Source organism: Hungatella effluvii, from assembly GCF_003201875.1.
Lineage (GTDB): Bacteria > Bacillota > Clostridia > Lachnospirales > Lachnospiraceae > Hungatella > Hungatella effluvii.
The window spans coordinates 57,672-173,014 of the sequence record NZ_QJKD01000014.1 but is presented as its reverse complement, the minus strand read 5'-3'; the positions used below and the strand labels follow the sequence as shown (position 1 = coordinate 173,014).

At 50.4% G+C, this 115,343-nt stretch carries 96 protein-coding genes, 1 riboswitch and 2 other annotated features (2 of these 99 cut by a window edge); of the genes, 72 read left to right on the top strand and 24 right to left on the bottom strand.

All coding sequences use genetic code 11. The features are described 5' to 3' along the window. A protein-coding gene (locus tag DFR60_RS23065) for a cache domain-containing sensor histidine kinase (RefSeq protein WP_110324989.1) crosses the window boundary here: on the top strand, positions 1-1,236 show its 3' portion. The gene continues 534 nt to the left of window position 1, outside the view; the window shows 1,236 of its 1,770 coding nt (coding positions 535-1,770); the start codon falls outside the window, past its left edge; the stop codon is at positions 1,234-1,236. Positions 1,237-1,368: 132 nt separating this feature from the next. After that, positions 1,369-2,709 (top strand): ABC transporter substrate-binding protein, encoded by a 1,341-nt coding sequence (locus tag DFR60_RS23060; protein ID WP_110324988.1) that lies wholly within the window; start codon positions 1,369-1,371, stop codon positions 2,707-2,709. Between the two features lie 175 nt (positions 2,710-2,884). On the opposite strand, the gene DFR60_RS31020 is transcribed toward DFR60_RS23060, so the two are convergent. Further along, the gene (locus tag DFR60_RS31020; protein WP_278321396.1) at positions 2,885-3,547 is read right to left on the bottom strand and encodes a transposase; all 663 of its coding nucleotides are present in this window, start codon (positions 3,545-3,547) and stop codon (positions 2,885-2,887) included. 36 nt (positions 3,548-3,583) lie between these two features. Then, the gene (locus DFR60_RS31015; protein WP_243005158.1) at positions 3,584-3,994 is read right to left on the bottom strand and encodes a helix-turn-helix domain-containing protein; all 411 of its coding nucleotides are present in this window, start codon (positions 3,992-3,994) and stop codon (positions 3,584-3,586) included. Between the two features lie 173 nt (positions 3,995-4,167). Here DFR60_RS31015 and DFR60_RS23050 point away from each other — a divergent pair, with 173 nt between their 5' ends. The 8 genes from DFR60_RS23050 (at position 4,168) to DFR60_RS23015 (ending at position 13,126) form a co-directional block, all read left to right on the top strand. Then, a complete protein-coding gene (locus DFR60_RS23050; protein WP_110325002.1) occupies positions 4,168-5,049 on the top strand; it encodes a carbohydrate ABC transporter permease in 882 nt (293 codons plus the stop codon). Next, positions 5,042-5,842, top strand: a complete 801-nt coding sequence (locus DFR60_RS23045; protein ID WP_002600112.1) for a carbohydrate ABC transporter permease — start codon at positions 5,042-5,044, stop codon at positions 5,840-5,842. Before DFR60_RS23050 ends, DFR60_RS23045 begins: the two co-directional genes overlap by 8 nt. Positions 5,843-6,283: 441 nt before the next feature. Then, a complete protein-coding gene (locus DFR60_RS23040) occupies positions 6,284-6,478 on the top strand; it encodes a hypothetical protein (RefSeq protein WP_110324987.1) in 195 nt (64 codons plus the stop codon). Between the two features lie 319 nt (positions 6,479-6,797). Next, positions 6,798-7,559 carry an IclR family transcriptional regulator gene (locus DFR60_RS23035; RefSeq protein WP_002600111.1) on the top strand — a complete coding sequence of 254 codons (762 nt, stop codon included), beginning with the start codon at positions 6,798-6,800 and terminating at the stop codon, positions 7,557-7,559. A 103-nt stretch (positions 7,560-7,662) separates the two neighbouring features. After that, the gene (locus tag DFR60_RS23030; protein ID WP_002600110.1) at positions 7,663-8,313 is read left to right on the top strand and encodes a bifunctional 2-keto-4-hydroxyglutarate aldolase/2-keto-3-deoxy-6-phosphogluconate aldolase; all 651 of its coding nucleotides are present in this window, start codon (positions 7,663-7,665) and stop codon (positions 8,311-8,313) included. Positions 8,314-8,363: 50 nt separating this feature from the next. Then, the gene (locus DFR60_RS23025; protein WP_002600109.1) at positions 8,364-9,395 is read left to right on the top strand and encodes a sugar kinase; all 1,032 of its coding nucleotides are present in this window, start codon (positions 8,364-8,366) and stop codon (positions 9,393-9,395) included. 96 nt (positions 9,396-9,491) lie between these two features. Then, positions 9,492-10,517, top strand: a complete 1,026-nt coding sequence (locus tag DFR60_RS23020; protein ID WP_055655752.1) for a sugar kinase — start codon at positions 9,492-9,494, stop codon at positions 10,515-10,517. A 44-nt stretch (positions 10,518-10,561) separates the two neighbouring features. Next, a riboswitch (cyclic di-GMP riboswitch) is annotated at positions 10,562-10,634 on the top strand. A gap of 182 nt (positions 10,635-10,816) precedes the next feature. Next, positions 10,817-13,126 (top strand): diguanylate cyclase domain-containing protein, encoded by a 2,310-nt coding sequence (locus DFR60_RS23015; RefSeq protein WP_110324986.1) that lies wholly within the window; start codon positions 10,817-10,819, stop codon positions 13,124-13,126. 121 nt (positions 13,127-13,247) lie between these two features. Here the strand turns inward: DFR60_RS23015 and DFR60_RS23010 are convergent, their stop codons facing one another. From DFR60_RS23010 to DFR60_RS22995, 4 genes are all read right to left on the bottom strand, one after another. Next, positions 13,248-14,021: an ABC transporter ATP-binding protein gene (locus DFR60_RS23010; protein WP_110324985.1), complete on the bottom strand. Its 774-nt coding sequence runs from the start codon at positions 14,019-14,021 to the stop codon at positions 13,248-13,250. After that, positions 14,014-14,898 (bottom strand): ABC transporter permease, encoded by an 885-nt coding sequence (locus DFR60_RS23005; RefSeq protein WP_110324984.1) that lies wholly within the window; start codon positions 14,896-14,898, stop codon positions 14,014-14,016. The genes DFR60_RS23010 and DFR60_RS23005 overlap by 8 nt, the downstream gene beginning before the upstream one ends. 29 nt (positions 14,899-14,927) lie before the next feature. Beyond that, entirely contained in the window at positions 14,928-16,028 is a 1,101-nt protein-coding gene (locus DFR60_RS23000; protein WP_110324983.1) for an ABC transporter substrate-binding protein, read from the bottom strand. 72 nt (positions 16,029-16,100) lie between these two features. Beyond that, positions 16,101-16,344, bottom strand: a binding site (T-box leader). Between the two features lie 71 nt (positions 16,345-16,415). After that, a complete protein-coding gene (locus tag DFR60_RS22995) occupies positions 16,416-16,853 on the bottom strand; it encodes a hypothetical protein (protein ID WP_110324982.1) in 438 nt (145 codons plus the stop codon). Between the two features lie 153 nt (positions 16,854-17,006). Between DFR60_RS22995 and DFR60_RS22990 the strand changes: the two genes are divergently transcribed. The 6 genes from DFR60_RS22990 to DFR60_RS22965 all read left to right on the top strand — a co-directional run bounded on the left by DFR60_RS22990 (position 17,007) and on the right by DFR60_RS22965 (position 22,797). After that, positions 17,007-17,516: a cysteine hydrolase family protein gene (locus tag DFR60_RS22990; RefSeq protein WP_110324981.1), complete on the top strand. Its 510-nt coding sequence runs from the start codon at positions 17,007-17,009 to the stop codon at positions 17,514-17,516. Positions 17,517-17,545: 29 nt separating this feature from the next. After that, positions 17,546-18,238 carry a response regulator transcription factor gene (locus tag DFR60_RS22985; protein WP_110324980.1) on the top strand — a complete coding sequence of 231 codons (693 nt, stop codon included), beginning with the start codon at positions 17,546-17,548 and terminating at the stop codon, positions 18,236-18,238. Further along, positions 18,231-19,583, top strand: coding sequence for a HAMP domain-containing sensor histidine kinase (locus tag DFR60_RS22980; RefSeq protein ID WP_110324979.1), 1,353 nt, complete (start codon positions 18,231-18,233; stop codon positions 19,581-19,583). The genes DFR60_RS22985 and DFR60_RS22980 overlap by 8 nt, the downstream gene beginning before the upstream one ends. Before the next feature lie 225 nt (positions 19,584-19,808). After that, positions 19,809-20,912, top strand: coding sequence for an MGDG synthase family glycosyltransferase (locus DFR60_RS22975; RefSeq protein WP_110324978.1), 1,104 nt, complete (start codon positions 19,809-19,811; stop codon positions 20,910-20,912). Next, positions 20,909-21,643: a polysaccharide deacetylase family protein gene (locus DFR60_RS22970; RefSeq protein WP_243005157.1), complete on the top strand. Its 735-nt coding sequence runs from the start codon at positions 20,909-20,911 to the stop codon at positions 21,641-21,643. Before DFR60_RS22975 ends, DFR60_RS22970 begins: the two co-directional genes overlap by 4 nt. A gap of 62 nt (positions 21,644-21,705) precedes the next feature. Next, positions 21,706-22,797 carry a lysylphosphatidylglycerol synthase transmembrane domain-containing protein gene (locus tag DFR60_RS22965; RefSeq protein WP_110325001.1) on the top strand — a complete coding sequence of 364 codons (1,092 nt, stop codon included), beginning with the start codon at positions 21,706-21,708 and terminating at the stop codon, positions 22,795-22,797. On the opposite strand, the gene ilvN is transcribed toward DFR60_RS22965, so the two are convergent. From ilvN to DFR60_RS22950, 3 genes are all read right to left on the bottom strand, one after another. After that, positions 22,794-23,291 carry an acetolactate synthase small subunit gene (gene ilvN, locus DFR60_RS22960; protein WP_207659568.1) on the bottom strand — a complete coding sequence of 166 codons (498 nt, stop codon included), beginning with the start codon at positions 23,289-23,291 and terminating at the stop codon, positions 22,794-22,796. The genes DFR60_RS22965 and ilvN overlap by 4 nt on opposite strands. Before the next feature lie 2 nt (positions 23,292-23,293). Continuing rightward, entirely contained in the window at positions 23,294-25,027 is a 1,734-nt protein-coding gene (gene ilvB, locus DFR60_RS22955) for a biosynthetic-type acetolactate synthase large subunit (protein WP_110324975.1), read from the bottom strand. 103 nt (positions 25,028-25,130) lie between these two features. After that, complete coding sequence (locus DFR60_RS22950; protein ID WP_110324974.1) at positions 25,131-25,724, bottom strand: TetR/AcrR family transcriptional regulator; 594 nt, start codon at positions 25,722-25,724, stop codon at positions 25,131-25,133. A 434-nt stretch (positions 25,725-26,158) separates the two neighbouring features. On the opposite strand from DFR60_RS22950, the gene DFR60_RS22945 reads away from it, so the two are divergent. From DFR60_RS22945 to DFR60_RS22930, 4 genes are all read left to right on the top strand, one after another. After that, complete coding sequence (locus DFR60_RS22945; protein ID WP_002600093.1) at positions 26,159-26,743, top strand: TetR/AcrR family transcriptional regulator; 585 nt, start codon at positions 26,159-26,161, stop codon at positions 26,741-26,743. Between the two features lie 2 nt (positions 26,744-26,745). After that, a complete protein-coding gene (locus tag DFR60_RS22940) occupies positions 26,746-27,423 on the top strand; it encodes a hypothetical protein (protein WP_167437695.1) in 678 nt (225 codons plus the stop codon). A gap of 1 nt (position 27,424) precedes the next feature. Then, on the top strand, positions 27,425-27,868 hold the full coding sequence (locus tag DFR60_RS22935; protein ID WP_110324972.1) for a DUF2871 domain-containing protein: 444 nt from the start codon (positions 27,425-27,427) through the stop codon (positions 27,866-27,868). A gap of 608 nt (positions 27,869-28,476) precedes the next feature. Continuing rightward, positions 28,477-29,487 (top strand): reverse transcriptase family protein, encoded by a 1,011-nt coding sequence (locus DFR60_RS22930; protein WP_110324971.1) that lies wholly within the window; start codon positions 28,477-28,479, stop codon positions 29,485-29,487. A 129-nt stretch (positions 29,488-29,616) separates the two neighbouring features. On the opposite strand, the gene aroA is transcribed toward DFR60_RS22930, so the two are convergent. The 3 genes from aroA to aroF are packed head-to-tail and all read right to left on the bottom strand — an operon-like array spanning position 29,617 to position 33,028. Continuing rightward, complete coding sequence (aroA, locus tag DFR60_RS22925; protein ID WP_110324970.1) at positions 29,617-30,894, bottom strand: 3-phosphoshikimate 1-carboxyvinyltransferase; 1,278 nt, start codon at positions 30,892-30,894, stop codon at positions 29,617-29,619. 23 nt (positions 30,895-30,917) lie between these two features. Continuing rightward, positions 30,918-32,015, bottom strand: a complete 1,098-nt coding sequence (locus DFR60_RS22920) for a prephenate dehydrogenase (protein ID WP_110324969.1) — start codon at positions 32,013-32,015, stop codon at positions 30,918-30,920. Continuing rightward, positions 32,015-33,028 (bottom strand): 3-deoxy-7-phosphoheptulonate synthase, encoded by a 1,014-nt coding sequence (aroF, locus tag DFR60_RS22915; protein WP_110324968.1) that lies wholly within the window; start codon positions 33,026-33,028, stop codon positions 32,015-32,017. The genes DFR60_RS22920 and aroF overlap by 1 nt, the downstream gene beginning before the upstream one ends. 229 nt (positions 33,029-33,257) lie before the next feature. Here aroF and DFR60_RS22910 point away from each other — a divergent pair, with 229 nt between their 5' ends. The 6 genes from DFR60_RS22910 to DFR60_RS22885 all read left to right on the top strand — a co-directional run bounded on the left by DFR60_RS22910 (position 33,258) and on the right by DFR60_RS22885 (position 41,269). Continuing rightward, positions 33,258-33,512 (top strand): hypothetical protein, encoded by a 255-nt coding sequence (locus DFR60_RS22910; RefSeq protein ID WP_110324967.1) that lies wholly within the window; start codon positions 33,258-33,260, stop codon positions 33,510-33,512. Positions 33,513-33,630: 118 nt separating this feature from the next. Continuing rightward, positions 33,631-35,733, top strand: a complete 2,103-nt coding sequence (locus tag DFR60_RS22905; RefSeq protein ID WP_002600085.1) for an elongation factor G — start codon at positions 33,631-33,633, stop codon at positions 35,731-35,733. Positions 35,734-35,900: 167 nt separating this feature from the next. Next, positions 35,901-36,806, top strand: a complete 906-nt coding sequence (locus DFR60_RS22900) for a CPBP family intramembrane glutamic endopeptidase (protein ID WP_110324966.1) — start codon at positions 35,901-35,903, stop codon at positions 36,804-36,806. 76 nt (positions 36,807-36,882) lie between these two features. Continuing rightward, positions 36,883-37,131, top strand: a binding site (T-box leader). A gap of 227 nt (positions 37,132-37,358) precedes the next feature. Next, positions 37,359-39,773 carry a leucine--tRNA ligase gene (gene leuS, locus DFR60_RS22895; protein ID WP_110324965.1) on the top strand — a complete coding sequence of 805 codons (2,415 nt, stop codon included), beginning with the start codon at positions 37,359-37,361 and terminating at the stop codon, positions 39,771-39,773. 222 nt (positions 39,774-39,995) lie between these two features. Then, positions 39,996-40,382 (top strand): hypothetical protein, encoded by a 387-nt coding sequence (locus tag DFR60_RS22890; RefSeq protein ID WP_110324964.1) that lies wholly within the window; start codon positions 39,996-39,998, stop codon positions 40,380-40,382. Positions 40,383-40,462: 80 nt separating this feature from the next. Next, positions 40,463-41,269, top strand: a complete 807-nt coding sequence (locus DFR60_RS22885) for a L,D-transpeptidase family protein (RefSeq protein WP_110324963.1) — start codon at positions 40,463-40,465, stop codon at positions 41,267-41,269. 11 nt (positions 41,270-41,280) lie between these two features. Here the strand turns inward: DFR60_RS22885 and DFR60_RS22880 are convergent, their stop codons facing one another. Both DFR60_RS22880 and DFR60_RS22875 read right to left on the bottom strand, forming a co-directional pair. Then, complete coding sequence (locus tag DFR60_RS22880; RefSeq protein ID WP_002600080.1) at positions 41,281-41,562, bottom strand: hypothetical protein; 282 nt, start codon at positions 41,560-41,562, stop codon at positions 41,281-41,283. Between the two features lie 42 nt (positions 41,563-41,604). Then, entirely contained in the window at positions 41,605-42,156 is a 552-nt protein-coding gene (locus DFR60_RS22875) for a hypothetical protein (protein ID WP_055655798.1), read from the bottom strand. Positions 42,157-42,230: 74 nt separating this feature from the next. Between DFR60_RS22875 and DFR60_RS30520 the strand changes: the two genes are divergently transcribed. After that, entirely contained in the window at positions 42,231-42,380 is a 150-nt protein-coding gene (locus tag DFR60_RS30520) for a hypothetical protein (protein WP_167437694.1), read from the top strand. 127 nt (positions 42,381-42,507) lie between these two features. On the opposite strand, the gene DFR60_RS22870 is transcribed toward DFR60_RS30520, so the two are convergent. Next, entirely contained in the window at positions 42,508-42,765 is a 258-nt protein-coding gene (locus tag DFR60_RS22870) for a hypothetical protein (protein WP_110324962.1), read from the bottom strand. Positions 42,766-42,918: 153 nt separating this feature from the next. Between DFR60_RS22870 and DFR60_RS22865 the strand changes: the two genes are divergently transcribed. The 3 genes from DFR60_RS22865 to DFR60_RS22855 are packed head-to-tail and all read left to right on the top strand — an operon-like array spanning position 42,919 to position 46,393. Beyond that, the gene (locus DFR60_RS22865) at positions 42,919-44,079 is read left to right on the top strand and encodes an alanyl-tRNA editing protein (RefSeq protein ID WP_110324961.1); all 1,161 of its coding nucleotides are present in this window, start codon (positions 42,919-42,921) and stop codon (positions 44,077-44,079) included. Between the two features lie 4 nt (positions 44,080-44,083). Then, entirely contained in the window at positions 44,084-45,262 is a 1,179-nt protein-coding gene (locus DFR60_RS22860) for an AI-2E family transporter (RefSeq protein ID WP_110324960.1), read from the top strand. A 45-nt stretch (positions 45,263-45,307) separates the two neighbouring features. Further along, entirely contained in the window at positions 45,308-46,393 is a 1,086-nt protein-coding gene (locus tag DFR60_RS22855) for a P1 family peptidase (RefSeq protein WP_110324959.1), read from the top strand. On the opposite strand, the gene DFR60_RS22850 is transcribed toward DFR60_RS22855, so the two are convergent. Together DFR60_RS22850 and DFR60_RS22845 are read right to left on the bottom strand one after the other, a co-directional pair. Beyond that, positions 46,390-46,644: a hypothetical protein gene (locus DFR60_RS22850; RefSeq protein ID WP_110324958.1), complete on the bottom strand. Its 255-nt coding sequence runs from the start codon at positions 46,642-46,644 to the stop codon at positions 46,390-46,392. The two genes, DFR60_RS22855 and DFR60_RS22850, sit on opposite strands and share 4 nt — an antisense overlap. A 34-nt stretch (positions 46,645-46,678) precedes the next feature. Further along, positions 46,679-47,542 carry a PHP domain-containing protein gene (locus DFR60_RS22845; protein WP_110324957.1) on the bottom strand — a complete coding sequence of 288 codons (864 nt, stop codon included), beginning with the start codon at positions 47,540-47,542 and terminating at the stop codon, positions 46,679-46,681. Between the two features lie 180 nt (positions 47,543-47,722). Here DFR60_RS22845 and DFR60_RS22840 point away from each other — a divergent pair, with 180 nt between their 5' ends. From DFR60_RS22840 to DFR60_RS22795, 10 genes are all read left to right on the top strand, one after another. After that, the gene (locus DFR60_RS22840) at positions 47,723-49,507 is read left to right on the top strand and encodes a VanW family protein (protein ID WP_110324956.1); all 1,785 of its coding nucleotides are present in this window, start codon (positions 47,723-47,725) and stop codon (positions 49,505-49,507) included. 238 nt (positions 49,508-49,745) lie between these two features. Next, on the top strand, positions 49,746-53,282 hold the full coding sequence (nifJ, locus tag DFR60_RS22835; RefSeq protein ID WP_110324955.1) for a pyruvate:ferredoxin (flavodoxin) oxidoreductase: 3,537 nt from the start codon (positions 49,746-49,748) through the stop codon (positions 53,280-53,282). A gap of 252 nt (positions 53,283-53,534) precedes the next feature. Next, the gene (locus DFR60_RS22830; protein WP_110324954.1) at positions 53,535-54,920 is read left to right on the top strand and encodes an MATE family efflux transporter; all 1,386 of its coding nucleotides are present in this window, start codon (positions 53,535-53,537) and stop codon (positions 54,918-54,920) included. 101 nt (positions 54,921-55,021) lie between these two features. Beyond that, positions 55,022-55,921, top strand: a complete 900-nt coding sequence (locus tag DFR60_RS22825) for a DUF4397 domain-containing protein (RefSeq protein WP_110324953.1) — start codon at positions 55,022-55,024, stop codon at positions 55,919-55,921. Between the two features lie 106 nt (positions 55,922-56,027). Then, positions 56,028-56,453 (top strand): GntR family transcriptional regulator, encoded by a 426-nt coding sequence (locus tag DFR60_RS22820; protein WP_002600065.1) that lies wholly within the window; start codon positions 56,028-56,030, stop codon positions 56,451-56,453. After that, a complete protein-coding gene (locus DFR60_RS22815) occupies positions 56,419-57,318 on the top strand; it encodes an ABC transporter ATP-binding protein (RefSeq protein WP_110324952.1) in 900 nt (299 codons plus the stop codon). The genes DFR60_RS22820 and DFR60_RS22815 overlap by 35 nt, the downstream gene beginning before the upstream one ends. Then, positions 57,293-59,485, top strand: a complete 2,193-nt coding sequence (locus DFR60_RS22810; RefSeq protein ID WP_110324951.1) for a DUF6449 domain-containing protein — start codon at positions 57,293-57,295, stop codon at positions 59,483-59,485. Before DFR60_RS22815 ends, DFR60_RS22810 begins: the two co-directional genes overlap by 26 nt. A 58-nt stretch (positions 59,486-59,543) precedes the next feature. After that, positions 59,544-60,023 carry a zinc ribbon domain-containing protein gene (locus DFR60_RS22805; protein WP_110324950.1) on the top strand — a complete coding sequence of 160 codons (480 nt, stop codon included), beginning with the start codon at positions 59,544-59,546 and terminating at the stop codon, positions 60,021-60,023. A gap of 274 nt (positions 60,024-60,297) precedes the next feature. Further along, entirely contained in the window at positions 60,298-62,241 is a 1,944-nt protein-coding gene (locus DFR60_RS22800; protein ID WP_110324949.1) for an LTA synthase family protein, read from the top strand. Next, a complete protein-coding gene (locus DFR60_RS22795) occupies positions 62,238-62,726 on the top strand; it encodes a YbhB/YbcL family Raf kinase inhibitor-like protein (protein ID WP_110324948.1) in 489 nt (162 codons plus the stop codon). Before DFR60_RS22800 ends, DFR60_RS22795 begins: the two co-directional genes overlap by 4 nt. Positions 62,727-62,848: 122 nt before the next feature. Here DFR60_RS22795 and DFR60_RS22790 read toward each other — a convergent pair whose 3' ends face one another. Beyond that, entirely contained in the window at positions 62,849-63,952 is a 1,104-nt protein-coding gene (locus DFR60_RS22790) for a DUF362 domain-containing protein (protein ID WP_110324947.1), read from the bottom strand. Between the two features lie 190 nt (positions 63,953-64,142). Here DFR60_RS22790 and DFR60_RS22785 point away from each other — a divergent pair, with 190 nt between their 5' ends. Together DFR60_RS22785 and cls are read left to right on the top strand one after the other, a co-directional pair. After that, positions 64,143-65,423, top strand: coding sequence for an O-acetylhomoserine aminocarboxypropyltransferase/cysteine synthase family protein (locus DFR60_RS22785; RefSeq protein ID WP_110324946.1), 1,281 nt, complete (start codon positions 64,143-64,145; stop codon positions 65,421-65,423). Between the two features lie 134 nt (positions 65,424-65,557). After that, positions 65,558-67,108, top strand: coding sequence for a cardiolipin synthase (gene cls, locus DFR60_RS22780; RefSeq protein ID WP_110324945.1), 1,551 nt, complete (start codon positions 65,558-65,560; stop codon positions 67,106-67,108). Between the two features lie 18 nt (positions 67,109-67,126). Here cls and DFR60_RS22775 read toward each other — a convergent pair whose 3' ends face one another. The 4 genes from DFR60_RS22775 to DFR60_RS22760 are packed head-to-tail and all read right to left on the bottom strand — an operon-like array spanning position 67,127 to position 73,649. Then, a complete protein-coding gene (locus DFR60_RS22775) occupies positions 67,127-68,260 on the bottom strand; it encodes an SLC13 family permease (RefSeq protein ID WP_110324944.1) in 1,134 nt (377 codons plus the stop codon). Positions 68,261-68,317: 57 nt separating this feature from the next. Continuing rightward, on the bottom strand, positions 68,318-70,126 hold the full coding sequence (locus DFR60_RS22770; RefSeq protein WP_110324943.1) for a heparinase II/III domain-containing protein: 1,809 nt from the start codon (positions 70,124-70,126) through the stop codon (positions 68,318-68,320). Further along, a complete protein-coding gene (locus tag DFR60_RS22765; RefSeq protein WP_110324942.1) occupies positions 70,123-71,751 on the bottom strand; it encodes a response regulator in 1,629 nt (542 codons plus the stop codon). The genes DFR60_RS22770 and DFR60_RS22765 overlap by 4 nt, the downstream gene beginning before the upstream one ends. After that, positions 71,748-73,649, bottom strand: a complete 1,902-nt coding sequence (locus tag DFR60_RS22760; protein ID WP_110324941.1) for a sensor histidine kinase — start codon at positions 73,647-73,649, stop codon at positions 71,748-71,750. Before DFR60_RS22760 ends, DFR60_RS22765 begins: the two co-directional genes overlap by 4 nt. 300 nt (positions 73,650-73,949) lie before the next feature. On the opposite strand from DFR60_RS22760, the gene DFR60_RS22755 reads away from it, so the two are divergent. The 6 genes from DFR60_RS22755 to DFR60_RS22730 all read left to right on the top strand — a co-directional run bounded on the left by DFR60_RS22755 (position 73,950) and on the right by DFR60_RS22730 (position 82,140). Next, positions 73,950-75,314 (top strand): ABC transporter substrate-binding protein, encoded by a 1,365-nt coding sequence (locus tag DFR60_RS22755; RefSeq protein WP_110324940.1) that lies wholly within the window; start codon positions 73,950-73,952, stop codon positions 75,312-75,314. 126 nt (positions 75,315-75,440) lie between these two features. Then, positions 75,441-76,508, top strand: a complete 1,068-nt coding sequence (locus DFR60_RS22750; RefSeq protein WP_243005156.1) for a carbohydrate ABC transporter permease — start codon at positions 75,441-75,443, stop codon at positions 76,506-76,508. 17 nt (positions 76,509-76,525) lie between these two features. Next, positions 76,526-77,362, top strand: coding sequence for a carbohydrate ABC transporter permease (locus DFR60_RS22745; RefSeq protein ID WP_002600040.1), 837 nt, complete (start codon positions 76,526-76,528; stop codon positions 77,360-77,362). Between the two features lie 20 nt (positions 77,363-77,382). Continuing rightward, the gene (locus tag DFR60_RS22740; protein ID WP_110324939.1) at positions 77,383-79,260 is read left to right on the top strand and encodes a glycoside hydrolase family 2 protein; all 1,878 of its coding nucleotides are present in this window, start codon (positions 77,383-77,385) and stop codon (positions 79,258-79,260) included. Further along, on the top strand, positions 79,229-80,410 hold the full coding sequence (locus tag DFR60_RS22735) for a glycoside hydrolase family 88 protein (RefSeq protein WP_110324938.1): 1,182 nt from the start codon (positions 79,229-79,231) through the stop codon (positions 80,408-80,410). The genes DFR60_RS22740 and DFR60_RS22735 overlap by 32 nt, the downstream gene beginning before the upstream one ends. A 17-nt stretch (positions 80,411-80,427) precedes the next feature. Continuing rightward, complete coding sequence (locus tag DFR60_RS22730) at positions 80,428-82,140, top strand: DUF2264 domain-containing protein (RefSeq protein WP_110324937.1); 1,713 nt, start codon at positions 80,428-80,430, stop codon at positions 82,138-82,140. A gap of 70 nt (positions 82,141-82,210) precedes the next feature. Here the strand turns inward: DFR60_RS22730 and DFR60_RS22725 are convergent, their stop codons facing one another. Continuing rightward, positions 82,211-83,668 carry an amidohydrolase family protein gene (locus DFR60_RS22725; RefSeq protein ID WP_110324936.1) on the bottom strand — a complete coding sequence of 486 codons (1,458 nt, stop codon included), beginning with the start codon at positions 83,666-83,668 and terminating at the stop codon, positions 82,211-82,213. An 11-nt stretch (positions 83,669-83,679) separates the two neighbouring features. Next, complete coding sequence (locus tag DFR60_RS22720) at positions 83,680-84,993, bottom strand: NCS2 family permease (RefSeq protein ID WP_110324935.1); 1,314 nt, start codon at positions 84,991-84,993, stop codon at positions 83,680-83,682. A 354-nt stretch (positions 84,994-85,347) separates the two neighbouring features. On the opposite strand from DFR60_RS22720, the gene DFR60_RS22715 reads away from it, so the two are divergent. The 24 genes from DFR60_RS22715 to DFR60_RS22600 all read left to right on the top strand — a co-directional run. Further along, complete coding sequence (locus tag DFR60_RS22715) at positions 85,348-86,112, top strand: GntR family transcriptional regulator (protein ID WP_110324934.1); 765 nt, start codon at positions 85,348-85,350, stop codon at positions 86,110-86,112. A gap of 69 nt (positions 86,113-86,181) precedes the next feature. Further along, positions 86,182-87,987, top strand: a complete 1,806-nt coding sequence (locus DFR60_RS22710; protein ID WP_110324933.1) for a sensor histidine kinase — start codon at positions 86,182-86,184, stop codon at positions 87,985-87,987. A 24-nt stretch (positions 87,988-88,011) separates the two neighbouring features. Further along, positions 88,012-89,568: a response regulator transcription factor gene (locus tag DFR60_RS22705; protein WP_110324932.1), complete on the top strand. Its 1,557-nt coding sequence runs from the start codon at positions 88,012-88,014 to the stop codon at positions 89,566-89,568. Positions 89,569-89,667: 99 nt separating this feature from the next. Beyond that, positions 89,668-91,056 (top strand): ABC transporter substrate-binding protein, encoded by a 1,389-nt coding sequence (locus DFR60_RS22700; RefSeq protein WP_110324931.1) that lies wholly within the window; start codon positions 89,668-89,670, stop codon positions 91,054-91,056. A 91-nt stretch (positions 91,057-91,147) separates the two neighbouring features. Continuing rightward, a complete protein-coding gene (locus DFR60_RS22695) occupies positions 91,148-92,044 on the top strand; it encodes a carbohydrate ABC transporter permease (protein WP_110324930.1) in 897 nt (298 codons plus the stop codon). Continuing rightward, positions 92,041-92,874: a carbohydrate ABC transporter permease gene (locus tag DFR60_RS22690; RefSeq protein ID WP_110324929.1), complete on the top strand. Its 834-nt coding sequence runs from the start codon at positions 92,041-92,043 to the stop codon at positions 92,872-92,874. Before DFR60_RS22695 ends, DFR60_RS22690 begins: the two co-directional genes overlap by 4 nt. A gap of 83 nt (positions 92,875-92,957) precedes the next feature. Further along, complete coding sequence (gene lacZ, locus DFR60_RS22685; RefSeq protein ID WP_110324928.1) at positions 92,958-96,044, top strand: beta-galactosidase, LacZ type; 3,087 nt, start codon at positions 92,958-92,960, stop codon at positions 96,042-96,044. Positions 96,045-96,479: 435 nt separating this feature from the next. Then, a complete protein-coding gene (locus DFR60_RS22680) occupies positions 96,480-97,424 on the top strand; it encodes a DUF5688 family protein (protein ID WP_110324927.1) in 945 nt (314 codons plus the stop codon). Between the two features lie 411 nt (positions 97,425-97,835). After that, positions 97,836-99,563, top strand: a complete 1,728-nt coding sequence (locus DFR60_RS22675; RefSeq protein WP_110324926.1) for an ABC transporter ATP-binding protein — start codon at positions 97,836-97,838, stop codon at positions 99,561-99,563. Beyond that, positions 99,554-101,329, top strand: coding sequence for an ABC transporter ATP-binding protein (locus DFR60_RS22670; RefSeq protein ID WP_110324925.1), 1,776 nt, complete (start codon positions 99,554-99,556; stop codon positions 101,327-101,329). Before DFR60_RS22675 ends, DFR60_RS22670 begins: the two co-directional genes overlap by 10 nt. Before the next feature lie 275 nt (positions 101,330-101,604). Continuing rightward, entirely contained in the window at positions 101,605-102,471 is an 867-nt protein-coding gene (locus DFR60_RS22665; protein WP_110324999.1) for a patatin-like phospholipase family protein, read from the top strand. 25 nt (positions 102,472-102,496) lie between these two features. Continuing rightward, the gene (locus DFR60_RS22660; RefSeq protein WP_110324924.1) at positions 102,497-104,875 is read left to right on the top strand and encodes an ATP-dependent helicase; all 2,379 of its coding nucleotides are present in this window, start codon (positions 102,497-102,499) and stop codon (positions 104,873-104,875) included. A gap of 186 nt (positions 104,876-105,061) precedes the next feature. Further along, positions 105,062-105,355 carry a hypothetical protein gene (locus DFR60_RS22655; RefSeq protein ID WP_002600022.1) on the top strand — a complete coding sequence of 98 codons (294 nt, stop codon included), beginning with the start codon at positions 105,062-105,064 and terminating at the stop codon, positions 105,353-105,355. Between the two features lie 211 nt (positions 105,356-105,566). Next, positions 105,567-106,937, top strand: a complete 1,371-nt coding sequence (gene rlmD / locus DFR60_RS22650) for a 23S rRNA (uracil(1939)-C(5))-methyltransferase RlmD (protein ID WP_110324923.1) — start codon at positions 105,567-105,569, stop codon at positions 106,935-106,937. Positions 106,938-107,789: 852 nt separating this feature from the next. After that, on the top strand, positions 107,790-108,224 hold the full coding sequence (locus DFR60_RS22645) for a hypothetical protein (protein ID WP_110324922.1): 435 nt from the start codon (positions 107,790-107,792) through the stop codon (positions 108,222-108,224). 99 nt (positions 108,225-108,323) lie between these two features. Further along, positions 108,324-108,848, top strand: coding sequence for a hypothetical protein (locus DFR60_RS22640; protein ID WP_110324921.1), 525 nt, complete (start codon positions 108,324-108,326; stop codon positions 108,846-108,848). A gap of 48 nt (positions 108,849-108,896) precedes the next feature. Further along, a complete protein-coding gene (locus tag DFR60_RS22635; RefSeq protein WP_110324920.1) occupies positions 108,897-109,319 on the top strand; it encodes a hypothetical protein in 423 nt (140 codons plus the stop codon). Next, positions 109,319-109,540, top strand: coding sequence for a hypothetical protein (locus DFR60_RS22630; protein ID WP_110324919.1), 222 nt, complete (start codon positions 109,319-109,321; stop codon positions 109,538-109,540). Before DFR60_RS22635 ends, DFR60_RS22630 begins: the two co-directional genes overlap by 1 nt. 157 nt (positions 109,541-109,697) lie before the next feature. Then, on the top strand, positions 109,698-110,897 hold the full coding sequence (locus DFR60_RS22625; RefSeq protein WP_110324918.1) for a hypothetical protein: 1,200 nt from the start codon (positions 109,698-109,700) through the stop codon (positions 110,895-110,897). Between the two features lie 25 nt (positions 110,898-110,922). Continuing rightward, positions 110,923-111,189 carry a hypothetical protein gene (locus DFR60_RS22620; RefSeq protein WP_110324917.1) on the top strand — a complete coding sequence of 89 codons (267 nt, stop codon included), beginning with the start codon at positions 110,923-110,925 and terminating at the stop codon, positions 111,187-111,189. A 48-nt stretch (positions 111,190-111,237) separates the two neighbouring features. Then, a complete protein-coding gene (locus DFR60_RS22615) occupies positions 111,238-111,660 on the top strand; it encodes a hypothetical protein (protein ID WP_110324916.1) in 423 nt (140 codons plus the stop codon). A gap of 133 nt (positions 111,661-111,793) precedes the next feature. After that, a complete protein-coding gene (locus tag DFR60_RS22610; protein ID WP_146218627.1) occupies positions 111,794-112,894 on the top strand; it encodes a hypothetical protein in 1,101 nt (366 codons plus the stop codon). A gap of 41 nt (positions 112,895-112,935) precedes the next feature. Next, positions 112,936-114,423 carry a hypothetical protein gene (locus DFR60_RS31010; RefSeq protein ID WP_243005155.1) on the top strand — a complete coding sequence of 496 codons (1,488 nt, stop codon included), beginning with the start codon at positions 112,936-112,938 and terminating at the stop codon, positions 114,421-114,423. Positions 114,424-114,708: 285 nt separating this feature from the next. Beyond that, positions 114,709-115,343: the 5' portion of a phosphoadenosine phosphosulfate reductase family protein gene (locus tag DFR60_RS22600; RefSeq protein ID WP_110324997.1), read on the top strand. It continues 205 nt past the right edge of the window; 635 of the gene's 840 nt are visible here — the first part of the coding sequence; it begins with the start codon at positions 114,709-114,711; its stop codon lies beyond the right edge, outside the window.

The window sequence follows — 115,343 nt, the reverse complement described above, 5'->3', positions numbered from 1 at the left end:
CGGCGCCTGTTTCTTCCGTCCTCCAGCGAAAGCTTTGCCATGGCCTACATTACAATTCCCGAGGAGGAGTTCTATCAGATGTTCAGCGAGGCCGTTCCGGAGGGCAGCCGCATGGTAATCCTGTCTTCCGACGGCCAGATTGTGTCAGGCAATGAAAAAGACAGTCTGGGAAGCGAAGAAACGAAGCTGCTCTCGCTGGTCCGTTCGATGAGGGAGAACGGAGACACATACCGGACCGTAAAGGAGAACCATAAACCGGAGATTGTGATATCGGGTTACATACCGGAGCTGGATATGTACATGGTCAACACGGTGGAGGAAGCCGCCCTCTTAAAATCCTACGCGGGAGTCCGCCGCAACATCCTTGTGACCAGCTTTCTGATTACAGGGACGGCCATCGCCGTGGTATTCCTCATCATGCGCCGCATTGTATCGCCCCTTAATTTCTTCATCCAGCAGCTGGAAACGTTTAAAAACCGCAGATTCGAAAAGGTGAGCCCTGTGAAAGGCAACTCGGAGGTGAGGCAGATGGCGGATGTCTACAACCGGATGGTGGATGAGATTGACAGCTACGTCAAACAGCTGATGGAGGAGCAGGAGCGGGGGAGGCGTCTGGAGATTGAGGCGCTGCAGATGCAGATCAACCCGCATTTTATGTATAATACGCTGGCCTCTATCAAGTATCTCACCTGGGAGAACAATACGGAGAAGGTATCGGATACCATCAATGCGCTGATTGCCATTTTAAAGAAGACGATCGGAAATATGGAGGAGGAGATAACGCTTCGGGAGGAGATCGATCTGGTCCGGCAGTATGTGTTTATCAACCAGGTGCGGTACGGCGACAGCATCGAGGTGGAGTATTTCCTGGCAGAGGAGGGCATGGAATGTATGGTGCCCAAGCTGATTCTGCAGCCATTTATCGAGAACGCCTTTTTCCATGCGTTCCAGAATAAGAAGGAGGGGAAGATACGGATCTTTGCAAAGAAGCAGAGGGATGACCTGATCTGTGAAATTATTGACGAGGGAGACGGCATGTCACAGGAGGAGACGGCTGACCTGCTGAACAGCGACAGGAGACGCCATCTGACCGGAATCGGCATTCCCAATGTCCATGAACGGCTTCGCCTGATCTACGGGGAGGAGTATGGCGTGACCATCCACAGTGTGATCGGAACCGGCACTTCGGTCAGCCTGAGACTGCCCTATCACCTGAAAAAAATACCAAAATTATAAAAAAGTACTTTTTTTCTTTTGCCTTCGCATGGATTTAATCACATGATGCTGTGTTATTCCAAATAAAATACGATATTTTTGTGAGTTATAACGATAAAATAAAGGCATCATAGAGAAAAGGAGAAGACAGAGATGAAAAAAATGTATTTGTTTGCGGCAGCAGTAGCGCTGGCCGCCAGCCTGACTGCTTGTGGGAGCAAGGCGCCGGTTGACAATGCCGGAACGCAGACCGGGGAGGGGACGACGAAACAGGAAGCTGTCGGCACCTCCTCGGGGGACAAAAAGACGGTGACCTTCTGGGCATGGGATAAAGAATTCAATATTGCCGCGCTGGAGATGGCGAAGGAAATCTACGAGACGGACCATCCGGATGTGGAGATCAACATCGTGGAGGTTGGCCAGAATGATGTGGTACAGAAGCTGAACACCGGCCTGGGATCAGGCTCCTTAAAGGGTCTTCCGAACGCGGTTCCCATCGAGGATTACCGGATTCAGTCATTCTTAAAATCTTATCCGGGAGCGTTTATGGATCTGACCTCCGAGATTAACTACGACAATTTTGCCGCATATAAAAAGGGACCGATGACGCTGGAGGGAAAATCCTACGGCATTCCGTGGGATAACGGGGCCGCCGTCCTTTATTACCGCAAGGACATGATCGAGCAGGCGGGATATACCGAGGAAGACATGCAGGATTTAACCTGGTCCAAGTTTATCGAGATGGGTAAAAAGATCAAAGAGGCCACGGGGAAGAAGATGATCTCCATGGACCCGAGCGACATCGAGTTAATGAAGCTGACCATGCAGTCGGCCGGCACCTGGTTCACGAAAGAGGACGGAACGACTCCAGACATGGAGAACAACGCCGCGCTTAAGGAATGCCTGCAAATCATCAAGACCATAACCGATGACGATCTGGTCAGAACGTACAGCGGCTGGGCGGGCCTTCTGGAAGGCGTGAACAAAGGCGAAGTGGCATTTCAGCTGAAGGGCTGCTGGTTTACTCCTTCTATTATGAAAGGAGAAGGCCAGGACGGCTTATGGAGAGTTGCGAAGATCCCGAGGCTGGACAGCACACCGAATGCGACCAACGCATCCAACTTAGGAGGCGGCAGCTGGTACATCTTAAACGGCGTTGAAAATTCCGATATTGCCCTCGACTTCTTAAAAACTACCTTCGGCGAGAACAAAGAGCTTTACAACCGCCTGCTGGATGAGAAGGGAATCGTAGGAACGTATTTACCATCTCAGGAGAGCGATGTTTATAATAAAGAAATTCCGTTCTTCGGCAACCAGAAGATTTACCAGGAGATTGCCTCCATTACAAAAGAAATTCCGAATGTAAACTATGGTACCTATACCTATGCGTTCCAGGATATCGTGATGGCGGAAATCCAGAAAATCCTGCAGGGCGAGGACATCGACGACGCCATGAAGAGCATGCAGGTACAGGCGGAAGCGCAGGCCCGGTAAGACCTTTGGGAGGAAAACAGTCAATTATCCATGTTTAATGCCCGATGAAGCGGGGCAGCCCCAGACACGGACTTGTAACTCAACTACACGTAGTACGACATGTGATTCATGTCTCCTACCTCAAACATTGGCTACAATAGGCTGATTGACGGCAGCCCGCCTGCTTCGGTTCTGCCTAACAGGCCTCTGCGAACAGAGTATTCCATCCTTTACGGTAGATGTTTATGGCTCCAGTACGGTCGTCATTACTTCGGTAACCGCATACCGTACAGCAAAATTCATGCTTCTTTCTGTTACGGTTAGCCTTTGTCGTATTACCGCAGACCGGACAGCTCTGGCTGGTGTACTTCGGGTCTGCCGCAAGGACTTCTGACTGCGACAGCGCAGCTTTGTATTCCAGCATCTCACGGAATTGATAGAATGCCCAGGAGACCATTACATACCGGGATTTTAAACGGACGCGTTCTGTGGCAGTGCGTATTCCGGTTAAATCCTCTATAATAAAAAGTGTACCTGCTCCATACTGTGAGATAAGTGCCTTCGTAACCGCGTGATTTACCGCGGTTACGTAACGGTTTTCTTTCTCGCGGAGCTTTTTAAGCTTCCGCTTTGCTGATTTTGTTCCACATGCCTGCAGGCGCTTCCGTAGGGCAAGGGCTTTCGCACGCTTTTCCTTGACTGCGCGACCGGAAAAGAACCTGGTGTTCCCTTCATCATCAAAGGAAACTGCCAAATGGTTCACACCCAGATCAATTCCAACGATATGGTTTAAGATATTCCTGTTCTCTACTTTCAGAGTGACCGGAATATGCAGATAATATTTTCTGTTTTTCCGAATCAGCCTGGCAGTGCCAAAGCGTCCGCCGGCACGCAGTCAGTGTTCCATTCCTTTCGGTTCAAAGGGGATATGTAACCTGCCGGAAAGGGTATTTAAGCTGACAGACTGATCCGAGATGGAGTAATCCCGGTTCCAGACCAGATCATACTCGAAGGTTTGAAAAGATGCTTTCGAAAAGGGGTGGCCATTGCTTTTCATGGATTTATATTTTGCAAGGACGGTCTTAAATACACTCTGTGTCATCTGAGAGCGGAGCCCAAACTGCTGCCTGACCGGGTAGTATAAGGCATGCTCTAATTCGAGATAGCGGATGCCTTCCTGTCCAAAAACGAAGGCGGAGACAAAGTTCAGCACATCCCGGATAACGGATAGGGTTTTATTCAAAATAATCATCTGTTCTGATGTAGGGTATAGTTTGACTTTAGCAGTAATGGTAATAGATTTCATAGATTTTATACCTCATAATAGATTATGGACTAAGTACATTTTACCACAATTAGAAGTAAAAAGCAAACAAATGTTTGAAAAACTAAAAACAAAAAGGAGAAGGAGCTTGCGAAAGAGTCAGGAGGGGAACAATTCCTCTCATGTCTAAAGGCACGAGTCTCCATGTGCAGTTCATGAATAGTAAGAAAATATCCAGCGTTATAAAGGGATGGTTATTCATTGGTTTCGGCACGCTGATTATAGTGATATTCTGCTTTTATCCCATGATAGGAGCGTTAGCCAATTCATTTCAGACAGGAATGGGGATGAATCTCCATTTCTGTGGGCTGGCTAACTATAAACGGCTTCTGGTCGATCCCATATTTCTGTCCTCAGTAAAAAATACATTTCTCTACCTGATTGTCCAGGTGCCGGTCATGCTTTTTCTGGCTATGCTGTACGCAGTGCTCTTAAACGATAAGAAACTGAAATGCCGCAGCTTCTTCCGCATTGCGATCTTTCTTCCGTGCGTTACCTCTCTGGTAGCCTATGCGGTCCTCTTTAAGAGCCTTTTCTCCGACAGCGGTTTTATCAATCAGATACTGATGACACTTCATGTGATCCAGTCGCCGATCCACTGGCTGACGGACGCCTTCTGGGGGAAGATTACGATCATTATCGCAATCACCTGGCGCTGGACCGGATACAACATGATCTTCTTTTTATCCGCGCTTCAGAATATCGATCCCGAGATTTACGAGGCTGCGGAGATCGACGGAGCCAATGTGGTCCAGAAGTTCTTTTCCATTACGGCGCCGCTGTTAAAGCCGATTATTCTGTTTACCAGCATCACGTCGATCAGCGGAACACTCCAGCTGTTTGACGAGGTAGTAAACTTAACCCAGGGAGGACCGGGCAATGCGACGATTACGATGTCACAGTACATCTACAATCTCTGCTTTAAATACACGCCCGACTTCGGATACGCATCCGCGGTTTCCTATGCGATTCTCCTGATGATTGTCGTTCTCACAGCAATCCAGTTTAAAGTGACGGGAGGGAAGAAAAATGATTAAAAAAACAGCAAAATACGTATTCTTATGCATTGCGTCTTTTCTGTCCATCTTCCCGTTCCTGTGGATGATCATCAGTGCGACCAATGCCTCCGTCGATATCACAAGCGGCAGGATGATGCTGGGGAACCAGTTGTTTACAAACATTCACACGCTGTTTACCACGACGAATATTGTGACGGGCATCAAGAATTCCATGATCATTACGGTAATCGCCACGGTTCTAACAGTCCTGGTAGCCGCCATGGCCGGATATGGATTTGAGATTTATAAGAGCCGGATCAAGGATAAGGTCATGGCGCTCCTTCTGATGTCCATGATGGTACCCATGGCAACGCTCCTCATACCCCGCTACCGCATGTTTGCAAAATGGGGACTGCTTAACACATTTTTATCTGTTATTCTGCCGTCCATGGCGACCGCGTTCCTGATCTTTTTCTTCCGTCAGAACACGAAGTCCTTCTCGAAGGAAATCCTTCAGGCTGCCAGGGTAGACGGACTGGGAGAAATGAAGTCCTTTTTCCTCATTTACTGCCCGGTCATGCGTTCGACCTTCGCGGCGGCCACCATTATCACCTTTATGAACATCTGGAACAGCTACTTATGGCCGCTGGTTGCCCTTCAGACCGATGACAAGATGACGCTGCCCCTGATCATATCCGCCATGAACTCCGCTTATACACCGGACTTCGGAATGATCATGGTAGCCATCGTAACGGCGACCTTCCCGACTGCAGCGATTTTCTTCATCATGCAGAAAAGCTTCGTAGAAGGAATGCTGGGCTCCGTTAAGTGATGAATGGTAACGCCCCGCACCATTGCGTCAGGCCCAGGCTGCGGGCGGATCGGGGCGGGAGCGCTATGGTTATTCCGTGTCCGTCTTGCTTCCTACTCACCATAAGAAAGTCCGAACCTGGCGTACACGCCAAATACGGGCGCGTTCGCCAGGCTCGGACTTTCTTATGATTCGTATCCAGATGCCGGCACACTGGAATAACCTAGTGCCGCCCGGTGTAAATACGCCGCTATATAGCACCCGCTCTCCACGTCAGGTGCACGCCTGCAAAGCTATTCGTAGCGCCCACTACGCAGTTGCTTTGCAGACGCACACCTGACGCGGATATCAGGCACTATAGAGTGGTGTATTTACACCGGGAGGCACTAACGCTCCCACCCCAATCCGCCCGCAGCCTGGGCCTGACGCAATGGCGCGGGGCTGTGTACCTCGGGAGCCAGGATGGCAGACCCGCTGGTGTTGGAGGTTTTAGTGTTTTATATTTATGAAATAGTATTGTTTTTGCTTTTTTCCGGAGCAGCCAGTACACAGCCCAAATTCTTGTGGGAGGGAGAGGGGGAGGCGGGGAAGAGGGCAGGCTTCCTTTTCCGAGGCTCGCAGGAACTTAAGCCGGAAGGCAGGAAAAAAGGGTGGTGAAATCTGGCCTCCAAGCCAGATTTCAAGTGTACATGGAGGAGAAGTCCTTCAGGAGTTCTCCGTAATTTGCGCGATCCGCCCTTTTTTCCTGTCTTCCGGCTTAAGTTCCTGCCGCCGAGGAAACAAGAAGTCTGCCCTCTTCCCCGCCTCCCCCTCTCCCTCCTACGAGAATTTGGGCGTAGCACAATCATTTTGACATTTTGCATAGAAACGTGTTATATTTTTGTAAATACTTACAAATACTTCGTAGGAGAGCATTTCATATTGCCTTTTAAAGGCACGGGGAGGTATACTAAAGGAGTAAGAACGGAGGCATAACATGAAACTGAACAGAACGACACAGAGAACCGTGGAAATTTTAAAGATGATTTCCAGAACACCGGAGGGAGCGACGCTCGATGATCTCTGCGAGAAGCTGAAGCTCCCGAAGACGAGCGCCTACGATATTGTGACGACGCTGGCCGAGATGGGGATGGTCAATGTGGCCAGGGGGCAGAAGCAGAGCTATACCATCGGGCTGATGGCCTACCGCATTGGAATTAACTATACGAATAATCTGGATTTTATCAGCACAATTGAACCGGTGCTCAAGGCATTTTCAAAGGAAGTGGGCAAGACCGTGTTTTTCGGAATCCCTTCCGACCACCACGTTGTCTACATATGCAAGTTTGAGCCGGAAAACCCAATCATTACCACGGCGACGGTCGGCTCGAAGAATCCCATGTACTGTACCTCGCTGGGAAAGGTCATTCTTGCATACAGTGACGAGGAGACGAGAGAGCAGGTGATAAACAGGATTAAATTTGTCAGGCATACGGATCGGACGATACTGGGAAGAGAATCGCTTTTAAAGGAGCTGGAGAAGGTCCGGGAGCGCGGGTACGCGTTCGATGCACGGGAGATGGAAGAGCACATGCAGTGTGTGGGTGCCCCCGTGTTCGACCGGGATGGTTCCTGTCTGGGCGCGATCAGCGTGTCCAGTCTGTACAAGCCGACCGAGGATTACGAGGCGCTGGGAGCTCTTGTCGCAGCAAAAGGACAGGAGGTTTCAAGACTGTTAGGGTTTCTTGGAAAAATATAAAGATTACCTGTTGACAAAATGAAGAGAAACGATTAATATTCAAGTATAAGAATCGCAATTATGAAAGACATTCGTATATGCGAATAAGAAGGAGAGAGCAATCATGAAAAAAGAACAGGTTTTAGCAAAGATGAAAGAAGACTGCCTGGTAGCCGTTGTTCGTGCAAAGGATCTGGAGCAGGGCGAGAAAGTGGTTGACGCCATCATCGCAGGCGGCATTAATTTTATTGAGATTACCATGACCATGGATGAAGGCAACCCGGTTGAGTTCATCGCGAAGATGGCTGAAAAATATAGAGATAACAAAGACGTTGTTATCGGCGCAGGTACTGTACTCGATCCGGAGACAGCAAGAGCCGTTATTCTGGCAGGCGCCAACTACGTTGTAAGCCCTGGCTTAAACGCAGATACCATTAGAATGTGCAACCGCTACAGAGTCCCGATGCTTCCAGGCGTTATGACGCCAACCGAGGCGATCACCGCATTAGAGTGCGGCTGTGACGTTATCAAGATATTCCCGGGCAACATCATGGGACCGGCAGCCATCAGTTCCTTTAAGGGCCCGCTTCCTCAGGGCGAGTTCATGCCGTCCGGCGGTGTTGACGTGGACAACGTGGACAAGTGGATCAAGGCAGGCGCTTACGCAGTAGGAACCGGCAGCAGCTTAACAAAGGGCGCCAAGACAGGCGATTTCGCGGCAGTTACAGCAAAGGCTCAGGAATTTGTAAAGGCAGTTGCGGCAGCACGCGCTTAAGACAATACCCGGCACTGGTACGAATATAGATTGAAAAAGGAGATTAAATAATGGCAAAAGTAGTAACAATGGGCGAAATCATGTTAAGATTATCTACCCCGAACAATGAGAAGTTTATCCAGGCAGATGAATTTGACGTAAATTACGGCGGCGGTGAGGCAAACGTAGCAGTTTCCCTGGCTAATTACGGCCATGACGCAGAGTTTGTGACAGCAGTTCCGAAGAACCCGATCGGTGAATGCGCAGTAGCGGCACTGAGAAAGTACAACGTATGTACAAAGCACATCGCAAGATGCGGCGAGAGACTGGGAATCTACTTCTTAGAGACCGGTTCCGCCATGAGAGCGTCTACGGTTGTTTATGACAGAGCTCATTCTTCTATTTCCACAGCAACTGAGGCTGATTTCAATTTTGATGAGATCTTCGAAGGTGCTGACTGGTTCCATTTCACAGGAATTACACCGGCAGTCAGCGATTCTGCGGCTGAACTGACAGAAGCGGCCTGCAAGGCTGCCAAGGCTCACGGAGTGACTGTTTCCGTAGACCTTAACTTCCGTAAGAAATTATGGTCTTCCGAGAAGGCTCAGAAGGTCATGACAAATTTAATGCAGTACGTTGACGTATGCATCGGCAACGAAGAGGATGCAGAAAAGGTTCTCGGCTTCAAGCCGGGCAACACCGACGTAACCTCCGGCGAGCTGGAGTTACAGGGCTATGTTGACATCTTCAATCAGATGATCGACAAGTTCGGCTTCAAGTATGTCATCAGCTCCTTACGTGAGAGCCATTCCGCTTCCGATAACGGCTGGTCAGCCTGCATCATGGACGGCGCGACACGTGAGTTCTATCACTCCAGAAAGTACCACATCACACCAATCGTAGACCGTGTAGGCGGCGGCGACTCCTTTGCAGCCGGTGTGATCTGCGGCATGGTTGACGGCAAGGACTATAAGAGTGCACTGGAGTATGCGGTAGCTGCTTCTGCATTAAAGCACACCATCCCTGGCGACTTCAACCTGGTTACAAGAGAAGACGTTGAAAGCCTTGCAGGCGGAGACGGTTCAGGACGTGTACAGAGATAATTAAGACAGCGGGGTCATTCTAATCAGCTTTTATAAGCTTTTGCAGAATGGCCCTTTTTATAGGTCAAAACAATCTGGAAGTGAGGAAGATCGATCATGAGTGACAGACCATTTGATTTGTTAAGTTTAGGCGAACTGCTTCTGCGTTTATCTCCGGCCGGAGTGGAGCGCCTGGTGCGCGGTGATTCATTTCAGAAGCAGGTGGGCGGAGCAGAGTTAAACGTCGCAGTCGGCGCGGCCCTTTTAGGACTTCACACCGGCGTGGTGACCCAGCTTCCATCCCATGACATGGGCAATTTTGTAAAAAATAAAGTGCGTTCCTACGGAATCAGCGATGATTTCTTTGTCTATGACCACAGCTCCGATGCGAGACTGGGACTCTATTACTATGAATACGGAGCCCATCCCAGAAAACCGAAGGTTATTTACGACAGAAAGAACAGTTCCTTCTACAGCATCAGCGTGGACTCGTTCCCGGAGGACATGTACCGTGCGGCGACCTGTTTCCACACGACGGGAATCACCCTGGCTCTGTGTGAAAATACGAGAAAGACCGCCATTGACATGATCCGCAGGTTCAAATCCACCGGCACCATCATTTCCTTCGATGTGAATTTCCGGGGGAATCTATGGACGGGGGAGGAAGCGAGAGAGTGCATCGAGCAGATTCTTCCCTATGTGGATATTTTCTTCTGCTCGGAGGACACTGCCCGGCTGACCTTTCAGAAGACGGGAACGGCCAGGGAGATGATGAAGAGCTTTACGGAGGAGTACCCGATCTCCATCGTGGCATCCACTCAGAGAGTAGTGCACAGCCCGAAGAGCCATACCTTCGGCTCCGTGATTTATGATGCTGCCAGAGATGAGTATTATGAGGAAGAACCCTATCGCAACATCGACGTGGTGGACCGGATCGGAAGCGGGGACGCCTATATCGCAGGCGCCTTATACGGGCTGCTAAGCAGCGGCGGAGACTGTATGAAGGCGGTGCGTTACGGCAACGCGGCCAGCGCCCTGAAAAATACCATACCCGGCGACTTGCCGACCTCGGATTTGGAGGAAATGAACATGATTATCCGTGAGCACAACCAGAAAGGGCCGCAGAGCGAAATGAGCCGGTAGAACTGGAAAAATATGGTTGACAAGACAGGGTTCTGAATCTATTATATTAGTAATGGCAAAACTGTCGAAAGGCAGTGACGCAAAGCTAAAGGGCCGTATGGGCAGCCAGCTGCTAAAACCTTACGATATGTTGGGGCTTCAGCCAGATTAATCTGGCTGGAGCCTTTTTTCGTTTATAAAAGAAATGCTGCCGGCATCTAATGAGTTCTCTCACAGATTGTTTTTTAAGGGGCCATCCCTGACATATTTCTGCTGCTTGATTCGTAAATGGCGACCTGTAGGAAACAAGGAGGAAAAATATGAAAAAGGAAAACAGCTTCAGCCGGAATCATTTGAGAACAGTAATCCTGCTTGTCATACTCGTTCTGGCATTTATTTATCTGTTTCTGTATGATTTTTCGAAGCGTGTCGATCATCTGATGACCAACATGACGACAGAGCACCTTGCGGATGTCAATGACCAGTCCCAGACTGCAGTAAAGACGGAACTGACCAGAGTGTTTGAGGAAGTGTGTTATACGGCGGATTTCCTGGCGGAGACGCCGGAATTGACGGAGGAAGCCTGCCAGAGAGTCTATGAGCAGCTGAAGGAGAAGTGCGGATTCGCCAATATCAGGCTGGTTTCGGCCGATGGAGGCCTTTACACCGTTGGACACGAGGCTCTTCCCCAGTCGGTAGGAGGTTACGTGGAGGGAATCTGCAGAGGGGAAAGCGGGATGACGGATGTCTTTCTCTCCAGCGTGACAGGACAGGAGGTCTTTGCCTTTTACGCACCCGTGACACGGGGGAAGAGTGTAGAAGGCGGAATCGCCGGAATCATGATCGTGGATCAGATGGTGGACATGGTAACCACCAACGGCTTTAATTCCGGAAGCTACAGCTACGTGTTAAAGTCAGACGGAACGGTGATCATGCAGACCAGCCATGCGGACAGTCTGTACAATGGTCGGGAATATTTCAGCTTTCTGCGCAGCGATACGGATATGGGGGTGGAAGCCGTCAGCGAATTGCAGAAGAAGATGGAGCGAAAGGAGAAGGGCGTATTCCTGTTTACAGCCGGGAATGAGAAACGGATCGTATACTATGCGCCGGCCGAGATCAACGACTGGTTTGTGCTCACCGTGGTTCCCTATACGGTTTCCAACTGGTACCGCGAGCACATCGGAAAGACAGCCTTATACCTTACGATGAAGATGCTTGTACTTTTCCTGGCACAGCTGGCGGTCATTATTCTCTGGTTCAGAAAGACGAGAAATATCATCCTGGATTCGAAGGAGGCTCTGGAACTGGAGAAGAAAAAGCTGGAACTGGCGATTCTTCATTCCACCGGTACCACGTTTGAGTATGTGCCGAAGGACGACAGCCTTAGCTTTATTTCGCCTCCGGTCGTGAAGGAGGTGGAATTCCCGGCTGTTTTAAACCAGATATCCACGAAGGGGGCCGCCCTGGGGCTGGTGGCGGCAGAGGATCTGGAAAAATGGAAGATGATCTTAAAGAGAATTGCCGAGGGCAAAGAACCGGGGCCTGTGGAAGTTGCAGGCGGAACCTCCTTTTCGGAGGACACGTATTTCCGGCTGTCGCTGACTCCGGTGAGAAGCGGTAAAGGCGAGGTCGCCAAGGCCATCGGAACGCTGGAGGACATCACGGAGGAAAGGCGGATCCGAAGGCGTTTCGCCCAGGAGGAGCAGTACCGTGCGGCGCTTCTCTCGGAGGCGGTCGCCATGTGGTCCGTGGACCTTGTGAGGCAGCAGGTGATGGCCTGCACCATCCATGGAAAAGACTGGCTGGAAGGCGGCAAGGGCTTTCTGTACAGTGGAAGATTCATCGAGAAGATGTGCCGCTACGTCCATCCGGCGGATCACGACAGGATCGCCGGGCAGATGCAGGCCAACCGGATGCTGGCAGCTTATTATACCGGAGAGCGGGAGCAAAAGGAGCTGTTTCGCGCGACTTATCCGGGCTCGGAGGACTATAAATGGATGACGTGTACGGTTTCCCTGCTGACGGAGCCGGTCTCGGGAAATCCGGTTGCGTTCGCCTATGTGCGGGATGTGGATGAGGAGACGAAGCGGAAGATGGAACTGATGTATTCCTCAGAGCGGGATCCGCTGACGGGTCTCTACAACAGAAGGAATATTGAAGAGAAGGTGGAGCAGGCTCTGAAAAATGAGGACAGCCTGTCCTGTCTCATCATGCTGGATTTAGACGGCTTCAAGGAGATCAATGACAAATACGGCCATCAGGAGGGGGACGCGGTCTTAAAGAAGATGGCGCGGATTCTCTCGGGTGCGTTCCGGTCGAACGATTTAATTGCCCGGTTCGGAGGCGATGAGTTTATCGTATTCCTGGATCACATACCGAACTGTGAGTGCGCCAGCTTCCGGGCGGAGGAGGTACGCCGCCAGGTATACGCCCTGACGCTGAACGGAGAGGAGCGAATTGTGTCCATCAGCATTGGAATCGCCTTCGGCCCTCGTGATGGGGATACGTTTGAATTACTCTATAAACACGCGGATGAGGCGCTCTATATGGCCAAAGGGCGGGGCAAGAACCAGATCGCGTTCTATGGGGAAGAGGAAGAGATGATGATCCTGGAAAGGCCGGATTAAAGGAAAATACAGAAAATACCGCTGTCGAAAGAATTCTTCAAAGTGAGAAGAGTCTTTCGGCAGCGGTATTTCTTTGTGATGAAAAGCTTTTATAAGAAGAAATCCATTTCTGTAATAGAGATCAGTTTCCGCATTCGATGCTGATTTCATTGAATCTGTCCAGAATATCGTCCACCTTCAGAGCTGCCTTGTCTTCATCGGCAGAGTCGATGATGGCGCTGCCCTGATGCATCATGATCAGGCGGTCGCCGTACTCCACGGCGTAGCGCAGATTGTGGGTTACCATGATCGTGGTTAAGTTCTTTTCCCTTACGATCTGGTCCGTCAATTCCATGATGACCTCGGCTGTCTTAGGGTCCAGCGCGGCCGTGTGCTCATCGAGAATCAGAAACTCGATGGGAGTCATGGTAGACATTAAGAGCGCCATAGCCTGGCGCTGGCCGCCGGAGAGTACGCCGACCTTCACGTGCAGCTTATCTTCCAGACCCAGCCCGAGAGAATGAAGCTGTTCCTTATAGTAATTATTTCGCTGGCGGTTCGTACCGGGAAGAAGATTGAATGGCTTGCCCTTGTTGTCGGCCAGAGCCATATTCTCCAGGATTGTCATGTGCGGACACGTTCCCATGGCCGGATTTTGGTATACGCGGCCGATACGGCGCTGACGCTTGTATTCCGGCATACTGGTGATGTCTTTTCCGCCGATGATGATGCGTCCGCTGTCCAACGGAATGCTTCCGCAGATGATATTTAACAGGGAAGTCTTGCCGGAGCCGTTGCTTCCGACCACGGAGACGAACTGGCGGTCCTTGATGGTCAGGCTGAAGTTCTCGAAGAGGCACATCTCGTTGACGGTTCCCTGATTGTAGTATTTATTGATCTGTTTTAATTCAAGCATGACTCTTCACCTTCTTTTCCCTGCCGTTGCTGAGTACGAGTATGACGAGGAACAGCGCGGCCGTAATCAGTTTCAAATCGGAGGCCTCCATGCCCATATAGATAGCTAGAGAGACGCAGCCCTTGTAAATGATGGAGCCGATAACGACGGCCGTTGTGGATTTGACAAAGCCCACACGTTTGAACAGCTTCGTTCCGATGATAACATTTGCCAGACCGATGACGATGGTGCCGGTACCCATGCTGATCTCAAAAAAGCCCTTCTGCTGGCAGTAGACGGAGCCGGCCAGAGCGGCCAGGCCGTTGGCAATCGCCAGCCCCACGATTTTTACCATACCCTTGTCTTTGGCAAGAGAGGTAACCAGCGTGTCGTTGTCGCCGACTGCCCGGAGCAGGCAGCCGGACCGTGTCTTTAAATAGAGGTCCAGCAAGAGCTTTACCAGGATCACGATGACGGCGAGAATGATAACGACGGTGAAATTGCTGATGCCGGCCGGAAAAATACGGCTTACAAAGTCATTTTCAAAGATCGAATCGCTGTTAAAGATCGGTACGTTAGATTTACCCGCAACTCTTAAGTTGACGGAGTAGAGGGCGGTCATGACAATGATACCTGACAGCAGGTCCCGAACCTTTAATTTTACGTGAATGAATCCCGTCACGCATCCGGCCAGGACGCCGGCCGCAAATGCGGCGAACAGCGTAAGCACCGGATTAACCCCGGCCAGTATCAGTGTGACCGTTACGGCTCCGCCAAGCGGAAATGTTCCGTCCACGGATAAGTCCGGAAAGTCCAGAATCTTATATGTGATATAGACGCCCAGTGCCATGATGGCATAGACCAGGCCTTCTTCAAAAACGCCAAGTATGATTGACATGATAGCTTTCCTCCAGGAGAAGTAGTATATTACTGTGTAATTTCGTCAAAGACAGCAGCCGCGGAATCCGTTAATTCCTGCGGAAGTGTGATGCCGAGGTTGTCGGCCACCTTGCTGTTGCCGTAGAATGCAGCTTCCTCGATCACCTCGAAGTTCATCTCGCTGGCCTTCTTTTCGCCCTTTAACACTTTGGCGGCCATTTTACCTGTCTGAATTCCTAAATCCACGTAATCGAGACCCATGGAAGCCAGGCAGCCGATCTTGACCTGCTCTACCTCGCTTCCGAATACCGGAATGTTTTTCTTGGAGGCTTTGTCTAAGATCATCGGGAGAGAGCTTACGACGGTGTTGTCGGTTAAGTTGTTTAAGCAGTCCACTTTTTCCAGGATGCTGTCGGCAGCTAACGGGATATCGGCGGTGGAGGTTACGGCGCCTTCCACGATCTCAAATCCGTAATCCGGAGCTGCGGCCTTGTATTCGGCAATGGCGGTTTCGGAGTTTACTTCGCTGGTGCTGTAGAGAATGCCGATCTTCTTCGCGTCCGGAAGAATCTTCCGGATCATCTCTAACTGCTTCTCTACCGGAAGCTTGTCGCTGGTGCCGGTTACTTCGCCGACAGGTGTTCCGTCTTCGTTTGCAAGCGCCGCGGCAACCGGATCGGTTACAGCCGTGTAGATGACAGGAACGTTGTCTTTCTTCGCTCCGCCATAGGCAGCCTGTGCGATCGGAGTCGCAATAGCGCAGATTAAATCGGCCTTTTTGGAGATGAAATTATTGATAATCTGGCTGGCTGTTCCGCCGTCCGCCTGTGCGTTTTCATAGAGAATGGTTAAGTTCTGGCCTTCGATGATTCCCTCGTCTGCCAGTCCCTGTAAGAAGCCTTCGCGGCAGTTGTCCAGGGAGCCGTGCTCCGCGAACTGGCCGATGCCGATGGTGTAGGACTTGCCGTCTTCGGCATCGGCGCCTTCTGCGGCTGTCGTATCAGCAGCGGTGTCGGCCGCGGAATCGGCGGCAGTGGTCGTTACAGCCTCGGTGGCGGCGGTCGTCGGATCCGCCGGTTTGGAAGAACAGCCCGCGAGTGCGGTTACTGTCATTGCTGCGAGTAAGAGTGCTTTCATTGATTTTTTCATAATTGTTTCCTCCTCATGAATCATATATTTTAGTTTAAACGTAAAAAAGTCCCAAGTATGTTCTAAAAACATACTTGAGACGAATTAACAAATCCGCGGTGCCACTCAAATTGACTTCCATAGAAGTCCGCTTTTCATATACTAACATATATGCCACGAAGATAACGGTTGTGGTCTCCGTCGGTCCCTACTTACCTGATGGTTCAGGACCGCCCTCAAAAGTCCATTCAGCTGTCTGCTCTATATCGCACTCACACCGGCGGCGACTCTCTGAAATATTGCGGGATAGCTTACTCCTCTTTTTCAACGGTTTATTTTATTGCTTATTATATTAATGCGTCAAAGTGGATTTGTCAACAACTATTTTTAAATTCCTTCGTATTTCCTCTATTTTCCGAAAAAGCGCGCCAGCGGGCTGATTAAGTTGGATAAGTCCTGAATTGCCTGGTTGAGCGTCTTGATATCCACGGAATTAATCTGCTGGAGGGCTTCCTTCACGCTCTGGTCACTGGAGGTTACCAGGTTGTCGATATCCGTTACCATCTGGCCCAAATTCGCCTCCTCCAGCTCTTTTGCCACCACGTTCACGCTGTCCATCACCGTCTCCACATCGTCGAAAAGCCGGTTGACACGGGGGATGATGGTTGCAGAGGTATAGATGACGATGGCAAGGATCAGAATGCTGGAAAACGTGGTGATCTGGGACATCCGGTACTGCTTTTTCGCATAGGAGGCCTGGCGCTCGTTGGAGTCCTCCAGCCTTTTTAACATGGTCTCCACTTCTTTGTCCGACAGGGAGGCAAAGGGATTTTTTTTTTCTTCCATACTTATATCCTTCTTTCTGGTTCGTTACGGCACTGCAGCCGTTTCTGGTTTCAGTATACTACGGCCTGCGGGAAAAATCGAGGAAATATCTTCCTAAGGATATCAAATTGTGGTAAACTAAAGCAAATATCTGTAAAAATGGAGGTTTGACAAATGAAGCTCTTAATTGTTGTGGACATGCAGAAGGACTTTATAGACGGCGCGCTGGGAAGTCCCGAGGCACAGGCGATTGTGCCCAATGTAAAAAAGATGATCGAGGAGTATCAGGAGGCGGGAGAGGATGTGATTTTCACGCTGGATACCCACGATGAAAATTATATGGAGACCCAGGAAGGAAAGAATCTGCCGGTTCTTCACTGTATCAGGGGCACTGATGGCTGGGAGCTGGATTCCGCCTTAAGGGAATTTCAGGGGAAGCGGTTTGAGAAGAATACCTTTGGAAGCACCGCCCTCATGGAATACGTTCAGGAACGGCCGTATGAGTCAGTCATGCTGATCGGAGTCTGTACGGATATCTGCGTCATCTCCAACGCGCTGCTGGTAAAGGCCGCGATCCCGGAGGTGCCGGTTCTCGTGGATTCCTCGTGCTGTGCGGGAGTCTCGCCGGAGAGCCATGAAAATGCCTTAAACGCGATGAAGATGTGCCACATTGCTGTGCAGTAAGCGGCGGATCGGGGAAGGAGGTCTGCGCGATGGCACAGCGAATATTGATTGCGGATGACAGCGAGGAGATCATCGAGATTCTGCAGATACTTCTGACCGGAGAAGGATACGAGGTGGTGACGGCAGGAGACGGGGAGGAAGCGGTCATGCTGGCGGACGACACCATCGACTTAATTATTCTCGACGTAATGATGCCGGTCAAGTCCGGCTACGTGGCCTGTTCGGAGATCCGGAAAAAGTCCATGGCGCCCATCCTGTTTTTGACGGCCCGCACCCAGGATTCCGATAAATCCATGGGATTCTCGGCGGGAGGAGACGATTATCTGGCGAAGCCCTTCTCCTATTCGGAGCTTCTTTCCAGGTGTAAATCGCTCCTGCGGCGGTATCTCGTCTACCAGGGAAAGAGCGTTGCCTCGCCGGACAACCGTCTGGTGCTGGGGGACCTTTCCGTGGATCAGGACACGCGGACCGTGACCGTTGAAGGCCGTGATGTGAATCTGACCTCCAGGGAATACTGCATTCTCGTCCTCCTGTTAAAGAACCGGAGAAAGATATTTTCCTCGGAAAATATCTACGAGAGTGTCTGGAATGAGCCGTATTTTTATTCCGCCAACAACAATGTGATGGTCCACATCAGGAATCTGCGGAGAAAAATCGAGAAGGACCCGCAGAATCCGGAATACATAAAGACCATGTGGGGGCGGGGGTATTATATTGATTAATTTCCTTAAGAAAATGGCGAATCCCACGCGTTTAAGCCTTGCCACGCTGTATGATGTGGTGATCGCTGCGGCGGCCGCCTTTCTCTGCTATGTGGCGGTGACAAACGCCATGGGACTTCTGGCCGGCATGATGACGGACCAGAAGAACTATTATGAGCGGCATACGAAGCTTCTGGCAGAGGAATTTCAGGATTTCGTCACGGAAAATCATGTGGAAATCGGAGACGGGGAGACCATCGGCGACTGGAATTCCGAGAACTGGTATGTGTTCCTGACGGTATATCAGCGGGACCGCATCTACTATAATACCATGGACCGGGATAATGAGAAGCTGAAGACCGAGCTTAAGGATGAGCATCCGGGGTTTCAGTATGGGTATTTATACCGCCACGGGACAGCAGTTACCTATCCGGTGAAGTTTGCCGACGGGGACGGGGAGATCCTGATCCGGGCTTACTTTGAGGCCAGATTTCGGACACTGATTCTCGTCCTGGGAGCGGGCCTGAGCGCGGTCTGCTTCGTCGTGGTATTCCTCGTGCTGCTTCAGAAAAAGCTGGCGTACATCCGTCAGATCGAGAAGGGGATCCACATCCTGGAGACCGGCTCCAGAGGGTACGAAATTCCCTTAAAAGGCCGGGATGAACTCTATTCCCTGGCAGACAGCATCAACCAGATGAGTGAAAGCCTGCACAAGGAGATTGAGGAAAAGGACCGGATTGAAAAGGAGCGGAGCGAGATCGTGACAGCCCTGTCCCACGATATCAGGACACCGCTCACCTCGGTTCTGTTCTACCTGGATTTGATTACGGCCGGCAAATGCACGGCGGATGAGTCCGTCCTCTATATGGAGAAGGCGAAGCGCCAGGCATACCATATGAAGAACCTGATGGACGATTTATTCAGCTATTCCTATGCCACAGGAGACCGTTTTTCCCTGAAAAATGAGGAGTACGACGGAAATGAACTGTTCGGGCAGCTGATCGGTGATCTGACGGAATCCCTGGAGGAACACGGCTTTCGGACGGAGGTGTGCTACGAGATTGAGACGCCGTTTGCGGTGGAGACCGATGTGGTCCAGTTAAAGCGCGTCCTGAATAATATTGGAACGAATATCGAAAAGTACGCGCGCAGAGACGGCATCGTGTCCATGGAGGTCAGGCTTTCAGACGGCTTCGTATGCCTGAACATCGAGAATCCCATACGGGACGAGGAGATCGAGGTGGAAAGCTACGGGATTGGCGTCAAGGCGTCGGAACGGATGATTGAAAAGATGGGAGGAAGCTTTACTTACGAAAGCCACGACTATCATTATTACACGTTTATGAAGGTTCCGAAAAAAGATTAGAGCAGGGAGTATTATTCCAATCTCTACAGATGAGAGAGAAAACGTAAGAACAAACTTAATGGCAGTGGCGGGCATATATTCCACACTGACAAGAGGTCAAAACGATCCGGGCAACCGGATGAGATAAGAATTTCTGAAGAAAATTTCAGAAATTTTACAGCCGTTTCTAAAGATTTATGGCTCATACTAAAACCAGGATAAAGAAGAATGAAATGAGGTGCGGATATGAAGCTTCTTTTTTTGACTGGAAAATTTGGTATGGGCCATTATTCTGCCGCTTTTTCGCTGGCAGAGCGTGTTTCGAGGGTGAATCCCGAGGCGGACATCGTGATCCGCGATATTTTTGAGTATGCAATGCCTTATTATTCCGATAAGGTTTATCACGCCTTTGGCGTCATGGTCACTCACTGCAGCGGAACGTATAATAAGTATTATAATCATATGGAACGCAAGGGACCGGATTTGAAACCGGTTTTTCTTCCATGGTTTTTAAAGAAAATAAAAAATCTGCTGGAGGAGGAACAGCCGGATGCGGTCATCTCAACCCTGCCCCTCTGTTCCCAGATCATGTCCTGGTATAAGGCGGTGACAGGCAGCCGGATGCCGTTAATAACGTGCATTACGGACATCAGCAGCCATTCCGAGTGGATCAACGGCGCCACAGACTGCTACCTCGTTCCCGACCGCATGGTGCGGTCGAAGCTGACGGAAAAGGGCGTAGAGGAAACGAAGATTTACGTCTACGGAATTCCGGTCAGGCCGGAATTCGATTACGGGGAAGAGCGGCCGGAAGAGACGGATGGGAAGAAGCACATCCTGATCATGGGCGGCGGTCTCGGAATCCTGCCTGAGAGCAATGAATTCTACGAGGAACTGAACGCTTCCGGTCACATACGGGTTACGGTGATCACGGGAAAAAATCAGGAAATCTACAAGAAGCTTCACGGGAAATACGAGAATATCGATGTGATCGGATATACCAACGAGGTGTACCGCTATATGCAGGAGGCCGACGTGGTGATCTCGAAGCCGGGCGGAATCACCCTGTTTGAGACGATTCATGCGGGAACGCCTCTGCTGGTATTTGAACCGTTTCTCCAGCAGGAGATCAACAACACAGGCTTTATCGTGGGCCGCGGTATCGGTATGATACTGGAGAAAAATCCCATGGACTGTGTCCGGGAAATCAGCAAGATCGTTCAGGATGATACGCTTCTGGACGCCATGAAGGCAAATGTGGACCGTTTAAAGAGAGAGTACGACCAGACCGTAATTGGCCAGGTGCTCGCCCTGATCGAAGGACCGGAAGGAGCGTTATGTACGGGATGAAATGGAACAGAAAATGGAAATGGAGCAGACTGGCCGCGGCTCTCGGACTGCTGGCCGGCGGTTTTACAGTGCATTCCGTGATTCCGGCCTTGTATCATAAACACAGAAATCCGGAGGTACTGCGAAGAACCGGAGTTCCCGGGACGGTGATGCTCACCTTTGACGACGGTCCCGATCCGGATTATACCGGGCGGCTCCTCGACCTTTTAAAGAAAGAGGAGGTGAAGGCGGCTTTCTTTGTAGTGACCAGAGAGGCGGTAAAAGAGGAAGTACTGATCGACCGCATGCTGTCCGAAGGCCATGTGGTGGGCTTTCATTCCATGGACCACCAGAATGCCATGGTGAGAGGATATCTGCACACGAGAAAAGATTTTCGCACCGGAAGCGAATTTATGAAGCGAAAAGGCATCTCCGACATCTGGTACCGTCCGCCCTGGGGGCTGACGAACCTGTTTTCCTGGCATTTTGTGAGGAAATACGGGATGAGGATGGTTCTGTGGGATGTGATGGCCGAAGACTGGGAGAAGGGAGCCACGGCAGGCTCGATCCGGAAGAAGTGTCTGAGCCGTGTAAAGGACGGATCCATCCTCTGTCTTCACGACGGAGGAAGACGCACGGGAGGCGCGCCCGGAGCTCCGGAGAAGACGTTGGAAGCGCTTACTTATGTGATCCCCGCGTTAAAAGAGGCGGGCTACCGGTTTATACTTCCTTCGGAAGCTGTATTCAGATAGATGATTGCCACATAAGTGATTTTCAGATAAAGAAAGGAAGAATTGATTTGGAGCAGAAAACCATGAAATGGAAAAATTCACTCCTCTGCACGGCGGCCATGGTGGTGCTGGCGGGAGTGACGTGTTACATACTGTTGAAGGACCATTCCATGGGAACCCTGTGGGCGGTTTTAAAGAACGCGGACTTACGTTTTGTGCTGCTGGGGCTTTTTCTCATGGTTCTGTTTGTCGGCTGTGAGGCGGCTGTGATCAGACTTCTGGCGGGGACGTGGGGAGGACGTGTGCCGTGGAAGAGAGCCATGCAGTACTCCTTCGCAGGCTTTTATTTCAGCTCGATCACGCCCTCATCCACAGGCGGCCAGCCCATGCAGCTGTACTACATGGTCCGCGACGGGATGAGCGCGGCGAGAAGCTCGTTCGCGCTGCTGACGATTACGGCCATGTATCAGCTGATGGCGCTGGCTTACGGCGTGGGTATGGGGCTGCTTAAGTTTTCGTATCTCATGGGACTGCCGCTGGCGCTTAAGCTCCTGATCTGTTTCGGGATTCTGGCAAACGGGATTTCCGTGGCATTTATCCTGCTGATTCTGTTTTGCAGGCCGCTTGTGGAGCGGCTGGTATACAGAGTTCTCCGTCTGCTTGCCCATTTTCCTTCCTTTGACGGGGAAAAGGCCGCGCAGAAAGCCGGTTTCATGATCGAAGAGTACAGCCAGGGCGGCGCGTATCTGCGGAAATATCCGATGGCTGCGGTGAAGACAGCGGTACTTACCTTCTGCCAGCTCACTTTCCTGTATATGGCCTCCTACTGTGCCTGTCTGGCCCTCGGCCTGGGCAGCGTGGGTCTGGTAAACTTCATTATGCTTCAGTCTATCGTGAGCCTTGCAGTGTCGGCCGTCCCCCTGCCCGGAGCGGTGGGGGCGTCAGAGAGCGGCTTCCTGGTGATGTTCAGCGGCTTCTTAAGCTCAACCCAGCTGCTCCCCGTCATGGTGTTAAGCCGGGGTATCAGCTTCTATGGCTTCCTCGTGGTCAGCGGCCTGGCGGTCGCCTCCCTCCATATTGGGAAGAAAGGGACTCCCAAAAAGGAAAAAGAGGTCCGCAGCCGGGCGCATGGTCCTGTGTATAAGCAGTTCAGCGTTAGTGAAGATTTGCACTAATCCGAAAGGCTGAGAGCCGGTATGGCGACGCTGCCTCCGCGGAGGCAAAAGATCCGGTTCGGAAACCGTTTCTGCATCCGGCTGATGAGAAGGCTGTTTTCCTCCTCCGGCCGTACACTTTTCAACAGAACGGAGGACGGGGAGTAGTCGATGACACTGGCGTGAAAGACTGAGGCCATGCGAAACAGCTCCCGGATATCATCCTCCGAACAGTCATGAATTTTTAAGAACATCAGCTCCTCGCAGTGCATGGCGGTCTCCGTAAGGTCTACAACCTTGATGACCTCCACACGCCGGGCGAGCTGTTTTTTTATCTGCTCAAAGGTCTGGTCATCTCCGGTCAGTCCGATGGTCATGCGGGAAACCGTCTCATCCTCGGCCGGTCCCACGGTCAGACTCTCCAGATTATAGGATTTTCCGGAAAAGAGTCCGGCAATTAAGGCCAGGACGCCGGGTTCATTTTCTACGTAAAGATTGATCCAACGCTTTTTCATCATTATATCCCCCTCTCATTTTCCAGAATCATGTGGTCGATCGGACTGCCTGGCGGTACGATGGGCAGCACGTTGTCATCCCAGGCGATCAGAAATTCGATCAGAACCGGTGCGTCTTTGCTGGCTTCTGCGGTCTGAAGGGCCGGTTGAATCTCCTCCTCCTTTGTGACCCTGATCCCCGTAATTCCAAAGCTTTCGGCCAGTTTGATGAAATCCGGGGTGTACGGCGGACAGTCCGGTCCGGGCTCCTGACAGTCCGCGGGGCAGCTGCTTCTCCGGCGCAGGCAGGTGGCGGAATAGCGGTGATCGAAAAACATCTCCTGCCACTGGCGTACATTGCCCAGCCAGCCGTTGTTAAGCACGCAGATGATCACGGGAAGCCCGCAGACCACGGCTGTGGCCAGCTCCTGCATATTCATCTGTAACCCGCCGTCTCCTGTGATGAGCACCACCGTCTTATCCGGGTTCCCGATTTTTGCGCCGAGAGCGGCGGGGAGGCCGTATCCCATGGTACCCAGACCGCCGGAGGTCAGAAGCCGCCGGTCCTCACTCAGCTCCAGAAACTGGGTTGCCCACAGCTGGTTCTGACCGACATCCGTGGCGACGAAGAGCGGGCCCTCCAGACGGTTGATGGACCGGATGACGGATTCCGCTGTCAGTCCCTCCCGCTTCATGGTGATGGGATGGGCCTCTTTCCAGCCATCGATCTGCTTCCTCCAGGCCCCGGTGTCCAGCAGAACAGCTTTTTCCAGGAGCGCCCGGATGGCGGCCCCGGCGTCGGCGACTATGGGAATATCGACAGCGATATTTCTGGAAATGGAAGCAGGATCGATGTCCACATGGATGATGGACGCATGTTTGGCAAACTCCCCGTTCTTACCGGTGATGCGGTCATTGAAGCGGGTGCCGATGGAGAAGAGGACGTCGCAGCCGCTGACCGCTGAATTGGCGGCAAAGCTTCCGTGAATCCCGATATTGCCCGCATACAGCGGATGCGTGGACGGGATGGCGCCCTTTCCCATGATGGTGGTCACAACGGGCACGCCGGTACGCTCGGCAAGCCGTGTCATGGCCTCTTCCGCGCGGGCGATATTGACGCCGCCTCCCAACAGGAAGACCGGCCGCTTCGCCTGATTTAATAGTTCTAAGGCTTTTTTTATCTGGCCGCCGTGTACGGCGAAACCTGGCCGGTATCCCCGGATTTTCACATGGTCAGGATAGCAGCAGCTGCCGTATTCCCTCTGTATATCCTTAGGCAAATCCACCAGCACAGGGCCGGGCCTTCCGGTCGTGGCGATATGGAACGCCTTTTTGATGATTTCCCCCAGACTCTCCCTCGTCCGGACGGTTACCGCGTATTTACAGATGCTTCTTGTGATGCCCGTGATGTCGACCTCCTGGAAGGCGTCGTTGCCGATCAGGCTAGTGGGAACCTGGCCTGTAAAACAGACGAGAGGAACGCTGTCATAATTGGCCGTTGCGATGCCTGTCACTAAGTTGGCCGCGCCAGGGCCGCTGGTCACGAGACAGACTCCGGGTCTGCCGGTGGAGCGGGCGTAGCCGTCGGCGGCGTGAACCAGTCCCTGTTCGTGGCGGGGGAGAATGAAACGGATGCCAGCCTCTCCGTGAAGCGCGTCGAATAAGTCAATGGCCTGCCCGCCGGGATAGCCGAACAGGACTTCGACACCTTCTTCCTTCAGGGCTTTTACAAAAAGCTGTGCGCCTGTGATTTGCATGATCACTGCCTCCTTCTTAAATATAATATGAATGCAAGTACTTGCTGTCATAAACGGGATAAAATTGGTACCGCGGTTTTATAGCGGTACCGTGTATGATTCTTTACTGTTCGGGATTTTCCCACCTGCCGATTCCTTCCAGAAAGACCCTGACGCTGTCTCTGACGTAATCGTGACGTGAGATTTTGGACAGGCTGTCGTCGAAAGACGCTTTCAGAAACGTATAACCGAAGGTCGCGGAGAAAATCGTCATGGCCCATGATTCATAGCTTCCGTGATTCAGCTTCCCCTTCTCCTCCATCTGTTCAAAATACCGGATGAGAGAGGAGACGAAGGCCTTTGGAATCATCATGATGAACGGGGCCGTTTCCTCGTAGATCTGGGGCGCGCGCAGGCCGATGGAGAGGTTGACGAAATCCGGGGTTATCCGGTCCATGTATGCGTTCATGAACATCTCTAGATCGCTTCTCAAGTCCCATGTGACGTTTTCAAAGGCCAGGGGGGTGACGTCCGCCCTCCACTTTTCCTGGTCAATGCCGGCCAGCACGATGTCCTTCTTTCCCGCAAATTTGCGAAAGAGCGTGCACTCGTTGACGCCTGCCTGCTTTGCAATGTCTTTTGTGGTAGTGGCGACATACCCTTTGTCACGGATCAGTTCCATGGCCGCGTCCACGATTCTCTGGCTGGTATCATCCATGTATTCCACCTCCATGCAAGTACTTACTTTCATTACATTCTATCCGAAAGGAGACGGGATGTCAAGAAAAAATACGTTACAATTCATGGCCCACCGCGTGCCTCTGCCGTCTGATGCTGTCAGTTCACGCACAGTTTTTTGTGACTTTGCAGGGTATTAGCGGTTCTTAACGTGCAGAATTTTTCGTTCATGGGAAATCCCCATTTGTTTGAGCAACGCGAGTTTGGGGATTTCCTATGGCTTTTAGAAAAATCCTGCACGTTTAGAACCGTTTATGCCCGAAACCGGAACAGAAAAGTGCGCGTGAACTGACAGCATCAGACGGCAGAGGCGCGCGGTGGGACCATGAATTGTAACAAAAATACGACAGAACTGTTTGACAAAATGGCCGTTGCAGAGTATAATGAACAATGTTCATATTGAAGGAGGTCCATATGAAGAAATCAGCAACTTCAAAAGAAGAGCTGCTTGCGATTGCGAAAGAGATCGCGGGCAGAGAGGGAATTGGAAATCTGAATATACGCCGTCTGGCCTCAGAGAGCGGTATCGCGATCGGTACGGTCTACAATTATTACCCTTCCAAAGGGGATCTAATCGGGGCGGTTATGGAGGATTTCTGGCGTAATGTGTTTCATGGCAGTCATTTTGACACAGAGAGCGGTGATTTTATCGGAAGTGTCCACGATATCCATTTCCGCCTGCGCGAAAACCTGGGAAGCTTCCGCGAGGAGTTTTTAAAGGAGATGGAGGTGCTCAGCCAGACCGATCAGAAGAGAGGGCGAGAGCTGGAGGCATTTTACTTAGGACATATGAAGGAAGGGATGCTCCGTATTCTGGAGCGCGACAACAGGGTGGCGCCGGAGGTCTGGAACGAGACATTTACACCCGAAAGGTTCGTATCCTTTGCCTTCTCCAACATGGTTCTTCTCTTGAAGAATCAGGAAGATCCGGCTTATTTTGAAGAGATTATGAGGCGTCTGATCTATAAGACAGACGCAGACACAGGAAAGGAAGTATGACGATGCAGGCAGTAATGGAAACAATCTTTGACATTGTATATTTATGTACGGTGATTGCGCTGGGAGTGCGTATGATTACCGGAGCGGGAGAGAGAAAGCAGATTAAGCTGTTTGGAATCATGGCAGTGGTTCTGGGATGCGGCGACGCATTTCACTTAGTGCCCCGCGCTTACGCCCTCTGTACGGATGGGCTGGCGAATCACGCCGCGGCCCTTGGATTTGGAAAGCTGGTAACCTCTGTGACGATGACCGTATTTTACGTGATTCTGTACTACATATGGAAGATGCGGTACCGCGTGGAGGGAAAGAACGGTCTGACTGCCGTCGTATGGGGGCTTGCCCTTGTAAGGGTATTCCTGTGCTTCATGCTGGGCAATGACTGGTTAAGCGCCAGCGCGCCACTCTCCTGGGGCATTTACCGCAATATTCCGTTTGCGGTTCTGGGACTTCTGATGATTGTCCTCTTTTACCGGAAGGCAAAGGAGACGGCGGATTCGGGCTTTGGCTTTATGTGGCTGGCGATTACGCTCAGCTTTGGATTTTATATTCCGGTTGTGCTGTGGGCGGATACCATCCCGGCGGTGGGCGCGCTTATGATCCCCAAGACCTGCGCTTACGTGTGGATCGTGGTCATGGGATACCGGGAAATGAAACAGCCGGGACAGAGAAAGGAGAAGTAATATGACAAATGACAGAAAAAAGAAAGCGGTATTAAAGCTGGTAAACACCGCGTTGGTCTATGCGCTGCTGGCCATGACGGGAGGCGTATTCTACCGTGAATTCACGAAGTTTAACGGCTTTTCCGGAAGAACGACGCTGGCCTTCGTGCACACTCACTTATTCCTGCTGGGAATGATTGTTTTCCTTGTGGCCGCGCTGTTTGAGTTTCATGCGGCGGTGACGGAGCAGAAGCGGTTTGGGCTGTTCTTTGGAATCTATAATGCGGGCGTCGCCGTAACGGTGGTGATGCTGATCGTCAGGGGGATTGCCCAGGTGCGCGCCTTAGAACTGAGCCGTGCTGTAGATGCATCCATATCGGGAATCGCCGGCCTTGGCCATATTATGACGGGTGTCGGGATTATCCTCTATTTCGTGATGCTGAAAAAGGCAGTCGCAGAATCGTAACGTGTTACAGTTCACTCCCCACCAGGGGCACCGCAGTCCGGTTCGGCCGGGCAGGCTTCCTCAGCCTTTCCTGTGACTTTGCAGGGGATTAGAAGTTCTTAACGCGCAAAATTTTTCGTTCAGGGGAAATTCCCACTTGTTTGAGCGCAGCGAGTTTGGGAATTTCATCTGGTTTTTAGAAAAATTCTGCACGTTTAGAACTTCTTATGCCCGAAACCGGAACTGGAAAGGCTGAGGAAGCCTGCCCGGCCGAACCGGACTGCGGTGCCCCTGGTGGGGAATGAACTGTAACTCGTTACGCGTTACAGCAGGGCCGGGAGGCGGACGGTTGCAAGAGGTCTCATTGTGTGTTAGAATAAAGAAATATAAGACGGCAGGGAATCATAGCTTTTCCGGAACCATAAAGGAGATCCGGCCGGGCAGCGAGCCGCTGTCAGGAATGTCATTTTTTTAAGGTCAAAAGACCGTAATCTGCTCCGAAGTACATCCGCACATTTCATGTGCTTACGCCTGCGGCTTGTACATCTTCGCATCTTACGGCATCCTTTTTCGTATGATTTCCTGTCGTTTTATCTTTTGAATCCATTTAAAACGATGAGGGACTACCTATGCACGAACCGGATTTGTGGAAATACTGCACGGCAGAGCACTGCCGGGAGATGCTTCTTTCCTTCCGGCTTTTGGAGGGGGAGGAGTGGACCGATGATAAGGTCATATCCTGCCTGTATGCCGTGAGCAATCATACAGAAAAACATTATAACCGGCTGCGGATTCCGAAGAAGGGCGGAGGCGTAAGGCAGATTCAGGCGCCGGACCTGCTGCTTAAGACGATACAGCGGAATATCCTTCACCATATTCTGGAGGGGCTGGAGCTGTCGCCGTGCGCGGCGGCTTACCACAGAGGCGCGTCCATCCGGGATAATGCAGCCCGCCATACGGGCAAAAATGTGGTGCTGAAGCTGGATATCAAAGATTTTTTCGGAACTATTACGTTTTCCATGGTGCAGCAGAGGGCGTTTAACAGCAGGTATTTTCCTGTCCCGGTAGGGACGCTTCTGACCTCGCTGTGCTGCTTAAGGGACACGCTTCCCCAGGGATCGCCGGCCTCGGCCGCCATATCGAATCTGGTGATGAAGCCGTTTGACGAATACATGGATGGGTGGTGTCGGGAGCGGGATATTGTATACAGCCGTTACTGTGACGACATGACATTTTCCGGAGATTTTGCCGCGGCGGAGGTGATCGGGAAGGTGAAAGGATTTCTGGACGCCATGGGTTTTGAACTAAACCGGTCGAAAACAAAGGTCCTTACCCGCCATACCAGACAGACAGTGACAGGCATTGTGGTCAACGACAGAGTTTCGGTTCCAGCCGCCTACAGGAGAGCGCTGAGGCAGGATATTTATTACTGCCGGAAATTTGGCGTGCGGGAGCATATAAGGAGCAGATCTGATAAGAAATATCTGGAGCTGGGAGAGGCCGGAGAGGTGAAGTATCTGATGTCCCTGTTAGGGAAAATCGGATTCGTCCTGTCCGTAACACCCGGAGACGTCTGGTTTATGGAGGCGGAAGAGGCGGTGAAAACGCTTTTGAAAGAGTATCAGGGACAGGCTTCTTAAACCGGAGTACAACTTCTGAACAGAGTCCTGTAAGAGTATAGAAACGTGAGCAGAGAAGACGGAAAGCATGGCGTCTTCTCTGCTCATTTTTGTTTGAATGTTTTAACTGAAAATACTGCGGCTCTAGTATTATCTCATTAACTTCATGAGATCCTCATAAAAACCAGGATAGGAGATGTTCACGCATTCTGCCCCAAGAATCTCCGTCTCGCCTTCCGCGCAGAGCCCTGCGACGGCAAAGGTCATGGCGATGCGGTGATCCAGCAGGCTGTCGATCACGGCGCCGTGCAGCGGTTTGCCGCCGCGGATGATCATTCCATCCGCAGTTTCGGTCACATCGGCCCCCATGGCTGATAAGTTCTTCACCATGACTTCGAGACGGTTGGATTCCTTGACCTTTAATTCCGCTGCATCTTTGATGATGGTGGTGCCTTCCGCGAAGCAGGCCATCACCGCGATCATGGGAAGCTCATCGATCAGAGTGGGGATGATGGCTCCTTCGATGACCGTGCCGTGGAGGCTGCTGCTTTTAACCAGAATGTCAGCGGTGGGTTCCCCGGAGGCATCCTGTTCATTCATCAGCGTTATGCCGGCACCCATGGCCCGGCAGACATGGAGAATGCCGTCTCTGGTGGGATTGATCCCCACCTGGCGGATCAGCAGTTCGGAACCCGGCACCAAAAGGCCCGCAGCAAGAAACGGGGCGGCAGACGAAATATCACCGGGAACCGTAATCTGTTTTCCGTAGAGTTCCCCGGCCGGCCGGATGATGGCTGTCGTGCCCTCGCATCTCACATCGGCGCCGAAGGAGCGGAGCATGAGCTCCGAATGGTTGCGGGACACATAGTCTTCCGTCACCCTTGTCTCACCGTCCGCATAGAGTCCGGCCAGAAGGATGGCTGATTTTACCTGGGCGGACGGTATCCTGGAATGGTAATGGATAGCCTGAAGGGGCCTGCCTGTAATATGCAGGGGCGCGCAGCCATTTTGACGGAGGCTCTCAATCTGGGCGCCCATCAGGGAAAGAGGCTCTATGATTCGTTTCATGGGGCGTTTCTGTATGGATTCGTCGCCGGTCACTGTCACGTCAAAATTCTGTGCCGACAGGATTCCGGATATCAGGCGGGTGGTGGTGCCGCTGTTGCCGCAGTCCAGAACGGTATCCGGCCTTTTTAAGCCTCGCAGCCCATTGCCGCGGACGATGACGGAATCGCCGTTATTTTCGATGGCCACGCCCATCTTCTGAAAGCAGGAGATGGTGGAAAGACAGTCTGCCCCCTGAAGAAAATGGCTGATCTGCGTCGTTCCCTTTGCAATCGATCCGAACATGACGCTTCTGTGTGAAATGGATTTATCGCCGGGAATATGTACTTCACCCTTAAGCGGGCTTGCCTTTTTAAATTTCATGATGTTCCTCCGTATGTCATTTTTCAGACACGCACCAGGTCGTAATGGTAGCGCTCTAACTGCTTCCACGCCATGTCCATGGTTTCCTTGTCGTAGAAGATAATCTTGAGCGTGCCCTCCCCGTGCTCTCTGTTGTGGTTAATGCCGATGTTCTTAATACTGATGCCTTTGGCCGCAAGGATAACGGACAGCGTGGAGATCGCGCCGACCTCGTCCGCCATGTCTACGGTAAACGAATATTCCGGTGTGACAGAGCCCTGGTTCCGCTCGGAAATGGAGTTCCGGTAGTCCCTGGAAGTCTCGAACAGCCGGGAGAGATACTGGTTGTCACCCGCTTTGAGCTTATCCAGAGTTCCGTTTAAGGAGGCGATATACTGCTCCAGAACGGCGGCCAGAGGCGCCCGGTTTGTCATGCAGATCTGCTCCCACATCTCGGGAGACGAGGAGGCGATTCGGGTAATATCCTTAAAGCCGCCGGCGGCCAGACGTTTCATCAGACCATCCGGATTATCGGCATCCCTGACCAGATTCACCAGGCTGGAGGCGATGACGTGAGGCAGATGGCTGATTGCCGCGGTGACGGAATCGTGCTCGTGATAGTCCAGGACGATGGGGATGGACCCGATCAGCGAAGCCACGGATATCAGCCGATCCAACGCCTCCTGGGAAGAGGTGCGGGTGGGGGTGATGATGTAGTAGGCGTTTTCCAGCAGATGATCCGTGGAATTCTCGAAGCCTGTCTTTTCGGATCCGGCCATGGGATGGCCTCCAATAAAGCAGTCCTCCATCCCCAGCCGGGTGACTGCCTCGTGGATGTCAGTTTTGGTGCTCCCCACGTCGGTGATGATGGCGCCCGGCTTTAAAAATGGTTTGATTTCGGCAAGGTAGCGGGCGTTATATTCCACGGGGGTGCACAGAAAGATGAGATCACACTCGGATAACTGTTCATTGACTCCGTCGAGTATCACGTCGATCACGCCCTCATCCAGGGCGCTTAAGAGCCTGGAGCGGGTCCGCATGTATGCCATAATTTTCGTATTCGGTTTTTCACGCTTGATCCCTCTGGCTATGGAACCGCCGATGAGACCAAGCCCAATAAAGGCAATGGTGGAATCAGTCATTAAAATATCCTCCCTGCAAGCGCTGCGTAAGGTTTCAGGTTTTCGGTAAGCTTCTCAAACTGTTCAAAGGTGAGCGACTGCGGGCCGTCGGACAGCGCGCAGGACGGGCACGGGTGAACCTCCACGATCAGACCGTCGGCGCCTGCTGCGACTGCGGCTTTGGAGATCGGCTCAATATAGGCGCGGACACCGGTTGCATGGCTCGGATCGATGAGAATAGGCAGATGGCTCTTGGCGCGGATAACCGGCACGGCGCTGATGTCCAGCGTGTTCCTGGTGGCGGTTTCGTAGGTGCGGATGCCGCGCTCACAGAGTACGATGCGGGGATTGCCTTCGGAGGCGATGTATTCCGCCGCGTTCAGCCATTCGTCGATGGTTGCGGATAAGCCCCTCTTCAACAGAACCGGAATACCAGCGCGTCCAGCCTCCTTTAACAGCTCAAAATTCTGCATGTTTCGGGCGCCGATCTGGATCATGTCCACGTACTTCACCGCGGTCTCCAGAGCCCGTAAGCTGGTGACCTCGCAGACAATATTAAGGCCGGTCTCATCCCGGGCTTCCTTCATATACTGTAAGCCTTCCTCCTCCAGTCCCTGGAAGGCGTAGGGGGAAGTTCTCGGCTTGTAGGCGCCGCCTCTTAAGAATTCTGCGCCGGCCTTCTTTACGGCGATCGCTGTCTCGATGACCATGTCGTGATTTTCGATGGCGCAGGGGCCGGCCATCATGGTCAGCCTGCCAGGTCCGATACTGGTATTTCCGACCTCGATCACGGAGTCCTCCGGGTGAAACTTCTTGTTTACCAGCTTATACGTCTCGGTGACCGGAACGATCTTATCCACGCCCTCCGCCATCTCGATGTTGGCGCCCTGGAGCTTCGTCTTGTCGCCGACAACGCCTACGATGGTGACCTCCGTTCCTTTGGAAAGATGAGCCTGGAGGCCTTTGGATTCTATCAGGTTTTTAATTTTCCCAACCGCTTCTTCGGAAGCGTTCGGTTTCATAATAATAATCATATCGGTTTCCTCTCTTTAACAAGTATTCAAAAATAGCTTAAGCACCATTGTAATCGAAAGAATGTAAGTTGTCAACGCTTTTATACGTTAAACTTCGACGCTTTAACGTGTATTAGCAAAGGCGATGCGAAAAGATTTGACAAAGAACGTATGTTCTGATATAATGGAAACAGTAAAAGAACATATGTTCGAAATGCGAGAACCTGACAGGAAGGAGAAGATCAATACTATGAAGCTGACGAGGAATAATTTAAATGAAGTTCTGTTTGAAAACCAGGATGCCAGGCTATTGATTGAGGACGTGGTATCTCATACTCAGGCCGGTATCTATTACTATCATGATGTGGAGATCACTCTGCAGGCCGCCTTAAAGATATGGAACAGAGCCAACGAAGCGGAGCAGAATGAGGCCCCGTATCACGCGTCTTTCCTTGATTTTAAAGGAGAAAGCAGACCCCGGGCCGCCTGGTGTCCGGCCCTGTAGGAGCCCCATATTTTGGCAAGTAAAATTATTTGTGCAAAATGCACATTCTACTTGCAATTTTCCGACACTTTTAGTAAAATATCCTCATAGACTTAAATACTGAACAGGAGGAATGTTTATGAACGTGTATGGAACCAAACAAATCCGTAACGTTGTATTACTCGGCCACGGAGGCGCGGGTAAGACGACACTCGCAGAGGCGATGGCACTGATTACAGGAGCTGTCAGCAGAATGGGAAAGATCACCGATGGAAACACCATCAGCGATTATGATAAGGAAGAGATTAAGAGACAGTTCTCCATTTCCACAACTCTGATTCCGCTGGAGTATCAGGGTGAAGACGGTCCGATCAAGATTAACTTGCTGGATACACCGGGTTATTTTGATTTTGTTGGTGAAGTAGAAGAAGCAATCAGCGTTGCAGACGCCGCGGTTATCGTGGTGAACTGCAAGGCAGGCATAGAGGTTGGTACATATAAGGCATGGGAACTTTGTGAAAAGTATAAGCTGCCGCGTATTATTTTTGTAACGAATATGGATGACGATCATGCAAGCTACCGTGAACTGCTGCTGAGACTGGAAAAAGAGTTCGGCAGAAAGATTGCACCGTTCCATCTTCCGATTCGTGAGAATGAAAAGTTCGTGGGATTTGTCAACGTCGTAAAGATGGCGGGCCGCAGATTCACGGTGAACAGTGACTATGAAGAATGTGAGATTCCTGAATATTCACAGAAGAACCTGGGTATTGCGCGTGAAGCGCTGATGGAGGCTGTTGCGGAGACGAGCGAAGAGTATATGGAACGCTACTTCTCAGGCGATGAGTTTACTCAGGAAGAGATTTCTTCTGCACTTCGGGAACATGTAATAGAAGGCAATATCGTACCGGTTATGCTGGGCTCCGGCATTAACGCACAGGGTGCGAAGATGGTGCTTCAGGGAATCGACAAGTACTTCCCGACTCCGGACCGTTACGAGTGTATCGGTGTGGACGTATCCACAGGAGAGCGCTTTACAGCCAAATATAACGATAACGTATCACTTTCCGCCCGTGTATTTAAGACGATTGTGGACCCGTTTATCGGCAAATATTCTCTGATGAAGATTTGTACCGGTACCTTAAAACCGGATTCCAATATCTATAACGTAAACAAGGATACAGAGGAGAAGATCGGAAAGATCTATCTGCTCAGAGGAAAAGACGTGATCGAGGTTCCGGAATTGAAGGCCGGCGATATCGGCGCCGTATCCAAGTTATCCGTAACCCAGACGGGAGATACCATTGCGCTCCGTTCCGCGCCGATCGTATACCATAAGCCGGAGATTTCCACGCCGTATACGTATATGCGCTACAAACCGAAGACAAAGGGCGATGACGACAAGGTATCCAGCGCATTGTCGAAGCTGACAGAAGAAGACTGGACCTTAAAGGCAGTTACCGATACAGAGAACCATCAGTCCCTGTTATACGGAATCGGTGATCAGCAGCTGGACGTTGTAGTCAGCAAGCTGTTAAACCGCTATAAAGTAGAGATTGAGTTAAGTAAACCGAAGTTTGCGTTCCGTGAGACCATCAGAAAGAAAGTTGAGGTTCAGGGAAGATATAAGAAGCAGTCAGGCGGACATGGACAGTTCGGCGACGTTAAGATGACCTTTGAGCCATCCGGCGATTTAGAGACACCTTACGTATTCGAGGAGACTGTATTCGGCGGCGCTGTTCCGAAGAACTACTTCCCGGCTGTTGAAAAGGGGGTTGCAGAGTGTATCTTAAGAGGACCTCTCGCAGCTTATCCGGTTGTCGGACTGAAGGCGACGCTGACAGACGGCTCCTACCACCCGGTAGACTCCTCCGAGATGGCGTTTAAGATGGCGGCCACCCTGGCGTTTAAAAAGGGATTTATGGAAGCGAACCCGGTTCTGTTAGAGCCGATTGCCTCCTTAAAGGTTACTGTTCCGGATAAGTTCACCGGTGATGTTATGGGAGACTTAAACCGCAGACGCGGCCGTGTACTGGGTATGAATTCCAACCATAACGGCAAGCAGATCATCGAAGCCGATGTTCCGATGTCTGAGCTGTTCGGATACAATACAGACCTCCGCTCCATGACAGGCGGTATGGGAACGTATGAATATGAGTTCAGCCGCTACGAGCAGGCTCCTGGCGATGTTCAGAAGCGTGAAGTGGAAGAGCGTGCTTCCAAGGTTGACAGAACCGAGGCATAAGAAAGAGAATAAAGATAATGAGAGGCGGAACGGAAGATCGTTCCGCCTCATTTCTGTTCCAGGCCTGCGCAGGTTTTCTACTTTCCCCTGAGATTTCTTGTCAACATGAGACAGATGTGATAAACTTGGAAACGTGATGGTAAGAAGAGTCAGGAGGTAGTGACCGGATGGATTACTTAAGAGAAATAAAGAAAACGTGTTCAAGGCTCGGTGTGGGATACGCGGCCTTTCTGCTGGTGGGACTTATGGTACAGGCGGAGGCGGGGCTGATACTCGGAGTTCTTGATAAAATGGGGTGGAAGGGGGACTGGAATACGTGGATCGTGCTCCTGGGCTCGATTCCCATGTATTTGTTCGGAACGCTGATATGCTGGCTCATTGTGAAAGACATGAGAACGCCGTGCAGGCCGCAGAGGCAGTCGTTCGGCGCGGGGCGGCTGGTGGTTGCTTTTTTTGCCTGCATCAGCATTATGTACATCGGAAATATCATAGGAACCGTCCTCATGAGCATCGTGAATGGAATCCAGGGCAAGCCTCTCTTAAATCCGGTAAACGAGCTGATCGAGAATCTGGATACGTGGGTAATTTTCCTGTTGACAGTGGTGGCGGCTCCCATATTTGAGGAGCTTCTGTACCGGAAGCTGCTGATCGACCGGGTAGCTCATTACGGCGACCGGGTGGCTATCATTCTGTCGGGAGTCTTATTCGGGCTCAGCCATGGGAATTTTTATCAGTTTTTCTATGCCTTTGGGCTGGGCGTCGTGTTTGCATACGTCTATATCAATACGGGAAAGCTGCGTTATACCATAATATTCCATGCTGTGATCAATTTTATGGGATCGATCGTAGCGCTTCATGCAGCGGATAATATCTGGTTTGCCATGGCCTATGGCATCTTCATGATCGCGGCCGTTGTGCTGGGAGTCGTATTCCTGATCCTCTACCGCCGTGAGATCCGCTTAAAACCCGCGATGCTGGCGATCCCGAGAGGAAGGCGGTTCGAGACCCTGTTTTTAAATCTGGGCATGATCCTCTTTTTCTTTGTCTCCGTGGGACTGTTTCTGCTTTCCTAAGCAGGCGTGGGAGTTGCAGGGAAATAATAAATAGCGGTTGACACGTTCCGACAAGTGTGATACATTCATAGTCAGCATAAATACTGTGAAGAGGAACAGTAAGCGGTCTGGAACATGCAGAGAGCCGGCGTATGGTGCGAGCCGGTTGGGAAGGATGGCTGAACTCGCCTTGGAGTTGCTCACTGAAGGAAGCGCTGCTTTTGTGTAGGTGCGGCCGGCATCCCAGCCGTTATCGGGGGAAGGATATGAATGCGTATCCGATAAGTGCATACAGCTTCTGTATGAAATAGAGTGGTACCGCGTGGAAGGAATCCGCGTCTCTATCGTTATGGCCTGAGCGGCCTGGACGGTGGAGACGCGTTTTTTATTTCATTGGAAAGTTTGTCCTATGAAATAAAAAAAACTCCGGGAGGCTGGGCACTCCGCGCTAAGGAAGTATGGCCGCTTAAGCGACCGCGCTCCGGCGCGTGAGTCCGGCGGGCCGGACTCTTTGTTAGCGGAATTCCAGGGAGCCGTATTTTATTTTTTATTTAGGAAGGAGAATGGTTTGTTATGGCATCATCATACAATCACAGCGCGATTGAAAAGAAGTGGCGCGAAAACTGGAAAAAGAATCCCGTAAATATCAATGACGGGAAGAAACCGAAGTATTACTGTCTCGATATGTTTCCGTATCCGTCGGGGAGCGGACTTCATGTGGGACACTGGAGGGGATATGTGATCTCCGACGTCTGGAGCAGGTATCAGATTTTAAAGGGACACTACGTCATCCATCCGATGGGCTGGGATGCCTTTGGCCTTCCGGCGGAAAACTATGCGATCAAGATGGGCGTTCATCCGGCCAAATCCACGGCTGAGAATGTAGCTAACATCAAGCGTCAGATCAATGAGATCGCCGCAGTATATGACTGGGATATGGAGGTCAACACGACCGACCCCGGATTCTATAAATGGACGCAGTGGATCTTTGTTCAGATGTTTAAGAAGGGGCTGGCCTATGAGAAGGAATTCCCGATTAACTGGTGCCCCTCCTGTAAGACAGGCCTTGCCAACGAAGAGGTGGTGAACGGCTGCTGTGAACGCTGCCAGACACCGGTTACGAAGAAAAACTTAAGGCAGTGGATGTTAAAGATTACTGCCTACGCGGACCGTCTGCTGGATGACTTAGATAAGCTGGACTGGCCGGAGAAGGTCAAGAAGATGCAGACAGAGTGGATCGGCAAGTCTTACGGCGCAGAAGTGGATTTTAAAGTGGACGGACGGGAAGAAGCGATTAAAGTCTATACGACCAGGCCGGATACGCTGTATGGCGCGACCTTCATGGTGCTGGCCCCGGAGCATGAGCTGGCGGCTGGACTCGCCGTGTCGGAGACGAAGGAGGCGGTGGAGAAGTATATCTATGAAGCTTCCATGAAGTCGAATGTGGACCGTCTTCAGGATAAGGAAAAAACGGGTGTATTTACGGGCAGCTACGCCGTCAACCCGTTAAATGGCGCAAAGGTGCCGATCTGGCTTTCCGACTATGTGCTGGCCGATTACGGTACGGGAGCTATCATGTGCGTGCCGGCTCACGACGACAGAGACTTTGAGTTTGCAAAGAAATTCGATCTCCCGATTATCCAGGTTATTGCGAAAGATGGGGTGGAGATCGGGCATATGACACAGGCTTATACCGAGGCGAGCGGAATCATGATCAATTCCGGCGAGTGGAACGGAATGGAGTCTTCCGTCTTAAAGAAGGAAGCCCCTGTGATGATCGAAGAGCGCGGAATCGGTAAGAAAACGGTCAATTACAAGCTGCGCGACTGGGTATTTTCGAGACAGCGCTACTGGGGCGAACCGATTCCGATTATCCACTGTCCGCACTGCGGCAATGTTCCGGTTCCGGAGGATCAGCTTCCCTTAACTCTGCCGGAGGTGGAAAGCTATCAGCCCACGGGAACGGGAGAATCTCCGCTGGCTGCCATCGACGAGTGGGTGAACACCACCTGTCCGGTCTGCGGCGCTCCGGCCAGGCGGGAGACGAACACCATGCCGCAGTGGGCCGGTTCCTCCTGGTACTTCCTGCGCTATGTGGACAGCCATAACGAAAAGGAGCTTGTTTCCCGCGAAAAGGCGGATAAATATCTTCCTGTCGATATGTATATCGGAGGCGTGGAGCACGCGGTGCTTCACCTGCTCTACTCCAGGTTCTACACGAAATTCCTCTGTGATATCGGCGTCATCGATTTCGATGAGCCGTTTACAAAGCTGTTTAACCAGGGGATGATCACCGGCAAGAACGGAATCAAGATGAGCAAATCCAAGGGAAATGTGGTATCTCCGGATGAACTGGTTCGTGATTACGGCTGTGATTCCCTGAGAATGTACGAACTCTTTGTCGGTCCGCCGGAGCTTGATGCGGAATGGGACGACAGAGGAATCGAAGGCGTCAGTCGTTTCTTAAACCGTTTCTGGAATCTCGTCATGGACAGTAAGGACAAGGAGACCGAACCGACGAGAGAGATGGTGCGTCTCCGCAATAAGCTGATCTTTGATATCGAACAGCGGTTTAACCAGTTCAATTTAAACACGGTAATCTCCGGATTTATGGAGTATAACAACAAATTCATCGAGCTGGCGAAGAAGACCGGAGGAATCGACAGGGAGACGCTCCGCACCTTTGTGATTCTGCTCGCTCCGTTCGCGCCTCATATCGGAGAGGAATTGTGGCAGCAGCTGGGGGGAAGTGATACCGTATTCCATGCCCAGTGGCCGGTGTGCGATGAGGAAGCCATGAAGGAAGATGAGATTTCCGTGGCCGTGCAGGTGAATGGAAAGACGAAAGCGGTCGTAACGCTTCCGGCCGGTACAGCCAAAGAGGAGGCGATCGAGGCCGGCAAGGCGCTGGTTACAGACAAATTGACTGGGACGATTGTCAAGGAAATCTATGTGCCTGGAAGAATTATCAATATTGTTTGCAAATAGCAGATACAGACACCCGGAGGCGGCAGCCGAAGGGTGTCTTTTGTTGTGACTTTTGCATTGACTCTTGCTGTGAGAATAAATCAAATGCAATAGTTTGATAATTAACGAACAAAAACAAAAAAATCAGAAAATATTGACAAATGAGAGAAAAATAGATATGATAATAGTAAGAGCAGATAATTGAGAAATTTGTTATAATAAACGGAGATAAGGAGGTATTTTATGGAGCAGTCGAGCGTAGGTTACCCATTGTTGCTTCTTGATAATGAGACTCTGGCCTATATACTGGGAGACGGGGATTTCCGGTTTGCAAATCTGACGTTTGATGAAGCGAAAGCTATTCTGGATATGAATGCGGAAGAGGATATTGCCAAATGCTTTGAAGACAAGGATTTGGAGAATGCCATTTACGAATATCTGGGTATCGAGCGCAGGACGTTCGAGTACCGTCAGATCAGGCAGATGAAGGTAGGTCAGGATGGAATTGCATTTAAGCTGTACATTACACCATCAGGCACACAGCCAATTATTTTGGGGGAAGAAGGAGAGCAGGCTAAAAAAATTAAGAATGTGTACATATATTGTCAGCATGTTGTAAGATTAAAATAACGTAACAGTTCAGGCATGACAAAAGGGACCGTACCGTGTATAATGACAGCATAAGATATGATAATCGGAGGAATTTACGAATGAGACGATATCAGAAATATTTGCTGGTCATGACAGGGGCGGTCCTTTTTGCGTACGCCGGCGCCGCCGGAACGGCTGTGTATGGTCAGACGGATGGACGTTTGACTGGACAGGCCGTGGAGGGGATAAACGGAACAGAGGAGACAGGTCCTGGAATCGGCCTGAAGCGTATAAACACAGAGGAGTCCGCTAAGGAGCAGGAACTTATGGGAAACATACCGGCTGCCTCGGAAACGGACAGTCTGATCCTGGTGGTGGGACAGGGGGAGGCGGATATCAGCCTTTCCTATCATACGAAGGATGAGAAGGGCATCTGGACGGAAGAATTTGTGACTGCGGGGAGATATGGAAAGAACGGAGCGACGGTCGACAAGAAGGAGGGGGATAAGAAGACTCCCCTCGGAACGTACCGTTTTACCATGGCCTTTGGCGTAAAGGAAAACCCGGGCAGTATTTTGCCGTATCACCAGCTGACCGATACCGATTACTGGGTGGATGATCCTGGCAGCAGTCACTATAACCAGCTGGTGGATTCCCGCAGCACAAAAAAAGACTGGAAGTCGGCGGAGCATATGGCTGCCATGGTTCCGTTCTACAACTATGGACTGGCGCTCGACTATAACAGTGACCGCGTGCCGGGGAAGGGTTCCGCCATCTTTCTGCACTGCATGAATGGAGCGGCCGATACCGGAACCTCGGGCTGTGTCAAGGTGTCCGAGGAGTACATGAAAAAGCTGGTGACGAGCGTCGATGAAGAGACCAGGATTGTCATTGTTTCCGATATCAGCCAGTTGGAGCAGGAGTAATGACGTGAGTCTTATTTCCGTTTTGATAAATTTTTAGAAATCATGCGTAAGGTATCCATGCGTTTCCGTTCGGCGGGGCTCATTCCTCCGCTTAGGATCGAGACGAGCAGCTCCGTCTCCTGATCGGAAAAATGGATGCCTTTTTCATTGGCCTTTAAATTCAGGGTGAGGATCGTGGACATCAGCTGTTCCTTCGGCGCAGATTCCACCTCCTGGGCGAATGTAGTCAGCAGCTCAAGTTTCTGTTGGTTCATGCCTTTTAAGCGGGGATCCTGTTTCCAGTTGGTATTCATAGGGCGGTAAACTTCCTTTCTTTCATTGTATGTAGCGGTGAATTAGTTCATCTGCTGCATGGCAGACATCATGAGCTGCATGGTCTCCAGACGGGACTGCTGCTCCTGAGGAATAAAGTTCTTGATCTGATCGAAGGACATGCGTCCGAACGGTCCGCCGGAGCGGTGAGGAGGCGGTGTCTGTGACTGTGCCTGCCTGGCCGTATTTTCAGTGGGCTCGGGATCCGGTACCATGGACCCGGGAACTGCGTCGGATACTGCCCCTGCCAGCTTAAAGCCCTGGAAAAAGTTCATGATCAGATCGATTAAATCCTGTTCTGTCGGTGTACCAAACGGTTTGATGGCGCCCAGCATATCGATGGGGGAAGCCGGCTTCTCGGTGTCTTCTCCTGTGGAGCAGATGCCCATGGCAGCCACCTCCTCGTCCTCAAACAGCTTTACGGTGCGGCGAAGCTCATTGAATTTGACAAAGAGAGAGATAAAACGCTGCTCGGTCACGCTCATATAGGGAAGGGCGGCCTTCATCATCTGTAAATGGTTATCACCGATTAAGGAATCCAGGTCAACTGGCTGGGAATTTTTTTCGTTGTTCATAACATGATATCCTTACTTTTCTTGTTGACAATATATGCGGCCGCATATATTAGTATTACAGGAGAGTGATAAACATGAGAAATCGTTTAATTATAGATGGTAATGCAGTATATGAAATTGACGACGAGTGCGTAAAGAGAAAACAGGGCAGAAATCCCGGACGCGGGGGAAATGGAGAAAATCCGCTGGCCGCGCCGGGGCAGGAGAAGAATCAGAGGCGGTGATATACCGCCGCCTGCCCGGGGGACTTTTGGTGTAACAGGAAAGTACTCCTGTTACACCAAAAAACTGCGGCCCGGAATATCCGGACCGCAGTCTTTATGTTTCGTGGAAATGTTTTCTCTGCATGTATTAGCAGCAGAATCCACCACCGCCGCCGCCACAGCAGCACAGAAGAAGGATGATCCAGATGAAATCACATCCGTTGCTTCCGCCGCAGCCACAGCCGCAGTTACTTCCGCCGCCGCAACCGCAGCCGCCTCCGAAACCACCGCCGCCGCCGCAGCAGCACAGAATCAGGATCAACCAGATAAAGTTGCATCCACTTCCCCCATTGTTGCATTCACAGCCACATCCACATCCACAATTTGTTGCTGCCAGATCACTCATATTTGTTCCTCCAAATAAATTGTTTACACTTAAATGTATGTGACCCTGCTTGCCACTGTTTCCACATTTTTCGTAAAATTTTAGAATTCATATGATTGAACTTATCCAATACTTGTGTATAATTAGTTACAAACGGGAAAAGAGGTAGATTATATGGAGAAATTATATTATAGACGGCCCTATGTAAAATCGTTCGGGGCGGTGGTGACAGACTGCCGGCAGGGGAAGAACGGCAGATTCCAGGTGACTCTGGACCGGACAGGCTTCTATCCGGAGGGCGGCGGTCAGCCGGGAGATACCGGAAGCCTGGGATCCGTGAAGGTACTGGATGTCCATGAAAAGGCAGGGGAGATTATTCACGAGACCGACGGACCTTTAGAGGCAGGGACAGCCGTTACAGGTACCATCGATTGGGATAGACGGTTCGGATACATGCAGAACCATTCGGGAGAACATATATTTTCGGGACTGGTACATAAAAAGTATGGGTTCGATAATGTGGGATTTCATATGGGAAGCGAGGAGGTGACCGTTGACTTTAACGGAGTGATCACGGCGGAAGAGCTGGAGGCAGTAGAAAATGAGGTCAACCGCAAAATTGCGGAGAATCTGCCGGTTATGGAACTGTATCCAACCGCAGGGGAGCTGGACGCCATGGAGTACAGAAGCAAGAAGGAGCTGACCGGACAGGTGCGGATCATCGAGATTCCGGACGGCGATGTCTGCGCATGCTGCGGCACCCATGTCATGACCACCGGAGAGATCGGCATCTTTAAGATCACCGGCATGATTCACTACAAAGGCGGTATCCGGGTATCCATGCTCTGCGGTATGGACGCCCTTAAGGATTACCAGAAGAAACAGAAGACGGTGACGGAGCTGTCCGTGCTGCTTTCCGCCAAGCCGGAGAAAGTCACGGAAACCGTGGAGAAGTTAAAGATTGAAAGCGGTATGAAGGATGGGAAGATCAATCAGCTGTATCAGGAACTGTTTGCGGCCAGAATGGAACAGTTTGAGCGCAGCCAAAAGCCTCTGGCGGTATTTGAGGAGGGGCTGGCGCCGATTCAGCTTCGCCAGTACTGTACCATGCTCTATGAGGGCGGCAGAGGAAGTGTGGTCCTGGTCTGCTCCGGTACGGAAGGCAGCTACCAGTATGCGGCAGGAAGCAGCAGTTCCGATATGCGGGAACTGAGCAAATACTTAAACAAAGAATTAAACGGAAAAGGCGGCGGAAGCTCCCTCATGGCCCAGGGTACCTTTCAGGCAGCGAAACAGGAGATTCTGGAAACATTTACAGAACGGGTAAAGGAGTAATTTTATGGAATTAAATGACAGCAACATAAAGAAGCTGCGATGGCTTATCGTATTTACTGTGGCGGTTGTAGTGATCGGTGTGAACTACCGGCGTGTTTTTGCGGTGTTTATGATGATTTTCGGGTTCATCTCACCGTTTTTACTGGGCGGAGTCATGGCGTTTATCTTAAACGTCCCCATGCGCAGGATTGAGAAATTGCTTCCCATGAAGGAAAACAACAGACTGCGCCGTCCGATCAGCCTGGTTCTTACCCTGCTGTTTGTGGTGGGCCTGCTGCTCTTAGTCATTTTCGTCGTCATGCCCCAGCTGTTCGAGACATTTATGAGCCTGCAGAACAGTATACCGGTTTTCCTGGCAGGGGTGAAGAAGGGGGCGGAAGACTTATTCGCCCAGAATCCGGAAATCCTGGATTATATCAATGGAATCCAGATTGACTGGAAATCCTTCTCTGAGGATGTGATCGGATTCCTCTCCTCAGGAGCCAGCACCGTGCTGAATTCAACGATAACGGCGGCAGTTTCTATCGTCAGCGGCGTGACCACCTTTGGAATCGCACTGGTATTCGCGATCTATATTCTGCTTCAGAAGGAGACGCTTTCGGCTCAGATGAAGAAGCTGATGCGGGCGTTTCTGCCGGACAGGATCACGGAAAATATTTTGTCAGTTGCAGATCTGGCATACAATACATTTTCCCACTTCCTGACCGGTCAGTGCCTCGAGGCGGTGATTCTGGGAACCATGTTCTTCATCACACTGTCTGTTCTGCGGCTGCCTTATGCGCTGTTAGTCGGAGTGCTGATCGCGTTTACCGCGCTGATTCCCATATTTGGAGCGTTTATCGGCTGCGTGATCGGAGCGTTCCTGATGCTGATGGTGAAGCCGCTCGATGCACTTCTGTTTGTGGCGGTGTTCTTCATCCTTCAGCAGATCGAAGGAAACTTAATCTATCCCCATGTGGTGGGCAACTCGGTGGGACTTCCGTCCATCTGGGTTCTCGTTGCGGTTACCATCGGCGGCAGCGCCATGGGAATCGCCGGCATGCTGATCTTTATTCCGCTTTGTTCCGTCCTGTATTCTCTGCTCCGCGGAACGGTTTATGCGAGACTGGAAAAGAAAAACCAGGAGCAGAAAAAGAACCGTGGAAAGGTGAAGGCGCAGCCAGAGCCCGGACGCGCAAAATGATAAAAGCCGGAAGAACAGAAAATACGCATTGGAAAGGAAATAGTGATGAAAAGAATCCGTGCATACGGGATTATTCCGGGCGAAATGGAGCCGGGACCCCTCAATAAGATTACCGATGTTGCAGGCGTGACGGTGGGCCATGCCACCGTGAATACGGCGGAGCACAAGACGGGAGTCACGGTGATTCTGCCGTGTGAAGACAACCCCTATAAAAACAAGCTTACAGCCGCCGCTTACATCCATAACGGCTTCGGTAAGAGCCAGGGGTTGGTTCAGATTGAAGAGCTGGGGACGTTAGAGACATTTATCGCGCTGACCAATACGCTCAATGTGGGCAAGGTACATGACGCGGTGGTCGACATGATGTCGGAGCAGTGTGAGCGGGAGGGAATCCAGGTCACCACCATCAATCCGGTTGTGGGAGAGTGCAACGATTCCGGTTTAAATCTGATAAAAGAGCGGATCATCGGTTTAGAGGAGGTTCGGACGGCGGTCCGGGAGGCGAAACGGGATTTTGAAGAGGGCGCTGTCGGCGCCGGAACGGGAACCGTCTGCTTCGGCTTAAAGGGCGGTATCGGTTCCGCGTCCAGGCAGTTTCGACTCGGAGGAAAGACGTATACGGTCGGCGCGCTGGTGCAGTCGAATTTTGGAAGCACGAAGAATTTAATGATCTGCGGGGAGATGGTGGGAAGAGAACTGGAGAAGAAGACGAAGCCGGCTTTGCTGGACCGGGGATCCATCATGACTGTGATTGCGACAGATTTGCCGCTCTCCGACCGGCAGCTAAAGCGGGTGATTAAGAGAGCCGGAGTAGGGCTCAGCCGGACCGGATCCTTCATGGGACACGGGAGCGGCGACGTAATGATCGGTTTTACGACGGCAAACCGGATTTCGGAAGAGAGGGATCCGGAGATCCTGACCATCCGGATCTTAAAAGAAAGCCTCCTGGACACGGCCTTTACGGCCGCGGCGGAAGCTGTGGAAGAAGCAGTATTAAATTCGCTGGCCATGGCGTCGACAACAGTCGGCTATCAGGGGGAGATACGATACTCCCTGACGGACTTATGGCTGTCAGGGCTCAGCACCGCGGATCAGGCAGCGGCAGATCAGGCGGCAGATTCGACAAATTAATCGAAATCAACGTGGTAGTTCTTGTCCGCGATATGGATATCGATGCTGCTTAAGTTAAAGTTATTCTCAAAAATCTGAAGTCTGTATTCAAAAAATGTATCATCCGTCTTCTTAGAGAAAAAGACGTAGGCACCCGGTTCCCTGTTTTCGATCTCGTCACAGATTTCATTGTAAATCTCTTCTCCGTCGGCAGGGAACGGGCAGCCAGAGGTTTTGATCGTTTCTTCGATTGTTCTGTATAATTCTTCCATAATAAAAATCCTCTCTATATTTATGTTCTTGAATTTATGCTCTTGAATTTATGTTCTTGGCCCGCGTCTGTTTGATGTCGTCCAGAAGCAGTGCGGAGATGCGCAGATTGCCGCGGCCGCATCCGATGCCGATATCCGGCTTGTTGGCCCCGTGAAAGTCGGAGCCGCCGGTGGGGAACAGACCGTATTTGACGGCCAGTTTCTTAAGCTTCCCGCTTTCGTACTGATTGTTGGATGAGTGGTAGACTTCCAGGCCGGCCAGTCCGTCTTCTTTTAAGGAGGCGACCAGTGCTTCCAGCCTTGCATCGCCGAGATGGTACTGGTATGGATGGGCGAGGACCGGAGACGCTCCGCAGCCGGTCAGGATCCGGAGCGCGTAGGAGGGCTCGATGGTCTCTTTCTTTGGACACCAGCGGCCGCCGTATTTTAAATACTTTTTAAATGCCTGGTCCATGGAGGAGACATATCCTTTTTCCATCAGGACGCGGGCGAAATGGGCCCTCGTGATGACCGTATCGGGATTGCCGGCGGTGAGCTCTTCCCTGGTCAGTACCATGCCGTCCTCCGAAAAACGGCGGATCATCTCGTCGTTGCGTTTCTCGCGGAGTATAAGGAGACGGTCGGTTTCCCGGAGAAATGCGGGATCGTCCGGATTTACATACAGTCCCAGAACGTGGATTTCTTCCCCCTCGTAGTGGCAGGATAGCTCGATGCCGGGAATGATTTCGATGGGAAGGCCGCGGGCGGCCTCTATAGCCTGCGGGATGCCGGCGATGGTGTCGTGGTCGGTCAGAGCGATGGCGGTCAGTTCTTTTTCCACTGCGAGAGCGACGACGGCGGCCGGGGTGAGCGTGCCATCCGAGGCGTTAGAATGAACGTGCAGATCGATGAGTTCCATAATTACCTCCAATTTGAAATACTTTAGTAATACTATAGTAACATGTTTTTTACGTTCTGTAAAATGTAGAAAAACGACGAAAAATAATTAAGAAAATTCATAAATTTGTAATAGCATTTCCCACAAAGTATGGTATACTACTCAATGTAATATACACTATCATGTGAAAAGGTGAAATAGATGAGTCAGACAGGCAACAGACAGAGTGGAACATCAAGATCTTATTCCTCTCAGGGAACACGGAAGACAGGAACGGGAGCTTCCAGAAAGACAAGCCAGGGAAGCAGGGGCCAGTCCTCAAGATATAAGAGTTCCTACCAGCCGCGGGGCGGTTCAGGAAGGGGTTCAAAGCGGAAGAAGCGTCCGCAGTATGATATCACGAAGATTCTGCTGGGGATCATTATCGCGGTGGTTGCCGTGATCGTGATTATGGCGGCAGTGAAGTTCGTAGGAAGCAGGCCTGCTGAGGTGGAGACGGGCGAGACGACGAGCCAGCCGGAGCCGGAGCTTCAGAAGGAAGTTTCCGTAGATGGGATATCCATCACCGGAATGTCCAGAGAACAGGCGAAAAAGGCGATTCTGGACAAGTATGAGTGGGGCATGAAGATTACGTATAAGGATGATACGTATGAGGTCGCCGATTTACTGGAGACGAAGGTGGATTCACTTTTAGGAGATATCTATACAGGCGAACCGAAGGAAAGCTATACCCTGGATATGAACGGACTGGACGAAGCGGCCGCGGAAGAGGCCAGGAAGGCCGCCGCCAAGTGGGACGTGAAGGCCAAGAACGGTTCCGTATCCGGTTTCGACAAGGAAGCAGGGAAGTTTATCTACTCGGGAGAGCAGAACGGTCTGGTGATCGACCAGGAGAAGCTGGTTTCCGATATTCTGGCTCAGTTAAAGGATAAAAATTTCAGCGCTGTGATTGAAGCCACCGGCAAGGAGACGGCTCCGGAGATCACGGAGGCACAGGCCAAGGAGCTGTATCAGGTGATTGGAACCTATAGCACTACGACCACGGCCAACAAGGACAGAAACAAGAACATCGAACTGGCTGCCGAAGCGCTTAACGGCCTGATCTTACAGCCGGGCGAGGAATTTTCTTTCAATAAGGCCACGGGAGAGCGTTCCGAGGCCAAGGGGTACCGGCCGGCCGGTGCCTATGTAAACGGTGAACTGGTGGAAGAGCCGGGCGGCGGCGTATGCCAGGTTTCATCCACACTCTACAACGCGGTCATTTTCTCGGGTCTTACGACGACAGAGCGCCATGCGCACAGCTATGAACCCTCTTACGTAACGCCGGGCGAGGACGCCATGGTAAGCTTCGGCGGACCCGATATGAAATTTATCAACACCTCTTCGACGGCAATTGCCCTCAGAGCCAGCTTTGCAGACCGGCAGCTGAAGATTTCCGTTGTGGGTATCCCGATTCTGGAAAAGGGAGTTACACTTTCCATGACCTCCAAGAAGACGGCGGAACTGGATGCTCCGGCGCCGGTTTACGAAGAAGACCAGACCCTTCAGCCGGGAGAAGAGAAGATCGTCAAGGCGGAGACAAAGGGAAGCCGCTGGGTGACGAACATGGTGACGAAAAAGGACGGCGTCGTGGTAAGCGACGAGTTCTTCCACAACAGCACATACCGCGGCAAGCCCGCGACAATCAAGCGCAACACATCTGGCGTGGTGGTTCCTGCCACGGATGAGTCGTCTTCAGGAGGCAGCACTATCGCCACCTCGGAGGGAGACACATCGCCTTCCGGCGGGACGGATACTCCGGCGACGACAGCGCCGACCCAGCCGACTACGGCACAGCCTGATACGGTACCCGGACAGGGACCGGGAGAGCAGCCGACATCTGCTGCCCAGCCAACCACGACCCAGGCGGTACAGCCGGAGGGGCCGGGCGGAAGCGGCGGAAACAGCTCGGGACAGAACGTAGTTCCGCCGAGCCCGCTGAGCTAAAGGGCGATTTATGGACCGGATAAAAATTTTATCCGGTCCTTTTCTTGGCCTAAAAACGACAGGCGGCCGCCTGCAGCGGGCAGTTCCCGGTGTTTCGCGGAATTGTTCCTAAAATAGTACGTAATTTTCCATTTTTCTTATTTGCAATTTGTTAAATAATTGTTATAATAGTAAACAGGTCACTATCCCTTCGGGGAACCAAACTATACAATATTCACATTTGTAGGAGGAAATCAAAATGGCAAGAAAAATGAAAACCATGGATGGAAACCACGCAGCAGCACATGCATCTTACGCATTTACTGATGTAGCGGCTATCTATCCGATTACCCCATCCTCACCTATGGCGGAAGCTTCAGATGAATGGGCAACCGACGGAAGAACCAATATCTTCGGTCATACAGTACAGATTACAGAGATGCAGTCTGAGGCAGGTGCAGCAGGTGCTGTTCACGGATCCTTATCTGCAGGTGCGCTGACCACCACCTACACCGCATCCCAGGGTCTGTTATTAATGATCCCGAACCTTTATAAAATCGCAGGCGAGCAGTTACCGGGTGTATTCAACGTTTCCGCACGTGCAGTTGCAAGCCATGCTTTATCAATCTTTGGTGACCACTCCGACGTATACGCATGCCGTCAGACCGGCTGCGCAATGTTATGCGAATCCAGCGTTCAGGAAGTTATGGATTTAACTCCTGTTGCACATATGGCAGCTCTTGAAGGAAAAGTTCCGTTCATCAACTTCTTTGACGGTTTCCGTACATCTCATGAGATCCAGAAGGTGGAGACCTGGGATTACGAAGATTTAAAAGAGATGGTTGACATGGACTCAGTGGACGAGTTCCGTCGTCATGCATTAAATCCAAACCATCCCTGCCAGAGAGGTTCTGCTCAGAACCCGGATATCTTCTTCCAGGCAAGAGAAGCATGTAATCCATATTACGAAGCATTACCGGCTATCGTTCAGAAATACATGGACAAGGTCAATGCTAAGATCGGTACCGATTATAAGCTGTTCAACTACTACGGCGCTCCGGATGCAGAGCACGTAATCGTATCCATGGGTTCCGTAAACGATACAATCGAAGAGACCATCGACTACATGGTAGCACGGGGACATAAGGTTGGTGTTGTTAAAGTTCGTCTTTACAGACCATTCTGCGCAGACGCTCTTGTTGAAGCAATCCCGGATACTGTTAAGACGATTTCCGTATTAGACAGAACAAAAGAGCCTGGATCCCTTGGCGAGCCGTTATACTTAGACGTAGTGGCAGCTTTAAGAGGAACCAAGTTCGATCAGGTTAAGATATTAACCGGACGTTACGGCTTAGGCTCCAAGGATACAACACCGGCTCAGATCGTTGCTGTATTCGATAACGAGACAAAGACACCTTTTACCATCGGCATTATCGATGATGTTACTCATTTATCTCTTGAGACAGGTGCTCCGCTGGTTACTACTCCAGAAGGAACAACCAACTGTAAGTTCTGGGGTCTTGGCGCCGACGGTACGGTAGGTGCTAACAAGAACTCCATCAAGATCATCGGTGACAACACAGATATGTACGCTCAGGCTTACTTTGATTATGACTCCAAGAAGTCCGGCGGCGTTACCATGTCCCACTTACGTTTCGGACATACACCGATCAAATCTACCTATTTAATTCATAAGGCAAACTTCGTAGCATGTCACAATCCGTCCTATGTACGCAAGTACAACATGGTTCAGGAATTGGTTGACGGCGGTACCTTCTTACTGAACTGCCCATGGGATGCAGAAGGCCTTGAGAAACATTTACCGGGACAGGTTAAGCAGTTTATCGCTGACCACAACATCAACTTCTACACCATCGACGGTGTGAAGATCGGTATCGAGACAGGCATGGGCCCGACACGAATCAACACGATCTTACAGTCCGCATTCTTCGAGCTGACAGGAATCATTCCTGCTGAGAAGGCAAACGAACTGATGAAGGCAGCTGCAAAGGCTACCTACGGACGTAAGGGCGAAGACGTTGTTATGAAGAACTGGGCAGCTATCGACGCAGGCGCCAAGGGCGTTGTTAAGGTAGAGGTTCCGGAGAGCTGGAAGTCCTGCACAGACGAAGGCCTTGACATGACTCACGCAGCCAGCGGCCGCAAGGATGTTGTAGACTTCGTTAACAACATTCAGGCTAAGGTCAGCGCTCAGGAGGGCGATTCCCTGCCAGTATCCGCATTTACAGAGTATGTAGACGGTTCCACACCATCCGGTTCTTCCGCGTATGAGAAACGTGGTATCGCTGTAAATATTCCTAACTGGAATCCAGACAACTGTATCCAGTGTAACTTCTGTGCATACGTTTGTCCTCATGCAGTAATCCGTCCGGTTGCCATGACAGCTGAAGAGGCTGCACAGGCTCCAGAAGGAACAAAGATGCTTGATATGACAGGCATGCCTGGCTACAAGTTCTCCATGACAGTATCCGCTCTTGACTGTACCGGATGCGGCTCCTGTGCGAACGTATGTCCTGGCAAGAAGGGCGAGAAGGCTCTTACCATGGTCAACATGGAAGCAAACTACGCTGAATCTCAGAAGGTATATGACTTCGGTCAGACTCTTCCGATCAAGCAGGAAGTTATCGACAAATTTAAACCTACCACCGTTAAGGGAAGCCAGTTCAAACAGCCATTACTTGAATTCTCAGGCGCATGTGCGGGCTGTGGCGAGACTCCTTACGCAAAATTAATTACCCAGTTATTCGGTGACAGAATGTACATCGCTAACGCAACCGGATGTTCTTCTATCTGGGGCAACTCTTCACCGTCCACACCTTACACAGTAAACGAAAAGGGACAGGGTCCTGCATGGTCCAACTCCTTATTCGAGGATAACGCTGAGTTCGGTTACGGTATGTTATTAGCTCAGAACGCGATCAGAGACGGCTTAAAGGCAAAAGTTGAGTCCGTTATGAACTCTGAAGCAGCTTCTGAGGAAGTAAAAGCAGCATGCAAGGAATATTTAGATACCTTTACATGCGGCGCAACCAACGGTGTTGCAACCGATAAGTTAGTTGCTGCATTAGAAGGCTGTGACTGTGAGACATGCAAAGCCATCGTGAAGGACAAAGATTTCTTAGGAAAGAAATCCCAGTGGGTATTCGGTGGTGACGGCTGGGCTTACGATATCGGATTCGGCGGTGTTGACCACGTTCTTGCAAGCGGCAAGGATATCAACATCATGGTATACGATACAGAAGTTTACTCCAACACAGGCGGACAGGCTTCTAAGGCTACCAAGACAGGCGCTGTTGCACAGTTCGCTGCCGGCGGTAAGGAAGTTAAGAAGAAAGACCTTGCAAGCATCGCAATGAGCTATGGCTATGTATACGTAGCACAGATCTCCATGGGTGCTGACTATGCACAGACCGTTAAGGCCATTGCAGAGGCAGAGGCTTATCCGGGACCGTCCTTAATCATTGCTTACGCTCCATGTATCAACCATGGTATCAAGAAGGGCATGAGCAAGGCTCAGACAGAAGAGAAACTGGCTGTTGAGTGTGGATACTGGAATAACTTCCGTTTCAACCCGGCTGCTGAGAAGAAATTCTCTCTGGACAGCAAGGCTCCGACAGGAGATTATCAGGAATTCTTAAAGGGCGAGGTTCGTTACGCTTCCTTAGCTATGAAGAATCCTGAGAGAGCAGCTGATCTGTTCGCTAAGAACGAGGCAGATGCGAAGGAAAGATATGATTATCTGACAAAGCTTGTTACACTGTATGGTGATAAATAAGATTTGAAGGACTGCGCCCGGGCGATATGCCCGGGCGTTTTTTTGACACGAAAGAAGTCCTATATTTTGGGCGGATCCGGGGGATATTTTGTGTAATGTGATAAATTTCACGAAAATGGGAAAATACGGGGTAAAATGGAAAAAAATCGCTTGCAAATTCTTCGCACTGCGTGTAAATTATGTTGATGTAGCATCATGATTTTGTGGTGCAGTGAACAGAAAATCTGAATAAACAAGTGAGGACAGAAAACGATGGCAAAGAAGCAGACAAAGGATATGACAACCGGCTCACCGATGAAGCTTATATTGAGCTTTTTGATTCCCATGCTGTTCGGTCTGCTGTTTCAGCAGCTGTATAATATGGTTGATACCATTATCGTTGGAAAGTATCTGGGCGTGAACGCGCTGGCCGCGGTGGGATCCACCGGCTCGATCAATTTTATGATTATCGGGTTCTGCGTCGGTGTGTGCAGCGGCTTTGCAATTCCGGTGGCACAGAAGTTTGGAGAGAAGAATGAGGTCGCGCTCCGGCGGTTTGTCGCCAACGGAGGCTGGCTGGCTCTGATCTTTGCGGTCGTGATGACAGCCGTGGTCTGTGTGCTGTGCCGGAATATCCTTATCTGGATGAATACGCCGGCGGACATTATCGACGGGGCGTACTCCTACATTTTTATTATATTTTTGGGAATACCGGCTACATACCTTTATAACATTCTGTCCGGAATTATCCGGTCTCTGGGGGACAGCACCACGCCGCTTTACTTCCTGCTGGTTTCCTCGATTATGAATATTTTCCTGGATTTCTTTACGATTCTCGTCCTGCATATGGGCGTGGCGGGAGCCGCATGGGCGACGGTGATCTCCCAGGGCGTCTCCGGCGTTCTCTGTCTGCTCTACATGAGAAAGAAGTTTGCGATTTTAAAGATGCAGGGGGACGAGTGGAAGCCGGATAAGAATGCCATGATGACGCTGTGCGGCATGGGAATTCCCATGGGACTTCAGTATTCCATTACAGCCATCGGAAGCGTTATCTTACAGACAGCGGTCAATTCCCTGGGGTCGGTGGCGGTCGCATCTGTCACGGCCGGAGGAAAGATCAGTATGTTTTTCTGCTGCCCCTTTGACGCCATGGGGGCTACCATGGCTACCTACGGAGGCCAGAATATTGGAGCCAGAAAGCTGGACCGTATCGACAAGGGGATCAAGTCCTGTATTATCATCGGGGCTGTCTATTCGGTGATTGCGCTGGCCGGGCTCTATCTCTTCAGCGATGTGGTGGCGCTGCTGTTCGTGGATGCGGGGGAAGTGGAGATTTTAGCGAATACGAAGCAGTTTCTGGTTGCCAACAGTCTGTTCTATTTCCCATTAGCCCTCGTCAACATCGTGAGATTCATGATTCAGGGACTGGGTTATTCGAAATTTGCCATCATCGCGGGAGTCTGTGAGATGGCGGCGCGGTCCTTTGTCGGATTCTGTCTCGTTCCGGTCTTTGGATACGCAGCTGTTTGCTTTGCCAATCCCATCGCCTGGGTGGCGGCGGATCTGTTTCTGCTTCCGGCCTATCGCCATGTGATGGGGCGTCTGCGCAGGCTTTTGGGCAGGAATAATCAGAATGAGGACGCGGTTACGGCCTCTTAGAAAATATTTTGTAAAATTTAAGATAAATTTGCTCCGGTACAGGCACTGGGAAGATAAGGTGGAATAAACTTAAAGTATAATAAACATAAAAGAGGGGCAATATGGACACTTTATCTTATATGCAGAATGATGCAGATACACCCGTGATTCCGCTGCCAAACCCAGGCGAGGGCGGACCGGTGCCGGATGGAGAAGACGAGAGTAATTTCCCGGTAGCTCCGCTGCCGAATCCAGGCGAAGGCGGGCCGATTCCAGATTTTGACGAGAGTCAGACTCCGGTGATTCCGCTGCCAAACCCGGGAGAGGGCGGACCAATTCCAACGTTTCCCGAGAGACCGAACAATGGGATCTGGGGTTCGATTATCACCGTGTTCCCAAGACCGATCATTCCCTGTTACTTCTGCAATACCACTCAGTACGGCGTCGTACGGTTCTTAAATGCCGCCGCCGGTTATAATCCATTCATAATTTACATCAACAATCAGATGGTGGTAAACGGTCTGGACAACGCGGAGGTCAGCCAGTACGGCCGCGTATCCGCCGGCATGCAGACCGTCACCGTATCGGGACAGAACGGCTATGTCTACATCCAGAAGCAGATCAACGTACCGTTAAACGGCGCAGTTACCGTAGCCATCATCAATACGAATACCGGTCTGGACTTAATGGAGATCACGGATATGAACTGCAACGGCGGAGCGAATACAGGATGCTTCCGCGTATGCAACTTATCCAATACGAACCGCAGCGTCAACGTCACGCTGAACGGCGGCGCGGTTACCTTCCGCAACGTGAATTACCGCGAAGTGACCAGCTTCCGATATCTGCCGGCCGGATATTATACGGTTTCCGTCTCCAACAGCTCGGCGTTTGCAGGAAGCCCGCTTCTGACCTCCAATATCTATATCAGGGGAAATGTCTCCTATACACTCTATGTGTTTAACTGGAACAATTCTCAGGATGCGATCAGGATTCTTATAGTGGAAGACAGACGAAATTAATGGATGACTCCTGTTACTGTTTTTTTAGCACCTCCGGTTGACAAACCGGGGGTGTTTGTGTATACTATGTGTATTAGATGTATTAATACAGTATAGGAGGTGCCATATGATTCTGCTGGATTACAAAGACCGCAGACCGATTTACGAGCAGGTCGTGGAAAAACTGCAGGACCTGATGATATGCGGTGTTCTGGAACAGGACAGCCAGCTTCCGTCGGTCAGGAGTCTGGCCACGGATTTGTCCATTAATCCCAACACGATACAGCGGGCTTACGCGGAACTGGAACGACGCGGCTTTATTTATTCCGTAAAGGGGCGTGGAAGCTTCGTATCGGATACGAGTTCCATCAGGGCTTTAAAGGTGAGCGAGCTGCGGAAAGAGCTGGGCGGCTGGCTCGGTGAGGCGAGGAACGCAGGGGTGACGGAAGATAAGGTTCACTGCTGGGTCGCCGAGGACTGGAAGGGACAAAAATCTATGGTAAGGGAGGAAGAGCAGCGTGATAAAAGCGGAGAATCTGACGAAACGGTTTGATGATATGATTGCCGTGGATCATATTAATGCAGAGATTAAGGACGCCTCCGTGTTCGGTTTAATCGGGACGAACGGGGCGGGGAAGAGCACATTTTTAAGGATGATGAGCGGCGTTTTAAAACCCGATGAGGGAAGCGTCACGATCGATGGGAAGAATGTATTCGAGAGGGAGGACGTCAAGCAGCGGTTCTTCTACATATCGGATGAACAGTATTTTTTCAGCAATGCGACTCCGCTGGAGATGATGGAGTTCTACAGACGTGTCTATCCGAAGTTTGATAAGACTAGATTTCACAAGCTGCTGTCCGGTTTCGAATTAAACGGCAGGAGAAAGGTCAATACATTTTCCAAGGGTATGAAGAAGCAGCTGTCTGTGATCTGCGGAATCTGTGCGAATACGGATTACTTATTCTGTGACGAGACGTTTGACGGCCTGGACCCTGTGATGAGGCAGGCGGTGAAGAGCATATTTGCAGGCGACATATCGGAGCGGAATCTGACTCCTATTATTGCTTCCCATAATCTGCGGGAGCTGGAGGATATCTGTGACCATGTGGGACTCCTTCACAAGGGAGGAATCCTGCTGTCCAAGGATTTGGATGATATGAAACTCAATATTCATAAGATTCAGTGCGTATTGAGAGAGGGAATGGACGCGGATGATTTAGTGGCATTCGACCGGCTTAAGACGGAGCGGAGAGGAAAGCTTATAACCATCACCGTGAGAGGAAGCCGGGAAGAGGCGGAATCTGTGATGGAGTCCTATAGTCCGGTATTTTATGAGATTATTCCATTGTCCCTGGAAGAGATATTTATCAGTGAGACGGAGGTGGCAGGATATGACATCAAAAAACTTATTCTTTAATCTGATGAAAGAGGACTTGAAGCGGCGCCTCTGGGCGGTGGCTCTCACCTTTTTAACCTTCTTTTTTGCACTGCCGGTGGCTACGGCTTTGAGTCTCAGCGGCAGCAGAAACATGGAGGAAACGTACTACGGTCTGATGTATGGCGCCCGGTCGATCCTCGGCTTTAACAATGGATTCTTAGCAGTAATTATCGTGCTGCTGTCGCTGATCCTGGGCGTGACCAGTTTTTCCTGGCTGCATTCCAGAAAAAAGGTGGATTTCTACCACTCGCTTCCTGTAAGGCGTGAAAAGCTGTTTTTTGTGAATTTTCTGGACGGTGTGCTGATCCTGTTTTCTACATATGCGGTCAATTTACTGCTGGGCTTACTGGTTGCCCTGGTGAATGGAATCGTCCCCGGGGATATTGTTCCAGAGGCATTGGGGGCGTTTGGCTTCCTTCTGCTTCACTTCATTATGCTGTATTCCGTGACCGTGCTGGCCATGGTAATGACCGGCAATATTCTGGTTGGAATCCTGGGAACCGGCGTGTTCCATCTGTATTTTCCGGCGCTGCTCCTGCTTCTGGATGCCCTGTATCAGGAATTCTTTAAGACCAGCTATAACGGCGGAAGCAGTATTACATACAGGCTTATCGATAAATGCTCTGCGCTGACGCTGTATATCAGCAACTATTCGGCATTTATGGATGGGGCGAAGAGCGGAAGCCTTGTATTAAGGATCTGTGCGGTGATTCTCGTCATCGCGGCGGTAACGGCGGCAGCAGTTCTGCTTTACCGTGTGAGAGGTTCGGAGGCGGCCGGAAAGGCTATGGCGTTTAAGGTAAGCCAGCCAATTATCCGCATTCCGATTGTAATCCTCTCCGCACTCTGTGGTGGACTGTTCTTCTGGTATCTGCATGACAGTATCGGATGGGCGGTGTTTGGACTGATCTGCGGCCTGCTGCTGTCGCACTGTATAATCGAAATCATTTACCACTTTGATTTCCGGAAGCTGTTCTCCAGCAGGATTTCCATGGCGGTGTGTGCACTTGCCGCGGCACTGATATTCTGTGGGTTCCGCTTTGACTTATTTGGCTACGACAAGTACATTCCGAAGCAGTCGGATCTGGAATCCGTGGCAGTCTCCCTGACGAATATGGAATACTGGGTGGACTACGGAAGCGCGAAAATGGACGATGAAGATGAATATTACTGGGATTACGAGTCTTCCGACACATACATCTTCTCCCGTATGCAGCTCTCCGATATGGACACAGCGCTGGCTCTCGTCTCAGAGGCGGTCAGCCAGGTGGAAAAAGAGAAGGAGCGTCAGTATCAGTGGGATTCTGAGGATGGAGATCATTACGTCAGCTTCTCTGTGAAGTTTAAACTGAAGAATGGCAGAGAAGTGTACCGTTCCTATGCTGTTTACGGTGATAAGGAGTACGATCTCATCAGGAAGATCTATGACAGCCAGGATTACCGCATGGCGGCTTATCCGGTTTTGGAACAGACTCCGGAGAATACCGGAAAGATCAAGGTAGTACAGAACAGCTGGACCAGAGATGTGACACGGGGCAGCAGTAAAGAGGGGACGGATTACGTCGATCTGATACTCCGCACCTATCAGGAGGAGATGGCAGGCCTGACATCAGACGTGATGGAGCAGCAAAACCCGATCGCCCAGATTCAGTTTATGACTGACATACAGGTGCAGGCGGAAAAATCAAAGGAAAAGAACGGTTATTCCTGGAGATACAACAATGTGATGGACAGGGGCTACTACCCGGTATACCCGTCCTTTAATAAGACCATTGGACTGCTGGAGGACTGCGGCATCAGGCTGACTACTGTGACCGATGCGGGTGAGGTGATAAGGGCCGATATTGATCTCTATCAGCTGGCGGAGAAAGACGACTCGAGATACTACGATAAGGATATTACTTCTCAGCTTACGGTTACGGACAAAGAAGAAGTGGCGGCACTGATGGAGACGGCCAGGCTGGAGGATTACTCGAATATGAACCCGTTCAGTGAATGGGATGACCGGATCACCTTTGAAGCGGTGGTGAAGGGCAGCAGCGGGCAGATCAGCCACGAATACAGTATCCGCAAAGCAGATATGCCGGAATTCTTAAAGAAGGAGTCGGAGCGTTTTAACAGAGAAGTGGAAACAGTCTCTGATTGACTTTTTCCTCCAATGACGATAAAATGATAAGAGTGACAAGTCAAAGGAGGAACTACGTATGGCATTTTTGGAAGAATTGGGAAAGACCCTTACGGATACCGGCAAAGAAGTGGCCACAAAGGCAAAGGCACTTACGGAGACGATACAGTTAAAGACGCAGATCAGCACGGAGAAGACGAAGCTGGAGGAAGCCTATGCCGCCATCGGACGGATCTATTACGAATCCAACCGTGAGCCGGAAGAGGCCTATGCCAAGGTATACGATGCTGTCAAGGCGTGCAGGGAACGTATCGCAGCCCTGGAGATTGAACTGACCCAGAGCGAAGGCAGCCGGATCTGTGCAGTCTGCGGCGCAAAGGTTCCGAAGGATTCCTTATACTGCGGCAAATGCGGTGCTTCGATTAAGGAAGAAGCGGCGGAAAGCGAAGACGTGAATGCTGCTGCGGAAGAACAGGCGGCTTCTGAGGAAGAAGCAGAGCGCCCAGCCGGCGTTCCTGCGGCAGAAGAGGACGCATTTGTTCCGACGGAAGAGTATTAAACATAATCAAAAAGAGTGAAGGTATCAGGAGTGCTGTGCGGGAGACCGTATGGCACTCTGTTTTTGTTACAGTTCACTCCCCATCAGGGACACCGCAGTCCGAGCCTGCCCGGCCGAACCGGACTGCAGTGTCCCTGGTGGGGAGTGAACTGTAACCTGTTTTTTACATTTTTCCTAAATTTTGCAAACAGGTATGTAAATTTCAAGTAAAGTGTGGTAGACTAAATCCGATTCTTAAGAAATGAAGTACGATGAGGTACAAAGGAGATCCGCCATGAAGGCATATGGGAAACGGCTGGGGAAGATTGTGATTCTGGCAGCTGTTTTAAATTTATTGATCGAGTTTATCAGCAGGAAGTCGTTATCAGTGCTTTTGGCCTATGTGTTGGAAAGTCCGCTGGTCTTCCTTTTAAATACATGCATTATCGCCCTGCCATTTACAGTGCTGTTTCTTACGAGGCGCAGGGTGTTTGGGGCAATCGTGCTGTCGATTGTCTGGCTGGGGATGGGAGTCGTGAACGGGATACTCCTGATTTTCCGTACGACTCCGTTTACGGCGGCGGATTTCAGGCTGATCAAGTACGCGGCCAATATTGCGACCACGTATTTCACCTGGATGCAGCTGGTTATGATAGCGGCGGCCCTGGTGGTGGTGACGGTATTCTGCGTGTTTGTGTGGCGGATTGCACCGGTCAGCCGAGAAAAGGTCAATTACGTCAAGAGCACGGCGGCTGTGGGGATCAGCGCGGCGGTGATTCTGGGACTGACGACAGCTGCCATGAACACCGGGCTGGTGGCAGTGCGGTTCGGCAATATCGGAGCGGCGTTTCAGGCGTACGGTTTCCCCTACTGCTTTGCCAATTCCATGTTCAACACGGGAATCTCCAAGCCGGAGGACTATGGTACGGAGACGATCGAGGTGATTAAGGCGGAGGAGCTGGTTCCGGAAAATACATATGCGGTCTCGGCCAGTACGAAGCCGAATGTCATCATGATCCAGCTGGAGTCCTTTTTCGACCCGCTTCTGTGGAAGAAGAATCCGGTGACGGGCAATCTTAAATCCGGTACGGAGGAGGACTACGATCCTATCCCATTTTTTCACCGTCTTCAGAAGAGTTATCCTCACGGGTATTTAAATGTGCCATCCGTTGGGGCGGGGACAGCCAATACGGAATTCGAAGCCATCACCGGGATGAATCTGGATTTTTTCGGACCGGGAGAGTATCCCTATAAAACCGTGCTGAAGAAGACCTCTTGTGAGAGCGTAGCCTTCGATTTAAAAAATCTCGGATATACGGCCCATGCCATCCATAACAATGAGGCGACATTTTATGACAGGAACAATGTGTTTGCCCAGATCGGATTTGATACGTTTACGCCCATTGAGTACATGAACAATATCGAGAGAAATCCGGCCGGTTGGTGTAAGGATAAGATCCTGGTCAAGGAGATCATTAAGACGCTGGATTCCACAGAAGGACCGGACTTTATCTATACCATATCGGTTCAGGGGCACGGAAAGTATCCGGATTTCGAGTATTACTGTGAGCAGATTAATGAGATGGATGATTTTATCCGTTCTCTTGTCAACACGCTTCGCACGCGGGAGGAGCCGATCGTGCTAGTCATGTATGGTGACCATCTTCCCAGCTTCGAATGGACGGAAGATGAGATGATCAACAAATCCCTGTACCAGACAGAGTATGTGGTCTGGAACAACATGAACCTCCCGAAGAAGAAAATGGATGTGGAGGCGTATCAGCTGGCCGCCCACGTGCTGGATATGCTGGGCATTCACGAGGGGACCATGATGCGGTTCCATCAGAACTACTTAAACGGCGGCATGGAGGATGAAGAGACGTATCTGGCTGATATGAAGGCGCTGGAATATGATATTCTGTACGGTGACCGGGAGGTCTACGGCGGGGAAAATCCCTACCAGACCACGGATTTACAGATGGGAATCGATCCCATCACCATTGATGATATTGTGTATAACGATTCCAATATTCTGGTGTACGGCGAGAATTTTACACCATATTCCAGAATCTGCCTGGACGGAAAGGCGGTGGAGACCACATTTGTGTGGCCGGAACTGATCATTGCCAGAAATATTCCGGAGAAAAAAGTCACAGATGCCGATATTACGGTGTGGCAGATCGGAAGGGATAAGATTCCGCTGGGAGAGGGAGTCAGAGAAAAGGGGAAAGGATCATGAGCGACGACAGGGAATTGAAGGCAGTGTGCCGGGCATTTGAGAATAACGGAATTATACCCAGGGAGTATACCGGCTTTGGCAGAGATATATCACCGGGGTTTGAGTTAAAGAATCTCTGTGAGAATGCGGTCTCGGTTGCCGTGATTATGGATGATCTGGATATCCCGTTTATCCCGGCTTATAATCACTGGCTGATCTGGAATCTTCCGGCAATGGCCGTGATTCCGGAAAATATCCCTTGTGGAGCGGTTGTAAAAGAACTGGGAAATGCCGTGCAGGGACGCGGGTATGGAAAAAACAGATACCGGGGACCGAAGCAGCCTGTTTTTGTGAGGAATACACACAGATATGTTTTTCGGTTTTACGTCCTTGACTGCCTGCTTCCGCTGGATGGAACTGCGGGGAAAAAGGAGCTGCTGAAGGCGATGGAAGGGTATGTGCTGCAAAAAGGGGAGCTATGCGGGAAGTATAAGCGGGGGATGTAGGAGAGGAAACAGGCTGGAAATCGGTCGGAGATAAATCTATTAAAAAGAATGCCTGAAGCAAAACCAGGGATCATACGTTGATCCGGTCTGCTTCAGGCATTCTTTTTTATTGCGATCCGTATTTAAATTTTAATCAGCTCGTATTCCTTATTTCCAAGACCGATTTTTACGCCGTGTTCTACTGCGGTCTTCCAGTTGGTATCCGGGTGAACGTCTGTAAAGTGGTCGTGGTGCTCGCTGCCGTGCTTTTCCAGAATGCTTCCCGCAATAACCGGCTGGCTGTTGACTGCGTCCACACAGGCCATGTCCAGGGCCACCGGGTCGAAGGAGGCGAACATACCGACATTGGGAATAATCGGGATATCGTTCTCGGAGTGGCAGTCACAGTTTGGCGAAACGTCTGTAACGAGGCTGATATGGAAGCAGGGGCGGTCTTTCACGACTGCATACGTGTATTCCGCGATCTTGCAGTTTAAGATGTCGTTGGACTCATCACAGTCTGTCTCCACGGCATCTACCGGACAGACTCCGACACAGCGTCCACAGCCGACACAGCGATTGTGATCGATAGAGGCCTTTTTCTCCTGGAAGGAGATGGCTCCGTGCGCACAGTTTCTCTCGCAGGCGTGACAGCCGACACAGGTCTCCTGGGCGACGTGGGGCTTTCCGGCGTTATGCATCTCCATCTTGCCGGCGCGGGAACCGCAGCCCATGCCGATGTTCTTTAAGGTGCCGCCGAAACCGGTGCTCTCATGGCCCTTGAAATGGGTCAGGGAGATGAAGATATCGGCATCCATGACGGCGCGTCCGATCTTTGCTTCCTTTATGTAGTCACCATCGATGGGGACCAAAGCCTCATCGGTGCCCTTTAAACCGTCGGCAATCAGAACGTGGCAGCCCGTAGAGAAGGGGGAAAAACCGTTCTCGTAAGCGGTGTCAAGGTGATCCAGAGCGTTTTTGCGGCTTCCAACGTACAGCGTGTTGCAGTCGGTCAGAAACGGTTTTCCGCCGTTTTCACGAATCAGGTCTGCGACGACCTTTGCGTAGTTGGGACGGAGAAAAGATAAGTTGCCCAGTTCTCCGAAATGGATCTTGATTGCCGCGTATTTGTTCTGAAAATCAATCTGTTCCATGCCGGCAGTTTTAATAAGCCTCTTTAGCTTCTGCGGCAGATTTTCTGAAAATGTGGTGTGAAAATTCGTATAGTAAACCTTTGATTTATCCATGTGCACCTCCTGTGCGTGATTGATAAAAATTTCCATTTAGATATTATACTGTAAATGAGGGAGGAGTTCAAGACGTTTTCATGAACTGCTACATTGTTTCCGCAACTCCCATGGTCTGGATATTGAATTATGGAAAATTTTGTGATAAACTAGGGAGAAAATATGATTTAACAACACAGGAGGAAGAATCATGAGCCAGAATAAGCGTTCCAGAGAGACAGTTTGTATTCAGGGCGGATGGCAGCCGAAGAGCGGAGAACCCAGAGTACTTCCGATCTATCAGAGTACTACATTTAAATATGATGACAGCGATAAGATGGGCAGACTGTTCGATCTGGAGGATGAAGGATATTTCTATACCCGCTTAGCCAATCCGACGAACGACGCGGTGGCATCGAAAATATGTGAACTGGAGGGCGGCGTGGCCGCGATGCTGACATCCTCAGGACAGGCAGCGTCATTTTTCTCTATTTTAAATATCTGCGGGGAGGGAGATCACGTGATCAGTTCTGCGGCAATCTACGGCGGAACGACCAATCTCTTTACCGTGACACTTAAGAAACTGGGAATTGATTCGACTCTGGTGGATCCGGATGCGACAGAGGAAGAACTGGAGAAGGCATTTAAACCGAATACGAAGGCGGTATTTGGTGAGACGATCGCCAATCCGGCCCTGGTGGTTCTGGACATTGAAAAGTTTGCGAGGGCAGCACACAGACACGGCGTGCCGCTGATTATTGACAATACGTTTGCGACTCCGATCAACTGCCGTCCGTTTGAGTGGGGCGCCGATATCGTGACCCATTCTACCACAAAGTATATGGACGGCCATGCAACCTGCGTGGGCGGCTGCATCGTGGACAGCGGTAATTTTGACTGGGAAGCGAATGCGGAGAAGTTCCCCGGGCTGACCACTCCGGATGAATCGTATCACGGCATCATTTATACACAGAAATTCGGAAAGATGGCCTATATCATGAAAGCGACGGCTCAGCTTATGCGTGATCTTGGCTCCATCCAGTCCCCGATGAACGCATTCCTTTTAAATCTGGGCCTGGAGACGCTGCATTTACGTGTGCCGCGCCACTGTGAGAACGCGCTGCGCGTGGCGGAATACTTAAAATCCCGCGATGACGTGGAGTGGGTGAACTATCCGGGATTAAAGGGAGACAAGTACTATGAACTGGCTCAGAAGTACATGCCGGACGGAACCTGCGGCGTGATTTCCTTTGGACTGAAGGGGGGACGCGACGCGGCCGTTTCATTTATGGACCGCCTGAAGCTGGCCGCCATCGTGACTCATGTTGCGGATGCGCGTACTTCCGTGCTCCATCCGGCAAGCCACACCCACAGACAGCTGACCGATGAACAGCTGGTGGAAGCGGGTGTGGATCCTTCGATGATCCGTTTCAGCGTTGGTATTGAGAACGTGGATGATATTATCGAAGATATTCGCCAGGCACTGGAATAGAGACAGATGTAAATCATACTGAAAACAGGCTGCGGGGTTCGTTTCTTAACAGAATGCGAACCCCGCAGCTTGTTGCACATTATAGTCACATGGTGTATAATGTGTAATGATTTATACAGGAGAGGAGACAAAGGATGAAGAAGGCTAGAAAACTTTTGAGGATCATATTCGGACGAACTGCGTTTGTGGTGATGTCACTGCTGCTGCAGGTAGCGATACTGCTTGCAGGTTTCCGCTTCCTGAGTCATTACATGGTCTATATTTACGGAGGCTTTACACTGCTCAGCGCATTTGTAATCCTCTATGTCGTAAATAAGGATGAGAATCCAAGCTTTAAGCTGGCGTGGATCATTCCGATTACGGTGATTCCCGTGTTCGGTACGCTGCTCTATCTCTTTCTGGAGCTGCAGTGGGAAGGAAAGATTATTAACAAAAGGCTGAGGGAAAATATCACGGATACCCAGCCGTATCTGGAGCAGAATCCCCGTTACATTGATCAGCTGGCAAAAACAAGCAGGAGCAACGCGAATCTTGCTGCCTATATCGAGAACTCCGGCAGCTATCCGGTCTACGGCAACACCAATGTGAAGTATTACCCGGTGGGCGAAGAGATGTTCGAGGACATGAAGAAGGAGCTGGAGAAGGCGAAACGCTTCATTTTTATGGAATATTTTATCGTGGAACGGGGGGAGATGTGGGACAGTATCTTAGAGATTCTGGAGCGCAAGGTACAGGAAGGCGTGGAAGTCCGGTTTATGTATGACGGTATGTGCTGCCTCGTCCTCCTTCCGTACAGTTATCCCAAGGAATTGAGGGCCAAGGGTATTAAAGCGAAGATGTTCGCGCCGATCAGACCGGCCCTGTCCACCTACCAGAATAACCGGGATCACAGAAAGATTCTGGTGATCGACGGCCACACGGCATTTACGGGCGGCATTAACCTGGCGGATGAGTATATCAACAGGAAGGTGCGTTTCGGCCACTGGAAGGATACCGGCATCATGGTGAAGGGCGACGCGGTCACCAGCTTTACCATGATGTTTCTCCAGATGTGGAATATTACGGAGAAAGAGCCGGAGGATTACGGACGGTATCTGAGGGATCCGGAATTTTTCTACCCGCCGGAGCTGTCCATGGAAGGCTTTGTGATCCCGTATGGGGACAGTCCCCTGGATCAGGAGACCGTAGGAGAGCTGGTGTACCTCGATATCATCAATACAGCCAGAAGCTACGTACATATTATGACACCGTATCTGATTCTCAACTATGAACTGGTACAGGCCCTGCAGTTTGCGGCCAAGCGCGGTGTCGAGACGATCATCATTATGCCCCATATTCCGGACAAGGAGTACGCATTTTTGCTGGCCAAGGCGCATTATGAGGAGCTGATCCGTGCGGGGGTGCAGATTTATGAGTACACGCCGGGCTTTGTCCATGCCAAGGTCTTTACCAGCGATGACGAGAAGGCGGTGGTCGGCACGATCAATATGGATTACAGAAGCCTGTATCTGCACTTTGAGTGTGCGGCTTATATTTACCGCAACGAAGTGATTAAGGATGTGGAGCGGGACTTTATGGAGACGCTGGCCAAGAGCCAGGTAATCACTCTGGAGGAGTGCCGGAATTATCCGTGGTATAAGAAGCTTGCAGGGCGCGTGCTGCGGCTGTTTGCACCGCTTATGTAGAACTGCGGGCGGCCGCTTCTAAAGGAAGCTGGCCGCCGCGTACAGAATGAGAAAAAACGCTATATTGACTGCGGTAAACACTGCCAGATAATGGGAAACCTTATCTGGCAGTTCTTTTATGTAGAATTTCAGAGAAATCAGGCTGGCCAGCGAGGCGATCGGCGTTCCCAGACCACCCAGGTTCGTCCCGAGCAGGAGTGATTTCCAGTCGTTAGTAAAACCGGAGAGGAGCACTGCCGCCGGAACATTGCTGATAAACTGGCTCGTCAGGGCGGAGAACAGCACCGGATTCCGGTTCAGAATCTCTGCCATAAAGCGCTTTAACCAGTCGAGCTGCCCCATGTTGCCTGCGAACAGGAAGAAGCAGACGAAGGTGAGAAGCAGAAGGTAATCCGCGGTGCGAAACAGCTTTCTGTCGAAGAGAAGGAGACAGACGACGGTGACGGCCAGCACGATCCGGTAATCCAGAACGCGGAATACGGACAGGAGGCAGAGAAGGAACAAAAACAAAAAGAGCGCCGGATGAGCGGGCTTTTCCGAGGCCGCCGCCGGAGCGTCAAACCGGATCTGCATGGGGATCCGGGGAATGCGGAACACTGCCGCAGTGAGGAGCAGGAAGCTCAGCGCGGTTAAGGGCAGCAGGACAGCGAAGAAGCTGCCTGCCGGTATGGAAAAACGTCCGTACAGGAAGAGGTTCTGCGGATTTCCCACCGGGGTGGCCATGCTCCCCAAGTTTGCCGCCACAGTCTGGAGCACCACGATCCAGGCCATATGCTTCTTTTCGCCGATCATATCCAGAATAAGGATGGTAAAGGGGACGAAGGTCAGGAGAGCCACGTCATTGGTGATCAGCATGGAACAGAAGAAGGGCAGCATAACCAGCATCCAGGAGAGCTGCCGGAAATTATTCTCGCCGGAAAGCAGTTTCCTCGCCATCAGGACGAAGAGACCGCATTCCTGAAATCCGGCCACCACCACCATCAGACAGAATAAAAGGGCCAGGACCCGGAAGTCCACGTATCCGATGTAAGCGGCGGAGGGCGGGACGAGAAACATGGAAAAGACGGCACAGACCAGGGAAACCGTCAGAATTGTATCTTTTTTTGCGGCGGCCAGAATGCGGCGGCCGATGGCCTTTCGTGTAAGGTTCAAGAGTTAGCCTCCTTATGCGGTGCAGTGCTGTGACTGCGTTATCGGTGCAACACTGTACTAGCCAATCGTCAGAGTCAGATCGTGGGCTTCCATGGTGACGAGGCAGCGGTACAGATTGTGCTCCCAGGCCGTTTTCAGGCGCTCGTCAGTGACTGGAATCTCTTCCACGGTGATGGAGGAAGCGCCTTCCACTGTACAGGCAGCCAGATCACCGATTCGGATGGTATTCTGATCAATAACAGGCTTCCCGCAGAACATGAGCGACAGGACGGCCGTACCGCCGTCACCCTCGTAGTGGTCCCTGATGGTGATGGACTTTTCCTTTTCCAGCACTGCGTCCCGTGTGTAGGAACGGATCCGGTCGTCGGGATATGCCTGCCGGATCTCCATGGATATCCGGCAGGCTGTTTTTCCCAGTTCATATCGGACATCCGCGGCGCGGTACTGTTCGCCGGCCTGCTGGACTGTCTCCCTGCCATGGTCCACGAAGGTGGGCAGGTTGTGATACCGGGACTGCATGGTCCAGATATCGTAACGGTCGGGAGAGAAGGTCTTCTTCGTGTAGGTTTCCACACCGGCGTCGATGAAGAGCGGCTTTCCGTCCTTGTAAATGGTGAAGCTGCCGACGTCGTTGTGGTTATGGCTGTCGTCGTTGTCTCCGCCCTTCACGGCGAGATAGAGGCGGCTGTCGCGGGCCATAAAGAGGCCGACGCTTTCATAATAGAGGTCCCGGTGGACGATTACGGGATTCCTGTCATACTGCATCATCTCTTCATGGGAAAATACGGTCTGAAGCCGGTAAAACAGATTGTGCTCGTCCAGGGTGAGCGGGTCTTCACTGTTCTGGTAATCGGAGGCCGCGAACTCCATGAGTGCCTGGTTTCCGGTGCGCTTTCCAAACAGGTATTCCCTGGCATTGCAGCGGCCGGCCACGGGTGAGCAGTCTGCGAAATTGACGTAATAGACCGTATCCACGTGCACATTTAAGATGTAGGAGGCGATATTTCTGATCTTTTCCTGCTCCCAGGCGAAGGAGAAGGCATGATCCGTGATTCCGTTCAGGATTTCAAGGCAGCCGAAGAGGCAGAGCCCTGCGTGACGGTAATACTGGGCGCCCTCATCGCAGCAGCCGTCCTGGCCGTACTCTGCCAGGAAATAGTCGATGCTTCCAGCCGCTTTGGTAAGAATCGCGGTCTGTGTCTCTTTCGGAAGAGGCCGGGTAAAGGCGGAGAGCAGCACGTTCTGGGTGCACCAGACCGTCCAGTTGTTCATATGGCTCTTTCCATCCCCCATCCACCAGAAATGTTCGCCCAGATAGGGCGTGAAGATCCGTGTCTCCAGTTCGTGGTCGATCATGACGGAGAGGAAGGGGCTTACTTCTTTTAATTCGCTGCGCAGCAGGTATTCCGCCACGGCAAGGACGGAAGCGGTCTCGGCGGCGAATAAGTCGATGACGGGCCTTGTGACGTCAGGAAGGGGAAACTGGGGCGTATCACGGATATAGGAGTTGTGTGCCGGAAGCTGCCATGCATTTTCCTCACAGATTAAATAAATGCCGTTGATAATGTCATCGAGGAAGCGGCCCCGGTGTTCTGCACATTCCGCAAGAACCAGGCTGTCTAAAGCGGTCCGTCTGGCGAAGAGCCTGTCCTGGTAGCGGCTTCTGTTTCCGCTGCGTGTAAATTCCATGAAATCCACGGCGGTTAAGGCGGGATATTCGTAGTGGAGATATGCTTCTCCATTTTTTATCAGGCGGGCTTTCAAGTCTTCCGGGAGCTTCTCCCAGCATTCCCTGTCGGCCGCCGGCGGGCAGGGTGTGAAAAGCCTGAGTGAATCCGTGAGAGTTTTTGCTGCTTCTGTAATCATAATGAGTCTCCTTGTTCTCCATCGGGACCGATGGTGTTTTGCTGTATATATTCGCGCGGAGAGATGCCCTCCACTTTTTTAAATACCTTGCTGAAATAAAAGGCGCTTTCAAAGCCCAGCCTGTCCGCCACCTCGTAGATCTTCATGTCCTGCTCTAAGAGCATGCTTTTGGCCTTTGCGATCTTGGCCTGGGAGATATATTCGGAGAAGCCCACTTGACAGTTTTTCTTAAATAAAATGCTCAGATAGTTAGGGCTGAGACCGAAGACGCCGGCTACCTCATTTAAGGAGAGGCGCTCGCTCACGTGGCTGCCTATGTACTTCTGCACGTTGGTGATGACGTGGGCCTTATACGTCTTTCTCTTGGATTTTAGCACCTCGCATAAGCCGTCCCGCAGGATGATCATCCATTCGATGATCTGATCCACACTGGTAAAACGGTAGATGGAACGGTAGCCGTCGCTGTAGGAGGAGAAGATCTCCATCATGTTTTCCTCTCCGTCGGGGAGCAGGGAGAGCGCTAAGTAGAGAATATTACAGGCCCCGTCCACCGCCTGCAGGAAGCGGAGGGGATGCGCCCTGAACAACTCGATGATCTCGGAAAGCGTCCGGTAGAGAACGTCGGTATCGAATTCGTCAAAAGCCTTGGTGATGTCATTTTTAAATACGGCGATGTTGAACGCGTTCTTGACGGACTGGGTGTCGTCCTGGGAAAACTGGACGATCGGAGAGGTACTATTGGTCCGCCCGAAGGCCTGCCTCGCGTCCTGGTAGGATTCGCAGATCTTTAAGGGCTGTTCCACCGGACTGCCGATCCCAGCCAGCACGGTGACATTAAAGTAGTTGTGAACCATTTCCACCGCATTTTTGACCGCGCTATGAAGCTGGGCGCCGTTTAAATCCTCCGGCTTCTGAACGTGGAAAATCACGGCAAAATGCTTCATATCGAGAGAGATGGCGTAGCAGGGAACGTGCTTGTTCAAAATATCCCGGGCCATGGAATAGGTGCTGCTGCAGAGATTCATCAGCTTGGCATGGTCCATGGAGCCGTGGGATTCCTCGCGTATCTCGAACAGGGCGGCGCAGTAGCAGGCGTCCGTGAAGGTCAGCTTCAAATCCTTCGCCTGGAGATGGAACTGTTCTTCCGTGTCAAAGAGATTGTGCAGCAGGCGCAGGATGAATTTATCATAGTAGCTCTGGAGCAGGGGACGGCCGGGGTCTTTGGCCTTTACTACGGCCTGAAGGTTTTCCAGACGGTTTTTCGCCTTCTTCACGGCGTCTGCCAGGGAGTCGGCGCTCAGTTCCAGCTTGATTAAGTAATCGACGGCTTCGTATGTCATGGCCTCCTTGATCAGCTGAAATTCCTCGTAGCTGGTCAGAAAGATGAAGAGAGGAATTCTTCCGTATTTTTCACGGCAGGTCTTTGCAAGCTCCAGCCCGTTCATGATGGGCATGCGGATGTCGGTGATGACGATCTCCGGAGAATATTCCTCAATTAAATCCAGCGCATTGGCGCCGTTCATGGCGGTTCCGCAGATCTCGATTCCGTATTCATCCCAGTTTATCATGGACTTGATTCCGATCTGAACCAGCGGCTCATCATCTACAATCAGTAATTTTATCATAGCAGATCCTCATCTTTCTTCCTTTCAGATTGGTTGATATAAGGGCGTACGATCGTCATGGTCGTGTAGACGCCCGGTTCGCTGACAATGGTGATTCCGTATTCCGGTCCGAAATCGTACTGGATTCTCCGGTTTACGTTGCTGATTCCCACGTGACGGAAGAAATCGGTCTTGTTTTTGCCGGGGTTGTCTTCCTCATGAAGCACGGAATCGATGGTCTCCCGGGTCATGCCGATTCCGTTGTCGGTCACGCTGATCTTCAGCACTTTCTTTCCGTTCACGGCGCCGGATTCGGCGGATACCGTGATGGCACCGGCGGTTCCCTTCGGCTCGATACCGTGGAACAGCGCGTTCTCGATGATTGGCTGCAGGGTGAAACGGTGGATCTCGCAGCCGTAAAGCTCCTCCGATTCGATGTGGTAGTCCATGGTGATGCTTCCGCCGTACCGGTACTGCTGAATAAGGAAATAATCCTTGACGAGATCCAGCTCTTCCCGCAGGGTGACCATGGATGAGGTCCCCTTGGAGACGCTTTTTAACAGTCTGGCGAGAGCCGTCGTCATGTCGGCGATACCGGTGGCGTTCTGGATCGTGGCCATCCATTTGATGGAATTCAGCGTATTGTAGAGGAAATGCGGATTGATCTGGCTTTGCAAAATCTGGTATTCCAGATCTTTTTTCTGTTTTTCATCCGCCACCCGCTTGTCCATCAGGGTTACGATATTTTCCGACATATTGTTGATTCCGCGGCCGATGGAGCCCAGTTCGTGGTTCCATTCGATCTCACTGTCCCTGGAGAAATCTCCGTCTGCGATGGCGTCAATCTTTAAGCTGAGCCGTCTGATGGGCTGGCTGATGATCTTGTTCAAGAGAACGGTCAGCAGACAGCCGAGGGAGATGATGGCTGCGCTGATTCCGACAATCAGCAGGAGGTAGACCACGCGCTGCTGGTTAAACTGCTGCCGGGATAAAACCTGGGAGAGATACCAGCCGTCGGCTCCCTCCACCTCGACAGGACGCCGGACCAGCATCCGTTTTTCTCCATTTGGGGAGACCACGGAAAATACCTGCGTGCCGGAATCCAGTGTGGCAGTGCCGGTCACAGGCTTAAAATCGGTATAGGGCATGGCGGGATCAGACCAGGTGCTGCTGGAGGAACCGTAGGTCTTGTTCCCGATCGTCAAAAACAGCTGGCTGTCGCTGGCCTGAGGATAGGAAGCCAGGTAGTCCGTGAACAGGCGGGAGGAGACCTCCACATAGGTCCAGCCGATGATCTCCAGGCTGTATTCATCATACACGGGGCGCACGATGGGGATGATCTTCTCGTGATTGGCATTGGAGATCGGATCGTCCACCACCCCGATCCATCGAAAGTCGTGGCTTTCAAACAGAGGAGCGAAGAAGCTGCTTTTGCTGACCCGCGCGGCGTCGAAGGAGCTGGAGTAGTTGGCGCTGGTCATGGACTGCAGGAAATTCCCGGTATTGGGAGTGGAGATGATGACACGGGCCATATACTTCTTGCCGCCAGCGCTCCCGGAGGTTATGTATTCCTCATTCAGCCTTTTGTAAGCGGTCAGAGCCAGCGGTCGCAGGCCCTCGGTGTCCTTGGAAGCCGTTGGGAGCTTCGGCTGGTCCTTCAGCCGTTCCAGATAGTGGCCGACCTCGCTGTTGGAGCAGCACCATTTGGTAAAGGTGACGATCTCCTTCATATCCTCCGCCATGTTGCTGCTGACGACGGAAAGGTTGAATTCCGTGGACTGAATCTGGTTTTTCATAAGAAAAGACTGGAATACGGAATAGCAGACCGCCATGGTGATGACTGCGATCAGAACCGTGATCGCCGCCGTTACGGCCATGATTTTTCCGCGGATGGAACTGGGAAGAAATTTCTTTATCATAAGGATGAATTCCTCTCTCTACAGATTTCTATATACAAAATTAGACTATTTATTGTAAATTGTCAATGAAAAATGGAATGGTACTTTACGAAAAACAATGCAATATGTATACAATAGAGAAATTGTATTATTAATCGTAAAAAAATACATTGCCAAGGGGTTTATGAAATAATTGTGAATAAATAATGAATATTTTATGAGATAAAATCCATTCTTTTCAGCCGGCGGTCCGGTTATAATTTAGGCATAGTAAATCACAGACAGATGAGATTTACCAAATTCAAATCAGGAGGGAATACAATGAAAAAAAGAGCATTAAGTCTCGCACTTGCAGGAGTGATGGCAGTTACCACGCTGGCTGGCTGCGGAAGCAGCAGCAAGGAAACAACGGCTGCACCGGAAGGAACAACCACGGAGACGACAACGAAGGCAGAGGCACCGGCGGACACGACGGCAGCGGCCTCTGGAGATAAGACAACTCTTAAGTGGTCTGTCTGGGATATCAGCTCCACGACCTACTACCAGCCGCTCATCGATGAGTTCGAGAAGGCTCACCCGGATGTTACTATTGAAATGGTAGATTTGGGATCCACCGATTACCAGACTGTACTTGCTACAGAGCTTACAGGCAATGGTTCCGACTTCGACGTAGTAACCGTAAAGGACGTTCCAGGCTACATGACCCTGGTGAACAAGGGCGTGCTGGAGCCTCTCGACAGCTACATATCAGATTCCGGCGTGGATCTGGCTCAGTACAAGGGACTTACCGATCAGATCACGGTAGACGGCAAGTTATACGAGCTTCCATTCAGAAATGACTTCTGGGTGCTGTTCTACAACAAGGATGTATTTGACAAGGCAGGAGTTGCCTATCCGACCAACGACATGACATTCGATGAGTATGATAAGCTGGCCAGATCCGTAACCGTCGACACTCCAGGCCAGGAAGTATACGGCGCTCATTACCACACATGGAGATCCGCAGTTCAGCTGTTCGGTATCCTGGATGGAAAGAATACGATTCTGGACGGAAAGTATGAGTTCTTAAAGCCATACTACGACATGGTTCTTGCAGAGCAGGAAGACGGCGTATGCCAGGATTATGCAACCTTAAAGACCAGCGGTCTTCATTACTCCGGCGCATTTGCCCAGGGCAACGTAGCGATGATGAACATGGGAACCTGGTTCATCTCCACACTGATCGAGAAGATCAAAACAGGCGAGTACACAGACTGCACAAACTGGGGAATTGCAAAGTATCCTCATGCTGACGGCGTAGAGGCTGGTTCCACACTGGCAACCATCACCTCCCTCGCAATCCCGACCAACGCGCCTCATAAAGATCTGGCCTGGGAGTTCGTAAACTTCGTAAGCGGAGCAGAAGGTGCAGAAGTTCTCGCAGCAACAGGAACAATCCCGGCTGTTATGACAGATGAAGTAGCGAACCTGGTATCTGCAACGGAAGGCTTCCCGAAGGACGACGAAACCAGTGTAGACGCGTTAAATACTGCAAATCTGTATCTGGAAATGCCGGTACATCCGAAGAGCTCTGAGATTGAGACCGCTCTGAACGAAGCACATGATGCCATCATGACAGGAAGCATGTCTGTCGATGACGGAATCGCACAGATGGATGAGCAGGTAAGCGCTATCCTGGCTGAATAAAAAGCGCAGACAACAATCAGGCAGCATAAAGAGGCGGGCAGAATAAAAGCCCGCCTCATTTAAAGAATCCCCTCTGAATTTGAAACGAATTGTGGAATGGTAAATGGTAAAAAGGAGGAAAAGCCGGTGGCTAAGACATTAACAGAAGCACAGAAAAACGAAAAAATTGCTGCGCTGCTCACAAGGCGTGAGGCTCTGGAGCGCGAGCTTAAAAATACAGAACAGTCACACAAGAGAAACAAACTGATCTCCCAGATCGAGACGACAGAAGAGAAGATTAAGAAGGTGCGCACGGGAGAGCGGTTTACCAGACAGGAAAAGAGGGACATGGTGGCATATTCCTTTATTGCTCCCAACTTCATCGGATTCGCGGTATTTACCCTGGGACCGATCATCTTTGCCTTTGTGCTGGCATTTATGAAATGGGATGGCAACAGCCCCATGGAGTTCGCCGGACTCAAGAATTTTATACAGATGGTTGGAAACGCCAGATTCCGGGCGTCCTTTGTCAATACAATCGTCTACTGTCTTGCGACAGTGCCCTTTACCCTGGCCTGTGCGCTGGGGCTGGCGGTTCTGTTAAATCAGAAGGTCAAGGGACGGAATTTCTTCCGTACCGTCAGCTTCTTCCCCTACGTAGCGTCGCTGGTGGCCGTGGCCGCCGTATGGAACATGCTTTTCAGTCCCCAGAAGAGCGGTCCCATCAACATGATTTTATATCAGTTGGGCGTATCTGCGAAGAGCCTGCCGAAATGGGCGGCCGACCCCCACTGGGTCATGTTCACGATCGTACTGTTTTCCGTATGGAAGAACATGGGCTATTACATGGTCATCTATTTAGCAGGTTTACAGGGAATCAACGCCGAGCTCTATGAGGCGGCCAGCTTAGACGGGGCTAATTCCCTTCAGCGTTTCCGCTACATCACATGGCCGCAGCTGCAGCCGACGACGTTCTTCGTCACGATTATTTTAACGATTAACTGTTTCAAGGTTTACGATATCGTATACATGCTGGCCGGCGGTTCCAACGGCGTTGTCAGCTCCTCAGCCATGGTTCTCGTCTACCATATTTACGAGGAAGCGTTCCGTAACTGGAATCTGGGATATGCCAGCGCGGTCGCCATGGTATTGTTCCTGATGGTCCTTGTCATCACGCTGATCCAGTTCCGTGGTGAGAAGAAGTATGCGAATTAAGGAGGGCAGGTAGAGACATGAAAGTACAAAGCACAAATTATAAGATCAGCCGGGTTATCCTCTATGCAGTCCTGATCGTCTTTGCATTCCTTATGCTGGTACCGTTTGCATGGATGGTGTCAGCTTCATTGAAATTGGATAAGGATGTATTTATCTTCCCGATTCAGTGGATACCGGAGAATCCGAGATGGAAAAACTACATAGATATCTGGACGAAGATTCCTCTTATGAAATTCGTCGTAAATACGGTCAAGATCACTTTAATCGTGACATGTTTACAGCTGCTCACCAGCAGCTTCGCAGCGTATGCATTTGCAAAACTGAATTTCAAGCATAAGAACGGGCTGTTCCTGGCTTATATCGCAACCATCGCTGTTCCGTGGCAGGTATACATGGTTCCGCAGTTCATGATGATGAGAAGCTTCGGACTCAACGATACGCATCTGGCAATCATCTGCCTCCAGGCATTCTCGGCCTTCGGCGTGTTTATGATGAGACAGTTCTACCAGGGAATTCCGGATGAGCTCTGTGAGGCGGCCAGGATCGACGGTATGAACGAGTATCAGATCTGGGCGAAGATCATGCTTCCGCTCTCCAAGCCCGCGCTCTCCACACTGACGATCTTCACCTTCGTCAACACCTGGAATGACTTCTTAGGACCGCTCATCTACTTAAAAACGGAAGCCAAGAAGACCCTTCAGCTGGGATTAAAAATGTTCTTAAGCCAGTACAGCTCTGAATACGGCCTGATCATGGCGGCCTCCGTACTGTCTTTAATTCCGGTTCTGATCGTGTTCCTGACACTGCAGCAGTACTTCGTGGAAGGCATCGCGGCGACTGGCGTAAAGGGCTGATCGGGAAAGGACTGGTTTCGATGGAAGAGATTAAAAATTTCGTGGACAATATTCACAACGAGGCATACAAAAACGCTTATTCCGCTCCCTTAATCGGGGCGGAAAGCCTGATTATGCAGGGAGGGAGAGAGGAAGAGAGTCTGGATGGGCTCTGGAATTTCTCCGTGGACCTATACGATAACTGCCTCCGGGCCAAATGGTTTCTGGAGGAGGAGACGAATGAGGAAGGGCGCGCGGTACCTCTTGACTATGCTTTCGACGATTGGGAGACCGTACCGGTTCCCGGTGTCTTTAATCTCGCAAAACCGGAGTATTTCTACTATGAGGGACCGGCGGTTTACAGCCGCCGGTTTTCTTATGGAAGCCGGGGAAATGAGCGGGTGTTTATCCGGTTTGGAGCGGTGGCCGGTGAGGCGAGGGTGTTCCTAAACGGCTGTTTTCTCGGCGTTCACAGAGGCGGTTCCACGCCTTTCTGCGTGGAGGCGACAGAGAATCTGAAGGAGGGAGCGGATAACCGGCTGATCGTTGTGGCGGATGGGACCAGGCATCAGGCGGATGTGCCTTCGCTTAACACGGACTGGTTTCCGTATGGAGGAATCTACAGGAGCGTAACTCTCGTACGTCTTCCGGAAGTCTTTATTCAGGATATGAAGGTGAGACTGAGCGGAAGAAGAGAGCGGGAAATTACAGTGGAAGCGGTGACCGCCGGCAGTATTTCGCCTGATTATAACGCATTTTTTGAAATACCGGAGATCGGAGTCTGTGAAATCATGGATTTTGGCCCCGACGGAACGGGCCGCCTGAAACTGAAGGTTCCGGAGCTGGAGCTGTGGAGCCCTGAAAATCCCAGGCTCTATACCGCCCGGCTGACTTTATATGACGGGGAGAACCGGGCTTTTGACCGGATCTCGGACCGTGTCGGTTTCCGTACCATTGAGACGGCGGGCCGTTCCATATGCTTGAATGGCAGGCCTCTGTTCCTGCGCGGCGTCTGCCTCCATGAGGACTCCAGAGACCATGGAAAGGCGGTAACGAAGGAGGAGATACGGGAAGCTTTCCGCCTGGCCAGGGAGATGAACTGCAATTTCGTCCGCCTGGCCCATTATCCCCATACGGAATGGGCGGCGCGGCTGGCCGACGAGGAAGGCCTCCTTCTCTGGGAGGAGATTCCCGTGTACTGGTGGATCGACTTTGGGAATCCGGATACCTTTAGACAGGCGAAAAGCCAGCTGAGTGAGATGATGAAACGGGATGCAAACAGGGCAAGCGTCGTCATCTGGTCCGTTGGAAATGAGAATCCGGATACGGATGAGCGGTACCGCTTCATGGCGGACTTAGCGGAGTATGCCAGGCGTTCCGATCCGTCCAGGCTGATCTCCGCGGCCTGTCTGGTGGATACCGTGAATCTGCGGATTGCAGACCGGCTGGAGGCGCATCTGGATGTGATTGGCCTCAATGAATATTACGGCTGGTACGATCCGGACTACACTAAACTGAGCACCATACTGGAACAGTCGGCGCCGGAAAAGCCGGTGATCATCAGTGAATTTGGCGCGGATGGGTCGTTTGCGGCAGAGGAAGCTGAAGCCGGAACCGGAGCAAAAGAGAAGAACGGCAGCAGCGCCGGACGTGTCAGAGGATCAGTGAGGGAACAGGAGGAGATCTATGAAAACCAGATCGCCGTGTTCCGGAGGATTCCGTATATTCAGGGGACAACGCCCTGGATCCTGTTTGATTTCCGTACGCCGAAGCGGCTGGGAAAGTACCAGAAGGGATATAACATCAAGGGACTGATCACAGAGGACAGGAGCCGGAAGAAACCGGCGTTTTATCTGATGCAGAACTACTACGAGGAGGTTTTAAAACATGAATGCGGATACGATCAGACATCTGAATGAAAAGAATGAGCTGTCCGGGGAGGCGTGCCGTCAGGCTATGGATTTTGCCGCCGGACAGGTGAAGGAGAATTTAAAGGAATTTACGCATTCCTTCAAGAAGGCGTACAGCGAGGAGGGCTTCTACCGGCCGACACCTAATGTCAACTGGACGACGGGCTTCTGGACCGGCCAGATATGGCTGGCCTATGAATGGAGCCGGGACGAGGCGTTTAAGGAAGCCGGAGAGATTCAGATCGACAGCTTTTATAAGAGAATCGAGACGAAGGCGGACGTGGACCATCACGACATGGGCTTTCTCTACAGCCCTTCCTGCGTCGCCGGATACAAGCTGACCGGAAGCGGGCAGGGAAGGCGGGCGGCTGTCATGGCGGCGGATCAGCTGATCACCAGATACCATCCGATTGGGGAATTTATCCAGGCGTGGGGGCCGATGGATCAGCCGGAGAACTACCGGTTTATTATCGACTGTCTGCTGAATCTGCCCCTGCTCTATTGGGCGTCGGAGGAGACCGGGGATGCAGAATACCGGGATATCGCGGAGAAGCATATCCATACGGCGATCGCCAATGTCATTCGGGAGGATTACTCCACGTGGCACACCTTTTTCATGAATATGGAGACGGGAGAACCGGATCACGGGGCGACCTGCCAGGGATACCGGGATGGCTCCGCATGGGCCAGAGGCCAGGCGTGGGGCGTCTACGGCACGGCGATGGCTTACCGGTATACGAAGCGGGAAGAGTATATCGGCGATTTTAACCATGTGACAGGATATTTCCTGGACCACCTGCCGGAAGATCTCGTACCGTACTGGGATCTGGAATTTGGAGACGGTTCCGGGGAGCCGCGGGATTCCTCCTCTGCCTCCATCGCCGCCTGCGGAATGCTGGAAATGGCGAAATATTTAAATGGAGAGGATGCAAAATACTACACCTCCATTGCAAAGAAAATCATGAAGTCCGTGGTGGAAAATTACGCGGTAAAGAGCGGGGCGGAATCGAACGGCCTGGTTCTTCACAGCACCTACTCCAAGAAATCTCCGTATAACACGTGTACGCCGGAGGGCGTTGACGAGTGCAACATCTGGGGCGATTACTTCTATATGGAAGCGCTGACGAGACTCTCGAAAGACTGGAACCCATACTGGTAGAGGAGGAAAAAAAGAACATGAGATTAGAGACGAAACAGGATTTCAGGGATTGGATGTTCTACGTCCTGAATCCTTTAAAACCATTATACAGCGAGGGCGGCGCCCGTCTGCATCTGGGAGACAGCGGAGTGACCTATCCGGAGGTCAGCATCGAGATGGAGGCATTTTCCCGGCCGCTGTGGGCCCTGGTTCCCTTCTGGAAGGGCGGTGGAGTAAACGGCGCCTTTGAGGAAATCTATCAGAAGGGGCTTAGGAACGGAACAGACCCGGCGCATCCGGAATACTGGGGCGGTTTTACGGATTATGACCAGAGGTTCGTGGAGATGGCGGCCATTGCAAGCGGGATGATCTTTACGCCGGATAAGGTCTGGGAGCCCCTCGGGGCAAAAGGGCAGAAGCATCTGGCGGACTGGCTTTACGCGATCAACGAGCACATCATACCGGACTGCAACTGGCAGTTTTTTATGATTCTGGTCAATGTGGCTCTTAAGAAAAACGGCTGCCGCTACGACGCAGATAATCTGAAGTCCGGCCTGGATAAGATCGAAAGCTACTATCTGGAAGACGGCTGGTACCGGGACGGCGCGTCGGGGCAGAAGGATTACTATATCTCATTTGCCATGCATTACTACGGGCTTTTGTATTCCGTGGCCATGGCGGATGAGGACCCGGAACGGTGCGCCCGCTTCCGGGAACGGGCCAGAATCTTCGCCGGGGATTTCATCTGCTGGTTCGATGCGGATGGGGCGGCGCTTCCCTATGGAAGGAGCTTATCCTACCGGTTTGGCGAGGCTGCGTTCTGGGCGGCCTACGTATTTGCTGGCCTCGATGACATTCCTGTGGCCGTGGTTAAGGGAATTCTTGCCCGCCATTTGAACTGGTGGTGCGAACAGAAGATCTTTGACCGGGACGGCGTGCTGACCATCGGCTACGCGTATCCGAATTTAATCATGGCAGAGCGCTACAATGCGCCGGGATCGCCGTACTGGGGGATGAAGACGCTCCTGTGTCTGGCGCTTCCGGATGACCACCCGTTCTGGAGCGCACAGGCCGCGCCGCTTCCGGCTCTGCCAGAGGTGAAAATGATGCTTCAGGCTAATATGATCGTACACCGGCGCGGAAGAGATGTGATCGCCTACCCGGCCGGAGTCTGTGAGAAATACGGCCACGGCCATGTGCCGGAGAAATACTCCAAGTTCGCGTATTCCACGAAATTCGGGTTTTCCGTGGCGCGCAGCCAGATCGTGCTCCATGAGAATGCGCCGGATTCTGCTCTGGCCTTCGTGATTGACGGCGATGATTACGTGTTTGTCAGGAAGGTAAGCGAATCGTACCACATCTTTGCGGACCGGGTAGTCAGCGACTGGCAGCCATTTCCGGGAATCCGGGTGACTTCGGTCGTGGTGCCGACGGAGTATGGCCATATGCGGATCCATGAGGTGGAGAGTGACTACAACTGCATGGCCTATGACTGTGGTTTTGCCGTGGAGAAGTTTACAGAAGGGTATGGAGAGTCGGCAGAAGGAAAGACGGCCGCCGTGGTCTGGAAGAAACAGGGCTGTACTGTATCCGGCGAAGGGCCGGAAGCGGTCGGCATCGTGATCGGAGCCGATCCCAATACGAATGTGCTTTATGCCAATGCGTCTATCCCTGCGGTTGCCTATAAGATCCGCAAGGGAGAAAAGGTGCGGATGGAGACGAGGGTGGAAACTTTTGTGAAAGAAGAATAATAGCGGCCGCAGCATCAGCGATAGGAATCCGCTGATGCTGCGGCCATGTTTTTTGTGGGTAAGTCAGAAATTAATTCAGCACGTCCCAGGTGATATCCCCATCCTTCATGAAATCCGGATGGATGATTCGGGCATAATGTTCTCCAAATCGGTGCTTTTCCATTAGATCGGTCATGCACCGTTCTGCCCAGTCAAAGGTCTTTTTGACGAATTTTTCCTCATCCAGGTCGAGAAATTCCCCGTCCCGGCGAAGGAACTTCCCATCCACCATGGTTTCGCTGGTGGTCGTCCCGGCGCAGTTCCGGGTAAAGAGGAAATAGAGAAGTTCAGGACTGGCCTCCAGGAGGCTGGTGCAAAGGGGAAGCAGATGAGGCGCTTTCTTTAAATCAATGGTAATGATATCCGCCTTCTTGCCCGGCTCGATGGAACCGATCTCCTGATCGAGGCCGTATGCGCGGGCGCTTCCCATAGTGGCTGCATAAAATGGGGCCTGATAGGGGAGAACCCGTTCAGCCCGCGGCATGATGTTGTGCACGATGAGCATCAGCTTCATGGCCGACATAGCGTCGAGGGAGCCGTAATCGCTTCCGAGTCCGACATTGATCCCCTTTTTCAGCATGTAGGGAACGTAGGCGCAGTTTCCACAGTTGGTGCCGTTGATATCGGGATTATGTATGATGGAAGCGCCGGTCCCGGCGATGGCCTCGATCTCCGGTTCTCGGAGCATGGAGCCGTGGAAGAGCACGCTGCGGGAGGTGATCAGTCCCTTTTTCATGTAGTGGGAGAAGGCGCCGCCGTCGTCTCTCCACATCTCGTCAGCCCGTTCCGCGGCGTTCTGAAATTCCCAGAAATGGGTGACGAACCGGGTGTCATACTGCTCCGCCAGCTCCAGCGCGCCGTCCATCAGCTTTTCCATACAGTCCCACAGGTCATGAATATGTACGGCCACCGACATGCGGCGCTTTGGATTGTGGTAATGTTCAATACAGGATTTTGTCTTTTCCAGCGCCTGCTTCCAGTTCAGGGGATCTGAATCCAGGCGGAAGGAGGAAGCCATCTGAGGAGCCAGAATGCCGCGTATGCCGCTGGTATCCATGGCCTCATAGGCAGTGTCCGGCAGGATGGTGCTGTTCTCCACGGTCGTAGTTCCGTGTTTTAATGCGTTGATGGCCGAAGTCATGGTGATGTCGTACAGGCTTTCCGGCGTCAGCCATCCATAGGGATCGTGTATGGTGGTGAGCATGTGGTCCGAGATGTGGCTGTAATCGAAGGGAAACGCCCTGGAAATATTCATGAGCGTGTTGCACAGATGATTGTGGCCATCCACCAGCCCCGGCATAACAAGCTTATCCGTACAGTCGATGACGGTGGACAAGCTTTTCTCCGGATGCTGTTCGTAATACTCTTTTTCAGTCCCCAGAAACAGAATCCTGTCATCTTCCACAGCAACGGAATGGCTGGTGGAGACAGACTTCGGATCGGCTCCGGCAAATAGAAATTTGCAGTTCTTAAACAGAGTGACTCCCATGAAACACCTCCTTATGCGAGCGCTACGAGATAGTAGAGCAGGGGAACCGCGATGATATAGATGGCAGGATGCAGCTCCTTTGCTTTACCGGCAGCGAGTTTGGTAATGACGCAGGTAATGATGCCCAGGGTCAGTCCCGTGGCAATATTGTAGGTATAGGCGGTTCCCATCACGGAGGCGAAGGCAGGCATATACTCCGTGAAATCAGAGTAGTCCAGCTTCTCCATGCAGGTGAGCATGCCTAAGCCGATGGTGATCAGAGCGGCCGAGGATACGCTGTTTGGAACCATCAGGGCGACCGGGGTAAAGAACAGGGCAAGTCCCAGACAGATGGCACAGCCCACGGCGGTCAGTCCGGTTCTTCCTCCGGCTTCCACTCCGGCGGCGGACTGGGCGTATATGGTGACCGTGTTGGTTCCCATGACAGTACCGACGCAGGTGCCTACGGCGTCAACGATAAAGGGCTTCTTGATATCCGGGAAGTTGCCCTCCTCATCCAGTAAGTTGGCCTTGGAGCCGATGCCGAACAGATTGCCGACAGTGGAGAAAAAGTCTCCCATGAAGAAGGCGAGAATAAACGGCACATAGACGAGTTTTAAGGCTCCCAGGATATCCAGCTTAAATGCAACCGGAGCCATGGAGGGCGGCATACTGATCAAATGGCTGGGAACGGTGGTAAGCCCCATGGGGATGCCGATTACGGTTCCGATGACCATGGCCAGCAGGAGACCGGATTTCATCTTTCTGGAGGTGAAGGCCAGGATAAGCAGCAGGGTGATTCCGGCCAGAATGATTTCCGGGCTGTGTAAATCTCCCAGCTTTAAAAAGCCGGAATCATTGATGCGGATCAGCTTGACATTGGACATACCGGTCGCCGTGATAAACATACCGACCGCCGCGCCCATGGTGATCTTAAGTCCCTTCGGTATGACCTTTACCACCATTTCACGGATGTTGCATACGCTGATGATGACGAAGATGACACCGGAGATAAAATTCATTCCCAGCGCGACCTGCCAGGTGGCGATGCCGGCTCCGACGATGGAGTAGGCGATCAGCGCGTTGCTGCCCATGGCTGTGGCGAGGACAAAGGGGATGTTGCAGTATAAGCCGCAGATCAGGGTGAATATCATGGCGCTGACGATAGTGACCGTGGCCATGGCCCCTTTGTCCATTCCGCAGCTGGCCATGATGGAGGGATGGACTGCAATTAAGAAAGCGAGTGTCATGAAGGAGGTCGCTCCGGCTACCAGTTCCGTCCGGACGGTGGTTCCACGTTCTTTTAAATGAAAAAAGGAATCTAAAGCTTCGTTTAGTTGATTCATGATTTTATCCTTTCTGATGCTGTAAAAGAGTGATGTAACGTAAAAAAATCAGAAAATTCGCGAAAATTCTGTTGATTTAGTTTCAGGATAGATCGAATACATGAAAAAGTCAATGAAATAAAGAGAATAACATTATTTTCTGTACAATATAACAAAAAATAGAAGGGGAAGGAGGCAAAAACTGTAGAAAGAGAAAAGTGGTATTACCACTTCGGAAAAAATGGTATTACCACTTTTCGGAATGCATAAAAATAGAGGCGGAAATGGTGAAACATGTTAGGAAGTCTTTCCTGAATTTTCAGTTTATGGTATACTATACCACGAACGGCGGCAGGAGAAGAGTGGAGGCGCACAGTGGGGCAGGAGAGCAGTTTAAAGCAGCAGGTAAAAAAGAAGTTGATGGAGTACATCCAGTCTATGGACCTGGAAAAGGGAAACAGGCTTCCTTCTGAAGAAAAGTTAAGCACCATGTTTGGGGTGAGCCGGGTCACCATCCGGTCGGTGCTTAAGGAGCTGGAGATGGAAGGGCGTATATTTTCCAGGCATGGGAGCGGAACGTATGTTAATCCCATGGCAAGAAGGATCGCCTTTAACCTGGCCGTTCCCGAGTTGTATGAGAACATCATACGCAAGGGCGGAAGGACGCCCGGTGTGCGGGTGGAAGGCGTCATCACGGAGGCGGCCGGGGAAGAAGCCGTCTCATCGCTTGGCGTGTCATTGGGGGAGACCATAGTTGCCGTAAAGAAGACATTTTTTGCGGGAGACAGGTTTTCCATGTACTGTATCGATCATTTCCCGAAGGAGCAGCTTACCAGGGAGCAGATGCAGAGCTTCTTTAACCCGGAGCTGTCCATATTCGATTATCTTTACCGGTACAAGGGAAGGAAGGCGATGTGGGATACCATGAGAATCCAGACTGTGACCAACTGGCAGTTTCCGGAGATCAACGGGCCGGCCGGCTTAAGCGGGGATGAGTGTCACCCGTTTCTTCTTCTGAAGGGCATTAATTACGATAAGACAGATACGCCGTTTGTCTATTCTCATACCTACGTTGACACGGAGGTAATCGAGTATAACATGATACGGAAGAAGGCCTATAAATACGAACCCTTTTATTGATTTTATGATTTCAGTATTGTATAATATGAAATACTATTTACAAAAAATGGCAGAACCGGAGGGCGGGACATGATGTGGCTGAATAAAAAGAAGAATTTAAAGGCTTCTTATTATCACACGTTTCTCGCCCTTATTGTCATCCCCATTCTGCTTATCATCATCATTTCTATCGCTGTCATCCGCACGATGATGGTCGATTCCGCGACCCGCAACATTAAGCGCGCCCAGGATAACATCATTGCCACGCTGGGCGGCGAGGTAAAGGATGTCTCTCTGCGGCTGTCCCATTTCGTCTATGTCAATGACAATGAAATCATGAAAATTGCGGCAATGACCGATACACAGGACTTTGCGAAGCGGTACAGTGCAACTCTTATGCTGTCGGAATCCTTTAACTTTGCAATGGTTCCGGTGCAGGATATTCTGTCTGCCATCTTTTATATGAAAGATGGAGAATCTACTTATATGAAAGATGATATTATTCTGCCGGACGAGGAGATTAAGGCGGCGCCCTGGTATCAGCAGGCTCTGAACGATAAAAACATGGTGAAGGTCGGCTTTTACGACAGAAACGTGACGACTTCAAGAAAGGCTCATACGCTGACCATTGTGGCCGGACTATCACCGGGGATCGACGTGGACCGCGATAATGTGGTGGAGATGGCTGCCCTGTTTGCCTCATCCCAGGCGGGAAACCTGATTAAGGAATACAACAAAGAGAAGCTGATGGGGATCACCATGCTTTTAAATTCCGATGGTACCCCGGTATTCGATGTGAACGAAGGCATGCGCTTCTTTATCCCGGAGATTATCTCAGGGGGAGAGAAGGAACTGCACCATAAGCTGAACGGAAAGAACTACGTTTACGTCATTTCTGAGGAACCGGTAACGGGGCTCCTTGCCGTCAGCGTGGTCGATTCCGAGCTGCTGACCCGGGATTTCAACCGGATCGCCGCTGTGATTGTAGCGGTTACTGTCGTCTTATTTGGATTGTTCTATATATTTTCCAGTTACTTTTTAAAGAATATCATCGATCCTATCCATAACACGGTGGAAGGGATGAAGCTGGTGGAAGAGGGCAGGCTGGATGTCCATGTGATTCCGGTGGGACAGGCTGAGCTGCGTGTCATGATCCATTCCTTCAACCGCATGACAAGGCGGCTGAAGCAGCTGATTCAGGAGAATAAAGAGGAGCAGCAGCAGAAGCACGAGGCTGAGATCCGGGCTCTGCAGTCGCAGATCAACCCCCATTTTCTGGTGAATTCTTTAAATTCCATCCGTTTTATCGCTCAGGTGTCCAGATATGAGGCGATTGCCAGGATGGCGGAGGCATTAATCAAGATTTTGTCCTGCTCGTTCCGGAGCAATGTGGGTTTTTACCCTTTAAATGAGGAACTTGAGGTGCTGGACAGCTTTATTTACCTCATGAAGATCCGGTACTCTGACGGTTTCGAGATCGAATATGAGATCGGGGAAGACTGCGGACAATGCATGGTTCCGAGACTGATTCTTCAGCCGATTGTTGAAAATTCCATTGTTCACGGTTTCTCCGGGGTGGAGGAGGAGCTGGGGATGATTACGGTGAAGGCCCGTCTTGAAGACGGATATCTGTACATAACGGTCCATGATAACGGAAGGGGGATGACGGAAGAGGAGATCCGCCGGCTCCTATCCAACGAAACCGCAGGAAATGAAGATTATGTGAGTATCGGAGTGACCAATGTCAACACGCGCCTTGTCCTGAACTATGGAGGGGAATGCGCACTTCAGATCCGGAGTAAAGAAGGGGAGTATACGGAGACGGTTCTGCGGATACCGGCGGGAAAGAAGGAAGAGGCGGCGGAGAGGAAAGAGGCGGCGGAATTAGATAAGTAGGCTTCGCAGTTGGGAGGAGTATAGATGAGGAAGGTATTAATTGTAGACGATGACACTATCATTCGAATTACCCTTCGTTCTCTCATTAACTGGGAGGAGATGGGCTTTCAGATAGTGGCTGATGCCATCCATGGCGAGGCGGCGCTGGCATATTTAAAGGATCACACGGTGGATTTAATTATCAGTGACATGAAGATGCCGGTTCTCGACGGGATCGGGCTTTTGGAGGCGGTCAGCCATTTTGCCGTTATGCCGAAGGTCCTGGTACTCAGCGGTTACGATGATTTTAAACTGGTTCGGGATGCTTTTCGGCTCGGCGCCTGCGATTATCTGCTCAAGGCAGACTTAAACGGGGAACTGCTGAGAAACATGCTGGAAGGGCTGAGCAAGGAATGGGCAAATGAAGATGAGGCCGGAAGAGCGTCTGCCGCGGAAGAAGGCCGGGAAAAGATATCCGATTCTGAGCGCCTGACCGCCATGGCCATGGGAAAATGCGGGCTGGATGAGGCATTCTTTGACGGAGACTACCTGGTCGTGCAGTTTGAGATCGATGAATTTCAGAAGCACGCCGGAAGATTTGCCGGTGACTTTGAAGGAAAACTCATAAAGCCCCTGCTGGAGTTCGCAGCTCAGATTCCACGGGTTGTCTCCCGGTGCGTGCTGGGGACGATCTCGCCCTCCCGCTATGTGATGCTCTACCGGATCCTGGATGGCGGCCAGTACCAGGCCAACGCGGTCTCCACCTGCAGACAGCTGTGCAGCGTCTGGAATAATTTCTTAAACCTTCCTGTTTCCGCAGGTATCAGCAGTAAGGGAAACGGGGCGGGAGATTTCCACGCCAGGTTCGAGGAAGCAGGCGGATGGCTCTCCCTTCACTGGCTGAAGGGAAAGGCGGCTGTGTGCAGCCCGTGGGAGAAGGGAAGCGTGGATTATCTGGCGGCAAAGGACGCCTTCGTACGGTATAAACGTCTGACGGTGGGGCTGTTGACCGCGGATGAGATGGCGGTTTCGGAGGAGAAGCAGAAGCTTATTGCGGCGTTTTACCGGAGTGGGCTCTCCTCGGCAAAGCAGGAGCTTCTCTACCTCATCTGTAATCTGGCCTGGATTCTGAACGAGAGCCATGACGATATCGGCGCGTTGTTTGCTGAAAAGGTGAACTATTACGAGAAGATCGGACGCCTTGAGGAGATGGGGAGTCTGGAGCTGTGGCTCAACAATTATTTCCGGTGGGTGATGGATTACGCGGCTCACCAGAACGACCGCCGCCAGGCGGATATGATGAGCCGTGCAAAGCATTTTATTATGGATAATTACGCCAATCCGGAGCTGACACTGGGAAGCGTGGCGGGGTATGTGGGGTTAAATGAGAAATACTTCAGCTCAAGATTTACGAAGGAGGAAGGGATGACCTTCAGCAACTACTTAACGGAAGTGAGGATCCGGAAGGCGAGGGAACTGATGGAGCAGACCGATTTGAAAATTTATGAGATCAGCCAGAGCGTGGGGTACAACAGTGTGGAACATTTTACAAGGGTATTTAAAAAGATCTGCCAGGTCAGTCCGGGAGCTTACCGAAAATAAAGACCTAACGATATATCAAGTTTTCAAACCTTAGTTCATGGAGATGCGTGGAAGAAAATGGTAAACTTTAACCATCAACAAACTAGGGAGGTAAGAAACATGAAGAAACAGATTGCGGCATTAGGACTTTGCGCGGCTATGGTGGTGGGATCAGCGACAGGCTGCTCCACTGCATCCTCGAAAGAGACAGAAAAGGCATCGGCAGCCGACACGACAACGGCAGCAGGCGGACAGGCGGATACAACGGCGGCTCCTGAGACAGAGGCGGCTAAGGCAGATTTAAAGGGAAACCTGGTATTTGCCATCTGGGACAACAACCTGATGGACTATATTGATCAGAACGACATGGTAGGCAAGTTCCAGGAGAAGTATCCGGATGCGGAAATCGAAGTGGAGAAGATCAAGGATGATTCTGAGTACTGGAACGCCATGAAGATGCGTACTTCTGCCAACCAGCTTCCGGACGTCATGTTCAACAAGCCGTTTACCTTATCGAGATTCAAAGATTATCTGGTTGATTTATCGGATCTGGAAGCATCAAAGAATAACGAACTGGCAGCAGGCTACGCCATGGACGGCAAGATCCTGGGCGTTCCGCTGACGGCAGGCTATGAATATGTATTTTACTGGAAAGATATGTTTAAAGAGGCCGGAGTGACGGTGCCGACTACATGGAGTGAATTCGAGCAGACGGCCCAGACACTTCAGGATTACTATGGAAAAGACAACCCGGATTTCATGGCAATCGCCCTCGGTGCGAAGGACGAATGGCCGGATTATCCTTATATGGAATTTATGCCTGCATTAGAGGGGGGCAACGGTCAGAACTGGAACGACATGGCGAAAACCGACGCGCCGTTTGCAGAAGGCACGGATATCAACAAGGCCTATACGAAGGTCAATGAACTTTTCAATATGAACGTGTTTGGAAAAGATCCTCTCGGCATGGGCAACGATCAGGTAACAGCGCTGTTCGCACAGAAAAAAGCGGCGATCCTGGCTCTCGGAGACTGGGGCTTACAGAACATTCAGACCGGTACGGACGACTACTCCGAACTGGGAACCTTCTATCTTCCGGTCAGAAATACCACCGATGATCCGTTCCGCGTGATCGTACAGGGCGACTCCTTCATGGGCGTGACGACTCACAGCAAGAATCCGGAACTGGCAAAGGCATTTGTGGAGTGGTTTTACAGTGAAGACTGGTATCCGGGATATATTAACTATGTAACCAGCGCCTCCTCCATGACGAATTTCCCGAAGGAAAAAGATCCGATCCTGGCAGAAGCAGACGCGCTGCAGCCAGATATGGAACTGGTTATGTACGACGGCGGCGGAGATGATTTCCAGGCAGTTCAGAATGAGATCGCCTTCGATTACAAGAAACTGGGAGCTCAGATGTTTACGGAAGGTTTTGATTTAAAGACGGAACTCGATACTTTAAATACAAAATGGGCGGAAGCAAGAACAAAACTTGGAATTAAATAAGACTCTGTAACAGGGGATGGGGTTCCGTACAGACGCCCCATCCTTTTTATACCCAAAATTCCGTAAAATCAATACAATCCGGGAGGTAGTTATGAATTCACTGGAAAGACAGAAAAAGATATTTATCATCAGTTCCCTGGTAATCCCCATGGCCCTGCTTATCGGCTTCGTGGTGGTTCCGGCCTTCGATCTGATCCGAATGAGCTTCACCAACTGGGACGGCTATTCGAAAACATACGATTACATCGGCATCGGCAACTATTTTGATATGCTGAAAAACAAGGATCTCTGGCAGTCCCTGAGAAACAACGCGGTCTATTTCTTCGGCCATCTGCTCTTTATCCCCGTTGAGCTGATGTTTGCCGTCCTGCTGACCTCAAAGCTCCGCGCCTCAAAATTTTATAAGACCATGGTCTTCATGCCTTATATCATCAACGGCGTGGCGATTTCCTACGCATTTTCCTACTTCTTTTCACCGATCAACGGAGCCTTTGATGAGATCCTCACCCTGTTTCACTTAGAACCGCTGATCAGGAACTGGCTCTCCGATCCGAAGATCGTGAACTTCGTCCTGGCGGGCGTGTCCTTATGGCGTTTCTCCGGCTATCACGTAATCCTGTTCATGGCGGCGCTCCAGTCCCTTCCTCAGGATGTGCAGGAGGCGGCCAGAGTTGACGGGGCGAGCGCATGGCAGATGTTTAAATACATCCAGATCCCTGCCATCATGCTGATGGTGGATTTCGTCCTGTTTGACAATATCCGCGGCGCGCTTCAGGTATTTGATATTCCTTACGTCATGACCAGCGGCGGTCCTGGATACGCTTCCTCGACCTTCACACTCTATACCATCGATACGGCGTTTAAATACAGCAACTTCGGCCTGGCCTCCACCATGGCGGTGGCTATCATGCTCATGATCGTCGTCATTTATGTGGTTCAGAATAAGATTATCCACGGAATCGTATTAAAAGGAGGGAAGAAAGGATGAAACAGCGTACACTGCAGCAAATTGTAAAACAGGTGATCTGCCTCTGCATGGTATCCATCGTGCTGGCGCCGATCCTTTTAACCCTGTTTGCCGCGTTTAAGACGAAGGCGGACATGGTCAATACATCTCCCTTGTTACTGCCTCCGTTCAGCCGTGTGACCATGGATAATTTCCAGAAGGTTCTGGGGGACAAATACCTGTTGATCGGCTTTAAAAATACGGGAATCATACTCGTTTTCAGTATTTTTTTCAACGTATTGTTCGGCACGATTACGGCGTTTATTCTTGAACGGTTTCAATTCCGGTTCAAAAATCTGATCATGAGCCTGTTTTTCCTGGGGATGCTGATTCCAAGCTTCGTCACGGAGATCGCCCGTTTTAAAATTATCAACGGGCTGGGGCTGTATAACACGCTGGGAGCGCCGATCGTTATCTATGTAGCCTCAGACTTAATGCAGCTTTATATTTACCGCCAGTTTATCTCCACGCTTCCCGTATCCCTGGATGAGAGCGCACTGCTGGATGGCTGTTCGTATTTCGGCCTGTTTACGAGAATTATCTTCCCGCTGCTGGCTCCGGCCACAGCCACGGTCGTGATCATCAAGGCGATCACTATCATTAACGATATGTACATTCCATACCTTTATATGCCGAAGAACAAGCTGCGGACGCTGACCACGTTTCTGATGAATTACGCCAACGCACAGCAGGGATCCTGGCAGAATCTGGCGGCAGGAATCATCATCATTATGCTGCCGACGATTGTGATCTATCTGTTCTTCCAGAAATACATTCTGGCGGGAATTGCTGCCGGTGCTGTCAAAGAGTAAGAAAGTGCAGAAAATCGTAAAAAAAGAGATGGATTCTTTTGCCGGGCGGCTCTATAATAGACGTGAAAAAGGAGGATATTTTTATGGATCAGTATCATGCCGATTTAACCTGGCTTGAAAATCCGGAGGTGTTTGCAGTGAACCGTCTGGAGGCACACTCCGACCACCGGTTCTATGAGAGCAGGGAGGAGGCGGACGGCGGCATCATGAAGCTGCGTCAGTCCTTAAACGGAACGTGGAAATTTTCCTATGCCCCGAAGCCGGAGCAGAGGAAAAAGGATTTTTATCTGCCTGAGAGAAGTCTCGGTGATTTTGGAGAAATTACGGTCCCCGGCCATATAGAGCTGCAGGGATATGGTAAATGTCAGTATATTAACACGATGTATCCGTGGGAAGGTCATTCGGAGCTTAGACCGCCCCACGTGGACTGGAATGATAATCCTGTCGGAAGCTATGTGAAGGAGTTTGAGACGGACGCGGCCCTGAAGAACAAGAGGCTGTTTCTGTCCTTTCAGGGGGTGGAGAGCGCCTTTTACGTATGGGTAAACGGCCGGTTCGCCGGCTATTCCGAGGATTCCTTTACTCCCTCCGAATTTGAAATCACGGATTTCGTAAAGGATGGGGTCAACCGTCTGGCAGTGGAGGTCTATAAGAGAAGCAGCGCCAGCTGGATCGAGGATCAGGATTTCTTCCGGTTCTCCGGTATTTTCCGGGATGTGTATCTTTACGCGGTGCCGGAATGCCATGTGCGGGACATCTTTGTCCGCCCAGGCGTCCAGGAAGACTTAAGGACCGGAGAACTCACCGTGGACCTGACGCTGGAAGGTAACAGGAAGGGCAGTGTATCGGCCCTGCTGACCGACCGGGAAGGGAATACTGCCGCTGTTTGGGAGCGTGTGCCTGCCGAGGAAAATACATTTTTTGCGGGCAGGGTGCCGGAGGTTCATCTGTGGAGTGGGGAAGACGCCTATCTCTATACGCTGACCGTAATTCTGTACGATGAAAAGGGAGGGATCGTGGAGATCGTTCCCCAGAAACTCGGTTTCCGCCGCTTCGAGATGAAAGACCGCCTCATGTGTTTAAACGGGAAACGAATCGTGTTCCGCGGAATTAACCGTCATGAGTTCGATGTGCAAAGAGGACGCGCCGTCACGGAAGAAGACATGATCTGGGATATCCGCTTCATGAAGCGCCATAACATCAATGCGGTCCGTACCTGCCACTATCCCAATCAGTCGAGATGGTATGAGCTCTGCGATGAGTACGGGATCTATCTGATCGACGAGGCGAATTTAGAGAGTCACGGCTCCTGGCAGAAGATGGGGGCCTGCGAACCTTCCTGGAACGTGCCGGGAAGCCTTCCGGAGTGGAAGGAGTGCGTGGTGGACCGCGCAAAGTCCATGCTGGAGCGGGATAAGAATCATGCGTCCGTACTGATCTGGTCCTGTGGAAATGAGTCGTACGCGGGCGAAGATATCCTCGCCATGTCGAAGTATTTCAAGGAGCGGGATCCGTCCAGACTGGTTCATTATGAGGGCGTCTTCTGGAACCGCGAATTCAATGAGACCAGCGATATGGAGAGCCGGATGTATGCAAGGCCCGCGGAGGTGGAGGAGTATTTAAACCAGGAACCGGAGAAGCCGTTTATCCTGTGTGAGTATATGCACGCCATGGGCAATTCCCTGGGCGGTATGGAAAAATACACCTCGCTGGAGGACCGGTATCCCATGTATCAGGGCGGCTTCATCTGGGATTATGTGGATCAGGCTCTGATGAAGGCCGACGAGGACGGCATCCTGCATATGGCCTACGGCGGGGACTTTGACGACCGGCCGACCGATTACAATTTCTGCGGCAATGGAATCGTCTACGCGGACAGAACCATTTCGCCGAAGGCGCAGGAAGTGAAGTACCTCTATCAGGATCTGAGGCTGATTCCGGATGCCTGCGGTGTGGAGATCGAAAACAGGAGACTGTTTACCGACACTTCCGACTTGGAATTCATCTGGCTGGCTTTAAGGAATGGAGAACCCGTACATACGGAGAGATTCTGTGCCCGGGTAAATCCGGGAGAGCGGAAGTATGTGAGCGTGCCGGCTCCTGCATTTACAGAGCCGGGAGAGTATGTGTATCAGGTGTCCGCAGTGAAAAAGAGAGCGGAGCTGTGGGCTGACGCCGGGTATGAGACCGCTTTCGGGGAAAGCTGCCGGGAGATTGGCGCTGGCGGTGCTGGTGAGGACCGTGTTGGTGAGACTCGTGTTGGTAAGAACTTCGTTGAAGAGTATCACACTGATAACGACCGCCTTCCGTTTACTGTTATTCACGGTGATGTAAATATTGGCGTGAAGGGAAATGGCTTCCACATAATATTCTCGAAGCAGGAGGGCGGCATTGTATCCCTCGTCTATGACGGCCGGGAGTGGATTGGGAAGATTCCCATGCCTGTGTACTGGAGAGCGACTACGGATAACGACAGAGGCAATAAATTCTCCGTATCCAGCGCCGCCTGGTACGGCGCCGGAAGCTTCCCGCTTTACGACAGCAAAACCTGCGTGGTGGAAGAAGGGGAAGACAGCGTTCGTGTCGCCTATACCTACCGCCTGCCAACGGTTCCTGAGAGTGTGACGGAGGTCGTTTACGAGGTGGACAGAGAAGGCCGGATTAAAACCACGGCTCACTACTTCGGACGCGAAGGACTGCCGGAGCTGCCGCTGTTCGGCATGAGATTCCGCATCAGCGGAACGGGCGGTGATTTTGAGTGGTACGGCCGGGGACCCGGGGAGAATTACAGTGACAGAAACGCAGGCGCACGCCTCGGAATCTTTAAGGATACGGCGGCGGACAGCGTATCGCGCTATCTCGTTCCGCAGGAATGCGGAAACCGCACCGGAATCAGATGGATGAAGGTGACGGACGGAGCGGGACACAGCATTCGGTTTACCGCGCAGGGTCGTCCCTTTGAGGGATCGGTTCTTCCCTATACGGCGGAGGAACTGGAGCATGCCGCTCACGTGGAGGAACTGCCGCAGCCGCGGTATACGGTCGTAACAATACTGGCGGCCATGCGGGGCGTCGGCGGAGATGACAGCTGGGGCGCGCCGGTTTATCCGGAATACTGCGTAAGCGGTGAACACGACATTACTTTCAGCTTTGTAATTGGGAGAGATTAGAATTGAGAGAGATTAGATAGCAGTGACAGACGGCCGGCCGCGGGGAACGCGCCGGCCGTCTGATATGATGAAGCCTGTCGAAAACGGGCTGCAGTTCAGGGGCTGACAGGGCTGCGAACTGTAAGAAAAATATAGGGGCGCAGGAGCCGGTTGTCATTGACAGAGCCGGAGTTCCGGTTTATAATAATATCATTCTGAAGTTCTGATTCTGTTCTGCCGGTTCGGCAATCTGTTTCCAGTATTGTAATTTTCACGCTTAAAACGTATAATAAAAGATGGAATCATACGGTTGCGCGTTTTCCCGCATTCCTTATGGCGGAGGGCTGCGCGTATTTTCCATGAAATGCCGGGCATTTTTAAATTCCCTTACAAATCCTTTAATCCATGAAATTCTCATGATTACAGGAAATTTAAGAAAGAGAAGGGCAATGCACGATGAAAAAAGAGAGAGAAACAAAAGAGTATCTGGAGTTTGTGGAGCAGTTTCAGGCGTTTCTGATTCTGATGACAGAGGAGTGGGGCGCGAAGGTTACGCTGCAAAAAGACGGTGAAGAAGAACCGGAGGAGTTACTGGTGGTGGAGTTGAGAGGGGACGGTCCCGGGATCCATATCCAGCGGTTCCATATGGCGGAGATCTACCAGGATTTCCGGCTGGGAAAAACTATGGAGGAGCTGCTGGCAGAGGCTTCTGACTGTCTGGAACGTTGCAGAGAGATTGAGAAGAACAGTCCGCTGGGGCATATGGAGGACTATGAGTCCATTCGGGAATATCTGGTTATCCGCCCTTTGAACTATGAGAAGAATGCAGAGAAGCTGAAAGAAGGCGTTTGCGAGGTGACGGGAGATATTGCGCTGACACTCTATGTGAGCATTGGGAATTTCAGCGGACTGTACACGAGCTCCATGGTGCCGAAGGTGATATTTGACGGATGGAACAGGAGCCGGGAACAGGTGATGAAGGATGCCATGGAGAATACATACAGGCTGTTTCCGCCGCGTCTCTTTAACTGGCTGGACGTTGAACGGTTTGAGGATGAGGACTACGGTATTTTTATGGAACGGGACAGCTGCGTCCGGCTGGATGGCGGCGCCTGCGCTACGTTCGTTACGACTAAGAGCCAGATCAACGGAGCGGTGGCCATCTTTCTGCCTGGCGTGGCGAAGCGTCTGGGAGAAATGATGGGGAACGATTTGTATATCGCGTTTACCAGCATGCACGAGGCGGCGATCCATAACTGTGAAAAGGTGTATCCGGAGACGATACGGGAGAGTTTAAAGGATCTCAACAGGGAGATGCCGTCGGATGACGACTTTTTGTCTGAGAAGGTTTACTATTACAACCGCGGGAAAGACAGGATCGAAGTTGTACTGGAATATTAAGAGCTGATCACAAAAAACAGAAAGTGCTTGACAGAACAGAAAAGTGGCAGTATTCTAGTATCTAGATTACCGATTAAAGGAAAAGGAGGCAGAAATATGAAATCTCGTACAATTAGCAGTGGAATTATAAATAATAACAATCAGTCAGTCTGCCTCAGGAAAGAATTCGGTCTCTGATCAGCCATTATTACGTATGGAAGTCAGTTTGCTATCTGAATTTGAGTAACTATGCCGCAGTCTGAACTGGACTGCGGTTATTTTTATGGTGGAAAGCCGTCAAAAGCCGCAATATGCTGTTTTTGACGGCTTTTTCCTGTTTTTCGCGGTAATTCGCAGACCGGTCAGTTTTTTAATACGTTCCCGGACTGCGATTGACTTGATATGGCACAGTATAAACAAAGGGGGAGCAACATGAGGAATTTAGGGAAGTATGTAAAGAAGTACGGGATCCTGTATGTGGTGGCCATAGCGGCCATGGTAGTGAGCATTCTGCTGGATGCGGCGTCGCCTCAGATTACGAGACATATCATTGACGATGTCATTGTCGGCGGCAAGATGGAGATGCTCATGCGCCTGCTGCTGGGGCTTCTGGGAATCGGCCTTGGAAGAGCCATTTTCCAGTACATGAAGGAATTTATCTTTGATTATTCGGCGTCGGGGATCGGGAGCAGCTTGAGAAAGGATCTTTTCGACCATATCCAGACGCTGTCCATGGGATATTTCGACAGCCATAACACCGGTGAGCTGATGGCGCGTGTCAAGGACGATGTGGACCGAATCTGGAATGCCATGGGGTTTGTCGGAATGCTGATCATCGAATGTACCATTCACACAGTGATTATCATGACCTGCATGTTCCGCTTAAGCCCGGTGCTGACGGTGATTCCGCTGCTCGTTATGCCGGTAATCGCCTGGTACGGCTTAAAGATGGAGAATGGTCTCGGCCAGGTCTACGACAAGATCAGTGAGCAGACCGCGGAGCTCAACACCGTGGCCCAGGAGAATTTAGCGGGCGTGCGGACCGTGAAGGCGTTTGCGAGAGAAGATTATGAGATTGACCGGTTTAAACGCCACAACAAGCGGTATTACGATTTAAATATGGAGCAGGCAAAGCTGATCGTAAAGTATCAGCCCAATGTCTCCTTTCTTTCCAAGGTGATGCTGATGGCGATCATCGTAGTCGGCGGCATCATGGTAATTCAGAAACGGATCACCATCGGAGAACTGGGCGCATTTTCGGAGTACGCCAACAATATTATCTGGCCGATGGAGATGGTTGGCTGGCTCAGCAATGATTTTGCTGCGGCCATGGCTTCCAATAAGAAGATCAAACGGATTATGGCCCAGAAGCCGGACATCAAGGAACCGGAGGCGCCTGTGGTTCCTGAAAAGATCGAGGGAGAGCTTCAGTTCAAGCATGTGGATTTTGATTTATACGGTTCGAGGATTCTGACAGACATCGATTTTACCCTGCCGAAGGGAAAAACGCTGGGAATCATGGGGGTGACCGGTTCCGGAAAGACCTCCATCGTCAATTTAACCCAGAGATTTTACGACGTGACAAACGGGGAAGTTCTGCTGGACGGCATCGATATCCGGAAGCTGCCGCTGACCCTTTTAAGGAGCCAGACCACGGTGGTTATGCAGGATGTATTCCTGTTCTCCGACACGATCACGGACAATATTAAGACTGGAAACCGGGATGCAACCGAGTGGGAGAGCGTGGAGGAAGCGTCCATCTGCGCGGAGGCCCATGATTTCATTATGAATCTGGGAGAAAAGTACGATACCGTGATTGGAGAGCGGGGCGTCGGACTTTCCGGCGGCCAGAAACAGAGAATCAGTATTGCCAGGGCGATCGCAAAGAGAACGCCGCTTCTGATCCTCGATGACTCCACGTCGGCACTCGATATGGAGACAGAGAAGGAGATTGAGCGCCGCTTAAAGACGCAGAAGGACAGTTCCAAGATCATCATCGCCCACCGGATTTCCGCCGTCCGCCATGCGGATGAAATCCTGATTCTGGAGGGCGGAAGAATCATAGAACGCGGCACCCACGAGGAGCTGATGGCGAAAAAGGGGCAGTATTACAGGACTTATCAGGTACAGTATGGAGAGGAGGGGCAGTCATGTCAGTAAATACAAGCAGAATCGACGAAGAACAGAAGGAAGTACTGAAAAAGGATACGCTCATCCGGTTGTTTAAGTACCTTCTGGTCTATAAAAAGCAAATATCGGCAGTGCTTCTCATTATGGCCGGAACCATTGCCATCAGCATGGCGACGCCCATTATGATAGAGTATGCCATCAACGTCTGTGTGGCGTCCGGAGATGTGAAGGGACTTCTGGAGTTGGGGGCTCTGGCCGTGGTCATGTTTCTCTTTTTCCTGGCGGGGACCAAGATTCGTATGTACATCATGTCGGACGTGTCAAACCAGGTCCTTCTAAATATCAGAGATGAGCTGTACCGCCATATTCAGACGCTGAGCTTCGGATTTTTCGACAGCCGCCCCACCGGGAAAATACTGGCCAGAATTATCGGCGATGTGAATTCCTTAAAGGATGTGCTGTCAGACAGTGTGACTCAGCTGATTCCGGACCTGATTACTGTAGTCTGCGTCGCGGTCATCATGCTGATTAAGAACTACCGGCTGGCCATGGCGGCCCTGCTGACCCTCCCGATTCTGGTGGTGGGAATGCTGGTCATTGAGACGACGGCCCATAAGCGGTGGCAGATCTACAGAAAAAAGACTTCTAATTTAAATGCCTACGTGCATGAGGATCTTTCCGGTATCCGGGTGATTCAGAGCTTTGCGGCGGAGCGGGAGACGAGAGCCGTGTTTTACGATCTGGTTAAGCAGCATTATCAGGCATTTATCGACGCCGTTGTTGTGGCGGACGGATTCGGCCCGGTGGTGGAGATCACCTGGGGGCTCGGCGGATTTCTGCTGTATTTTATCGGCATCCGCATCATCGGTGTGGGCGAGGTTGGCATCGGTACGTTTCTCGCGTTTTCTACCTATATTGCCATGTTCTGGAGTCCGATCCGGAACCTTGCCAATTTTTATAATAAGCTGACAACCAACATTTCGGCGGCGGAGCGTATTTTCGACATCATCGATACGGAAGCGGGAATCCGTGACTGTGAGGGGGCGGAGGAACTGCCGGATATTGAAGGGACAGTGGATTTTGAACACGTTTCCTTCGCATATGATGATGAGCCGGAACGCATGATCCTTAAGGATGTAAACTTCCATATACGCCAGGGGGAGACCATCGCGCTGGTAGGCCCCACGGGAGCGGGCAAGACGACGATTGTGAATCTGCTCAGCCGTTTTTACGAGGCGACAGACGGGCGGGTACTGATTGACGGCTACGATATTAAGAAGGTGACGCTGAAGAGTCTGAGAAGCCAGATGGGGATCATGACACAGGACAATTCCCTGTTTTCCGGTACCATTAAATATAACATTAAATACGGCCGCCTGGATGCCACGGACGAGGAAATGATCGAAGCCGCCAAGGCAGTGAACGCCCATGACTTCATCATGAAGCTGGAGCACGGGTATGACACCGAAATCAGTGAGAGGGGAGCGCGGCTCTCCATCGGCCAGCGGCAGCTGCTGGCATTTGCCAGAACCATGTTGTCAAAGCCGGGCATCCTGATCCTGGATGAGGCCACCTCCAGCATCGATACTCACACGGAGCTGCTGGTGCAGAAGGGCATCGAGGCGCTCTTAAAAGGGCGTACGTCCTTTGTCATTGCCCATCGCCTTTCTACTATAAGAAAGGCCGACCGGATTTTCGTCATCGATCAGGGGAATATCATGGAGGCCGGAAGCCATGAGGAGCTGATGGAGAAGAGAGGGGCTTATTATCAGCTGTATCAGAGTCAGTTTCTGTAGGCTAGTTTCTGAGATAGTGTTTTTGGCAGGGAGTTACGCCGAAAAAGCAGCGGGCATCGCCGCCCGCTGCTTTTTCGGCTGTGTACCGGCTTCGCTGGTAAAAAACGCAATATGACGGGGAAACTCGTGTAGGGGGAATAGCGCGAAGGGAAAGTGTTGGGAATCTGAGAATGGAATGAAGGAATGAAGACTGAATGTAGATACAGGGGAGGATTTTCATAAAGGGATTGACCCGCGGGGTGAAATGCAATAAAATAGGATGCGAGGTGAATGACATGACAGAAGGAGCATTAGTACTGGAAGGAGGTTCTCTGCGAGGAGTATTTTCGGCCGGAGTGCTGGATGTATTTATGGAACAGGGGATCGAGATGTCCTATGTGAATGGCGTTTCTGCGGGATCCATGTGCGGAATGAGCTATATCAGCAAACAGATCGGAAGAACGATCCGGGTGGATTTAGACTATGTAAATGATAAACGGTTTATGAGCTTTCGCAGTATGGTGAAAAACCGTTCGATCTTTAACTTTGATTTTCTGTTTGGGGAATTGAGCGAGACGCTGATTCCATTTGATTTTGAGGCGTTTGAGGCGTCGAAGCAGCGGTTTGAGGTGGTTGCTACCCGCTGTAAGACAGGAAAACCGGAATATTTCGGAAAAGGGGAGTGCGAGAATTTCATAGAAGCGGTGAAGGCCTCCAGCAGCCTTCCTATTATGTCGCGTATGATCAACGTGGGAGGGAAGAAATATCTGGACGGCGGCTGTTCTATGCCGATCGCCTATCAGAGAGCTATCGATGAGGGCTATGAAAAGGTAATTGTCATACTGACCAGGAATCGGGGCTACAGGAAAAAGCCTGTGGATAAATGGACGAGACGGGCGTATGAACGGTATTTTAAACCGTTGCCCCGGCTTTTGAAAGCTCTGGAGGAGGCGCCGGAACGGTACAACCGGATGCAGGAGGAGATTGATGAACTGGAAAAGGCGGGTAGAATCTACGTGATCCGTCCTGACAAACCGGTGACCGTGTCGAGAACGGAACAGGACAGAAAGAAGCTGGAAGCACTCTACGAAGATGGGCGCCGTCTTGCGACGGAACAGCTTGAGGATATCAAAAAATATCTGGGAATCGAAATAACAGGTTGACGAAAGGAAATGACGGTACACGTTTATGAGCATTTACGATACATTGAATGAAGTACAGAGAGAAGCGGTATTCCATACGGAAGGACCGCTTCTTGTGCTGGCTGGAGCCGGCTCGGGAAAAACCAGGGTGCTGACCCATCGAATCGCCTATCTGATCGAGGAAAAGGGGGTAAATCCGTGGAATATCCTGGCGATTACCTTTACCAATAAAGCGGCCGGAGAGATGAGAGAGCGTGTGGATAAGATCGTGGGATTCGGAGCGGAGAGCATCTGGGTGAGTACGTTTCACTCCTCCTGCGTAAGAATCTTAAGACGCCATATTGAGAGCCTTGGATATACGACGAATTTTACTATTTATGATTCGGATGACCAGAGGACTCTGATGCGGCAGGTGTTAAAGACGCTGGAGATCGATCCGAAGCTTTATAAAGACAGGGCTATGCTGGGCTTTATTTCGACAGCTAAGAATGAACTGGTGACGGCTGCGGAGTTTGAACTGAATGCGGGAGGCGATTTCCGTCAGAAGAAGGTGGCTCAGATTTATAAAGAGTATCAGAGCCAGCTTAAGAAGAATAATGCGCTGGATTTCGATGACCTGATCATGAAGACGGTGGAGCTGTTTCAGAATAATCCGGAGGTCCTGGATTATTACCAGGAGCGTTTTAAATATATCATGGTGGACGAGTATCAGGATACGAATACCGCACAGTTTAAGCTGGTTAGTCTGCTGGCCGGTAAGTACAGAAATCTTTGTGTGGTAGGTGATGACGACCAGTCCATCTACAAGTTCCGGGGAGCCAATATCGGTAATATTTTGAACTTTGAGAAGTCGTATCCGGGGGCTTCGGTGATTAAGCTGGAACAGAATTACCGGTCCAGCCAGAATATCTTAAACGCGGCCAACGAGGTAATCCGCCACAACCGGGGGAGAAAGTCCAAGACGCTGTGGACGGCTAATGAGGAAGGGCCTCTGGTGCAGTATAAGCAGTTTGAGACGGCAGCGGAGGAAGCAGACGCCATTGTGCGCGATATTCAGAACAGCGAATGCGGCTATCAGGACTGCGCGGTTCTTTACCGGACCAATGCCCAGTCCCGTCTGATCGAGGAAAAATGTCTTCAGCGCAATGTGCCGTACCGCATGGTGGGAGGTGTAAACTTCTATCAGCGTAAGGAAATCAAGGACATTCTGGCCTATTTGAAGACGATTGACAACGGAAGGGACGATCTGTCGGCTCTTCGTATAATCAATGTTCCGAAGAGGGGGATCGGCGGCACCAGCGTGGGAAAGGTACAGGCATTTGCATCGGAGCACGATTTCAGTATCTATGACGCATTTTGCCGCGCCCAGGCGGTTCCGGGGCTTGGAAAGGCTGCGGATAAGATTCTCAAATTTACGGCGCTGATCGAGGATTTCAGGGAGAGAATCCGCTATGAGGACTACTCGATCCGGGAGCTGATTGAGGATGTACTGGATGAGTCAGGATACCAGAAAGAGCTGGAAGCGGAAGGCGAGATCGAGTATCAGACCCGTTTAGAGAATATTGAGGAGTTGATCAACAAAGCGGTCAGTTTTGAGCGGGATCACGACGAGGGAACACTCTCCGAATTCCTGGAGGAGGTTGCATTGGTCGCGGATGTGGACCGGATGGATGATTCGGAAAACAGGGTGACGCTGATGACCTTACATAGTGCAAAAGGACTGGAGTTCCCGCGGGTGTATCTAAGCGGTATGGAGGATGGACTGTTCCCGAGCATGATGTCGATCTCCTCGGATGACAAGGAGGAGATCGAGGAAGAGCGGCGTCTCTGCTACGTTGGAATCACCAGAGCGCAGGATTTCCTGATGCTGACGGGAGCTAAACAGCGAATGATCAACGGGGAGACCCGTTACTCCAAGACCAGCCGGTTCGTCGAAGAGATTCCGGCCGATTTGCTGGAATGCGATAAGCTGGAACCGAGGCTTTCCCCGTTCCGGAAATCTTCGGACTTTGACGACAGTGACCTGCCCTGGGGCCAGGGCGGCGGAAATGCCAGAGGCGGCAGCTTCTGGGGCAGTTCCGGAGGCGGCGGTACAGGTAACGGAGGCGGCGCATCCGGCGGCCAGAGACCGACGACCTGGGGCAATAAGGCCGCGGGTGTCAGCAGCTTCGGGCCGGGCAGCAATGCCTATGCGTCCAAGACTGCGTCACCGGTTCAGAAACCGGCGTTTGGCAAGGCATTTACTGTAGAGAAATCAGGCGCTCTTGATTACAAGGAAGGCGACCGTGTCCGCCATGTAAAGTTCGGCGAGGGAAATGTGGTGGAGATCAAGGATGGCGGAAAAGACTACGAGGTAACCGTCTGTTTTGACAAGGCGGGGATCAAGAAGATGTTTGCGTCCTTTGCGAAGCTGAAACCGATCTGATCAGCTTTTCCGGTCAAGAAGGTGATCCATCTGGACCGTTACGGATAAAAACTGAAATAAATAAAAAAAAGCAAAAAAGATAGTAAAAGCATAAAGATGATGGTATAATAAGAACGACAGACAGAAAGATTTCGTTTCTGCCGCATATTTTTTATGGAATAGGCTCTCAGAAAGGACGTGGATGATATGAACAGATTCGATACGATGAGCAAAGAAGCTATGAACAGAGTAGAGGAACTCGTGAATTCAAGCAGACTGAACGAGTTGCTGCACAAGAGAGAAGAAGACGAAAAGAAGAAAAACTGTATTCTATGGATACTTGCCATCATTGGTGCTGTAGCGGCAGTCGCTGGCATTGCGTATGCGGTTTACCGTTTCTTCACACCGGATTATTTAGAGGATTTTGAAGATGATTTCGACGATGATTTCGATGATGATTTCTTCGAAGACGATACACCGGGCGAGGGTTCTGAACAGTAAGAAGGACATTTAGAAAAAAGAAGCGTGCCTCAGCGATTGAGACACGCTTTTTGACGCTGTCAGGGCGGGGGGAGAGGTGAGGTGGGACGAGCACGGCAGGGAATGAAGAGTGGTGGGGAATGTAGAGTGGTGAGGTATGAGGGCAGTGAGAAACGATGTTGGATGATTGGCTCGTTGCTTGCGGGAATAAACGAGAACAGGAGCAGATGACGTGAAAAAAGGCGAGATATATGAAGGTACTATAGAGAAATTCGATTTTCCGGATAAAGGGACACTGGTGACGGAATCCGGAAAGATTACAGTGAAGCACGCACTTCCGGGACAGAAGGTATCCGTGATGATTACGAAGAAGCGGGGCGGACGGCTGGAAGGAAAGATCGTGGAGGTGGTGGAAAAGTCACCTCTGGAGACTGCGGAAAAGCCATGTATCCATTTTGGCGCCTGCGGCGGTTGTATTTACCAGACGATCCCTTACGAAAAGCAGCTGGAGATAAAGGAAAAGCAGGTGAGGAGCCTTCTGGACAGTGTCTGTGATTCTTATGAGTTTGAGGGGATTCTGGGTAGTCCGGAGTCCGGCGGATACCGTAATAAGATGGAGTTCTCATTTGGCGATGAGTTTAAGGACGGTCCGATGGCACTGGGGATGCACCGGCGCGGAAGCTTTTATGATGTGGTGACTACCACAGAGTGTCAGATCGTAAATCCGGATTTTTGTGAGATTTTAAAGGCCTCCAAAGAGTTTTTTGAGAAGCTGGGGCTGGGATTTTATAAAAAGATGCAGCATACGGGTTATTTACGCCATCTTCTGGTGCGCCGCGCGGTTAAGACAGGGGAGATTTTGGTGGATTTAGTGACGACGAGCCAGGAGGATCCGGATTTGAAGCCATTTGCGGAGCTGCTGCTTTCCCTTCCGTTAAGCGGCCGGATCGTTGGTATTCTTCATACGTGGAATGACAGTCTGTCCGATGCGGTGAAGAATGACAGAACCGATATTCTGTATGGACAGGACTATTTCTATGAGGAGCTGCTGGGGTTAAAGTTTAAGATATCTCCGTTTTCCTTCTTCCAGACGAATTCGCTGGGGGCTGAGGTGCTGTACGATAAGGCGAGAAGCTATGTCGGCGATACGAAAGACATGGTCGTATTCGACTTATACAGCGGAACCGGAACCATCGCTCAGATGATTGCGCCGGTCGCCAAAAAGGTGGTCGGAGTGGAGATCGTGGAAGAGGCCGTGGAGGCCGCAAAGGAGAATGCGAGGATGAACGGGCTGGATAACTGCGAGTTTATCGCGGGAGACGTTCTGAAGGTTATCGATGATATCGGGGAAAAACCGGATTTGATTATTCTGGACCCGCCGAGAGACGGAATCCATCCGAAGGCGCTGGGGAAAATCATCGACTATGGGGTGAAGAGAATTGTGTATATTTCTTGTAAGCCTACGAGCCTGGTGAGAGATCTGGTGGTGTTCCAGGAGAGAGGGTATCAGGTGGAGAAGGTATGTGCGGTGGATATGTTTCCGGGGACGGGGAATGTCGAAGTGTGTTGTCGGATGTCACTTGTGGATGAAGAAGAAAAATAGCGAGAAAACCACAAGATGTAGTGGCTTAGGAGCAAAAAATGGCCGAAATTCGGGCAAAATTGAGCTGTGTTTTTAGGACGTAAATATGGCTTTTAATAGATATCGGCCGGATGAGGGGCTGTTTTTGGGGCGTTTGGAAGGGATTTTTAACTGAGTGTGGTTGGGGAGCGGAGAAAATAGAAAGTAATTTATGGAAACAGGATAGATTTTAACTAACTGGTTATTGGGGTGATAACCAGAAAAATAAAAGTTTTTGAAGAAGATCAGGTGAAAATATTTGGCTTGGTCTTTTTTTATTGGTGAATATGATAAAAATAATAATAGATGTATGTTGAAGAGAGTGGATATAAAGGTAATGAAATGGAAGGGGTTAGTGAGTGGTAATCTATTGGTTATCAGGGTGATAACCAGATAATTATAGAGGTGATATTGGGAAGGCGATTGATGAGGTGTAAGCAGTCATTTGGATGACACTTGTGGTATTTGAAGAAATAAGCGAGTGAAACCACAAGATATGGTGGCTTTGAGGCTAAAAATGAGCTAAAATTATGCTCTTTTCGGCTGTGTTTTATGAGGCTGAAAATGGCAAAGTGTGGATGACATACCCCGGTTCGAGGATTTTGAACCGGGGTTTTGCTACGTTTAAAGAGAAAATGTGATAACCAAAAAGTTTTGGAAAGTGGTGATAACCGGCAAAACTTAGTTTATTTATTGACCAGCAGGTGATTTTTTAGAGATTGCCTGCTTTTTTAAAAGGGAAAGAGGAAGGGGGAAGGAAAATAAAATTTTATAGAATTCATAGGTTATCAGAGCGATAACCGTCAAAAATAAATTATGTCAGGAGAGGAAGTTATGATATTAAGGGAAATATTTTTAGAGACAAATGTAAATGGAGAGCTGCTGCTTAACAATCATATTCTTTCACAGATGGGAATCGGAAAGAATGAACAAATTTATATTGCATATTTATGTCCATCGGATACAGAAATTGTAAATAAATTTAGGGAGTTTATTTTGACCAAGGATGGAGTAGAAAAAATACAGCGGGAGATGGAAATGGAAGAGGAGGTGTCGTTAACGATACCTAATGAGTTAATGATTGATGCTGGGATTCCTCTGGAAGCAGATTTGGATGTGATTTGCAAAAAGGGACTGATCGTGATTCAAGCCGCTAAAGCAGACGAGATATTACCCAAAGAAGTATTGGAGGCATGTAATGAAGTAGGAATCGAGCCAGAGCAGTTTAGAATAATGCTGCAGGAAGAAAGCGTGTTAAAAACTGAATAAGCATTACAGGTTTGTTTGGGATAGATAATACTTAAAATTAATTTTAGGGTTATCACTGTGATAACCTGAGTATTTAATTTATTTAAAAGGAGACGGTAAATGAAAAGAGAGATTTATTCTGTAAAATGTCCCAGCCACATACAATTGGGAGATCCAATGTATTTTGAGCAGTTTGAAGGAGAAAAGTTGTCCAGATTAGTAGGCGATTATAAGCTACCAAATGATTTTGAGGCAAGAGTAGTTCTGGAGGAAAATGGGATCGAGGACAGCAAGATGATTGTCTACCTGGCCAGAAAAGGTACCATAGATACTTACATGAAAGGCTATATGTATGAAACACAGGTACAGAAGGGGAAATTGATTGGAGTTGATACTGCGGCATATCTTCTGAATATCGATGGAAGAACCGATGAAATTGATACCGGAGGAGACGGATACTGGGGAGACTGTCAGGAATTTTATCACACTCATAAGGGAAACGAGTACCTTGACGCAGTAGTCATGACGGTTATTATGCCTGAGTTTGAAAATCTTGCAAGTATGAAGGGAAGGATTCAATATTTTTTCAAGGAAGTCTCGCCGCTTTGTGATCAAGTAGAATGCAGCGAACAACAGATGAAATGAAGTAACTAGTTTTCGGTTTTAGATGTTTAATAAATATGGGGAGGTACTATGACATTTTTACAGCGGGAATTGAAAAAAATGACAGATATGAGCCAGCTCTGTAGTATGGTTACATTTGTTGGAGACGTCGGCTACGTAAGAATAAGTGAAGAGATTCGACTTCGGCTGGAATTTCTACGTTCTGTGTTATCCACCTACAGCGGAATATCCATGACGATGATTAACCGGAAAGAAGGTGTTATTGATAAGAATAACTTGGAGTTTCAAGAAGTTTTAGGCATCAAATCAGTCAGTAACCCCTATTTTGAAGATGGAGTATGTCCTCAAATTTGGAAAGATGCGAATAAAATTGACTGGTATGTCTATAAACCGATTGAAAGCGATTATCAGAAAATAGCGGAGATGGTGGATTGCTATATTAGTATGTTTCAGGAGGAAGGACTATCGAGAGGACCACGGATGAACCTTTGATGGCAAGACTTAAACGACATGGTTTGCTAAAGCTGCAGTCAGAAAATATAGTGGCTTTGGACGGAAAAGTCGACGAAATTCGGATGAAAATGAACTGTGTATTTAGGCTGAAAAAATGGATTTTAATAGATAGAAGGCGAATGGGTGGCTGTCTTGGAGGTGTTTGGAAAGAATTTTTTGCTGGTGGAGGTTGCTCAGAGGGGAAAATAGAAAGTACTTAATAGAGATAGGGGAGAGTTTAATTAATTGGTTATCAGGGGGATAACCAGTAAATAGAGTTTTCTAAAGGATAGGTCATTATATTTCAGTAACGGTAACAGTAACAAAGACCGCGGTTGGATTAAAAAACAGACAATTCATTTAGGAAAGGAGTGTCTCATGCAGATACATTTAACTGCTGGTGATTACAAGGGACGAGATGGATACAGCGGTGCCATTTTAAATCTGCCTGCAAACCAATGGGAAATAGAAGATGCGAGAGAGCGAGCTCATATTGAGAAAGGGAAAAGCTATGAAATCCATCGATTTAAGGATTGGCCTGGAGCGGTTACATTCCACTTAATACTAGCGGAAGAAATAAGTTTGGAGGAGATCAACTTTCTATCTTCTATGATCACCCAAATGTCTGAAGAAGAAATATTGATTTTTGACAGCGCATTAAAAATACGAAGGGTAAGTGATAAGGACACAGTGATGACCATGAAAGAACTGATTAATACGGCATATAACCTGGATAAGTTCAAGTTTTACAAAGAAATTCCCGATCATTTTATGCTGGAAGAAGTGTGCTTACAGGGAGATTTACTCGATTACGTGTCACATATACCGGATCAATACATGGGTTTGCAAGAAAAAAAGAAAATCATTGAAGTGTTAAAAGAACATGGGAACGGAATCTTCACAGAAAAGGGCTATCTGTATCGCTTTTCTGATGACTGGAATGAAGGTTATGATGGAGTAAATCTTCCTGGTTATCCAGAAGAATTGTCTATTCTTTCGATGCTGTTAAAAAATACAGATGAAACGAATGAGGATCAAGCAGACGATCAGAAGTCGGTTTGGATCACATTCCCTTCGGAGGCCGATCGTATTGCCACTGCATTATTAACTTTAGGTGTTCAATCATGGAAAGACTGTGTGATTGTTGAAAAGATATGTGCGGTTCCTGCATTGGCAAGCATGATTACAGTAGACACGGATCTATTAATGATAAACGAACTGACAGATGCGGTGAAAAGTCTATGGGACGATGGTGACTTAACTATGTATAAGGCAGCCCTTGAATATGAACAATGTCTGGACTGCGGATTAGCTCTCGACATTGCGTTAAATCTGGCCTGCTATGATTTTGATGGTTATTGTGTTTCACAAACAGAATACATGAAAACAAAATTTTGCGAAGGAGGGATCAATATTTCCGACCCAGCCTTTGATTTTTTTGACTTCGATGGGTATGGGAGGCGGCAGATTGGAAACGAGGGGCTGGGCTATACCGCTTATGGTTCAATCAGGCGAAATGAGCAGCCATTTGTTAGGGCAAGCGCGGAGCCAGATTCCGAAATGAGTATGCAACTGTAAAATTTGAACGGGAAGGCAAGGGAAATTGATTGGAGTTAATACTGCGGCCTATCTTCTGAATATCGATGGAAGAATTGATGAAATTGATACCAGAGGGGACGGGGACTGGGGAGACGGTCAGGAATTTTATCACACCCATAAGGGAAACGAGTACCTTGACGCAGTAGTCATGACGGATATTATGCCTGAGTTTGAAAATCTTGCAAGTATGAAGGGAAGGCTTCAATATTTTTTCAAGGAAGTTTCACCGATTTGTGATCAAGAAGAATGCAGCGAACAACAGATAAAATGAAGCAACAAGTTTTTGGTTTAAGATGTTTGATAAATATGGGGAGGTACTATGACATTTTTACAGCGGGAATTGAAAAAAGTGACAGATATGAGCCAGCTCTGTAGTATGGTTACATTTGTTGGAGATGTCGGCTACGTAAGAATAAGTGAAGAGATTCGGCTTCGGCTGGAATTTCTTCGCTCTGAGCTGTCCATTTATAGTGGAATATCAATGACCATGATTAACCGGAAAGAGGGAGTTATTGATAAGAATAACTTTAGTTTTATAGATGTTTTAGGCATTAAAGCAGTCAAAAATCCCAATTTTAAAGAAGGAATATGCCCTCATATTTGGAAAGATTCGTATAAATTTGACTGGTATGTCTATAAACCAATTGAAAGCGATTACCAGAAAATAGCGGAGATGGTGGATTGTTATATCAGCATGTTTCAGGATGAAGGACTATCAAGAGGACCACAGATGAAGCTTTGAGAGCAAGACTTAAACAGAATGTTTTAATAAGGCGGCAGTCTAAAATATAAAAGAAGTGTATAGCAGATTTCATTGACTACAAATGAGTATTAGAAGAAGGCCGTTGTTTGTAAAAGCAGAAGAAAGGAGCTTCATGGGTCAGGAAAAGCCATGTAATAATCATTATACTAAAGAAAATAGCAGTTCAGATTATAGGAAAGTAATTTTTCGTATTATGTGTATTAAGGGAGATCCTGAGTATATAGATCGGGTGCTGTCTCTCCCGATATCAGTCGATCAAATGGAAGCGATAGCGGATCAAAATGGTAAACCGGCGTTCCTGCAATCAAGGACCTTTAACTTTCAATACGTACCTGAATCTGATGGTATGGATGATTATCTGCCTCCATTTCGGAGTGTAGAGGAGCTAAATCAGATTGCCTGTGCAATGCAGGAAATTTGTCAGAACGGATGTTATCATAAAAAAGAACTTTTTGCATTTTTAGAAGCCGAGATACCAGAAGATACCGATGCGGTATTAAAAATAATAAAAGACTATGAAAATTATCAATTGCTTCCATGGAATTATTATCAAAGACCATATACAGAATATCTGTGGGAGAGAAGCGATGTTTCACGTTCTCATGATAAGCAGAATTTTACGGATTCTGAATATTTGGAAAAAGAGTGGTTAAGGCAGAATGGAATCATAAAGACGGAATTTGGTTATGTCCGCAATCAGAAAAGGCCATTAGTAAGAAACGAGGAAGAATCGACATTCAGCCTTTACAGCCCGATCATCCTTCTTTTATATGAGAATAAGAGAACAGAACCAGTGCCGGTTCTTCTTGCAGGAGAGGAAGAAATTGGCTATCAGACCGTGATACAAGCACGGATAGAGGAAAGTCTGGAGGAATGCGGTCCTCAAGGTCTGGAAGTTTATCTTGCCAATCAGTTATTGAAGCAAAAAGTAAAAGCCATGATGCCGCACACGGAAATTGTTAATCAAAAATTGTATCTGGTTCTCCGCGTTGATTTAAACCAGCCACTGACAGATTCTGAATATCAGCAGTTAGTAAATGAGTGGACTCTTCAGGCAGAGCATGGCTGGGGACTGGAATTTTTTGAACAGGCTATAAACGTGCCGGAAGGAGAACTCTTTGCAGTTTTCTGGGAATCAGATGATGCGCTGCATTTTACCATTGAAACGGAACGTGAATTATTCGGACATGCAGCGCAGAGGGAACTTATGTAATGAACACCTATGCAGAGTAAAATGGCTAAAAGGAGAACGTTATGTTTAAACTTTATTTAAATAAGTCGTTGAATAAAAGCAGTGCAATTGCATTACCCACCACAATGTTTGAAATGGAAAGACGCTATGGAAGTTACGGGAAACGCAGAAGGAGAGTCCTGGAAAATTCTACAGCCTATCCGGATTTCCCGTTACCGGAGATGAAAAAAGTTATACCGGAGGTTGTGCTTACAGGCCAAAGTGTCAATCAACTGAGCTTTCTTGCATGCCGACTGGATGGCCTGACAGAAGAGGAGCTGATAATCTTTAATGCTGCGATAGCGATGAAACAACCGGAGACGCTGACCGATCTGATTAATCTTTCCTGTAACCTGGACAAATTCAGTTATATTGCAGGGCGTTTAGATTCCATACGGAAGGAGTCTTGTACAGATTTATCGAAAAGGCATATAATCACAGAGTCAGGATGTGTATATGAAGATGCAGAGTTAGAAGTAGTCTATGATGGAGAGCAGCTGCCGTATCCAGGATATGCGAAAAACTGTATTTTTTCAATATGGCTTCATACAGACATGTATCCTGATAGGTTCTCTTTATCGTTACCAGCCTCACAGGAAAAACTGGATCATGCCTTAAGAAAATTAAGGATACATTCTTTTGAAGAAGGCCAGGACATGATTATACGATCTGCAATCCCTGGATTGGAAGAACGTCTGCCTTGTGAAAATTCTATTGAAAAACTCAACAGACTTGCTTTTATTCTTCAGAAGCGGGCTTTAGATCAAGATAGGGAAGTTCAAAACTTATTTCTGGCCGCAATAGAAGCAGAGGCGCCCTTTGAATTGGATCAGGTAATAGAAATTGCCGAAAACCTAAAAGAATATCACTTTTCAGAAAAACAGAATTCATTCGATCATATTGGCGATGACAGAAAATATCCGGAACAGAATGGAGGCGTTTCGACAACTTACGGGTTCGTTAGAAGAAACGACCAGGCAATTCAACCGTTATCAAAAAAACGGAATACATTTCGGCTGTTTTCTCCATTAACTGGTCAACTATATCTTAAAACCAGTTTTGGTGATATTGAAAATGAATCCGTCCATCTGGGGGCCGAGGAACTGTATATATATGAAGAAGAGATAACAAGGGCTATCAAGGAAGTAATGCAGATTATGAAGTGTGAACATGGGCTGGCAGATTTCCTTGATAACCTGCTTCTAAAGCAAAAAGTTTATGCTATGATTCCAAGTGTGGAAAAATGGAATGATCGCTTATGGGGAGTTTTAGCGGTGAAAATCAACGGTGAGTTGTCAGAAGGGGAAAGAAACGCATTAACAAGAGAATGGGAAGGACAGTGCAGCGATGGATTCGGAGAAGGTTTTGAACAGAATGAAATTAAAGTTGATGATGGAGTACTGTGTGTCAGCTTTTGGCAGTCGGACCGGCAATTCTTTATTAAGCCAGAATCAGAGATAAAAAACCTATTAAAGGAGCAGGAATTTTTATCAATGAATACGATAGGATAGCGGCAATAGCAGGCACTGGATAAAACCAGTGTTTTTTATTGCATCAATGAGCGTAGGATTCGCTGACGATTTGTATTAAGGCGGATTAGTTATGGTATTAACCAGGTTATCACAGTTGTTTCTATTTGGGTGAATCAGGCATAAATAAATCGATGCCTTGTTCCTATATCTTGCAAGAAAACAAAAGAAGGGAGGAAGAGTTCCGGCCGGAGAAGAGATATCTGACTCTCCAAATACTTGGATTTAGAGAGAAAAGCGATTGAACGGGTGAGGGCGGCGTCAGAGATGTCATTTCGGCTTTATGGGCAGCCCCTGCTTGTTACAGACAGCGGAGGAAAAGACAGTGCGGTGTGCAGGGAACTTGTAAAGCGGTCAGGAATCCCGTTTGAGATTCAGCATAACCATACAACGGCAGATGCACCGCAGACGGTCTATTATGTACGAAAGATATTTAAGGAACTGGAGGAGAAGGGGATTTCCTGCAGTATCAGTTATCCCTATTATAAAAATGAGCGGGTGACCATGTGGTCCCTGATACCAATGAAAAAATTTCCACCAACCAGACTCCAGCGTTATTGCTGCCAGGTATTGAAAGAAGAGTCTGGGCAGAACCGGTTTATTACAACCGGGGTGCGGTGGGCAGAAAGCGTGAAGAGAAAGAATAACCGCGGAGTCTATGAAAACTTCACCAGGGATCCTAAGAAAAAACTGATTTTAAACAATGATAACGATGAGAACCGTTTGTTGTTTGAAAGCTGTACAATTAAGGGAAAGCGGATTTGCAATCCAATTGTGGACTGGCAGGATTCCGATGTCTGGGAGTTTATTGAGTCGGAGCATCTGGAGGTAAATCCGCTGTATTTTGAAGGTTTTTTCAGAGTTGGTTGTCTCGGATGCCCCATGGCAGGAAAGCGAAGGTG

Excerpts from the sequence above, each read along its gene's own strand:
- DFR60_RS22975 (WP_110324978.1), top strand. The coding sequence starts at position 19,809 with ATGAAGCTTCTTTTTTTGACTGGAAAATTTGGTATGGGCCATTATTCT.
- DFR60_RS22660 (WP_110324924.1), top strand. The coding sequence starts at position 102,497 with ATGAGCATTTACGATACATTGAATGAAGTACAGAGAGAAGCGGTATTC.
- DFR60_RS23050 (WP_110325002.1), top strand. The coding sequence starts at position 4,168 with ATGAATAGTAAGAAAATATCCAGCGTTATAAAGGGATGGTTATTCATT.
- DFR60_RS22730 (WP_110324937.1), top strand. The coding sequence starts at position 80,428 with ATGAGATTAGAGACGAAACAGGATTTCAGGGATTGGATGTTCTACGTC.
- DFR60_RS22830 (WP_110324954.1), top strand. The coding sequence starts at position 53,535 with ATGGCAAAGAAGCAGACAAAGGATATGACAACCGGCTCACCGATGAAG.
- DFR60_RS23015 (WP_110324986.1), top strand. The coding sequence starts at position 10,817 with ATGAAAAAGGAAAACAGCTTCAGCCGGAATCATTTGAGAACAGTAATC.
- DFR60_RS30520 (WP_167437694.1), top strand. The coding sequence starts at position 42,231 with ATGAGAAATCGTTTAATTATAGATGGTAATGCAGTATATGAAATTGAC.
- DFR60_RS22900 (WP_110324966.1), top strand. The coding sequence starts at position 35,901 with ATGGATTACTTAAGAGAAATAAAGAAAACGTGTTCAAGGCTCGGTGTG.
- DFR60_RS22840 (WP_110324956.1), top strand. The coding sequence starts at position 47,723 with ATGAGTCAGACAGGCAACAGACAGAGTGGAACATCAAGATCTTATTCC.
- DFR60_RS22695 (WP_110324930.1), top strand. The coding sequence starts at position 91,148 with ATGAATTCACTGGAAAGACAGAAAAAGATATTTATCATCAGTTCCCTG.
- DFR60_RS22995 (WP_110324982.1), bottom strand. The coding sequence starts at position 16,853 with ATGGAAGAAAAAAAAAATCCCTTTGCCTCCCTGTCGGACAAAGAAGTG.
- DFR60_RS22720 (WP_110324935.1), bottom strand. The coding sequence starts at position 84,993 with ATGAATCAACTAAACGAAGCTTTAGATTCCTTTTTTCATTTAAAAGAA.
- DFR60_RS22970 (WP_243005157.1), top strand. The coding sequence starts at position 20,909 with ATGAAATGGAACAGAAAATGGAAATGGAGCAGACTGGCCGCGGCTCTC.
- cls (WP_110324945.1), top strand. The coding sequence starts at position 65,558 with ATGAAGAAGGCTAGAAAACTTTTGAGGATCATATTCGGACGAACTGCG.
- DFR60_RS22890 (WP_110324964.1), top strand. The coding sequence starts at position 39,996 with ATGGAGCAGTCGAGCGTAGGTTACCCATTGTTGCTTCTTGATAATGAG.
- DFR60_RS31015 (WP_243005158.1), bottom strand. The coding sequence starts at position 3,994 with ATGAAATCTATTACCATTACTGCTAAAGTCAAACTATACCCTACATCA.
- DFR60_RS23030 (WP_002600110.1), top strand. The coding sequence starts at position 7,663 with ATGAAAAAAGAACAGGTTTTAGCAAAGATGAAAGAAGACTGCCTGGTA.
- DFR60_RS22630 (WP_110324919.1), top strand. The coding sequence starts at position 109,319 with ATGGCAAGACTTAAACGACATGGTTTGCTAAAGCTGCAGTCAGAAAAT.
- DFR60_RS22855 (WP_110324959.1), top strand. The coding sequence starts at position 45,308 with ATGAAAAGAATCCGTGCATACGGGATTATTCCGGGCGAAATGGAGCCG.
- DFR60_RS23000 (WP_110324983.1), bottom strand. The coding sequence starts at position 16,028 with ATGAAAAAATCAATGAAAGCACTCTTACTCGCAGCAATGACAGTAACC.
- DFR60_RS22790 (WP_110324947.1), bottom strand. The coding sequence starts at position 63,952 with ATGGATAAATCAAAGGTTTACTATACGAATTTTCACACCACATTTTCA.
- DFR60_RS22700 (WP_110324931.1), top strand. The coding sequence starts at position 89,668 with ATGAAGAAACAGATTGCGGCATTAGGACTTTGCGCGGCTATGGTGGTG.
- DFR60_RS22760 (WP_110324941.1), bottom strand. The coding sequence starts at position 73,649 with ATGATAAAGAAATTTCTTCCCAGTTCCATCCGCGGAAAAATCATGGCC.
- DFR60_RS22625 (WP_110324918.1), top strand. The coding sequence starts at position 109,698 with ATGCAGATACATTTAACTGCTGGTGATTACAAGGGACGAGATGGATAC.
- DFR60_RS22670 (WP_110324925.1), top strand. The coding sequence starts at position 99,554 with ATGTCAGTAAATACAAGCAGAATCGACGAAGAACAGAAGGAAGTACTG.
- DFR60_RS22885 (WP_110324963.1), top strand. The coding sequence starts at position 40,463 with ATGAGACGATATCAGAAATATTTGCTGGTCATGACAGGGGCGGTCCTT.
- DFR60_RS22865 (WP_110324961.1), top strand. The coding sequence starts at position 42,919 with ATGGAGAAATTATATTATAGACGGCCCTATGTAAAATCGTTCGGGGCG.
- DFR60_RS22710 (WP_110324933.1), top strand. The coding sequence starts at position 86,182 with ATGATGTGGCTGAATAAAAAGAAGAATTTAAAGGCTTCTTATTATCAC.
- DFR60_RS22945 (WP_002600093.1), top strand. The coding sequence starts at position 26,159 with ATGAAGAAATCAGCAACTTCAAAAGAAGAGCTGCTTGCGATTGCGAAA.
- DFR60_RS22805 (WP_110324950.1), top strand. The coding sequence starts at position 59,544 with ATGGCATTTTTGGAAGAATTGGGAAAGACCCTTACGGATACCGGCAAA.
- DFR60_RS23020 (WP_055655752.1), top strand. The coding sequence starts at position 9,492 with ATGAGTGACAGACCATTTGATTTGTTAAGTTTAGGCGAACTGCTTCTG.
- DFR60_RS22950 (WP_110324974.1), bottom strand. The coding sequence starts at position 25,724 with ATGGATGATACCAGCCAGAGAATCGTGGACGCGGCCATGGAACTGATC.
- DFR60_RS22655 (WP_002600022.1), top strand. The coding sequence starts at position 105,062 with ATGAACAGATTCGATACGATGAGCAAAGAAGCTATGAACAGAGTAGAG.
- DFR60_RS22860 (WP_110324960.1), top strand. The coding sequence starts at position 44,084 with ATGGAATTAAATGACAGCAACATAAAGAAGCTGCGATGGCTTATCGTA.
- aroA (WP_110324970.1), bottom strand. The coding sequence starts at position 30,894 with ATGAAATTTAAAAAGGCAAGCCCGCTTAAGGGTGAAGTACATATTCCC.
- DFR60_RS23010 (WP_110324985.1), bottom strand. The coding sequence starts at position 14,021 with ATGCTTGAATTAAAACAGATCAATAAATACTACAATCAGGGAACCGTC.
- DFR60_RS22610 (WP_146218627.1), top strand. The coding sequence starts at position 111,794 with ATGGGTCAGGAAAAGCCATGTAATAATCATTATACTAAAGAAAATAGC.
- DFR60_RS22920 (WP_110324969.1), bottom strand. The coding sequence starts at position 32,015 with ATGACTGATTCCACCATTGCCTTTATTGGGCTTGGTCTCATCGGCGGT.
- DFR60_RS22690 (WP_110324929.1), top strand. The coding sequence starts at position 92,041 with ATGAAACAGCGTACACTGCAGCAAATTGTAAAACAGGTGATCTGCCTC.
- aroF (WP_110324968.1), bottom strand. The coding sequence starts at position 33,028 with ATGATTATTATTATGAAACCGAACGCTTCCGAAGAAGCGGTTGGGAAA.
- DFR60_RS23035 (WP_002600111.1), top strand. The coding sequence starts at position 6,798 with ATGAAACTGAACAGAACGACACAGAGAACCGTGGAAATTTTAAAGATG.
- DFR60_RS22930 (WP_110324971.1), top strand. The coding sequence starts at position 28,477 with ATGCACGAACCGGATTTGTGGAAATACTGCACGGCAGAGCACTGCCGG.
- DFR60_RS22910 (WP_110324967.1), top strand. The coding sequence starts at position 33,258 with ATGAAGCTGACGAGGAATAATTTAAATGAAGTTCTGTTTGAAAACCAG.
- DFR60_RS22810 (WP_110324951.1), top strand. The coding sequence starts at position 57,293 with ATGACATCAAAAAACTTATTCTTTAATCTGATGAAAGAGGACTTGAAG.
- ilvN (WP_207659568.1), bottom strand. The coding sequence starts at position 23,291 with ATGAAAAAGCGTTGGATCAATCTTTACGTAGAAAATGAACCCGGCGTC.
- DFR60_RS22770 (WP_110324943.1), bottom strand. The coding sequence starts at position 70,126 with ATGATTACAGAAGCAGCAAAAACTCTCACGGATTCACTCAGGCTTTTC.
- DFR60_RS22640 (WP_110324921.1), top strand. The coding sequence starts at position 108,324 with ATGAAAAGAGAGATTTATTCTGTAAAATGTCCCAGCCACATACAATTG.
- DFR60_RS22905 (WP_002600085.1), top strand. The coding sequence starts at position 33,631 with ATGAACGTGTATGGAACCAAACAAATCCGTAACGTTGTATTACTCGGC.
- DFR60_RS22990 (WP_110324981.1), top strand. The coding sequence starts at position 17,007 with ATGAAGCTCTTAATTGTTGTGGACATGCAGAAGGACTTTATAGACGGC.
- DFR60_RS23040 (WP_110324987.1), top strand. The coding sequence starts at position 6,284 with ATGGCAGACCCGCTGGTGTTGGAGGTTTTAGTGTTTTATATTTATGAA.
- DFR60_RS22800 (WP_110324949.1), top strand. The coding sequence starts at position 60,298 with ATGAAGGCATATGGGAAACGGCTGGGGAAGATTGTGATTCTGGCAGCT.
- DFR60_RS22845 (WP_110324957.1), bottom strand. The coding sequence starts at position 47,542 with ATGGAACTCATCGATCTGCACGTTCATTCTAACGCCTCGGATGGCACG.
- DFR60_RS22825 (WP_110324953.1), top strand. The coding sequence starts at position 55,022 with ATGGACACTTTATCTTATATGCAGAATGATGCAGATACACCCGTGATT.
- DFR60_RS22850 (WP_110324958.1), bottom strand. The coding sequence starts at position 46,644 with ATGGAAGAATTATACAGAACAATCGAAGAAACGATCAAAACCTCTGGC.
- DFR60_RS22740 (WP_110324939.1), top strand. The coding sequence starts at position 77,383 with ATGGAAGAGATTAAAAATTTCGTGGACAATATTCACAACGAGGCATAC.
- DFR60_RS22940 (WP_167437695.1), top strand. The coding sequence starts at position 26,746 with ATGCAGGCAGTAATGGAAACAATCTTTGACATTGTATATTTATGTACG.
- DFR60_RS22735 (WP_110324938.1), top strand. The coding sequence starts at position 79,229 with ATGAATGCGGATACGATCAGACATCTGAATGAAAAGAATGAGCTGTCC.
- DFR60_RS22820 (WP_002600065.1), top strand. The coding sequence starts at position 56,028 with ATGATTCTGCTGGATTACAAAGACCGCAGACCGATTTACGAGCAGGTC.
- ilvB (WP_110324975.1), bottom strand. The coding sequence starts at position 25,027 with ATGCAAATCACAGGCGCACAGCTTTTTGTAAAAGCCCTGAAGGAAGAA.
- DFR60_RS22635 (WP_110324920.1), top strand. The coding sequence starts at position 108,897 with ATGACATTTTTACAGCGGGAATTGAAAAAAATGACAGATATGAGCCAG.
- DFR60_RS22755 (WP_110324940.1), top strand. The coding sequence starts at position 73,950 with ATGAAAAAAAGAGCATTAAGTCTCGCACTTGCAGGAGTGATGGCAGTT.
- DFR60_RS31010 (WP_243005155.1), top strand. The coding sequence starts at position 112,936 with ATGTTTAAACTTTATTTAAATAAGTCGTTGAATAAAAGCAGTGCAATT.
- DFR60_RS23025 (WP_002600109.1), top strand. The coding sequence starts at position 8,364 with ATGGCAAAAGTAGTAACAATGGGCGAAATCATGTTAAGATTATCTACC.
- DFR60_RS22765 (WP_110324942.1), bottom strand. The coding sequence starts at position 71,751 with ATGATAAAATTACTGATTGTAGATGATGAGCCGCTGGTTCAGATCGGA.
- lacZ (WP_110324928.1), top strand. The coding sequence starts at position 92,958 with ATGGATCAGTATCATGCCGATTTAACCTGGCTTGAAAATCCGGAGGTG.
- DFR60_RS23045 (WP_002600112.1), top strand. The coding sequence starts at position 5,042 with ATGATTAAAAAAACAGCAAAATACGTATTCTTATGCATTGCGTCTTTT.
- DFR60_RS22745 (WP_002600040.1), top strand. The coding sequence starts at position 76,526 with ATGAAAGTACAAAGCACAAATTATAAGATCAGCCGGGTTATCCTCTAT.
- DFR60_RS22675 (WP_110324926.1), top strand. The coding sequence starts at position 97,836 with ATGAGGAATTTAGGGAAGTATGTAAAGAAGTACGGGATCCTGTATGTG.
- nifJ (WP_110324955.1), top strand. The coding sequence starts at position 49,746 with ATGGCAAGAAAAATGAAAACCATGGATGGAAACCACGCAGCAGCACAT.
- DFR60_RS22615 (WP_110324916.1), top strand. The coding sequence starts at position 111,238 with ATGACATTTTTACAGCGGGAATTGAAAAAAGTGACAGATATGAGCCAG.
- DFR60_RS22965 (WP_110325001.1), top strand. The coding sequence starts at position 21,706 with ATGAAATGGAAAAATTCACTCCTCTGCACGGCGGCCATGGTGGTGCTG.
- DFR60_RS22645 (WP_110324922.1), top strand. The coding sequence starts at position 107,790 with ATGATATTAAGGGAAATATTTTTAGAGACAAATGTAAATGGAGAGCTG.
- DFR60_RS22875 (WP_055655798.1), bottom strand. The coding sequence starts at position 42,156 with ATGAACAACGAAAAAAATTCCCAGCCAGTTGACCTGGATTCCTTAATC.
- DFR60_RS22705 (WP_110324932.1), top strand. The coding sequence starts at position 88,012 with ATGAGGAAGGTATTAATTGTAGACGATGACACTATCATTCGAATTACC.
- DFR60_RS22680 (WP_110324927.1), top strand. The coding sequence starts at position 96,480 with ATGAAAAAAGAGAGAGAAACAAAAGAGTATCTGGAGTTTGTGGAGCAG.
- DFR60_RS23060 (WP_110324988.1), top strand. The coding sequence starts at position 1,369 with ATGAAAAAAATGTATTTGTTTGCGGCAGCAGTAGCGCTGGCCGCCAGC.
- DFR60_RS23005 (WP_110324984.1), bottom strand. The coding sequence starts at position 14,898 with ATGTCAATCATACTTGGCGTTTTTGAAGAAGGCCTGGTCTATGCCATC.
- DFR60_RS22795 (WP_110324948.1), top strand. The coding sequence starts at position 62,238 with ATGAGCGACGACAGGGAATTGAAGGCAGTGTGCCGGGCATTTGAGAAT.
- DFR60_RS22870 (WP_110324962.1), bottom strand. The coding sequence starts at position 42,765 with ATGAGTGATCTGGCAGCAACAAATTGTGGATGTGGATGTGGCTGTGAA.
- DFR60_RS22785 (WP_110324946.1), top strand. The coding sequence starts at position 64,143 with ATGAGCCAGAATAAGCGTTCCAGAGAGACAGTTTGTATTCAGGGCGGA.
- DFR60_RS22880 (WP_002600080.1), bottom strand. The coding sequence starts at position 41,562 with ATGAATACCAACTGGAAACAGGATCCCCGCTTAAAAGGCATGAACCAA.
- DFR60_RS22665 (WP_110324999.1), top strand. The coding sequence starts at position 101,605 with ATGACAGAAGGAGCATTAGTACTGGAAGGAGGTTCTCTGCGAGGAGTA.
- DFR60_RS22985 (WP_110324980.1), top strand. The coding sequence starts at position 17,546 with ATGGCACAGCGAATATTGATTGCGGATGACAGCGAGGAGATCATCGAG.
- leuS (WP_110324965.1), top strand. The coding sequence starts at position 37,359 with ATGGCATCATCATACAATCACAGCGCGATTGAAAAGAAGTGGCGCGAA.
- DFR60_RS22725 (WP_110324936.1), bottom strand. The coding sequence starts at position 83,668 with ATGGGAGTCACTCTGTTTAAGAACTGCAAATTTCTATTTGCCGGAGCC.
- DFR60_RS22935 (WP_110324972.1), top strand. The coding sequence starts at position 27,425 with ATGACAAATGACAGAAAAAAGAAAGCGGTATTAAAGCTGGTAAACACC.